The 115,343-nt window shown below is 70.8% G+C and carries 101 protein-coding genes and 2 tRNA genes (2 of these 103 running past the window's edge); 66 read left to right on the forward strand and 37 right to left on the reverse strand.

Annotation, left to right across the window (positions count from 1 at the left end; genetic code table 11):
- From argB to AAFX79_12430, 5 genes are all read left to right on the forward strand, one after another.
- Window positions 1–188, forward strand: the end of a protein-coding gene (gene argB / locus AAFX79_12410) for an acetylglutamate kinase (protein ID MEO1009357.1). 631 nt of this gene lie to the left of the window's left edge; 188 of the gene's 819 nt are visible here — the last part of the coding sequence; the start codon falls outside the window, past its left edge; the stop codon is at window positions 186–188.
- A gap of 1 nt (window position 189) precedes the next feature.
- Window positions 190–1,155 carry an ornithine carbamoyltransferase gene (argF, locus tag AAFX79_12415; protein MEO1009358.1) on the forward strand — a complete coding sequence of 322 codons (966 nt, stop codon included), beginning with the start codon at window positions 190–192 and terminating at the stop codon, window positions 1,153–1,155.
- Between the two features lie 76 nt (window positions 1,156–1,231).
- Entirely contained in the window at window positions 1,232–2,488 is a 1,257-nt protein-coding gene (locus AAFX79_12420; protein ID MEO1009359.1) for an argininosuccinate synthase, read from the forward strand.
- Window positions 2,485–3,864, forward strand: a complete 1,380-nt coding sequence (gene argH / locus AAFX79_12425) for an argininosuccinate lyase (protein MEO1009360.1) — start codon at window positions 2,485–2,487, stop codon at window positions 3,862–3,864. The genes AAFX79_12420 and argH overlap by 4 nt, the downstream gene beginning before the upstream one ends.
- 190 nt (window positions 3,865–4,054) lie before the next feature.
- Window positions 4,055–6,259, forward strand: coding sequence for a S8 family serine peptidase (locus AAFX79_12430; protein ID MEO1009361.1), 2,205 nt, complete (start codon window positions 4,055–4,057; stop codon window positions 6,257–6,259).
- A 6-nt stretch (window positions 6,260–6,265) separates the two neighbouring features.
- Here AAFX79_12430 and AAFX79_12435 read toward each other — a convergent pair whose 3' ends face one another.
- Both AAFX79_12435 and AAFX79_12440 read right to left on the reverse strand, forming a co-directional pair.
- Window positions 6,266–6,523: a hypothetical protein gene (locus tag AAFX79_12435; protein MEO1009362.1), complete on the reverse strand. Its 258-nt coding sequence runs from the start codon at window positions 6,521–6,523 to the stop codon at window positions 6,266–6,268.
- Between the two features lie 60 nt (window positions 6,524–6,583).
- The gene (locus AAFX79_12440) at window positions 6,584–8,713 is read right to left on the reverse strand and encodes a thioredoxin family protein (GenBank protein MEO1009363.1); all 2,130 of its coding nucleotides are present in this window, start codon (window positions 8,711–8,713) and stop codon (window positions 6,584–6,586) included.
- Window positions 8,714–8,954: 241 nt separating this feature from the next.
- Here AAFX79_12440 and fliM point away from each other — a divergent pair, with 241 nt between their 5' ends.
- The 7 genes from fliM to AAFX79_12475 all read left to right on the forward strand — a co-directional run bounded on the left by fliM (window position 8,955) and on the right by AAFX79_12475 (window position 16,993).
- Window positions 8,955–9,968, forward strand: coding sequence for a flagellar motor switch protein FliM (gene fliM / locus AAFX79_12445; GenBank protein ID MEO1009364.1), 1,014 nt, complete (start codon window positions 8,955–8,957; stop codon window positions 9,966–9,968).
- A 316-nt stretch (window positions 9,969–10,284) separates the two neighbouring features.
- Complete coding sequence (nusA, locus tag AAFX79_12450) at window positions 10,285–11,757, forward strand: transcription termination factor NusA (GenBank protein ID MEO1009365.1); 1,473 nt, start codon at window positions 10,285–10,287, stop codon at window positions 11,755–11,757.
- A gap of 78 nt (window positions 11,758–11,835) precedes the next feature.
- Window positions 11,836–14,652: a translation initiation factor IF-2 gene (gene infB / locus AAFX79_12455; protein MEO1009366.1), complete on the forward strand. Its 2,817-nt coding sequence runs from the start codon at window positions 11,836–11,838 to the stop codon at window positions 14,650–14,652.
- 45 nt (window positions 14,653–14,697) lie between these two features.
- A complete protein-coding gene (locus AAFX79_12460) occupies window positions 14,698–15,120 on the forward strand; it encodes a DUF503 domain-containing protein (GenBank protein ID MEO1009367.1) in 423 nt (140 codons plus the stop codon).
- Window positions 15,117–15,536 (forward strand): 30S ribosome-binding factor RbfA, encoded by a 420-nt coding sequence (gene rbfA, locus AAFX79_12465; protein ID MEO1009368.1) that lies wholly within the window; start codon window positions 15,117–15,119, stop codon window positions 15,534–15,536. The genes AAFX79_12460 and rbfA overlap by 4 nt, the downstream gene beginning before the upstream one ends.
- Window positions 15,533–16,156: a hypothetical protein gene (locus AAFX79_12470; protein MEO1009369.1), complete on the forward strand. Its 624-nt coding sequence runs from the start codon at window positions 15,533–15,535 to the stop codon at window positions 16,154–16,156. The genes rbfA and AAFX79_12470 overlap by 4 nt, the downstream gene beginning before the upstream one ends.
- 72 nt (window positions 16,157–16,228) lie before the next feature.
- Entirely contained in the window at window positions 16,229–16,993 is a 765-nt protein-coding gene (locus AAFX79_12475) for a YebC/PmpR family DNA-binding transcriptional regulator (protein MEO1009370.1), read from the forward strand.
- Window positions 16,994–17,009: 16 nt separating this feature from the next.
- Here AAFX79_12475 and AAFX79_12480 read toward each other — a convergent pair whose 3' ends face one another.
- The 3 genes from AAFX79_12480 to AAFX79_12490 all read right to left on the reverse strand — a co-directional run bounded on the left by AAFX79_12480 (window position 17,010) and on the right by AAFX79_12490 (window position 18,901).
- Entirely contained in the window at window positions 17,010–17,327 is a 318-nt protein-coding gene (locus AAFX79_12480; protein ID MEO1009371.1) for a hypothetical protein, read from the reverse strand.
- Window positions 17,327–17,728 (reverse strand): response regulator, encoded by a 402-nt coding sequence (locus AAFX79_12485; protein MEO1009372.1) that lies wholly within the window; start codon window positions 17,726–17,728, stop codon window positions 17,327–17,329. The genes AAFX79_12480 and AAFX79_12485 overlap by 1 nt, the downstream gene beginning before the upstream one ends.
- 141 nt (window positions 17,729–17,869) lie before the next feature.
- Window positions 17,870–18,901 (reverse strand): DoxX family membrane protein, encoded by a 1,032-nt coding sequence (locus AAFX79_12490; protein ID MEO1009373.1) that lies wholly within the window; start codon window positions 18,899–18,901, stop codon window positions 17,870–17,872.
- Between the two features lie 169 nt (window positions 18,902–19,070).
- On the opposite strand from AAFX79_12490, the gene AAFX79_12495 reads away from it, so the two are divergent.
- Window positions 19,071–19,403 carry a hypothetical protein gene (locus tag AAFX79_12495; GenBank protein MEO1009374.1) on the forward strand — a complete coding sequence of 111 codons (333 nt, stop codon included), beginning with the start codon at window positions 19,071–19,073 and terminating at the stop codon, window positions 19,401–19,403.
- A gap of 18 nt (window positions 19,404–19,421) precedes the next feature.
- On the opposite strand, the gene AAFX79_12500 is transcribed toward AAFX79_12495, so the two are convergent.
- Genes AAFX79_12500 through acpP form a run of 3 tightly spaced genes read right to left on the reverse strand, consistent with a single transcriptional unit; the run spans window position 19,422 to window position 21,322 of the window.
- On the reverse strand, window positions 19,422–19,688 hold the full coding sequence (locus AAFX79_12500; protein MEO1009375.1) for a FliM/FliN family flagellar motor switch protein: 267 nt from the start codon (window positions 19,686–19,688) through the stop codon (window positions 19,422–19,424).
- Window positions 19,689–19,739: 51 nt separating this feature from the next.
- On the reverse strand, window positions 19,740–21,023 hold the full coding sequence (fabF, locus tag AAFX79_12505) for a beta-ketoacyl-ACP synthase II (GenBank protein ID MEO1009376.1): 1,284 nt from the start codon (window positions 21,021–21,023) through the stop codon (window positions 19,740–19,742).
- A gap of 50 nt (window positions 21,024–21,073) precedes the next feature.
- Window positions 21,074–21,322: an acyl carrier protein gene (gene acpP, locus AAFX79_12510; GenBank protein ID MEO1009377.1), complete on the reverse strand. Its 249-nt coding sequence runs from the start codon at window positions 21,320–21,322 to the stop codon at window positions 21,074–21,076.
- 316 nt (window positions 21,323–21,638) lie between these two features.
- Between acpP and AAFX79_12515 the strand changes: the two genes are divergently transcribed.
- Entirely contained in the window at window positions 21,639–22,442 is an 804-nt protein-coding gene (locus tag AAFX79_12515; protein MEO1009378.1) for a DUF1444 family protein, read from the forward strand.
- Here AAFX79_12515 and AAFX79_12520 read toward each other — a convergent pair.
- Complete coding sequence (locus tag AAFX79_12520; GenBank protein ID MEO1009379.1) at window positions 22,439–22,843, reverse strand: DUF3052 domain-containing protein; 405 nt, start codon at window positions 22,841–22,843, stop codon at window positions 22,439–22,441. The genes AAFX79_12515 and AAFX79_12520 overlap by 4 nt on opposite strands.
- Window positions 22,844–22,873: 30 nt before the next feature.
- On the opposite strand from AAFX79_12520, the gene AAFX79_12525 reads away from it, so the two are divergent.
- The 13 genes from AAFX79_12525 to AAFX79_12585 all read left to right on the forward strand — a co-directional run bounded on the left by AAFX79_12525 (window position 22,874) and on the right by AAFX79_12585 (window position 38,893).
- Window positions 22,874–23,548 (forward strand): aminodeoxychorismate/anthranilate synthase component II, encoded by a 675-nt coding sequence (locus AAFX79_12525; protein MEO1009380.1) that lies wholly within the window; start codon window positions 22,874–22,876, stop codon window positions 23,546–23,548.
- Window positions 23,549–23,557: 9 nt separating this feature from the next.
- Window positions 23,558–24,037, forward strand: a complete 480-nt coding sequence (locus tag AAFX79_12530; protein ID MEO1009381.1) for a hypothetical protein — start codon at window positions 23,558–23,560, stop codon at window positions 24,035–24,037.
- Window positions 24,038–24,048: 11 nt separating this feature from the next.
- On the forward strand, window positions 24,049–25,485 hold the full coding sequence (locus AAFX79_12535; protein ID MEO1009382.1) for an ABC transporter permease: 1,437 nt from the start codon (window positions 24,049–24,051) through the stop codon (window positions 25,483–25,485).
- 106 nt (window positions 25,486–25,591) lie between these two features.
- Window positions 25,592–27,514: an ABC transporter substrate-binding protein gene (locus AAFX79_12540; protein ID MEO1009383.1), complete on the forward strand. Its 1,923-nt coding sequence runs from the start codon at window positions 25,592–25,594 to the stop codon at window positions 27,512–27,514.
- Between the two features lie 50 nt (window positions 27,515–27,564).
- A complete protein-coding gene (locus tag AAFX79_12545; protein ID MEO1009384.1) occupies window positions 27,565–29,139 on the forward strand; it encodes an ABC transporter permease in 1,575 nt (524 codons plus the stop codon).
- Complete coding sequence (locus AAFX79_12550; protein ID MEO1009385.1) at window positions 29,139–31,349, forward strand: ABC transporter permease; 2,211 nt, start codon at window positions 29,139–29,141, stop codon at window positions 31,347–31,349. The genes AAFX79_12545 and AAFX79_12550 overlap by 1 nt, the downstream gene beginning before the upstream one ends.
- Before the next feature lie 139 nt (window positions 31,350–31,488).
- Entirely contained in the window at window positions 31,489–32,574 is a 1,086-nt protein-coding gene (locus tag AAFX79_12555; protein ID MEO1009386.1) for an ABC transporter ATP-binding protein, read from the forward strand.
- A gap of 53 nt (window positions 32,575–32,627) precedes the next feature.
- Window positions 32,628–33,713, forward strand: a complete 1,086-nt coding sequence (locus tag AAFX79_12560; protein ID MEO1009387.1) for a hypothetical protein — start codon at window positions 32,628–32,630, stop codon at window positions 33,711–33,713.
- Between the two features lie 7 nt (window positions 33,714–33,720).
- On the forward strand, window positions 33,721–34,638 hold the full coding sequence (locus AAFX79_12565; protein MEO1009388.1) for a hypothetical protein: 918 nt from the start codon (window positions 33,721–33,723) through the stop codon (window positions 34,636–34,638).
- Window positions 34,639–34,784: 146 nt separating this feature from the next.
- Window positions 34,785–36,278, forward strand: a complete 1,494-nt coding sequence (xseA, locus tag AAFX79_12570; protein ID MEO1009389.1) for an exodeoxyribonuclease VII large subunit — start codon at window positions 34,785–34,787, stop codon at window positions 36,276–36,278.
- Window positions 36,278–36,538: an exodeoxyribonuclease VII small subunit gene (gene xseB, locus AAFX79_12575; protein MEO1009390.1), complete on the forward strand. Its 261-nt coding sequence runs from the start codon at window positions 36,278–36,280 to the stop codon at window positions 36,536–36,538. The genes xseA and xseB overlap by 1 nt, the downstream gene beginning before the upstream one ends.
- Window positions 36,539–36,591: 53 nt before the next feature.
- Complete coding sequence (locus AAFX79_12580) at window positions 36,592–38,130, forward strand: A24 family peptidase (protein MEO1009391.1); 1,539 nt, start codon at window positions 36,592–36,594, stop codon at window positions 38,128–38,130.
- Window positions 38,131–38,245: 115 nt separating this feature from the next.
- Window positions 38,246–38,893 (forward strand): OmpA family protein, encoded by a 648-nt coding sequence (locus tag AAFX79_12585; GenBank protein MEO1009392.1) that lies wholly within the window; start codon window positions 38,246–38,248, stop codon window positions 38,891–38,893.
- On the opposite strand, the gene AAFX79_12590 is transcribed toward AAFX79_12585, so the two are convergent.
- Window positions 38,880–39,284, reverse strand: a complete 405-nt coding sequence (locus tag AAFX79_12590; protein ID MEO1009393.1) for a DUF2256 and DUF3253 domain-containing protein — start codon at window positions 39,282–39,284, stop codon at window positions 38,880–38,882. The genes AAFX79_12585 and AAFX79_12590 overlap by 14 nt on opposite strands.
- Window positions 39,285–39,299: 15 nt before the next feature.
- Complete coding sequence (locus AAFX79_12595; GenBank protein ID MEO1009394.1) at window positions 39,300–41,000, reverse strand: hypothetical protein; 1,701 nt, start codon at window positions 40,998–41,000, stop codon at window positions 39,300–39,302.
- Window positions 41,001–41,092: 92 nt separating this feature from the next.
- On the opposite strand from AAFX79_12595, the gene AAFX79_12600 reads away from it, so the two are divergent.
- The 11 genes from AAFX79_12600 to AAFX79_12650 all read left to right on the forward strand — a co-directional run bounded on the left by AAFX79_12600 (window position 41,093) and on the right by AAFX79_12650 (window position 54,605).
- Window positions 41,093–41,860 carry a hypothetical protein gene (locus AAFX79_12600; protein MEO1009395.1) on the forward strand — a complete coding sequence of 256 codons (768 nt, stop codon included), beginning with the start codon at window positions 41,093–41,095 and terminating at the stop codon, window positions 41,858–41,860.
- Between the two features lie 34 nt (window positions 41,861–41,894).
- The gene (locus AAFX79_12605) at window positions 41,895–43,007 is read left to right on the forward strand and encodes a PLP-dependent transferase (protein ID MEO1009396.1); all 1,113 of its coding nucleotides are present in this window, start codon (window positions 41,895–41,897) and stop codon (window positions 43,005–43,007) included.
- Window positions 43,008–43,038: 31 nt separating this feature from the next.
- Window positions 43,039–44,547 carry a sulfotransferase gene (locus AAFX79_12610; protein ID MEO1009397.1) on the forward strand — a complete coding sequence of 503 codons (1,509 nt, stop codon included), beginning with the start codon at window positions 43,039–43,041 and terminating at the stop codon, window positions 44,545–44,547.
- 157 nt (window positions 44,548–44,704) lie between these two features.
- Complete coding sequence (locus tag AAFX79_12615) at window positions 44,705–45,478, forward strand: GC-type dockerin domain-anchored protein (GenBank protein ID MEO1009398.1); 774 nt, start codon at window positions 44,705–44,707, stop codon at window positions 45,476–45,478.
- A gap of 118 nt (window positions 45,479–45,596) precedes the next feature.
- Window positions 45,597–47,030 carry a phosphomannomutase/phosphoglucomutase gene (locus AAFX79_12620; GenBank protein MEO1009399.1) on the forward strand — a complete coding sequence of 478 codons (1,434 nt, stop codon included), beginning with the start codon at window positions 45,597–45,599 and terminating at the stop codon, window positions 47,028–47,030.
- A gap of 76 nt (window positions 47,031–47,106) precedes the next feature.
- The gene (locus tag AAFX79_12625) at window positions 47,107–48,645 is read left to right on the forward strand and encodes a hypothetical protein (protein ID MEO1009400.1); all 1,539 of its coding nucleotides are present in this window, start codon (window positions 47,107–47,109) and stop codon (window positions 48,643–48,645) included.
- A 188-nt stretch (window positions 48,646–48,833) separates the two neighbouring features.
- The gene (locus AAFX79_12630) at window positions 48,834–51,062 is read left to right on the forward strand and encodes an amino acid carrier protein (protein MEO1009401.1); all 2,229 of its coding nucleotides are present in this window, start codon (window positions 48,834–48,836) and stop codon (window positions 51,060–51,062) included.
- Window positions 51,063–51,102: 40 nt separating this feature from the next.
- Window positions 51,103–51,672 (forward strand): hypothetical protein, encoded by a 570-nt coding sequence (locus AAFX79_12635; protein MEO1009402.1) that lies wholly within the window; start codon window positions 51,103–51,105, stop codon window positions 51,670–51,672.
- 53 nt (window positions 51,673–51,725) lie between these two features.
- A complete protein-coding gene (locus AAFX79_12640; GenBank protein MEO1009403.1) occupies window positions 51,726–53,399 on the forward strand; it encodes an SPFH domain-containing protein in 1,674 nt (557 codons plus the stop codon).
- Between the two features lie 35 nt (window positions 53,400–53,434).
- The gene (locus AAFX79_12645) at window positions 53,435–54,412 is read left to right on the forward strand and encodes a hypothetical protein (GenBank protein ID MEO1009404.1); all 978 of its coding nucleotides are present in this window, start codon (window positions 53,435–53,437) and stop codon (window positions 54,410–54,412) included.
- 108 nt (window positions 54,413–54,520) lie between these two features.
- Window positions 54,521–54,605 (forward strand) — tRNA-Cys (locus tag AAFX79_12650).
- 24 nt (window positions 54,606–54,629) lie between these two features.
- On the opposite strand, the gene AAFX79_12655 is transcribed toward AAFX79_12650, so the two are convergent.
- Together AAFX79_12655 and AAFX79_12660 are read right to left on the reverse strand one after the other, a co-directional pair.
- Complete coding sequence (locus AAFX79_12655) at window positions 54,630–55,061, reverse strand: hypothetical protein (protein ID MEO1009405.1); 432 nt, start codon at window positions 55,059–55,061, stop codon at window positions 54,630–54,632.
- 193 nt (window positions 55,062–55,254) lie between these two features.
- Window positions 55,255–55,737: a glycine zipper domain-containing protein gene (locus AAFX79_12660; protein MEO1009406.1), complete on the reverse strand. Its 483-nt coding sequence runs from the start codon at window positions 55,735–55,737 to the stop codon at window positions 55,255–55,257.
- A gap of 233 nt (window positions 55,738–55,970) precedes the next feature.
- On the opposite strand from AAFX79_12660, the gene AAFX79_12665 reads away from it, so the two are divergent.
- The 3 genes from AAFX79_12665 to AAFX79_12675 all read left to right on the forward strand — a co-directional run bounded on the left by AAFX79_12665 (window position 55,971) and on the right by AAFX79_12675 (window position 60,214).
- Window positions 55,971–56,043 (forward strand) — tRNA-Lys (locus AAFX79_12665).
- Window positions 56,044–56,361: 318 nt separating this feature from the next.
- On the forward strand, window positions 56,362–57,225 hold the full coding sequence (locus AAFX79_12670; protein ID MEO1009407.1) for a hypothetical protein: 864 nt from the start codon (window positions 56,362–56,364) through the stop codon (window positions 57,223–57,225).
- 139 nt (window positions 57,226–57,364) lie between these two features.
- Complete coding sequence (locus AAFX79_12675) at window positions 57,365–60,214, forward strand: sodium/proton-translocating pyrophosphatase (GenBank protein ID MEO1009408.1); 2,850 nt, start codon at window positions 57,365–57,367, stop codon at window positions 60,212–60,214.
- Window positions 60,215–60,294: 80 nt separating this feature from the next.
- On the opposite strand, the gene AAFX79_12680 is transcribed toward AAFX79_12675, so the two are convergent.
- A complete protein-coding gene (locus AAFX79_12680; protein ID MEO1009409.1) occupies window positions 60,295–61,089 on the reverse strand; it encodes a biotin--[acetyl-CoA-carboxylase] ligase in 795 nt (264 codons plus the stop codon).
- A complete protein-coding gene (gene nadC / locus AAFX79_12685) occupies window positions 61,086–62,009 on the reverse strand; it encodes a carboxylating nicotinate-nucleotide diphosphorylase (GenBank protein ID MEO1009410.1) in 924 nt (307 codons plus the stop codon). The genes AAFX79_12680 and nadC overlap by 4 nt, the downstream gene beginning before the upstream one ends.
- A gap of 133 nt (window positions 62,010–62,142) precedes the next feature.
- On the opposite strand from nadC, the gene AAFX79_12690 reads away from it, so the two are divergent.
- Together AAFX79_12690 and AAFX79_12695 are read left to right on the forward strand one after the other, a co-directional pair.
- Window positions 62,143–62,931, forward strand: coding sequence for an enoyl-ACP reductase (locus tag AAFX79_12690; protein MEO1009411.1), 789 nt, complete (start codon window positions 62,143–62,145; stop codon window positions 62,929–62,931).
- Between the two features lie 239 nt (window positions 62,932–63,170).
- Window positions 63,171–63,449: a hypothetical protein gene (locus AAFX79_12695; protein ID MEO1009412.1), complete on the forward strand. Its 279-nt coding sequence runs from the start codon at window positions 63,171–63,173 to the stop codon at window positions 63,447–63,449.
- Between the two features lie 38 nt (window positions 63,450–63,487).
- Here the strand turns inward: AAFX79_12695 and AAFX79_12700 are convergent, their stop codons facing one another.
- From AAFX79_12700 to AAFX79_12725, 6 genes are all read right to left on the reverse strand, one after another.
- The gene (locus AAFX79_12700; protein MEO1009413.1) at window positions 63,488–64,879 is read right to left on the reverse strand and encodes a hypothetical protein; all 1,392 of its coding nucleotides are present in this window, start codon (window positions 64,877–64,879) and stop codon (window positions 63,488–63,490) included.
- A gap of 196 nt (window positions 64,880–65,075) precedes the next feature.
- A complete protein-coding gene (locus AAFX79_12705) occupies window positions 65,076–65,882 on the reverse strand; it encodes a peroxiredoxin-like family protein (protein MEO1009414.1) in 807 nt (268 codons plus the stop codon).
- A gap of 104 nt (window positions 65,883–65,986) precedes the next feature.
- Window positions 65,987–66,790, reverse strand: coding sequence for a succinate dehydrogenase iron-sulfur subunit (sdhB, locus tag AAFX79_12710; protein ID MEO1009415.1), 804 nt, complete (start codon window positions 66,788–66,790; stop codon window positions 65,987–65,989).
- 24 nt (window positions 66,791–66,814) lie between these two features.
- The gene (gene sdhA / locus AAFX79_12715) at window positions 66,815–68,827 is read right to left on the reverse strand and encodes a succinate dehydrogenase flavoprotein subunit (protein MEO1009416.1); all 2,013 of its coding nucleotides are present in this window, start codon (window positions 68,825–68,827) and stop codon (window positions 66,815–66,817) included.
- Window positions 68,827–69,747: a hypothetical protein gene (locus tag AAFX79_12720; GenBank protein ID MEO1009417.1), complete on the reverse strand. Its 921-nt coding sequence runs from the start codon at window positions 69,745–69,747 to the stop codon at window positions 68,827–68,829. Before AAFX79_12720 ends, sdhA begins: the two co-directional genes overlap by 1 nt.
- A gap of 133 nt (window positions 69,748–69,880) precedes the next feature.
- The gene (locus AAFX79_12725) at window positions 69,881–70,363 is read right to left on the reverse strand and encodes a DUF1844 domain-containing protein (protein ID MEO1009418.1); all 483 of its coding nucleotides are present in this window, start codon (window positions 70,361–70,363) and stop codon (window positions 69,881–69,883) included.
- A gap of 156 nt (window positions 70,364–70,519) precedes the next feature.
- Between AAFX79_12725 and AAFX79_12730 the strand changes: the two genes are divergently transcribed.
- Window positions 70,520–71,833, forward strand: coding sequence for a hypothetical protein (locus AAFX79_12730; GenBank protein MEO1009419.1), 1,314 nt, complete (start codon window positions 70,520–70,522; stop codon window positions 71,831–71,833).
- Window position 71,834: 1 nt separating this feature from the next.
- Window positions 71,835–72,236 (forward strand): YraN family protein, encoded by a 402-nt coding sequence (locus tag AAFX79_12735; protein ID MEO1009420.1) that lies wholly within the window; start codon window positions 71,835–71,837, stop codon window positions 72,234–72,236.
- Here the strand turns inward: AAFX79_12735 and AAFX79_12740 are convergent.
- Window positions 72,233–74,035, reverse strand: a complete 1,803-nt coding sequence (locus AAFX79_12740; protein ID MEO1009421.1) for a HAMP domain-containing sensor histidine kinase — start codon at window positions 74,033–74,035, stop codon at window positions 72,233–72,235. The genes AAFX79_12735 and AAFX79_12740 overlap by 4 nt on opposite strands.
- An 86-nt stretch (window positions 74,036–74,121) precedes the next feature.
- On the opposite strand from AAFX79_12740, the gene AAFX79_12745 reads away from it, so the two are divergent.
- Both AAFX79_12745 and AAFX79_12750 read left to right on the forward strand, forming a co-directional pair.
- Window positions 74,122–75,798 carry a MiaB/RimO family radical SAM methylthiotransferase gene (locus tag AAFX79_12745; GenBank protein MEO1009422.1) on the forward strand — a complete coding sequence of 559 codons (1,677 nt, stop codon included), beginning with the start codon at window positions 74,122–74,124 and terminating at the stop codon, window positions 75,796–75,798.
- A 76-nt stretch (window positions 75,799–75,874) separates the two neighbouring features.
- Window positions 75,875–76,834: a glycerophosphodiester phosphodiesterase family protein gene (locus AAFX79_12750; protein ID MEO1009423.1), complete on the forward strand. Its 960-nt coding sequence runs from the start codon at window positions 75,875–75,877 to the stop codon at window positions 76,832–76,834.
- Here AAFX79_12750 and AAFX79_12755 read toward each other — a convergent pair.
- Window positions 76,770–77,636 carry a hypothetical protein gene (locus AAFX79_12755; GenBank protein MEO1009424.1) on the reverse strand — a complete coding sequence of 289 codons (867 nt, stop codon included), beginning with the start codon at window positions 77,634–77,636 and terminating at the stop codon, window positions 76,770–76,772. The two genes, AAFX79_12750 and AAFX79_12755, sit on opposite strands and share 65 nt — an antisense overlap.
- A gap of 31 nt (window positions 77,637–77,667) precedes the next feature.
- Between AAFX79_12755 and AAFX79_12760 the strand changes: the two genes are divergently transcribed.
- The 9 genes from AAFX79_12760 to hisD all read left to right on the forward strand — a co-directional run bounded on the left by AAFX79_12760 (window position 77,668) and on the right by hisD (window position 85,713).
- The gene (locus tag AAFX79_12760) at window positions 77,668–78,321 is read left to right on the forward strand and encodes a flavin reductase family protein (GenBank protein MEO1009425.1); all 654 of its coding nucleotides are present in this window, start codon (window positions 77,668–77,670) and stop codon (window positions 78,319–78,321) included.
- A complete protein-coding gene (locus tag AAFX79_12765) occupies window positions 78,318–79,070 on the forward strand; it encodes a hypothetical protein (GenBank protein ID MEO1009426.1) in 753 nt (250 codons plus the stop codon). Before AAFX79_12760 ends, AAFX79_12765 begins: the two co-directional genes overlap by 4 nt.
- Before the next feature lie 103 nt (window positions 79,071–79,173).
- Window positions 79,174–80,064 (forward strand): ATP phosphoribosyltransferase, encoded by an 891-nt coding sequence (gene hisG / locus AAFX79_12770; GenBank protein ID MEO1009427.1) that lies wholly within the window; start codon window positions 79,174–79,176, stop codon window positions 80,062–80,064.
- The gene (locus tag AAFX79_12775) at window positions 80,061–81,155 is read left to right on the forward strand and encodes a histidinol-phosphate transaminase (GenBank protein ID MEO1009428.1); all 1,095 of its coding nucleotides are present in this window, start codon (window positions 80,061–80,063) and stop codon (window positions 81,153–81,155) included. The genes hisG and AAFX79_12775 overlap by 4 nt, the downstream gene beginning before the upstream one ends.
- Window positions 81,152–81,739, forward strand: coding sequence for an imidazoleglycerol-phosphate dehydratase HisB (hisB, locus tag AAFX79_12780; protein ID MEO1009429.1), 588 nt, complete (start codon window positions 81,152–81,154; stop codon window positions 81,737–81,739). The genes AAFX79_12775 and hisB overlap by 4 nt, the downstream gene beginning before the upstream one ends.
- On the forward strand, window positions 81,736–82,359 hold the full coding sequence (hisH, locus tag AAFX79_12785) for an imidazole glycerol phosphate synthase subunit HisH (GenBank protein ID MEO1009430.1): 624 nt from the start codon (window positions 81,736–81,738) through the stop codon (window positions 82,357–82,359). Before hisB ends, hisH begins: the two co-directional genes overlap by 4 nt.
- Entirely contained in the window at window positions 82,353–83,120 is a 768-nt protein-coding gene (hisF, locus tag AAFX79_12790) for an imidazole glycerol phosphate synthase subunit HisF (GenBank protein ID MEO1009431.1), read from the forward strand. The genes hisH and hisF overlap by 7 nt, the downstream gene beginning before the upstream one ends.
- The gene (gene hisE, locus AAFX79_12795; GenBank protein ID MEO1009432.1) at window positions 83,117–84,427 is read left to right on the forward strand and encodes a phosphoribosyl-ATP diphosphatase; all 1,311 of its coding nucleotides are present in this window, start codon (window positions 83,117–83,119) and stop codon (window positions 84,425–84,427) included. Before hisF ends, hisE begins: the two co-directional genes overlap by 4 nt.
- The gene (gene hisD / locus AAFX79_12800; GenBank protein MEO1009433.1) at window positions 84,424–85,713 is read left to right on the forward strand and encodes a histidinol dehydrogenase; all 1,290 of its coding nucleotides are present in this window, start codon (window positions 84,424–84,426) and stop codon (window positions 85,711–85,713) included. Before hisE ends, hisD begins: the two co-directional genes overlap by 4 nt.
- A 15-nt stretch (window positions 85,714–85,728) precedes the next feature.
- Here the strand turns inward: hisD and AAFX79_12805 are convergent, their stop codons facing one another.
- The 3 genes from AAFX79_12805 to AAFX79_12815 are packed head-to-tail and all read right to left on the reverse strand — an operon-like array spanning window position 85,729 to window position 88,044.
- Complete coding sequence (locus tag AAFX79_12805) at window positions 85,729–86,220, reverse strand: hypothetical protein (protein MEO1009434.1); 492 nt, start codon at window positions 86,218–86,220, stop codon at window positions 85,729–85,731.
- Window positions 86,213–86,842: a sigma-70 family RNA polymerase sigma factor gene (locus AAFX79_12810; GenBank protein MEO1009435.1), complete on the reverse strand. Its 630-nt coding sequence runs from the start codon at window positions 86,840–86,842 to the stop codon at window positions 86,213–86,215. The genes AAFX79_12805 and AAFX79_12810 overlap by 8 nt, the downstream gene beginning before the upstream one ends.
- A complete protein-coding gene (locus AAFX79_12815; protein ID MEO1009436.1) occupies window positions 86,839–88,044 on the reverse strand; it encodes a hypothetical protein in 1,206 nt (401 codons plus the stop codon). Before AAFX79_12815 ends, AAFX79_12810 begins: the two co-directional genes overlap by 4 nt.
- A 128-nt stretch (window positions 88,045–88,172) precedes the next feature.
- Here AAFX79_12815 and AAFX79_12820 point away from each other — a divergent pair, with 128 nt between their 5' ends.
- Window positions 88,173–88,637 (forward strand): hypothetical protein, encoded by a 465-nt coding sequence (locus AAFX79_12820; GenBank protein MEO1009437.1) that lies wholly within the window; start codon window positions 88,173–88,175, stop codon window positions 88,635–88,637.
- Between the two features lie 355 nt (window positions 88,638–88,992).
- Here AAFX79_12820 and AAFX79_12825 read toward each other — a convergent pair whose 3' ends face one another.
- The 4 genes from AAFX79_12825 to dcd form a co-directional block, all read right to left on the reverse strand.
- Window positions 88,993–92,724: an adenosylcobalamin-dependent ribonucleoside-diphosphate reductase gene (locus AAFX79_12825; GenBank protein MEO1009438.1), complete on the reverse strand. Its 3,732-nt coding sequence runs from the start codon at window positions 92,722–92,724 to the stop codon at window positions 88,993–88,995.
- A 136-nt stretch (window positions 92,725–92,860) separates the two neighbouring features.
- Window positions 92,861–93,208 (reverse strand): antibiotic biosynthesis monooxygenase, encoded by a 348-nt coding sequence (locus AAFX79_12830; GenBank protein ID MEO1009439.1) that lies wholly within the window; start codon window positions 93,206–93,208, stop codon window positions 92,861–92,863.
- 64 nt (window positions 93,209–93,272) lie between these two features.
- On the reverse strand, window positions 93,273–93,632 hold the full coding sequence (locus tag AAFX79_12835) for a four helix bundle protein (GenBank protein MEO1009440.1): 360 nt from the start codon (window positions 93,630–93,632) through the stop codon (window positions 93,273–93,275).
- Window positions 93,633–93,716: 84 nt separating this feature from the next.
- Entirely contained in the window at window positions 93,717–94,289 is a 573-nt protein-coding gene (gene dcd, locus AAFX79_12840; GenBank protein MEO1009441.1) for a dCTP deaminase, read from the reverse strand.
- Between the two features lie 419 nt (window positions 94,290–94,708).
- Between dcd and AAFX79_12845 the strand changes: the two genes are divergently transcribed.
- The 7 genes from AAFX79_12845 (at window position 94,709) to AAFX79_12875 (ending at window position 105,790) form a co-directional block, all read left to right on the forward strand.
- On the forward strand, window positions 94,709–96,724 hold the full coding sequence (locus tag AAFX79_12845; protein MEO1009442.1) for a flagellar basal body P-ring protein FlgI: 2,016 nt from the start codon (window positions 94,709–94,711) through the stop codon (window positions 96,722–96,724).
- 165 nt (window positions 96,725–96,889) lie between these two features.
- Window positions 96,890–100,915: a chromosome segregation protein SMC gene (smc, locus tag AAFX79_12850; protein MEO1009443.1), complete on the forward strand. Its 4,026-nt coding sequence runs from the start codon at window positions 96,890–96,892 to the stop codon at window positions 100,913–100,915.
- Window positions 100,916–100,918: 3 nt separating this feature from the next.
- Window positions 100,919–101,494, forward strand: a complete 576-nt coding sequence (locus AAFX79_12855) for an SIS domain-containing protein (GenBank protein ID MEO1009444.1) — start codon at window positions 100,919–100,921, stop codon at window positions 101,492–101,494.
- Window positions 101,495–101,527: 33 nt separating this feature from the next.
- A complete protein-coding gene (gene glsA, locus AAFX79_12860; protein ID MEO1009445.1) occupies window positions 101,528–102,610 on the forward strand; it encodes a glutaminase A in 1,083 nt (360 codons plus the stop codon).
- Between the two features lie 66 nt (window positions 102,611–102,676).
- A complete protein-coding gene (locus AAFX79_12865) occupies window positions 102,677–103,768 on the forward strand; it encodes an NAD-dependent epimerase/dehydratase family protein (GenBank protein MEO1009446.1) in 1,092 nt (363 codons plus the stop codon).
- Window positions 103,769–103,929: 161 nt separating this feature from the next.
- Complete coding sequence (locus AAFX79_12870) at window positions 103,930–104,736, forward strand: hypothetical protein (GenBank protein MEO1009447.1); 807 nt, start codon at window positions 103,930–103,932, stop codon at window positions 104,734–104,736.
- Window positions 104,737–104,800: 64 nt separating this feature from the next.
- Window positions 104,801–105,790 carry a dihydroorotate dehydrogenase gene (locus tag AAFX79_12875; GenBank protein MEO1009448.1) on the forward strand — a complete coding sequence of 330 codons (990 nt, stop codon included), beginning with the start codon at window positions 104,801–104,803 and terminating at the stop codon, window positions 105,788–105,790.
- A 61-nt stretch (window positions 105,791–105,851) separates the two neighbouring features.
- On the opposite strand, the gene AAFX79_12880 is transcribed toward AAFX79_12875, so the two are convergent.
- Window positions 105,852–106,985: a hypothetical protein gene (locus AAFX79_12880; protein ID MEO1009449.1), complete on the reverse strand. Its 1,134-nt coding sequence runs from the start codon at window positions 106,983–106,985 to the stop codon at window positions 105,852–105,854.
- 257 nt (window positions 106,986–107,242) lie between these two features.
- Window positions 107,243–107,413, reverse strand: a complete 171-nt coding sequence (locus AAFX79_12885; GenBank protein MEO1009450.1) for a hypothetical protein — start codon at window positions 107,411–107,413, stop codon at window positions 107,243–107,245.
- 186 nt (window positions 107,414–107,599) lie between these two features.
- Between AAFX79_12885 and AAFX79_12890 the strand changes: the two genes are divergently transcribed.
- Window positions 107,600–109,339, forward strand: a complete 1,740-nt coding sequence (locus AAFX79_12890) for an integrin alpha (GenBank protein MEO1009451.1) — start codon at window positions 107,600–107,602, stop codon at window positions 109,337–109,339.
- A gap of 81 nt (window positions 109,340–109,420) precedes the next feature.
- Entirely contained in the window at window positions 109,421–110,149 is a 729-nt protein-coding gene (locus AAFX79_12895) for an NAD(P)H-dependent oxidoreductase (GenBank protein MEO1009452.1), read from the forward strand.
- 20 nt (window positions 110,150–110,169) lie between these two features.
- Here AAFX79_12895 and AAFX79_12900 read toward each other — a convergent pair whose 3' ends face one another.
- The 5 genes from AAFX79_12900 to AAFX79_12920 form a co-directional block, all read right to left on the reverse strand.
- Window positions 110,170–111,714, reverse strand: a complete 1,545-nt coding sequence (locus AAFX79_12900) for a GC-type dockerin domain-anchored protein (GenBank protein ID MEO1009453.1) — start codon at window positions 111,712–111,714, stop codon at window positions 110,170–110,172.
- 105 nt (window positions 111,715–111,819) lie between these two features.
- Entirely contained in the window at window positions 111,820–112,575 is a 756-nt protein-coding gene (locus AAFX79_12905) for a 5-oxoprolinase subunit PxpA (GenBank protein MEO1009454.1), read from the reverse strand.
- Between the two features lie 17 nt (window positions 112,576–112,592).
- A complete protein-coding gene (locus AAFX79_12910) occupies window positions 112,593–113,483 on the reverse strand; it encodes a biotin-dependent carboxyltransferase family protein (protein MEO1009455.1) in 891 nt (296 codons plus the stop codon).
- The gene (pxpB, locus tag AAFX79_12915) at window positions 113,480–114,160 is read right to left on the reverse strand and encodes a 5-oxoprolinase subunit PxpB (protein MEO1009456.1); all 681 of its coding nucleotides are present in this window, start codon (window positions 114,158–114,160) and stop codon (window positions 113,480–113,482) included. The genes AAFX79_12910 and pxpB overlap by 4 nt, the downstream gene beginning before the upstream one ends.
- On the reverse strand, window positions 114,144–115,343 hold the 3' portion of the coding sequence (locus tag AAFX79_12920; GenBank protein ID MEO1009457.1) for a thiamine pyrophosphate-dependent enzyme. 891 nt of this gene lie beyond the right edge of the window; the window shows 1,200 of its 2,091 coding nt (coding positions 892–2,091); its start codon lies off the right edge, out of view; it ends in the stop codon at window positions 114,144–114,146. Before AAFX79_12920 ends, pxpB begins: the two co-directional genes overlap by 17 nt.

Here is a 115,343-nt window from a genome sequence, read left to right on the forward strand (position 1 = left end):
AAAGCCGGGTCATCGAGGGCGGCATGGTGCCCAAGGTGCGAGCGGCGTTGGATCTGTCGGCGCGGCTGCGTTCGCCGGTCCGCATCGCGTCATGGCGGGATACGGCCTCGCCCTGGTGGCAGGACCCCAACTCCGCGGGCGGCACGACGCTGCTCGACCTGCCCAGCCAGAAGCCACCGGGAGCGTAGCGTGGCCCATCGCGCATCCGTTGACGTGACCGTTCCGCGGGCCTTGCTATCGGTCGCCGACCTGGAGCCCGCATCGATCCGCGGCGTGCTGGACCTGGCCGGCAGGCTCCGCGGCCGCTGGTCCAAGCCGCCCACGCCGCTGCACGGCATGGCGATCGCCGCGGTGTTCGAGAAGCCCTCGCTCCGCACGCGGGCATCCTTCGAGATCGGGCTGACCCGCCTGGGCGCACACGTCGTGTACATGGACCAGGCCGGCTCGCCCCTGGGCGAGCGCGAGTCCATCCGCGACTTCGCCCGCACGCTGGAGCGGTACGCCGACGCGACGGTCGCCCGCGTGCGGTCGCACGCCAGCCTCGAGGAACTCGCCGAGCACACCCGGCGGCCGCTGATCAACGCCCTGAGCGACCTGGAGCACCCGTGCCAGGCACTCGGCGATGCTCTGACCATCCATGTGGCCCTCGGCGGCGTCACCGGCGTCCGCGTGGCGTTCATCGGCGACGGCAACAACGTGTGCCACTCGCTGCTGCTGGTGCTGGGCGCCCTGGGCGGGCACGCCACGGTCATCTCGCCGTCGGCCTACGGCCCGCAGGCCATGATCGTCGAGCGGGCCCGCACGCTCGCCAACGCCTCGGGCGGCTCGATCACCCTGAGCACCAACCCCGAGGCCGTCGCGGGCCACGACGTGATCTACACCGATACCTGGGTCTCGATGGGCAGCGAGGCCGAACGCGAGGAGCGGGTCGAGGCCTTCCAGCGGTACCGGGTGACCGCCGAGCTGATGCGGCACGCCGGCTCGGGCGGCCGGCCCGCGCGGTTCATGCACTGCCTGCCGGCCTGCCGGGGCGTCGAAGTCGACGACGAGGTCATCGACGGCCAGCACTCCATCGTCTACGACCAGGCGGAAAACCGCATGCACGCCCAGAACGCGCTGGCCGTTATGATGCTCGACCAGCACCGCCCCCAGTAACCACCAGCAGTAACCGCCAGCAGTAGCCGCCAGCAGCAACCGACCGCAGCCGCACGGCTACGCCAGGAATGCCCGCATGACGCCGCCCCCGCAAGACGCCCGCCGCGTGGTGCTCGCCTATTCGGGCGGGCTGGATACCTCGGCCATCGTGCCCTGGCTCGTCGAGACCTACGGCTACGAGGTGCACTGCTTCGTGGCCGACGTCGGCCAGGGTGCCGAAGAACTCCAGGGCGTCGAGGACAAGGCCCGCGCCAGCGGCGCCGCCAGCTGCAAGGTCGACGACCTCCGCGCGTCGTTCGTCGAGGACTACGTGTTCCCCACGCTGATCGCGGGCTGCACCTACGAGCACACCTATCTGCTGGGCACCGCGATGGCGCGGCCGGTGATCGCGGCCGCCCAGGTCGCCTACGCCCGCGAGGTGGGCGCCACCGCCCTCTGCCACGGCTGCACCGGCAAGGGCAACGACCAGATCCGCTTCGAGGCGGGTTTCGCGGCGCTGGCGCCGCAGATGGAGGTCATCGCCCCCTGGCGGACCTGGGACATGCACTCCCGCGAGGACCTGCTGGACTACCTCGCCGAGCGCCAAATCCCCACCACCTCCAGCGCCGCCAAGATCTACAGCCGCGACCGCAACCTATGGCACATCTCGCACGAGGGCGGCCCGATCGAGGACACCTGGAGCCCCCCGCCACCCGACGTGTGGATGATGAGCCGCGACCTCGACGAGACGCCGACCGACCCCGAGGTCGTGCGGCTGGCCTTCGAGGACGGGCGGCCCGTCGCGGTCGACGGCGAGGCGCTGGGCGGCGTGGCCCTCATCGAGCGGCTCAACGATCTGGGCGGCCGGCACGGCGTGGGCCGCGTCGACATCGTCGAGAACCGCGTCGTGGGCATCAAGTCCCGCGGGCTCTACGAAACCCCGGGCGGAACGATCCTGGTCGCGGCGCTGCGGGCCCTCGAGGAGCTCGCCTTCGACCGCGACGCGCGACGCTACCGCGAGCACATGGCTGCCACCTTCGGCGAGATCGTCTACGCCGGCAAGTGGTTCACGCCGCTGCGGCAGGCCGTTAGCGCCGCCGCCGAGAGCATGGCGTCGCGATTGACCGGAGAGGTGGCCGTCCGGCTGCACCGCGGGCACGCGGTCGTCGAGCAGCGGCGGTGCGAGGCCGCCCTCTACGACCCCTCGCTGGCGTCCTTCAGCGACACGCCCTTCTACGACCAGAAGCACGCCGAGGGCTTCATCCGCCTGTGGACGCTGCCCCAGCGCGTCGAGGCGACCCGGCTGGAGCGTGAGCGGTCGTCCGACGCCGTCGCCGAGCAGCGGCCATCATGACCGCGCCGCCCGCCGCGATGTGGGGCGGCCGCTTCGATGAGCCGCCCGACGAGCTGTTCAAGCGCTTCAACGACTCGCTCGCCTTCGATTGGCGGCTGCTGCCGCACGACGTCGAGGCCTCGATCGCATGGGCGGCCGAGCTAGCGGCGGTTGGCGTGCTCACCGGCGACGAATCGGCCCGGATCGCCGAGGCGCTGCGCGCCATCGAGCGCGACGCCCTCGCGCTGCCGGACCCGCCCGTCGAAACCGGCCTGGAGGACGTGCACACCTGGCTGGAGCACGAACTCGTGCAGCGGATCGGCGACCTGGGCAAGAAGCTGCACACCGGCCGCAGCCGCAACGACCTGGTTTCTACCGATCTGCGGCTGTGGACGCGGGCGAGCATCGCCGACCGCGTGCGCGAACTCGATGCGCTGCGTTCCGCGCTGGTCTCCATCGCCGAGCGGCACGCGGCCGACCCGATGCCCGCCTACACGCACCTGCAGCCCGCGCAGCCGGTGACGATCGGCCACTGGGCCCTCGCGCACGAGGCGATGCTCGCCCGCGACGCCGATCGCCTCCGCGATGCGCTCCGCCGCGTGAACGAATGCCCGCTGGGCTGCGGCGCCCTGGCGGGGACGGCCTACCCGATCGATCGCCACCGCCTGGCGACGGCGCTCGGCTTCGACCGCCCCTGCGGCAACAGCATGGACGCCGCCTCCGATCGAGATTTCGTGCTCGAGATGCTGGCGTGCATCGCGGCCTGCGCCGTGCACCTGTCGCGGCTGGCCGAGGATCTGATCATCTACAACAGCGCCGAATTCGCGCTCGTGAAGCTCTCCGATCGGGTGACCACGGGATCATCGCTGATGCCCCAGAAGAAGAACCCCGACGGCCTGGAGCTCGTCCGCGGCAAGTGCGGGCGGATTGCGTCGGCGCACAACGCGGTGCTGATGATCCTGAAGTCCCAGCCGCTGGCATACAACAAGGACAACCAGGAGGACAAGCTCGCGCTCTTCGATGCGAGCGACGAGCTCAGCGGCTGCCTGCGGATCGCCGCGCTCACCATCGAGACGCTGGCGTTTGATGTCGACCGCTGCCGCACGCGCGCCTCCGGCGGCTACGCGAACGCGACCGAACTGGCCGACTACCTGGTTGCACGCGGCGTGCCCTTCCGCGAGGCACACGACGTGACGGGTCGGGCCGTCCGCGTGGCCATCGACCGCGGCGTCGCGCTCGAGGATCTGCCGCTCGACGCGCTCCAAGCCGTGCACGCCTCGATCGACACCGACGTGTTCGAGGTGCTCGGCCTTCAATCGGCGCTCGCGAAGCGGTCGGCATTCGGCGGAACGGCTCCCGAACGGGTGGCCGAGGCCGCACGCCGCGCCCGCAGCTAAGTCGTTGCGGCCCAAGCCATGCGGCGGTGCGAGCGGGTCGCAGGCCGCCCATCTTGCCCATTCCATCGAGGAAAACGCCAATACGCGTTCTCTCATGCGCGGAGGACGCAATCTACGATCCGCCCCGTTTGCGGGGGGTCGCGCGACGCTATGAGGCCCGGCGGCCCCGCGAACACCGGAGACACACAACATGCTCGGCACCACCCGAGATTCCACCCATCCGAGGCGTGTGTGCGTCCGCCTCGCGATTGCTACGGCATGCGCGGCCGCCGGCGCCGCGACGGCGCACCAGGACGCGCAGGCGGCACGCTCCACCGACGCGGTCGCCGCCGGCCACGATCGCGGCACCCTCATGCTCCGCTACGCCGAGTTCGACCCGCTGCGGGTCGTGCCGGCGACGCCCGATGCGCTGACGGCGGACGCGACCCACGACGCCCACATCGTGCAGTTCGCTACGGCGATCACGCATGCTGATCGCGAGTCACTCGGCCGCGCCGGCGCCCGCATCGCGAAGCACCTGCCGTTCAACGCGTACATCGTGCGCGGCGATGCGGCGGTCGTCGATGCGGTCGCCGGCCTGTCCTCGGTCCGCTGGGTGGGTCCGTACCACCCGGCCTACAAGCTGGACGAGCCGCTGCTCCAGGATCTCGCCACCGGCGCATCCGGCGACGACGCACGGCTGTACTCGATCCAGATGCTCGAGCGCGGTCCGAAGGACCAGAACGCCATCGCGGGCTTCGTGCAGTCGATCGGCGGCGTGGTGACCGGCGCGGAGCCCGAGGGCTTCCGCATCGAGGCGCGGCTGACGCTCGACCAGCTCGCCGAGGTCGCCAACCGGGGTGAGGTCCAATTCATAGACGCCAAGGGGCCGGGCGAGGACGACATGGACATCGTCCGCGGTTTCGGCGGGGCCGACACCGTCGAGCGCATCGCGGGCTACACCGGGCTGGGCGTGCGGGCCGAGGTGCTCGACGGCGGCCTGCGGACCACGCACGTCGACTTCGCGGCGCGGCCTCCCATCCTGCACGGGCCCAACGGCGGCATCTACACGCACGGCACGCCCGTGTACGGCATCGTCTTCGGCGATGGCTCGGGCGATGCCCGCTACCGCGGGCTGCTGCCCGATGCCCGGGGCATCTTCGCGTCGTATCCGCGGCTGGACCTGCTGGGCGGCCCGATCACCCGATACGCCCACACGGCCGAGCTGGTCGACCCGGATGGCGTATACCGCGCGGTGTTCCAGACCAACAGCTGGGGCGATCCCCGGACGAGCGACTACACGACGATCTCGGCGCAGATGGACGACATCATCCTGCTGCACGACATCCTGATCACCCAGAGCCAGTCCAACTCGGGCGATACGCAATCGAGGCCGCAGGCCTGGGCCAAGAACATCGTGTCGGTGGGCGGCATCGGCCACTTCGATACCGCGGGCCGCGACGACGACCGGCACACGGGCGCGAGCACCGGGCCGGCGGCCGACGGCCGCATCAAGCCCGACCTGTCGCACTTCTACGACGTCGTGGACACGACCGCGGGCGTGGGCGACACGCTGTACACGACCTTCGGCGGCACCAGCGGCGCCACGCCGATCACCGCGGGACACTTCGGCCTGCTCTTCCAGATGTGGGCCGACGCGGGGCCCGCGCTCAACTCGGCCGAAGAGCAGAGCGTCTTCGAGGCTCGACCACACGCGGCGACGGCCAAGGCGCTGATGATCAACACCGCGACGCCCTGGCCGCTGGGCCCGCGGATCCAGCGGCTCGAGCAGGGCTGGGGCGCCGCCAACGTCGCCACGCTGCTGCGGGACCTGGACCGCATGCTGGTCGTCGACGAGACCGAGGTGCTCGACGCCGTCGGCGACCTTCGCGAGTACGTCGTCATGGTGCCCGAGGGCGAGGCCGAGCTCAAGATCACGCTGGCGTTCCTGGATCCGGCGGGCACGACCTCCTCGACGATCCATCGCATCAACGACCTCGACCTGGAGGTCCGCGCCCCCGATGGCACGCGGTACTTCGGCAACAACGGGCTGCTCGGGCGTGCGTACTCGCTACCTGGTGGGGCCGCGAGCGACGTGGACACCGTGGAGAACGTGTTCGTTGAGGCGCCGATACCCGGCCACTGGGTCGTGCGGGTGGTCGTCGAAGAGCTGAACGAGGACGCACGCCTCGAGACGCCCGAGATCGACATGGACTACGCGCTGGTCGTCCGGGGCATCCGGCCGTGCCGGGGCGACTTCGATGGCAGCGGCTCGACCGACGCCTTCGACTTCCTGGCGTTCCAGAACGCCTTCGACGCGGGCGACCCGCTGGCCGACTTCGACGCCGGCGGCACGCTGGACATCTTCGACTTCCTGGAGTTCGTCAACGCCTTCGTCGTCGGCTGCGAGCGGTAGCGGCCGCTAGTTGCCGCGGGCGATGGGCGTGCCGCCCCTGGCCTGCTCGAGGGCACCGATGACGGCCTCGGACCCGTAGGCGTTTCGCATCCAGGGGGTGTCACCCCGGATGCCGGGCCCGTAGACAGCGAGCACGGGCGGGGCCGTCTGCCCGAGCTCCTTCATGAGCGTCCATCCCGGCTGGTTTGTCGTGGTCAGGTCCGCCTCGAGCAGGACCACATCATCGGCCTGGAGGCGAGACCGCACCGGATCGACATCGAGCACGGTGCGCTCGAGTGACTTGATGTTGATGCTCCAGTCGGCCGTGAAGTTGACGACGACGGTCTAGCCCTGGTCGCGGGCGCGAGCGAGCTTCTCCGGCGTGAAATCGTCCCATACGCCGGGGCGAGGCGTCGCGGCATCGCCGCCGAGTTCGGTGCCCTGGCCCTTGGCCTGCTCGATGGCGTTGAGGACGGCCTCGGAGCCGTAGACGTTGCGCATCCAGGGGGTGCCGCCCTGGATGCCGGGGCCGTAGACCGCGAGCACGGGCGGGGCCTTCTGCTGCAGTTGCTCCATGAGCTGCCAGCCCGGCAGGCTCTTGGTGGTCAGGTCGGCCTTGATCATGATGACGTCATCGGCGGCCAAGCGGCTCTTGACCGGATCGACGTTGAGCACGGTGCGTTCGAGGGCCTTGCAGTTGAGGCACCAGTCCGCGGTGAATTCGACCACCACGACGTACCCCGCGTCGCGTGCCTGCTGCAGCGTCTCGGGGGTGTAGTCGTTCCAGGTGGTGGTGATGAGCGAACCGGACGCATCCCCGAGGGCCGCGGCACGGACGAGGTACTCTTCCTTGGCCTTGCTGGTGGTGTCCACGGCGAAGACGATGGCCGTGCCGCCCAGCACGATTGCCACGAGTGAGAAGGCGGCGCGGGGCGCGGACTTGGGCGTGATCTGGAAGGTCTTGAACATGAGCCAGACGCCCGCGGCGGCGATGAAGACCGCGGCCGCCCACCACTGCAGCTGGCCGCCGATCCAGGGCATGTCCTTGGTAAGCGCCAGGATGCCGGTGCCCACGAAGTAGGCCGCCGCGCCCAGCAGCAGCAGACCCATGACCTGCTTGACCAGCTCGCTGGCCGGGCCGGTACGGGGCAGCACGTCGACCCACTTGGGGTTGAGCGACAGCACGAGGTAGGGCAGCGCCATGCCCACGCCGATGGCCGCGAAGATGACGAGCATGACGAGCGCCGGGATCTGCGCCGAGCTGGCGAAGAGGGCGCCGGCGACGAAGCCGAAGCAGGGCAGGCCCAGCACGCCGGTCATCACGCCGAAGACGAACGAGCCCCACGGCGAATCGACCTTGGGATTGACCTTGTAGACCGTCTGCGGCAGCTGGATGGTGAACAGGCCCATCAGGCCGATGGACATCACGGCGATGATCAGCCCGACGCCGAGCGTGAACCACCAGTAGCCGAAGATGGCGCCGACGGCGGTGCCCAGCACCGCGGCCGGGATGCCGATGCCCAGCCAGAACGCCACGACGCCCAGGGCCATCCATAGCCCGAGCACCAGCGACTTGCCGGGCGTGCCGGCGTGCTGCGACAGCGTCATGACCTTGATGGGGATGACCGGCAGCACGCAGGGGGTGAGGTTGAGCACCAAGCCGCCCAGGGCGGCGAGCACGGCGATGAACGCCACGCCCGCGACGCTATCCGGCGGCGGCACGGCGATGACGCCCAGGAACTTGTTGCGGGTGTCCACCTCGGCCGGCGCGGCGGGATCGGCCGCGGCATCGGCTTCCCCATCTGCGGGTGGGGCATCCGCGACGGACGCCTCGTCCTCGGGCTGCGGTGCGGCATCGAGGCCGCCGACCGCCAGCGCGATCGCGGCATCCAGCGTCGCGGCATCGAGGCCGTCCGCGATCGCCGGCGACGGGGCGGACTGGTTCCACGCCGGCAGCGACACCGAGACGGCGACGTCCTGCGGCGGGTAGCAGTAGGCCTCGTCGCAGGCCTGCAGCATGGTGGCGACCTCGATCGACAGTTCGCGGTTGGTGGCGGCGCGATCGAGCAGCACCGGCACGAAGGCGACCGCGCGGCCGGCGTAGACCGGAGCCTCGTAGGGCTGCGTGCCGCCCGCGGGATCGGGCACGGCCGCCAGCTTGGGCGAGGGCCACTGGATCCGCCCGGCGCCTAGCACGCCGTCCTGCCCGCTCGGCAGCGCGATCTCGGTGCGGATGGCGAAGGAGGCGAGATCGGCTGGCAGCACGTCCTGCTCGGCGCTGGGCCAGCTGTGCAGCGCGGGGCCGTGATCGAGGGTGACGGCGACGATGGCGATCGCCGGACCGTCGCTCGCCTGCCGCTGGGCGTACCAGGCCTCGGCCGACACGCCGACCTCGGTGCCGCCCTGGGCCCACGCCGTCGACGGGGAGGCCAGGGCCAGCAGCGCGGCGACACCATACAGGATCCAGCTTCGCATCGCGTCCTCCGCCGGCCGTCCGGGTGCCCCGGGCCGCCGGCACCATGGCCGCGGACCGATCGACGGCCGTCTGTGCGGAGTGTAATCCCCCCGGTCGGTCGGCTGTTCCCGGGCCCGCGCGGCGTTGGATGGGTTTGTTGGGGCGGCGGGATTCGCGGACTCAAGCCGGGCGGGCGATGGCTCCGATGCTGGCGGGTGCGTCGGCGGGTGGCCGGCGGCTCGTCCTCGGGTTGGAGCCTCCATGGACATCCTGGACCAGAACGAGGTCGATGCCCTGCTTGCCGCCGTCGGCAGCGGCGAGGTCGAGGACGAGACCCACGAGGTCAAGATCTTCAGCCGCCACCGCAAGGACTTCGACGAGGTCGAGGTCCGCACGTACGACTTCAAGCGACCCGAGCGCGTCAGCAAGGACCAGATGCGGTCGCTGCAGACGCTGCACGAGCAGTTCTCGCGGAACTTCGGGGCCTCGCTCTCGGGCTTCCTGCGGACGATCGTGGAGGTCAAGGTCGCCACGTGCGACCAGATGACCTACGGCGAGTTCATCAGCGCGCTGCCCAACCCCACGTCGTTCAACCTGATCGAGAGCGACGTGCTCGAGGGCCAGATGTGCATGGAGCTCAGCCCGCTGATCATCTACCCGATCATCGATCGACTGCTGGGGGGCACCAGCCAGGACCTGTTCATCCCCCAGCGGCCCATGACGCTCATCGAGAGCCGGCTGATCGGCAACGTCACCACGCGGGGCCTCGAGGCGCTCAGCGAGGCCTGGGCGGGCGTCAAGGAGATGAATTTCCACGTCACCGCGACCGAGAGCAACCCGCAGCTGGTGCAGATCGTGCCGCCTAACGAGGTCGTGGTCGTGGTGGGCTTCGAGATCAAGATGTCCAACCGTGCGGGCACCATGAGCCTGTGCATCCCCTACAACGTCATCGAGCCGGTCATGGACGCCGTCAGCGACCAGACGTGGTTCAGTTCGGGCCAGGCCAGCCGCATCCCGGGCGTCAGCACCCGCCTGAACGAGTCGCTCTCGGCGGCGCCGGTGTCGGCGGCGGCGGTGCTGGCCTACAGCACCATGAGCCTGCAGGACCTCTCGAGCATGGCCGAGGGCGACTTGATCCTGACCGAAACCAAGTCGGAGCGGGACGTGGTCTTCTGCGTCGAGGGCCAGCGGAAGTTCCTGGCCCGCATCGGCCAGTGCCGCGATCACCGCGCCGTGCAGATCGTGCGGCCGGTCACGCCCAAGGACCGCTTCTGACGGGATCGGCTGGGGCTGGTCGGCCGCGCTCGGTTGACACGATTCTGCCGCGTCCTAACATCTCCTTGCTATGAATCGCACCGGGATCGATCGCGGTCGGCTGTGCGTGCTCGCGACGCGAGCCGTGGCCGCATCGGTGCACTGGTCGATGCGTGGGTCGATGCGTGGGGATCGCCGCCGATGATGTGATCGTCCGGCACATCCCGACGCACCCGCGGTGTGCGGTTCGTGGCCGGGTCCGGGGCGCGTTGGGCGTCTCGTGGCCCGGGTTGCATTTTGGAGCCCGCCCCGCGGCGGGCGTCGGAGGACGCGGACGTTGAACGGCCCGGAAATGCTCAGGATCCTCGACTCGATCGCCCGCGACCGCAAGGTGGAGCGATCGGTGCTGATCCACGATCTCGAGCAGGCGATGGTGAGCGCGGCGCGGAAGCACTACGGCTCGCTGGACATGGAGGAGTTCGTCTGCACCGTCGATCCGCTGAGCGGCGAGATGTCGGTGACCCGCCACGGCGAGCCGCTGGAGCTGGACCCCGAGGGCCTGGGCCGCATCGCCGCCCAGACCTTCAAGCAGGTCATGATCCAGAAGTTCCGCGAGGACGAGCAGACGAGCCTCTACGACCGCTACCAGAACCGCGTGGGCCAGATCGTCACCGGCGCCGCCCAGCGATACGAGCGCGGCGGGCGGCTGATGGTCTCCCTGGACGCCGGCGAGGGCGAGATGCCCCGCCAGGAGCAGATCCCCGGCGAGCAGTTCGGCCCGGGCGACCGCGTTCGCGCGATGATCCTGGACGTCAAGCGGGACGGCACCGCCACCCGCGTGGTGCTCACTCGGGGGCATGAGGACTTCATCAAGCGGCTCTTCGAGGTCGAGGTGCCCGAGGTGGCCGAGCGGATCATCGAGGTCAAGGCGATGGCCCGCGAGCCCGGGCAGCGAACCAAGATCGCCGTCAGCTCGATCGACAGCCGCGTCGACGCGGTGGGCGCCTGCGTCGGCGTGCGGGGCAGCCGCATCAAGAACATCGTCGACGAGCTCAACGGCGAGAAGATCGACATCGTGCGATGGAACGAGTCGAGCCAAATCCTCATCCAGAACGCGCTCAAGCCCGCCGAGGTGGCCGAGATCAGCCTGTGCTTCGAGCTGGGACGCGCCACGGTGGTGGTCCGCGAGGACCAGCTGAGCCTGGCCATCGGCAAGCGGGGGCAGAACGTCCGCTTGGCGGCGAAGCTGACCGGCTGGGACGTGGACATCCTGACGCCCGAGGAGTTCACCAAGGGACTGGAGACCCTGTCGCAGACGCTGCAGGAGATCGAGCCCATCGACGAGCAGATGGTCGATCGCCTCGCGGCGCTGGGCATGATCAGCGTCTTCGACATCGTCGAGATCGGCGCCGACATGCTGGCGACCGAGCTGGAGATCTCCGCCGAGCACGCGGCCAACGCCGTGGAGCTGGCCGCGGCGAAGGCCAAGATCGTCGAGGAGCAGCAGGCCCGCGAGAAGGAAGAGGCCGAGCGGCGGCGGCAGGAAGAGCAGGCGCGGATCGCCGCGGGCGAGGACCTGCTGGGCCCCGCCGACGCACCGGACGCCGATTCGGCGGCGGCGGCGATCCTCGCGGGCGGCGGCGCGACCGAGGCGCAGGCGGGCTCCGAGCCCGGGACCGCCGGCGGCGAGACGCCCGCCGGCGAGCACTCGGGGGGCTCCGGGGATTCGCCCGGCGAGGCCCAGGGTGGGGCCGCGGATAACGGAGAGAGCGACGGCGAGTCGAGGGCCGCGGAGATCCTGGGCAGCTGATCGAGCATTCGAGGCCGCGGGTGACGCGGCGGGATGCCGGGCGGCGGATGGTGTGCCGCCCGGCCTGTGGAGGAACGCTTGGCTAAGCGCGTGTTCGAGCTTGCGAAGGAACTGGGCATCGCCTCCAAGGCGATCGTGCAGAAGTGCCGCGACGAGGGCATCCCCGAGTCGGTGGTGAAGAACCACATGTCGACGGTGTCGGTCGGCCTCGAGGCGACCGTGCGGGAGTGGTTCGCCGGCGAGGAGGGCGAGGCCAAGCCGCACACCGCCGTCGAGACCGCCAAGCCGGTGGATCTCTCGAAGGCCCGGGCCAAGCCGCGTGCCAAGGCCCGCAAGAAGGCCGCAACCAAGAAGGCGGAGTCGGCCGATGCCGGCGGCGAGACCGCAACCGCGATCGCCGAGCCGCCCGCGCGTTCGAATCGCGCCGCGGCGCCCGCCGCGCCGGGCGATGACGCCCCCGCCGACGGCGACGCGAGCACGACCGACGCCGCCGCGGAGGCCCCCGCTGCTGCGCCCGAAGCGCCGGCAGCCGGTACGCCCACGGACGCACCCGCCGAAGCGCCGGCAGCGGCCACGGATGAGACCGGTGCCGGCGGGGCATCGGCCGCCGCCGCCAGTGCACCCGCGGCCGACGCGGCGCCCCCGGCCGACCAGGGCCCCATCAAGCCCGGCACGCCCGCGCCCGAGAACGTGCCCGACCGGCCCAAGGTGGTCGCGCCCGCGGGGCCGATGCTGCAGAAGAAGACGCCCGTCAAGCTGAGCGGACCGAAGATCGTCCGCGTCGAGGCGCCCGAGCAGGTCGACACCCGGCCGCGCAGCCGCGGCCCGCGGGGCGGGGGCGGCTACGGCCCGCCGGCGGGCCCGATGGACATGCCCGCGGGTCCCGGCGGCGCCGGGGGCCCGGGCGGCGGCCGCCGCGGCGGGGGCAGCACGCGTCGCCGCGGGCGGCAGGACCAGCCCACCGGCGGCAGCGGCATGTGGCGCGAGCAGGACCTCATCGAGCGGGAGGCCAAGCTCCAGCAATCGGGCGGCTACCTCAAGAAGCGCCGCCAGGACCTGGCCCGCAGCAGCGGCCAGCAGCGGCCGCAGACGCCCGCGCAGATGGGCGGCACGGTGAAGATCGCCGCGCCGTTCACCATCAAGGATCTCTCCGCCGCCACCGGCGTGAAGGCCGCCGAGATCGTCAAGAAGCTCTTCATGCAGGGCATCATGGCGCAGATCAACAGCGGCATCGAGGTCGAGAAGGCCCAAGAGATCATGATGGACTTCGACATCGAGCTCGAAGTCGCCGCCGCCAAGAGCGCCGAGGAGGCGGTCGCCGCCCAGTTCGAGGACCGCACGACCGTCGACGAGCGGGCCCGCGGCCCGGTGGTCACCATCCTGGGCCACGTCGACCACGGCAAGACCAGCCTGCTCGACAAGATCCGCAACGCCAACGTGGCGGCGGGCGAGGCCGGCGGCATCACGCAGGCCACCAGCGCCTTCCGCGTGCCCGTCAAGGTGGGCGAGGGCAAGAAGGCCTCGGAGAAGCAGGTCGTCTTCATCGATACCCCGGGCCACGAGGCGTTCACGGCCATGCGCTCCCGCGGCGCGACGGTAACCGACATCGTGGTGCTGGTGATCGCCGCCGACGACGGCGTGATGCCGCAGACGGCCGAGTCGATCAGCCACGCAAAGGCTGCCGGCGTGCCGATCGTGGTGGCGCTCAACAAGATCGACAAGCCCGAGGCCACCGACGCGCGCATCCAGGAGATCCTGGGCCAGCTGGCGGGCCACGAGCTCAACCCCGTGGACTGGGGCGGCGACACCGAGGTCATCCGCACCAGCGCCCAGACGGGCCAGGGCATCGACGAGCTGCTCGAGACCCTCGACATCCAGGCCGACCTGCTGGAGCTGAAGGCCGACCACGGCGGCAACGCCCGCGGCACGGTCATCGAGAGCCAGATGGAGCCGGGCCGCGGCGCCGTGATGAACGTCCTGCTCCAAGAGGGCGCGCTGAAGGTCGGCGACTTCATCGTCGCGGGCCGCGCGTTCGGCCGCGTCCGCGACCTGACCGACGACAAGGGCACGCGGATCAAGGAGGCCCACCCGCCCATGCCGCTGCAGGTGACGGGCATCGACGAGCTGCCCGACGCGGGCGACAAGTTCTTCGTCGCCGCCACGCTCAAGGAGGCCCAGAACGCCGCCGAGCAGCGGCGAGGCCGGGAGCGCGAGGAGCAGCTCGCCCAGCCGACCATGACGCTGGATCGGATGTTCAGCCAGATGGCCGAGGCCGAGCTCAAGGAGATCCTCGTCGTGCTCAAGGCCGACGTGCAGGGCTCGGTCGACGTGCTCAAGAGCGAGATCGAGAAGGTCTCCAACGAGGAGATCCGCGTGCGGGTCATCCACTCGGCCGTGGGCGGCGTGACCGAGAGCGACGTGCTGCTGGCCGAGGCCTCCAAGGCGGTCATCGTCGGCTTCAACGTCATTCCGTCGGGCAAGGCCCGCAAGCTGGCGGACACCAAGGGCGTGCAGATCCGCACGTACGACGTGATCTACCACATCACCGAGGACATGCAGAAGGCCGCCGAGGGCCTGCTCGAGCCCGAGCTCCGCCAGGAGGTGCTGGGGCACGCCGAGGTCCGCGCGGTGTTCAAGGTCAGCAAGGTGGGCAACATCGCGGGCTGCTACGTCACCGACGGCGTGGTGCAGCGGGACGCGCTCATCCGCGTCACCCGCGGCGACATCGTCATCGAGAACGACCGCAAGCTGGCCCAGCTCAAGCGATTCAAGGACGACGCCAAGGAAGTCCGCGCCAACATGGAGTGCGGCATGAAGATCGACGGCTACGACGACATCAAGGAAGGCGACATCCTCGAGTGCTACAAGCAGGTCGAGGTGAAGCGGACGCTCTAATCCGGCCGCGCCCCGCGATCCAGCGCTGCCCATTCGTTGCTGCCCATGGTCATCGGCGTGCTCCAATTCGAACTGCTCGTACCGGGCTCGGAGTCCCTCAAGGACAAACGGGCCGTCGTACGCTCGGTGCGCGATCGGCTCAGCCGGGAGCTGCGAGTGAGCATCGCCGAGGTGGATGCGCACGACACGCTGGACATGGCGGTCATGGGCCTGGCCTGCGCCGCCCGCGACGGCAAGCGGGCGCACGAGATTCTCGACGCCGCGTGGAACACGCTGACCAAGCTGCGAGACGGCCAGGTGGGCGCCGTCCGCCGCGAGATCATCGTGCCCAGCGAGGAGGGCGAGGCCCCGGCCGGCGAGGCCGCGGATCCGCACGATATCGACGGCGAGATGCTGGCGCACTTCTCGAACGGGGAGTCTCCGGATCGCGACCCGAACGGCACCTCGGGCGGGACCGAGCGCCCATGAGTGCCAAGCGGGAGCGGCTGGTGTCGTCCATCGAGCGGGGCATCCAGCAGGTGCTCGCCCGGGGGCTACAGGATCCCCGCATTCGCGGCCTGATCACCATCACCAGGGTGGAGATCACGCCCGACGGCAAGTTCGCCGACGTGGGCATCTCCGTGCTGCCCGAGGAGCACCAGGAGCTCACGCTGCACGGCCTCAGGAGTGCCCGGCGGCACGTCCGCCGCGAGGTGGGCGAGCTGATCCGCACGCGGGCGATGCCCGAGCTGCGCTTCCGCCTCGACACATCGCTCAAGAAGCAGGCCGAGGTGCTCGACGCGCTCGCGCAGGTCCGCGAGGAGGACGACCCGAACACTCCCGAAGCGGACGATGCCGAAGCTGTTGATGTCGAAGCACGCGACGCCACGGAGCCGAGGCCGTGAGCGGGCGGCCCGCGCGCTCCGGGGTCGCGGCGCGTGAGGCCGATGCATCGGGCGCGTTGGCCGCGGCGGTCGCCGTCGACATGCCCGACCCGTCCGCGATGCTGCCGGGCCGCGTCGATCCGCCGACGGCCGATCTCGTGTTCTCGATCCTCGCGTGCGATGCGGGCCTCGATGCCGCCGGCACCGCCGTGCAAGGGCTCCGGGATGCCTTCGTGGACCTGCACGAGGTCCGCGTGGCGCTGCCCGGGGAGATCGCCGACGCCGCCGGCTGCTCTCTGGAGCGGGCCGGGACGCTGCGCCGGGCGCTCGGGGCCGCCTACGCGTCGCGGCACCGCGTCAGCATCGCCGGGCTGCTAGAACGCCCCGCCCGCGCGGGCCGTCCCGACCTCCAGGACTTGCTGGGCGTGCCGCGATTCGTGGTCGATCGCGTGCGGCTGCTGCACGCGGATGGCCGGGACGTGCCGATCGACGATCGCCTGCTTGCAGCGCTGAAGCGGGCGGGCGTCGTCGGCGGCGACGCGGACGCGGCGGCCGCCGCCGAGCGGGCGCTTGCCGGCAGCGGCACGGATGACCCCCGCCTGGCGTACGCCCGCGTCGAGGGACTGGCCGCCGCGATCTAGCAACGCCGGCGCGTTCCGTATACTCATTCGAGAGACGCAGCCGCAGCGCCCGCGAGGGGCGAGGAGTGACCCGTGGCCGGACACAGCAAGTGGGCGAACATCCGCCACCGCAAGGAGCGGCAGGACAAGAAGAAGGGCAAGATCTGGTCCAAGTGCTCCAAGGCGATCATGGCCGCGGCGCGCGCGGGCGGGCCCGACCCCGAGACCAACCTCGCGCTGCGGTACGCCATCGACGAGGCCCGCTACGCCAACATGCCCAAGGACACGATCAAGCGTGCCGTCGACAAGGGCGCCGGCGCCGCGGGCGGGGCCGACTTCGAGGAGACCACCTACGAGGGCTACGGCCCGGGCGGCGTGGCGATCATCGTCGACGCCCTGACCGACAACAAGACCCGCACCGTCAACGACCTGCGGTTCCTCTTCAACCGCGGCGGGGGCACGCTGGGCAACGCCGGCTCGGTCGCCTTCATGTTCGAGACCAAGGGCCAGATCATCATCGAGGCCTCGAAGACCAGCGAGGAGCAGATCATGGAGGTCGCCCTCGAGGCCGGCGCCGAGGACATCGACGCCCCGGATCCCGATAGCGGCGAGGACGGCGGCTGGACCGTCACCACCGAGCGCACCGAGTTCCATCAGGTCAAGCAGGCGATCGAGGATGCCGGGGTGGAGATCCTCGAGGCGCAGATCACCAAGATCCCCACCACCATCGCGCAGGCCGAGGCCGACGACGCCGCGAAGCTCATGAAGCTCATCGACGCCATCGAGGACAACGAGGACGTGCAGAAGGTCTACCACAACCTCGACGAGGATCTCGCCGAGGCGGCCGCGGAGGCGTAGCGAGGTCGGCCTCGCCCTAGCCCAGGCTGCGGCCGGTCTCGAGGTCCAGCAGCTTCCAGGGCAGCGCCTTTATGACCTTCATGAGCACGGGCCAGGCGATGTCCTCGTCGATGAGCGTCACCAGCCCCTGCGTCACGCGATCGATGTTGCGGGGGATCTCGACGACCAGCCCGGGGCCATGCAGCAGGTGGGTGCCCGCGCCCTCGCCCGCCGAGCCGTCCGGCGCGGTGTTGTACTCGGCCAGGGCCTCGGTGACCTCGTCGACGGTGCCCAGCGGCGGCAGGCCCTCGTCGGCCGGGCTCGACGAGACGATGACGATCTGGCGGCGACCCATCAGCCGCCGCTCCGGCTGGCCAGCAGCGTGGCGGCGGTCTCGGTGAGCTGGCCGAGCGGCACCGGCTTGATCAGGTAGTGGTCCACGCCGAGCGACTGGGCGTACGCCTCGTGCCGCTTGCCGTCGTTGGCCGTCACCATGATGACCAGCGGGCTGTCGTCGTTGCCCTTGATCTTCTCGAGGGCCAGGAAGCCCGAGCGACCGGGCAGCATCATGTCGAGCACGACCAGATCGGGCTTGCCCTCGGCGCACCGCTCGATGGCGGCGTTGCCGTCCGAGGCGGTGATCGTCTCGGCGCCCTCGGCGCGGAAGGCCGCCTCGACGGCCGTCAGCACGTCGCGGTCGTCGTCGACGATGAGGATGACGCTGTCCTGGAGGATGCTGGTGTCGGTGGCCGTCACGTCGGTGGCTCCCTTGCGGCGAAGGCCCGCTAGATGCGATCGGTAGCCCGATCACGCCCGCAATGGGCGTGCGGGGCCATTGAAGCCGTTCGGCCGGGGGACGGCAAGTGTTCCGCCGGGTTGGCCCTCGCGGGCGAGGGGCTAGTCGTCGTCGCCGGGCGACCCCGACCGCCCGAACATCCAGGCGTCCAGCGAGAGGCCGCCACCGCCCGAGAACACGAGGCCCAGCGAGGCCGCCAGCAGCGCGATCTGCCACAGGAAGGTCGAGTAGGTCCGCAGGTCCCAGGGGTCGTAGCCCTCGCCGCCGGGCAGGAAGCCGAGCACGGCATCGCCCGCCTGGATGGCGGGCCCGATCTGGGTCATCCAGGCCGCCATCGCCATGACACCGGCGATGGCCAACGCCGACAGCCGCGTCGCGAAGCCGCCCAGCAGCAGGATGCCGCCGACGAGCTCGGCCAGCGCCGCCGCCCACGCCAGCCGCACGGGCCACGGCGGCGCACCGAGGCCGGCGGGCAGCAGCGGCATGGCGGGCTCGGCGGCGGCGCCCGCCTCGGCCTCGGTAGGCGCCGGGTTGGCGGCGGCGTGGATCGCAAGCGACAGGCCGTGCAGCGCCCGCACGTCCGAGGCGGCCGCGGGCTGGGACACCAGCACCGCCCGCACACCCGGCGCGTCGGCGGCGGTGTCGGGCGGATTCGACGAGGGCCGCGGCGTCGACGGCGGGGACTGGGGCGTCGCCGGATCCGGATCTACGGGAGCTGGTTCAGCGGGAACTGGATCGGCCGGCGGATCCTCGGGCAAGGGTGCGGGCTCGATGATCGGCGGATCCGCGGGATCGGGCTGTGGGTCGGGCTCCAGCTCGGTCGGTGGAGTCGGCTCGGGTTCTGGCGTGGGTTCTGGCGTGGGTTCTGGCTGCGGATCTGCACGGGTTGTGTCAGCTGGTGGCGATCCGTCCGGGGCGGGGTCTTCGTGGGCGGGCTCGGCGGGCGTGGCCGCGGCGGCGGACGAGAGGACCCCGGCCGCCACGAGCGCGCCGCGGTTCTGGTCGGTGACGTCCATCGTTCCGAACACCTTGGTAACACCCGCCCAGATGAACGTCAGGGCGAGCGCCAGCCGCAGCAGCAGCGGCGTCATCGTCAAGGCCGAGCGCTGGCCGATCGTGAGCGTGTGGGCCATGAGTTCCCTCCGAGTCTGGGGCCACACGAGCGGCGGCCGGCCGCGGGATTGTTCGCGGCCCGATGGGCGCACGAGCCGCCGTTGGTGCGTGCCCGCATCTCGTTGGGATCCACCCCCCGCGCGTGCCGCCCGCCCTCCGCGGACATCCACGCCGGTACCATTTCTCTGTATGGTGCGGCACGGCAACATCCCGTTGGACGACATGCCGGACGACGCGATCGAGCGGCGGGCGGCGGCGCTGCGGGGCGACGTCGCCGAGGCCCCGCCCGCGGTCCGCGAGGAGCTCGACGAGGGACCGAGCCTCGATGACCTGGAGAAGTTCTCCGGGGTCACGCAATCGTGCTGGCGCTGCGGCACCGAGCTCTACGACGACGCCACCGTGTGCTGGCACTGCAACGCGGGCGTCGGACCGGGCAGCAAGCCACGGGGCGGCACGCCCTGGTGGGCGTTCGTCGTGGCCATCCTGGCCCTCGCCGGATTCGTGCTGCTGGCTGTCTTCTAGCAGGCCGAAGGCCTTGGCCTAGCTGCCGAGCGCCCGCACGCGGTCGGCCTGGTCGCCGATGCTGGTGATCCGCAGGCCGAAGTTCTCGCCGACCTTGACGGCGGTGCCCCGCCCCGTGGTGCGGTTGTTTACGCACAGGAAGAGGTCTTCCTCTGCCGGCCGGCTCAGCTCAATGATCGACCCGCTCTTCAGGGCCATGACCTCGCCCACGGTCATGCTGCGCTCGCCCAGCACGACGACGATGGGGACTTCCAGGCTGAGCACGGTGCGGACGTCGCGGGCCACGCAGGGGGCATCGGTCGCCGGCGGGGATGGGCTTTAGGCGGCGGACGGCCCCTAGCCGTCGTACGAGCCCACCACCAGGCTGACGTTGTGCCCGCCGAAGCCGAATGTGTTGTTCATGCAGTAGCGGACCGTGCGCTCGCGGGCCGTCCCGGGCACGAGGTCGAGGTCGAAGGCGTCCTCGGGCGTCTCGAGGTTCACCGTCGGCGGCACCACGCCCTCTCGGATGGCCTGGACGCAGGCGATCAGTTCCACGGCGCCCGACGCGCCCAGGGCGTGGCCGTGCACCGACTTGGTGGAGCTCATGAGCAGCGAGCCGCCCGCCGACGCGCGGGCATGGTCGCCGAAGAGCTCGAGCACCGCGGCGACCTCGGCCCGATCGCCCAGCGGCGTGGACGTGCCGTGGGCGTTGACGTAATCGATGTCGGTGGGGTTGAGGCCCGCATCGTCGAGCGCCCAGCGCATGGCCTGCTTGGCGCCCCGGCCGGCCTCGTCGGGCGCCGTGATGTGGTGCGCATCGGCGCTGCAGGCCCATCCCGCGAGTTCGGCCAGGATGGTCGCGCCGCGGGCCTTCGCGTGGGCCTCGGATTCCAGCGTGACGGCGACGGCACCCTCGGCCAGCACGAATCCGTCGCGGGCCGCATCGAACGGCCGGCTCGCGGCCGCGGGATCTGTGGTCGAGCTGAGGGCCCGCATGGCCTGGAAGGCGCCCACGCACAGCGGGGTGATGGCCGCCTCGGTGCCGCCGGCGATCATGAGGTCGCAGCGGCCCTTGCGGATGTGCTCGACGGCCTCGCCGATGGCGTTGCCCGAGCTGGCGCAGGCGGTGGCGGTCGCCGTGGCCGGCCCGCGGAGGCCGTAGGTAATCGAGATATTGCCCGCCGACGCGTTGACCATCAGCCGGGGCACCGTCAGCGGGCTGAGCCGCTTGGGCCCCTTCTCGAGCAGGATGCTGTGGCCGCTCTCGATGGTGGAGATGCCGCCCACGCCGGATCCGAAGGCCACGCCGGCCCGCTCGGTCTGGAGGTGCTCGGGCTGCAGGCCGCTATCGGCCACGGCGCTTGCGGTGGCGGCCATCGCGAACTGGGTCGATCGATCCAGCCGCTTGGCCTCGCGGGCGTCGATGTGGTCGGCGGCGTTCCAGCCGCCGATCTGGGCGGCGACGTGCGTGGACCACTGGCCCTCGAACTGGTCGAAGTCCTCGCCGGTGAGCTTGGAGATGCCCGTCCGCCCGTCGCGCATGGACGCCCAGACCTCGGGCAGCGATAGCCCGATCGGCGTGACGGCGCCGACGCCGGTAACCACGACGCGATGGGGATGCTGGCTTGGGTTCGGCATGGTGGCGTGCGGGCCCGGAGTGCTCCCGGGAGCCCGGCTGGGCGGGGGCGTCACTCGATGCCGTGGGCCTGCTTGATGAAGTCGATGGCCTGGCCGACGGTCTTGATCTGCTCGGCCTGCTCGTCGGGGATGGACGTCTCGAACTCGTCCTCGAATTCCATGACGAGCTCGACGGTGTCCAGGCTATCGGCGTTGAGATCCTCGACGAAGCTGGTGTCGCGCGAGATCTTCTCCCGGTCGGCGTGCATCTGCTCGGCGACGATGTCGATTACCTTCGCCTCGATTTCCGATTCGGTCACCTGCGTGCCTCCGCATCCGCCCGGCCCTTCCGGGCGGGCAACTAGGGGCCCAGAAAACGGCCGCGGGCGGAGGGTCCCCCCAACGCACACCGATCCGGGTGAGCGCGATTCTACCCCGAAGCCTCCCCTGAGACGACGCGGGTGCGACCCGCCGTTCTGGGGCGTCGGTCTGTGCGGTCTGGGTGCCCCTTGCCGCGCCTGGGGGCCCGCACGCCCCGGCGACGCCGCAACGTGCGGGGCGTGGTGGATCGGCATGCACGTCATCCCGATCCCGGGGCGGACCGCGGAAGCAGCACGCGGCGGGGGGAGTTGGTCCATGAGCATGATGCCCGACGATCCAACCGAGTTCTGCCAGCACGTGGCCCAGATCCTGCGTCGGATGCAGCCCGAGCTGGACATCGACTCGGTCCGGGAAGATGAGCTGGTCATCGCCGGCCGCCGGCTGGACCTGATCAACCTCTACCGCATCGTGCGGCACGATCCGGGCCGGGGCGTCGAGATCGTCGAGCACTACCTCGAGCAGCTCTTCGCCGGCGATCTGCTGTACGTCAACGGCATGTCGCTGGACGTGGCCCGTCCACGGATCATGCCCCGCATCCAGCCCGAGTCGATCTTCGAGCACCTCAGCGAGCGGCTGGTCGCCCACGTGCCCTTCGTCAACGGCTCGGTCATCGTCTTCGTGCTCGATCTGCCGCAGATGACCGTGAGCATCACCACCGAGCAGCTCGTGCAGTGGGACGTGTGCGTCGACGAGCTGGAGCAGATGGCCCGCGAGAACCTCGACGCCTACGCGCCGGAGATGGACGTGCAGATGGTCGAGAGCCGCGAGGGCGGCTACGCGGCCATCCTCGCCGAGCAGGACGGCTACGACGCCGCCCGGCTGCTGCTGGGCCAGCTCTACCCCAGGCTCGCCCCCACCCTGGGCGGCGACTTCCTGGTGGCCGTCCCCGCGCGGGACATGTTCGTGGCCCTCTCTCGGGAGCCCGCCGAGTTCGTCGCCCGCATCCAGGACCGCGTCCGCCAGGACTACGAGCGGCTGCCCTACCCCATCACCGACAAGCTCTTCTACGTGACCCGCGACGGCGTGGCGGGCACCAGCGAGGAGAGCCAGGCCGCCTAGCGGTCGCGCAGGCGCCGCACGAATCGCAGCCCGGACCAGACCTCGTCCACGGCGCAGACCTTGTTGTCCACGAGGCCGGCGGCGAGCCCGAAGGCCCGGACCGCGGCGTCGTCGAGATCGGTGGCGACGCCGCTGGCCTTCTTGGGCCAGGCGATCCACAGCCCGCCGCTCGTCGACAGCCGCGCGGCCGCGGCATCGAAGCGCCGCCGGAGCGTTGCCGCGTCCGGGCAGAACAGCACGACGACATCGAGGGGCCTGGTGCCGCGCAGCGACGTGCGGACCTCCGCCTCGTCGGGCATTCCCCCGACCTCGAAGCCCGCCGGTGCCGCAAGCAGGCACACCCGCGCCCCGGGCTTGATGCCCAGCTTGGTGGCGAGCGGCGTGCCCGAGTACCCGGCCATATCCGAGGATATCGATCGCTACGCTTCGCCGTGATCCTGCTGATCGACAACTACGACAGCTTCACCTGGAATCTCGTCCAGCGGCTGGGCGAGATCGAACGCGGCCTGCAGCCCGGCCGGGACCTCGTCGTCGTCCGCAACGACGCCATCACGCCCAGCGAGGTGGAGGCGATGGCGCCGTCGGGCATCCTGATCTCGCCCGGCCCCTGCACGCCGGCGGAGGCGGGCGTCTCGCGGGCGATCATCGAGCACTTCGGCGGCCGTATCCCGCTGCTGGGCGTGTGCCTGGGCCAGCAGGTGATGGCCGACGCCGACGGCATGCGGGTCGTCCGGCACCGGGTGCCCATGCACGGCAAGACGAGCCCGGTGCACCACGACGGCCGGGGGCTCTTCGCCGGGCTGCCGAGCCCCTTCGAGGCCGCGCGATACCACTCGCTGGTGGTCGAGGCCGCGAGCATCCCCGAGCCGGTCGAGGGCCGGGACGCCTGGGAGGTCACCGCCTGGACCGACGAGCCGCTGGACGACCCGGGCGGCGGCACCGTCCGCGTGGTCATGGGCATGCGGCGGCGCTGGGCCGACCCGGGCCGCGCGCCGCTCGAGGGCGTGCAGTTCCACCCCGAGAGCTACCTGACGGCGGAGGGGCCCACGCTGCTGGCCAACTTCTTGGAACGGATACGGGCGGGCGCAGGCCGCGTGCCCGCGTAGACTCGCCCGATGCTGCACCCCGCCCCCACCACACGCATCGATCGGCGGCTCGCCCGCGGCGTGCTCGAGGAGGTCGTGTCCGCGACCGCCACCAAGCCCGAGTTCGCCCGCATCGGCTTCCCCAACACCAGCTACGTGCTGCACCTCCTGCCAGACGGCGACATCGCCGCGAAGCCGGGCGGCCGCATCCTGGGGCGGATCCACGCCCACGTGCGGCGGGTGGACCCCGTCGACGCGGGCGGGCGGTACGTCGAGCCGGTGTTCGGCCGGCCCCGGCGGATCCAGGGCACCGTGGTGGCGCACGAGGGCGGCCGCATCGTCGTCGATGCCGGTGTTGCCTTCCACTGCACGCTGGCCGACGAGCGGCAGCGGGCCAGCGACTTCGCCATCGGCGACATGATCACCTGCGCCGTGCGGGACGGCGCCAGCTTCGCCGAGGAGCCCGCGGGGGAGCATCGCGGCGAGCCGAACGCATCGGCCGCGGGATAGCCGGGGGCCGCATGGCGCTGACCAAGCCACGAGACGAGACGGTGCTGGCCATGGCGGCGCCACCCGTCCGCCGCGACAACCCGCTCACGCGGAGCGTGGCGGGCATGATCGGCTTCGCGTTCATCGCCTTCATGCTGCTGGTCAGCCTGCTGGGGCTGTTCTGGACGCTCTCGCCGGCGTCACCGAGCTATCCGGGCGTCAGCGTCAACGCCGAGGGCAAGGTCACCACGCCCCGCTACAACGCCGGCGCCGCGGAGTTCGGCCGGCTGCCCCCGTGGTGGGCCGTGGGCGAGAGCGACGCCCGCCGCCTCAACGAGCTCGTCCCCGCCGAAGAGACCGAGGAGGTCGCCGCCCGCTTCGGCGTGGACGTCCGCGAGGCCATCGACTCGACCGACGGCGAGGTCGCCGACGCGATGCGGGACCGGTGGTGCTACGACGGCAACCGGCTCGCACTCTTGCTGGGCACCGACGTGCTGGGCCGCAGCCTGCTCTACCGCGTGGTTACCGGCGGGGGCATTTCGCTGGGCATCGGGCTGGCGGCGGCGTTCATCTCGGTGCTCATCGGCACGCTCTACGGCGCCATCTCGGGCTACGCCGGGGGCAAGACCGACGCCGCGATGATGCGGATCGTCGACGTGCTCTTCGGGCTGCCGTACATCCTGCTGGTGGTGCTGCTGGCCGTGGCGAGCGACGCCGCCCTCGACGAGTTCCAGAGCCGACAAAAGGCCCGCGGTGCGTGGGCGGAGCGGTACGCGACCACCCTGGCCAATGCGAGCGGGCCGGCTTCGGACACCCAGATCCGCCAGTGGCGTGCCGCACCCTTCGATCCGGGAGGTTCCTTGGGCACGCTCGCCGGCAAGCTGGACATGCCCGGAGTGCTCTCGCAGATCATGCAGGCTCGTGCCGAGGCCGCCAGCGCCGAGCCAATCACCAACGGCGCCGTTCTCGACGCGATGGCCCTCCAGGCCAGGCCGCCCCGCGAGATCCGGGAGCCCGTGCGGCTGGTGCTCGATCTGGTGGTGCTGCTGGTGGCGATCGGCGGCGTGAGCTGGCTGACGATGGCCCGCGTCATCCGCGGGCAGGTGCTCAGCCTCAAGAACCAGCCCTTCATCGAGGCGGCCCGCTCCATCGGCACGCCCATCACGTTCATCTTCGGGCGGCACCTGCTGCCCAACCTGCTCGGGCCGATCATCGTGTACGCGACGCTGACGGTGCCGCTGGCGATCCTGCAGGAGTCCTTCCTGAGCTTCCTGGGCATCGGCGTGAAGCCCCCGCTGCCGAGCTGGGGCAACCTCGCCGCCGACGGTCTCAACGAGCTGAACCCGTACAAATCCCTCTGGTGGCTGGTCTTCTTCCCCTGCCTGCTGCTGGGCACGACGCTGCTGGCGCTCAACTTCGTGGGCGAGGGGCTCCGCGAGGCGTTCGACCCCAAGCGCGCGCGGCGCTAGGAATGCGGCGCGGAAACGGGTAAGCCACGTCCGCCGCTACACTTCGCGCGCAGGCGACGATGCGAGGGTGCGCAGCGTTCGCGGGGTGGTTGCCGGGAGGCTCAGCATGCAGAACGGCTTCGGGCTCAAGGACTTGGTCGTCATCACGCTGCTCGTGCTGGTGCTCGGGGTCGTCACGCTGGCGATCTTCGCCGAGGACCGCCGCTGGGAGGACGTGCAGGACACCGCCGCCAAGATCGACGAGATCGAGCAGCAGATCGTCCGCCTCGAGCAACGCCTCGCCGATCGGCCCGTGGTGGTCCGGCAGCCCGTCGTGCCCGGCGCGCCCGTTCTGGACGGGGGCGGCCTCGCGGGCCCCACCTGGGCCAAGGACGGCTTCGAGGTCACCTTCAGCGAGCCCTGGGACTTCTCGAGCAATCCGTACAACCAGCAGGGCTTCCGCATCGGCGGCGAATTCCGCGAGATCTACGAGGGCCAGCCCCCCAAGATCACGCCCTTCACCTACGCCGACGTCTACGGCCGCCGCGTGGTCGATCTCGTCTGCGAGAGCCTGGGCTGGTACGACCCCAGGTCGCTCGAGATGCGGGGACGCCTGGCGGAAGCCTGGCAGTACGACCCCAACGGCGAGTGGCTCCGCGTCAAGATCCGCGACGAGGCCCGCTTCAGCGACGGCTCGCCCGTGCTGGCCGAGGACGTCCGCTGGACCTACTTCGACCTGATCTTCAACCCCGAGATCGAGGCCGAGCGCTTCCGCAGCGTGTACAACGCCATCGAGACCATCACCGTCATTGGCGACCCCGAGACGAGCCGGGTGCTGGAGTTCGGGTTCAAGGAGCCCCGCTTCGACAACGTGCAGCAGGCCTTCGGCTTCAAGATCCTGCCCAAGGCGATCTACGAGATCTGGACCGAATCGCCCGAGAAGTACAACTCGTCCACCAGCCTCACGGTCGGTTCGGGCCCGTTCAAGCTGGAGCGGGCGTCGCTGGACGACCAGTGGGCGCCGCCCGAGGACATCGTGCTCGTCCGCAACGAGCAGTACTGGGGGCCGAGGCCGCCGCTGGACTCCTACCGCATCCGGTCGATCCGCGACTCGACGGCCCGCCTGGTCAGCTACACCAACGGCGAGGCCGACATGATGCGGGCGATCCCCACGCAGTTCGTCGAGAAGCGGAGCGACCCGGAGTTCCTCGAGGACCACGACGCCCGCGACTGGTACAACATGCGGGGTGGCTACGGCTTCATGGCCTGGCAGTGCGGCAAGCGCAACGGAGAGCGGCTGACGCCGTTCCACGACAAGCGTGTCCGCCAGGCGATGACGCTGCTGACCGATCGCGAACGGCTGCTCCGCGACATCAGCAAGAACCTCGCGCGGCTGGCGACGGGTCCCTTCCTGAGTTCGACGCCGCAGGCCAACCCCGACATCGAGCCCTGGCCCCACGACCCGAGCCGCGGGCAGGAGTTGCTCCAGGAAGCCGGCTGGTGGGATCGCGACGGCGACGGCCTGCTCGAGAACGAGCGTGGCGACGAGTTCGTCTTCGAGATCACGTTCGGCCAGGGCAACGAGTCCACGCTCCAGCGGCTGACCTTCCTGCAGAGCGAGTACGCCAAGGCCGGCATCAAGATGGAGCTCAAGCCCATCGACTGGTCGGTGCTGGCCGACATCCTCAACCGCCGCGACTTCGATGCCATTACCTTCGCGTGGTCGGCCTCCGCCCCGGAGAACGACCCCGAGCAGATCTGGCACTCCAAGTCCATCGACAACCAGGGCGACAACTTCATCCAGTGGGCCAACGCCGACGCCGACCGCCTGATCGAGCAGGGGCGCGCCACGCTCGACACCGCCGAGCGGATGCGGGTCTGGCACCAGCTGCACGAGGTCTTCCACGAAGAGCAGCCCTATACGTACCTCTTCGAGGTGCCGTGGTTGCGCTTCACGACCAGGCGGAGCGGCAACATCGAGGAGTACAACTCGGGCCTGGAGTACTACGAGTTCTGGGTCGGCCGCGAGTCGCTGCCATCGAACAACTGAACGTCCGGATCGTCGACCCGCTCTTTCGGCTGCCCACGCGATAGCACCCCATGGTCACCTACGTCATCCGACGCCTGCTGCTGATGATCCCGACCATCATCGGGATGACGATGCTGATCTTCTTCCTGATCGCGCTGAGCCCCGGCGGCATCGGCGCGGCGCTGCAGTTCAGCGGCGGCGGGCAGGTCGACTCGGGCAGCGTCGCGCTCCAGCGGGCCTACCTCGAGGATCGCTACGGGCTGGACTCGCCCATCATCGTGCAGTATGGACGCTGGCTCGGCCGCGTCAGCCCGGTCAAGTTCGGCGACCGCGACCAGGTGCTCAATGGCGAGCGGATCCGCAGGCCGCGGGGGATCGAGGAGCCGCCGCTCTGGACGTGGTTCGCCGATGAGCTGCCCGACGCCGACGAACCATTCCCCGACTCGGGCGGCGATCCGTTCGCCTTCGAGGGCCGCACCTTCGCCGACGACCAGGAGCGCTCGGAGGCGGTGTCCCGCGTGTATCGCCGCGTGCGGGGGCTGTACTCAAGGGCCCGGGCCGCGCACCTCGCGGCGGTCACCCGCTTCGAGATCGCTATGGGCGACGTCGCCCGCCAGCTGGGCGAGGGCGGCGCCGTCGAGGACCGCGGGCAGATCAAGCCGTCGTCGGCGCGACGCATCGGCCGCGAGGCCTTCGAGGGCGAGGCCGAGCTGTACGCGATCGCCGAGGCCCGCGCGACCGAGATGCTGGCGACCTACGACGACCTGCTCGATCGCTCGGCCGAGCTCGAGGCCGTGTTCGACGCCAGGGTGTTCGCGCAATCGGGGCTGCCGGTGATCCCCGGCGTCGTCTCGCTCGACACGCCCGACCTCGGCACGTCCTTCGCGCGGTCGCAGCCCGTGGGCGTGCTGATCCAGCGGGCCTTGCCGGTCACGCTGCTGCTCAACCTCGTGGCGATCCCGATCATCTACCTCGTGGCGATCCCCTCGGGCATCCTGGCGGCGAGCCGGCAGGGCAAGCTGCTCGACGTCGGGCTCGGCGCGCTCTACGTCGCGCTGTGGTCGATCCCCGTCGTCTGGGCGGGCGTGCTGGCGATCGGCTTCCTGGCCGACAATGACTACCTGGGCGCCTTCCCGGTCACGGGGCTGCACGCCGTCGAGGCCGAGAAGATGACGATGCTGCCCTCCCGCGACGCGAGCGGGGCGTGGGTGCGGGGCTACCTGCTCGACACGCTGTGGCACATGGTGCTGCCGGTGGCGTGCCTGACGTACACGGGCTTCGCGGTGCTCAGCAAGCAGACGCGGGCGGCGATGCTCGAGAACTTCAACGCCGACTACGTGCGGACGGCCAAGGCCAAGGGCGTCAGCCGCAAGGACGTGGTCTTCCGCCACGTCTTCCGCAACAGCCTGCTGCCGCTGATCACGCTGTTCGTGTCGATCTTCCCCGCGATGCTGGGCGGCTCGGTGGTCATCGAGCGGATCTTCAACATCCCGGGCATGGGCAGCCTGATCATCGAGGCGATCATCCTGCGGGACCGCGAGTTGCTGCTGGCCAACGCGCTGATCGTGGGCATCGTGAACATGCTGGCGCTGCTGCTGGCCGACATCCTGTACGCCCTGGCCGACCCACGGATCTCCTACGACTGATGGAACGCCCGCCCCGATCATCGCCCGACGAGTCGGCCGTGCCCGCGCACGACCGCGACCCCGTGCTCGACGCCGACAAGGCGGTCGCGAGCGAGAAGCCGGCCGCGGCGATGAACGCCGACCAGCTCACCGCCGTCACCGGCGTGCAGCTGATGCAGGGCATCGGGCATCGGCCGGCCGAGGGATTCTGGACCGAGGCGTGGGGCCAGGTGCTCAAGCGGCCCGCGGCCGTCGCGAGCCTCGCGTGGGTCGGCCTCGTCGCGTTCTTCTCGGTGTTCGCGCCGCTCATCGCCAGCGGCCACCCGCTGCTGCTCGTGCCGGCGAGCGTCGCCGATGCCGGCCCGCTGGCCGCGCTGCTGGCCGCGCTGCCCGATGCGGCGGCTTCGCCCGACGGGCTCCGCATCGTGCTCTTCACCGGCGTGTGGATGGCCGCGTGGGTGCTCGCGCCGTCGAAGCTGCCCTCGGCCGCGCGGCTGTGGCTGGGCGTCGCCGCGACCCTGCCCTTCGCGATCCGCGTGTTCGGCCAGTTCATCCAGACGGCAAACCCCGAGACCCAGCAGGGGCTGCACGCCGCCTCGGTGTTCATCCTGGGCGGCGAGCACATGGCCTTCCAGATCCTGGTCGACATCGGCGTCGCCGTCGGGCTGGTGTGGGCCGCGGGCACCTTCGGGCTGAGCCGCCCCGTGCGCGCGTGGACGGCGGCGCTGCTGCCCATCGGCGCGATCGGCGCGCTGGTGGGCGCCGCCGGCGCCGAGGCCGAGGTGTCCTCGCCCTTGATCCGCAACCTGTCGGCCGTCGACCTGGCGCTGATGGCCGGCGCCGTCGGGATGCTGCTCGTCGTGCTGCCCCGCTGGAATGGCACGCGTTCGGGCCGGGGCCGCGTCGTGCTGACCGCCGCCCTGCAGGCGGGTCTGGTCCTGCTGATCTACACCGTCGCGAAGGGCTTCGTCGATGCCCGCGACGCCAGCGACCTCGTCCGCACCGCGCAGCAGCACCCGGCCTTCGAGGCCATCACCGCGATGGTCATCGTGATCGCGGCGTCGCTGCCCTTTGCCTTCGTGCACCCGACGTCGAACCTCACGCGGAGCTTCGGCGTCGCCGCCCTCGTCGGCGTCACGCTCTTCGGCATCCTCGCGGTGCGCTGGACCACGCCGCTGCCCAACTTCGACTACGTCGGCCGCGAGGCCCGCGGCGAGATCCGCGCGATCTACGCGCCCATCCCGTGGTCGCCCCAGCAGGGCGGGTCGGCCGTCGACCTGCTGCGGCCGGGGTCCAACCTGTTCGGCCAGGTCGAGAAGGGCGTCGATCTAGAGCTGGGGCAGGCCACCGCGGCCGCCGGCCTGGAGCTCGAACAACGCCCGCTCGACGACGCCGTGCTCGCCGAATTCGAGCGGCAGATCGGCTTCGCGTCGGCCAACCTGCCCGCTACCACCGAAGAAGCCTTCGGCGCGATCGTCAGCGCCTACGACGCGGGCGAGGCCACGACGATCGGCGATGCGTTCGCGGTGCTCGAGTCGCTCGAATCGCCCGGCTACGCGCTCGGCACGGATTCCATCGGCCAGGACGTGCTCAGCCAGATGCTGCACGCCTGCCGGCTGTCGATCTCGATCGGCCTGGTGTCGACCGCCATCGCGGTCGCCATCGGCGTGACCATCGGTGCGCTGATGGGCTACTTCGGCGGCTGGGTCGACATGCTGCTGTACCGCGTCGTCGAGGTCTTCATGGCCGTCCCGCTGCTGTTCCTGCTGATCGTGGCGGCGGCGGTGCTGCCCAAGAACACCTACGTGATGATGGCGGTCATCGGCTGCGTGACGTGGACGGGCGCTGCGCGCTTCATCCGCGCCGAGTTCTACAAGCTGCGGGGGCAGGACTTCGTGCAATCGGCCCGGGCGGTCGGCCTGCCGCTGCGGAGCGTGCTGTTCAAGCACATGCTGCCCAACGGCGTGACGCCGGTCCTCGTCGACGCCTCGTTCGCAATCGCTGCGGCCATCCTCGCCGAGGCCATCTTGAGCTACCTGGGCCTCGGGCCCGCGAACCAGGCGAGCTGGGGGCGGCTGCTCAGCGACGCCACCAATCAGGTGGGCGACTTCGTGTGGTGGCTGGCGATTTTTCCGGGCCTGGCCATCTTCCTGACGGTGCTGAGCTACAACCTCATCGGCGAGGCCCTCCGCGACGCCATCGATCCCAAGCTCAAGAAGGCCCGCGTGTGATGCGCAGCACCGCGACCGCAATCGAGACAGCTCCGCCTGAAATGACCCAAGCCGAGTCGATCCAGAGGAATCCAGCGTGAGCCAAGCCGCGACCGATCGCAACGCCGCTTCCCCCGCCGTCGATGCCGCCGCGAGGCCCATCATCCAGGTGCGGGACCTGGCGGTGTCCTTCGACAACGGCAACGGGCCGCGGATCCAGGCCGTCGACGGCGTCCGCATGACCATCTACCCGAGGCAGACGCTCGCGGTCGTCGGCGAGTCGGGCTGCGGCAAGAGCGTGACGGCCATGAGCTCGATGCAGCTCGTGCCCCGCCCGCCCGGCCGCTTCGATCGCGGCCAGATCACCTTCCGCAAGGACGACGGCGAGATGGTGGACCTGCTGCGGCTCAGCGAATCCGAGATGCGCGACATCCGCGGCAACGACATCGCCATGATCTTCCAGGAGCCCATGACGAGCCTCAACCCGGTGTACACCGTGGGCGACCAGATCATGGAGGCCATCCTGCTGCACCAAGACGTCAGCGGCAGCAAGGCCCGCGACATCGCCCTCGACGCCATGCGATCGGTCGGCATCCCGGAGGTCGAGAAGCGGATCAAGGCCTATCCCCACCAATTCTCGGGCGGCATGCGGCAGCGCGTGATGATCGCGATGGCGCTGGCGTGCAAGCCCCGGCTGCTGCTGGCCGACGAGCCGACCACGGCGCTCGACGTGACCATCCAGGCGCAGATCCTCGAGCTGCTGTCCTCGCTCAAGGACGAGCACGACATGGCCGTCATGCTCATCACCCACGACCTGGGCGTCGTCGCCGAAAACGCCGACGTCGTGTGCGTGATGTACGCCGGACGCGTCGTCGAGTACGGCACCGTGTTCAATGTCTTCGACAACCCGATGCACCCCTACACCCGCGGGCTGCTGGCGAGCATCCCCAAGATTGGCGAGCGGCTGGACCGCCTGGTCACCATCAAGGAGGTTGTCGACAATCCCGCCGAATTCGAGAAGCTGCCCGGCGCGGGCGAGGGCATCCGCCCCTGGTGGCCCTGGCACGACGCACCCAAGGACCTGGCCGCCAAGGACGAGCCCGCGGGCGACTACTACCTCCAGGAGGTCGACACGGGGCACTGGGTCGGCGTCTGGCGGACCAAGGCCGTACGCGACCACGAGAGCCGGCCGCCCGACATGAACTACCGCGCCGTGCGCGGCGAGCCGGCCGCGGCGGCGTCGTAGCGGCGTAAGCCGGACACGCGGCGCGCCGGCCGGAGCCGCCGGGAGGTGCCATCGTGGCCTCGGCCCTGATCATCGCGGACGCGGGCTTCGCATCGCGGGAGCGCGACATGCTCGCGCGGCTGGAGGTCGGCCTCGCCGCCGAGGGCGCCCGCGTCGTGCACGCCGTCCCGGGCACGCTGCCCGAATTGCTCGACGGCCGCGTCTTCTCGACCGCCATCGCCTACGAGCCCCACGGGCCGCTGCCGCCCTTCGGCGTCCGCGCCGAGAACCTCGCCGAGCGGGCCCTCGAAGCGACGGCGCGGATCGGCGTCGTGCACGCCTTCGGCTCGGCCGCATGGCGGCTCGCGATCGCCACCAGCCGGTTGCTCGAGTCCGTCCTCGTGCTGGAGGTGTGCTCGGCCGCCCAGGCCGACGCGCTCGCCGAGCCGGCCGTCCGCACGGCGCTCCGCGATCGCGAGATGGTCGCGTCGGTGCCCGGCACGGGGCTGGAGCACCGGTGCCTTGCGCACAACCTGGCAATGCCGCTGCGGCTGATCCGCTGGGGCGTCCATTCCGAGGCGATGCGCCGCGGCACGCTCGCGGGGGGCGATCGGCCTGCAGTGCTCCTGGCCGGCCCGGGCCGCGAGCGCGCCGCGTGGCACGCCGCCGTGCGCTGCATCGCATCGACCGAAGCACCGGGCGGCGCGCGGCCGCTGCTGCTCATCGACGCTGATGCGGCCGAGCACGTACACCTGCACCCGCTGCTCGACGAACTCGACCTGGGCGAGCACGCCAGCCTCGTACCCGGCGTCGAGGCGCGTCGCGAACCGGCGCTGCACGCCGACCTCCTGGTGCTGCCCGACGCCGCGGGCGAGCACCGCAGCCTGGCGCTCGACGCACTCGCCCGCGGCATGATTGTCACGACCGCCGGCGATCCGCTGATCGACGAACTCGGCGAGAGCTACGGCGTCGTGCCCTTCGAGCCCGCGCACCCGACGGAGCTCGCCGCCACGCTCGCGGCGTTATGGGACGGCGCGCCCGCGATCGAGGACCTCCGCGCGCGTGGCCGCGATGCGATCGGGCGGCGCCACATGGCGAGCCGCCACGTCGCCGGCGTACTCGAGCTGCACGCGTCGCTCGCCGGCGATCGGTCCGCATAAGCGCGCGGTGTTCTACATCTTGAACGGAAAAGTGTGCCGCGCGCATAAAAGCTTGAACTCGATGGATTTACGCCTTCTAATGGGAATTGCAGGCCCCTCCGGGCCCGCGTGCAGGGCAAACAAGAGAGCCGAGAACATGAAGAACCGAATCCGCAGTGCGATCGTGCTCGTTGGCGTCGCGGCCGCGACGGCCGCCGGCCAGCAGCAGCTCCAGCCGCTCTCCAACGTCCGCGTGGTCGATGGCAACCTGCCGGTGCCCGCGGGCACCTGGCAGTCCGCCACCGGCGCGCAGTCCTCCGAGGCGTCCCGCTACGGCGCCGCCGGCCTCGAGGACCTCCGCATCACCGTCGAGGTGCCGACCCGCGAGCGGCTCCGGCCGTTCCGGCAATTCGTTATCAATCCGTGGGAGCGTCAGAACGATCCGGCGCGCTTCGAGATCCGCGGCGGCGGCACGCAGGGCGACATCCGCAACTACAGCCGCGTGACCAACCCGTTCTTGCGCAACTTCCGCTTCACCGCCGACCGCCTCGAGGAGGCGCGGCAGGCGTGGCTGCGCGACAACGGATACGTCGGCGGCGTGCGGAGCTTCGGCGGCAGCGCCGAGACCGCGACCTCGGAATTGCCCCAACCCCGCGCGACCATCCGCATGCCGGCTGGAAGCAGCGGCTCGGGTGGCTATCGTGTGCGGCTTCCGGATCGAGAGCACTCGGTGCTTCGAGCCATGATCGCTAGGATGCACGAGGAACGGGTGCAAGCGAGGAAGAACGCAGCGGATCAGAGTGCGACCGAGTCGCAGGATGCAGAGCGGGCACCCGCAGTTCAGAAGATCCAGTTCAACGAGGCACGAGCGGACACGGAGACGAAGCCGGCGGACGACGCGGATCGGAAAACCACGATCGCCCGCGCCGGAAACACCACCGAGTAGATCCTTCGTATCACCGATGTTCTCCTTCTTTGCCCGGGGGCCCCGCGACTTTGCGGGGTCCCCTTTTTTGCCTTCGTTGCCCAAGCACGTAGAGCGATGCACCGATGCGTCGCTCACGCGGCGCAGCAATGCGATAATGCGAGAGCATGCCACGCCCGCTCTTTGATCCCGCAAGGATGGCCGCGAAGTCCGCCACCGATGCTGGGGACACCGTGCGCGAGAGCGACGGCGTGGTCCGCGTCCGCGAGCTGGCGGCACTCGTCGATGCGGCGCTGAAGCGCGGGGTGCCCGCACCCGTCCGCGTGCTGGGCGAGGTGAGCGGCCTGCGCGAGCGGACGCACCTGTACTTCGATCTCAAGGACGGTGACGCCGTCGTGTCGTGCGTCGTCTTCGCCAGCATCGCCCGCAAGCACCAGCTACGGCTCCGCGACGGGCTGGAGGTCGTCGTCTCGGGCGGCATCGAGTTCTACGCGAAGCAGGGCAAGCTCTCGCTCATCGCCAGGAGCGTGCGGCTCGTCGGCGAGGGCGCGCTGGATGCGGCATTCCGCGCACTGTGCGATGAGCTCCGCGGCCGAGGCTGGTTCGATGACGCCCGCAAGCGCCCCGTGCCGGCGTTCCCGCGGCGCATCGCCGTGCTCACCAGCCGCAGCGGCGCCGCGCTGCAGGACGTCATCGATACGATGCGGCGGCGATGCCCGTCGGTCGAGCTGCTGCTGATCGACTCCCGCGTGCAGGGCGAGGCCGCCGCCGGCGAGCTGCGGCGGAAGCTCGTGGCGATGTCGCGCCGCCACCGAGAGCTCGGCGTCGACGCGGTGCTCATCACGCGGGGCGGCGGATCGGCCGAGGACCTCTGGGCGTTCAACGACCGCGATCTGGCCGAGGCCATCCTGAAATGCCCGGTGCCGGTGGTCGCGGCGATCGGCCACGAGACCGACACCACCATCGCCGAGCTCGTCGCCGACGTGCGAGCCTCGACGCCCACGCAGGCGGCCATGCGGCTGACGCCCGACGCCGCCGCGCTGGCCGAGCAGATCGACCTCGCCGGCGCGCGGCTCCGCGGCGCCGCGGCACGGAGACTGGCCGACGCCCGGGCGTCGATCGAGCGGCTCGGACGGCGGCGGACCATCGCGCAGCCGCGGTCGCTGGTCGCCCATGCAGACGAGCGGCGGCGACGGGCCGCCGACGATCTGCGTCGTGCGGTGCGAGATCGGCTGCGGTCGGCCCGCGCGGGGATCGACCGCGCGGCGTCGCGGCTCGAGCGCCGGCGGCCCGCGGCGGAGCTGGCGCGGCGGGAGCAGCGGCTCGACGACGCGCGTGCTCGACTGGCGGCGGCCATGGCCGGCCGCGTGCGGCGGGAGGCCGAGCGGCTCGATGCCCGCCGGCAGCGGCTGCGGGCCGTTGGTCCGCGGGCGGTCCTCGCCCGGGGCTTCTCGTACACGACCCTGGCCGACGGACGGCTCGTCCGCGGCACGGGCGACGTGCGGGCGGGCGACACGCTGGTGACCACGCTGCACGACGGCGAGGTGCGCTCTACCGTGCCGGGGCGGCAACCGCCCCCGCCCGCGAAGCCGGCCGCGGCGCGGACGAGCCGCCGGCCGCGCGACGACCAGCCCGGGCTCTTCGAGCAGGACGAACACTAATGGCCAAGGCGCAGCAGGATGCCACGCCGCCCGAGGACGGCCCGAGCTTCGAGGACGCGATGGCCGAGGTCGAGGCCATCATCGAGCGGATCGAGACCGGCGAGGCGGGGCTCGAGCGATCCATCGGAGACTACGAGAAGGGCATGCGGCTGCTCAAGCGGTGCCGCTCGCTCATCGAGAAGGCCGAGCAACGGATCGAGGACGTCACCAGCCGGCTGGAGGCCGACGACGCCGCGGAGCCGAGCGATGTGGTCGATTGACGCCCGAGGCGGCATCGGCCGATAGCACCCCCGGAGTTGCCCGCCACCCCCACATGCCCCACGAGTTCTACATCCTGCTGCCCCGCCTGGCGTGGCTCTGCTTCGTGTTCGCCGTGGGCGGGTGCGTGGGCTCGTTGATCAACGTCCTGGCGTACCGGCTGCCCCGCGGCATCGGCGTGGTGACGCCCGCGTCGCGGTGCCCCTATTGCGAGACCAAGCTCCGCTGGAAGGACAACATCCCGATCGTCGGCTGGCTCTTCCTCCGTGGACGATGCCGCTACTGCCGAACGCCCATCTCGCCAGAGTACCCGCTGATCGAGCTGGCTGTCGCGTGCCTGTTCGCCGGCTTCTACGTGTTGTGGTACATGATCCCCGAGAACCGCGGCACCACGCCGGGCTTCGAGGTGCTGGGGCTGGACCTGGGCGCGATCCGTCCCGAGTGGACGCTCGTCGATCGCTTCAACGGCGTGCCGATGCAGTCCGCGCCGCTGTTCTTCGTGCTGCTGCTGCTGCTGGGCACGCTCTTCGCCATGACGCTGACGGACCTGAAGACCACGATGATCCCGCTGGTGCTGCCGTGGTTCGCCACGCTGGTGGGCATCGCGGGGCACACCGCGTATGCGGGCTACATGAGCCTCCAGGACGAGGAGCTCGCACGCGTCGCCGATGGCGCACGCTGGTCCATCCCCACCTACGGCTGGACGGGGCTGGGGCTCGGCGCGGGCGGCGTGCTGGGCATCGGGGTGTCGCTCGTGCTCCTCAAGCTCGGACTCATCCGTCGCAGCTTCGCCGACGCCGAGTCCTGGGAGGCGCAGCACCGCGAGGAACTCGGGCTGGGGGCCTCGGACTCCAACGCGGCCGAAAACGGCGACGCCAGTGAGACCGGCCAGTGGAAGCCTGGGCGCGGCTGGATGCGCACGCCGCTGGTCATCGTTGCGAGCACTCTGGCGTGCGCCGTCGCGGGCGGGATCGTCGCCGGCGCGCTCGGTACCGCACCGGGCGTTGGCGTGATCATCGGAACCGCCGCCGGCCCGGTCGTGGCGGGCGTCCCGCTGCGGCTGCTCACCCCGGCGCCGCCAAAGGCCGATCAGCCCACGGACGCCGAGGTCTGGACCGCCTACCCGCACGCCCGCCGCGAGATGGTCAAGGAGCTGGCCTTTCTCGCGCCACCGGTCGCCCTCGCGTGGCTGGGCTACGTGCTGGCCGGCCGGGCGGAGGGCCTCATCCCGCTGTGGCTCGACGTGCTGGGCGGCGCCCTGCTGGGCTACCTCGTCGGCGGCGGCGTGGTCTGGGCCATCCGCATCGGCGGGTCGCTGGGCTTCGGCAAGGAGGCGATGGGCCTGGGCGACGTGCATCTGATGGCCGCCGTCGGCGCCTGCCTGGGCTGGATCGACGCGACGCTAGCGTTCTTCCTGGCGTCCCTCGTCGGCATCCTGCTGACGATCTACACCCTCGCCCTGAGCCGCAGCGTGGCCCGCGCGATGCCCTTCGGCCCGGCCCTGGCGATCGCCACCGTGCTGGTGCTTCTGGGCAAGCCGGCGATCGAGCACGGCCTCACGCTCATCACGGGCCGGGGCATCGACCTTCCCTGAGCAGGGTGGTCGAGACGGTTTTTGATCGGGCTTATGCGCAGGATCAACGCGGCCGGCGGATTCTGCCGATATCTCTCCGGCATCTGGCATTGCGCAGATACCGGAGGATCCGACCATGCCAAACGTCTCGCTCCCGAATCGTGCCGCCCGCCGCGCCCTTGCCTGCGGCGTGGCCGTGCTGACCGCATTGGCCGGCGTTGGATGCGCGGGCGGCGGCGCCAACCCCGACGATGCCCTGGTGCTCGAGAACCAGGAACTCCGCCGCGAGAAGGAGGGCCTGCAGCAGGCCCTGCTGGACGCGGAGGGCCGCTACGCCGCACTCGACGAGCAGAACCGCTCGCTGGCCAGCCAGCTGGCCGGCAGCGGAAGCGACACCGGCTTCGAGGGCGTGGACGGCGCGGGCGTGAGCCGCCGGCCGGGCGAGGTCGTGGTCGACATCGCCGGCTCGGTGCTCTTCGCCTCGGGCTCGATCGAGATCCGCAAGGACGCCCGGGCGGTGCTCGACCAGGTCGCCCGCGTGATCCAGCAGCGGTACTCGGGCCGCGAGATCCGCGTCGCGGGGCACACCGACGGCGACCCGATCCGCAAGAGCGACTGGAAGACCAACGAGCGGCTCGCCGCCGAGCGGGCGATGGCCGTCGAGGGCTACCTCGTCAGCAAGGGCATCGACAACGACCGCGTCCACTCGGCCAGCTACGGGCCGGCCAAGCCCAAGGGCAGCAAGGCGCAGAGCCGCCGCGTGGAGATCATCATCCTGGAGTAGTCAATCCGGGCCAGCCTGGTCCGCGACGCAGCCGGATGGGACCGCGTGCCGTGGAGGGGTCCACGACGCGGCCTTCTTGCGTGATCTCGAGGGCGCCCCTCGCAACGAGGCGCCGCGCCGCCGCCCTCGCCCGCTCCATCAAGTCACGCCAGCCCTCCGCATCCACGGCGCGGGCGGCCTCGGACGGGCAGATGCTCGCATCCTTCGCCCGGGCGCCGAGCAACTCGAGGATGGCCGCCTCGAGCGCGCGGTCCGTCGAATCCGGCTTGGCCCTGCGGCACCGGTCCGAGCAGTAGCGGACGTCCTCCCAGTTGCGCTCCCACTTCTTGCGCCACTCGATGGAGCGGCCGCACGCGACGCAGGTCTTGGTATCGCCCGCCTTGCCCGGCACGCCCGTCCTCTGGCCCTAGCCGATGATGCTCCGCCTGCGGCTGACGTAGTCCCACAGCACGAAGCGGTCGACGTCGCTGCCGCCGGTGAAGAGGACGCGGCCACCGGTGTTCTCGGCCATGCGATGCGCGAATCGGACGTCCTCTTCGGTCTGGCTCCAGTTGGGCAGCAGGAAGGTGTTGATGACGATGTTCTCGCGGCGGCAGGCCTCGGCCTCGCGCATGGTTGCGTGCTCGGTTCGGGAGGCCGCGGGGTAGAGCAGGTACAGCGTGCTGCCCTCGAAGTGGGCCGTGGGCAGGCCATCGGTCAGCAGGACGATCTGGCGGTTGGGCGTGTCCTGCGCCGCCAGGATCCGCCGCGCCAGGCTCAGGGCGTGCTGGATGTTGGTGAAGTGCGGCGGCACCTGCCACTCGGTGATGTCCGGATCGCTCATGTCCGCGCTCAGCCGCACGACCGGGCTGCGGATGGTCACGGGCTTGGGCATGATCTCGGGCAGCTCGGCGATCGTGCGGAGCTTGGCGAAGGTGTACATCTCGATGAAGCGGAGCACGTCGCCCGGATACTCGCTGCGGATCAGGCCGTCGAGGGCGAGCGCCATCCGCTTGGCGTGCACGTACTGGCCGCCGTACCGCATGGAGCCCGACATGTCCATGATGACGACGGTGGCGCATTTCGGGTTGTTGCGGGTCTCGTGCACCTCGAGATCGGTCGTGCGCAGCCGCGGCTTGCCGGTGCCGCGATCGAAGTCGGCGCGTGCGAAGGCGTTGAGCACGCTGCCGGGCGCATCGAGGTGGGCGGCCGAATCACCGAACTCGAAGGCTCGCGTGCGGGGCGTCTCGACCGGGCCGTCCCCCACCACCGGCCCGCGGTGGCGGCCCGAGCGGGCGGCCTCCAGCTCGCCGAAGATCACCTCCAGCAGCTTGCCCTGGAAGAGCTTGTAGGCCTTGGGCGACAGGCGATAGCCGTCGGCCGACTGGTCGACGCCCTGCTGCTGCGCAAGCTGCTCGACCATCTCCCGCACCTGGTCGGCCAGATCCTGGAGCCGCTGCACGTCGGCCTCGTCGGCGAAGCGGGACAGCGCCTCCAGATCGATGATGGCGACCTTGGCGTTCTTCCGCGCCTCGCGGAGCTGCTCGAGCAGCTCGTCGATCGCGTCGAGCTCCTCGCCGATGGCGATGGCCTCGTCCACGTCCATCTTCTGGCGGCCCGTGAACGGCCGCTTGGCGTCGAGCTTCTCGATGGCGTACTTCCGCTCGAGCGCCGCGAGCGCCCGCATGACGCGATCCGAGAACGGATCGCGATCGGGCACGTGCATGTAGAGCGCCTCCATCTCGCGGAGCTGCTCGCTGCGGCTGGCGCGGCGGAAGAACTTGGCGAACTGCTCCGGTGGGTCGGCGGCCTGGACCGCGCCCGCGTAGTCGCCCGACGACAGCGCGAGCGCGTGGCCGGTCTCGTAGGTCTGGAGGATCTTCCGCTTGCGCTCCTCGAGCATGGCGATGAGCGAGTCGAGGCTCGGGCCCAGCCCGGCGATCTGCTCGGGATCGATCTCGACGGCGTCGGCCAGCTCCTCGGGCGTCAGCGAGCGGGTCTCGCCGAAGCGGAGCATGTGCTCGAAGGCCGCCGAGGCGACGTCGGCGGGGGGCTGCGTGGGCGAGGGGAAGCGGACGGGGTCGTAGCCCTGGTAGGTGTGGATGATGCCGCCCGGCCGCCTCCGCATGGTGAACGCTAGACGGCCCCGGCGGAGCGAAAGCCCGCGCCAGGGAAGCCTATAAAGCGCGGCAAGGGACTCCAGCACGAGGGAGAATGACGATGCTTGTAACCGCCACGACCGCGCTGGCCGCCGCCGCGCTAGCCCTGTCCGCCAACGTTACCCCGCCCGCCGCGGCGACCCAGGACCAAGACCAACCCCAGGCGCAGCCCGCGGCCGTGGCGGCTCCCGATCCTGGGTACATCCACCTGCCCGAGGGCACGCACGGCTTCCGGGGCTTCGACCGGCTGGTGCTCGGCGATTACCGCAAGGCAGCGGGGGGCGACGCGGCGTCGCTCGCATCGGCTATCGCGACGTGCGAACGGGCGATGGCCGCGGACGCAACGAACGCGGAGGCCCGGGCGTGGCGGGGTGCGCTCAGGGTGCTCGAGGCGGGCCAAGCCTACCAGCAGGGCGACCTGAACGCGGCGCTCGATCTCCTCGGTGCCGGGATGGCCGACATGGAGGCCGCCAAGCAGGCCGAGGAGATGAACCCTGGCGTGATGCTCATCCGGGGGTCGGTCCTGATCAATGTCGCGCAGCAGTACCCCGACCCCGACATCGCCGCCGATTATGCACGACGCGGCGTCCACGACGTCAGCAACGGACTGCTGCGCCTGCACGACGATCCGGAGGACTGGGCCAAGCAGCCCGCCAGCCTCAAGGGCCCGATGCTGCTCGCGGCGGCGCAGGGCTACGAGTTGCTCGGCAACCGATCATTCGCCCGCGACTACTACAACCGCGTCATCGGCGCGGTGCCGGGGACGCAATGGGGCAAGGCGGCGCAGGACTGGATTCGCGCAGAGCAACGCCGGGATCGCGAGCTCTAGCGGATGCTCCGCCCGTCGGCCATAGAGTCCGCCGATGGACGCCGACGTTTCCCCCGAGACCTGGGTCGTGCTAGCGGGTCGCGCCGAGCACGCCGGTGCACCGCTGAACATCCCCATCACGCCGGCGTCGAACTTCCTGCTCGGCGCGGACCGATCGTACAGCCGTTCGGATTCGACGCCGGGGTGGGAGGCGCTCGAGGCGATCGTCGGCGGACTGGAGGGTGGCGAGGCGGTGGGCTTCGCCTCGGGCATGGCCGCCGCGGCCGCCGTGCTGCGGACGCAACGGGACGGCGCTCGCATCCTGCTGCCGACCGACTGCTACCAGGGCGTCGCCGGGCTGGTCGACGACGGCGTCGCCCACCGGGGCTGGTCGTGCACCCGGCTGGACGTGGCGGACACGGCGGCGTGGACGGCCGCGATGGCCCATGCAGACGTCACCTGGCTGGAGTCGCCCACCAACCCGCTGCTGGACGTGGCCGACCTGCCCACGCTCGGGGCGGCGCCGCGGAAACCCGGCTCGCTTCTCGTCGTGGACAACACGCTCGCGACGCCGCTGAACCAGCGGCCGCTGGACCTTGGCGCCGACGTGGTGATGCACGCGGCCACCAAGTTCATGGGCGGGCATTCGGACCTGCTGGCCGGCGTAGCGGTCGCACGAGACGCCGACCTCGTAGCGCAGCTCCGGCGCGCACGCACGCTCGGGGGCGGCACGCCCGGCGCGCTCGAGGCCTTCCTGGCCGTCCGCGGGCTGCGGACGCTCGCGGTACGGCTCGCCGCCTGCCAGCGCAGCGCCGCGGTGATCGCTGAGCGGCTGGAGGCCCATGCTGGCGTGGCGCGGGTCCGCTACCCGGGGCTGGCAACATCGCCAAGCCACACCGTCGCGTCGCGGTTCATGCGGGGCTTCGGCGCCGTGATCAGCTTCGAGGTCGAGACCGCCGAACACGCCGACAGGCTGTGCGCCGCACTCCGCGTCGTGCACCACGCTACGAGCTTCGGCGGCGTGGAGTCGACCATCGAGCGGCGGGCGGCCAACGAGGGGCAGGAGCACCTGCCGCAGGGCCTGCTCCGGCTGAGCATCGGCTGCGAGCACGCCGAGGATATCTGGGCCGACCTCGAGACCGCCATCGACGCGTCGGCCGGCGGCTGACCGACCGGCCACGGACCGCATACAACCCGCGATGCCCCGCCCGACGTCACCGCGACCCGACCGCCGGCCCAAGGCCCGGGATCGCATCATCGCCACCGCGCGTGGGATGCTGGCCGACGGCCACGCGACCGAGGCCGAGGCGGCGCTCGCGCAGCTCGGTCCGCGGCGACGGACCGACCCCGAAGCGTTGTTCCTGGAGGCGGCCGTGCTCGAGCGGCGGCACCGCCACGCAGAGGCCGTCGACCGGGCGCAGCGGTCGCTGGAGATCTACCGGCACCCCGAGGCCGTCGCGCTGCTTGCCCGCAACGCCCGCGCCGCGGGCATGACCGAGGCCGCACTTGCGGCGTGCGATGAATTGGCGCATCTCGGCCACCCGAGCGCGGCGGTGCTGCGGGCGGGCACGCTCGAGGAAGCCGGCCGATTCGATGAGGCCGAGGCCGTGCTTGCGCCAATGGTCGAGGACCTGCTGTCCCGCGGCGAGCCGCTGCCCCCGCCCGTGCGGATCGAGTGGTCCAAGCTGCTGGTGCAGACCAAGCGGCACGACGAGGCCATCGATCTCATCGACGACACGCTGGCCGACGCCGCGTTGCCCGACGAGCTGCGGCGGGCCCAGCTGCACCTCAAGGCCAAGGCCGCCGACCGCGCCAAGCGCTACGACCTCGCGTTCGACGCCGCCGAGGCCGCCAACGCGATCGATCGCATCGAGTTCGACCCGCGGCTGTACGCGGAGCAGGTCGACGCGCTCGTCGAGAACTGGTCGGCCGAGCGAATGGCCGAATTCCCGCTGTCGTCCTGCGAGAGCGAGGTGCCGGTGTTCGTGGCGGGCATGCCGCGATCGGGCACGAGCCTGATCGACCAGATCATCGATGCCCACCCGCTGGCGGCGGGCGTCGGCGAGCTGAACGCCATCGAGCAATTCGCGATGCAGCTGAGCGCGGCCTGGGACCCCGACGCGCCGCCTGGCAAGCGATTCGGCCGCTACGACGCGCGGCGGTGGACGCGCGTCGCGAAGGACTACGTGAAGCAGATCGAGGCCCTCGCGCCGCCGGGCGCAGAGCGCATCGCCAACAAGGCGCTGGGCAACAACAAGCTGGTCGGCCTGCTCGCTCGGCTCTTCCCGAGGACCAGGATCATCCACGCCATACGCGACCCGCGGGACGTGGCGATCAGCTGCTTCATGGGCGGCTTCAACAACCGGCTGCACGCCTGGACCACCCGGCCCGAGTGGGCGAGCCACGCCTGGAGCCAGTCCCGTCGCATGATGGAGCACTGGCGGGCGACGCTCGATGTGCCCATCCTGGACGTGCACTACGAGCGGCTCGTGGCCGACCCCGCCCGCGAGTTCCCGCGGATCATCGAGTTCCTGGGCCTGCCCTGGGACGAGGCGTGCAATCGCTTCTACGAGAGCCGGCGGACGGTGCGGACGCTGAGCTACGACCAGGTGAATCGACCGCTGTACACGTCCAGCTCGGGCCGGCACGCCAACTACGCCGACCGGATCGAGGACATCGCCTTCGAGCCATACGACGCCCGCGGGTGACCGCGGAATCCAGAGAGCCCAGGCGGCCACGTCCGATACCACCCGCGCACCATCGATCTTGCATTGCCACCCAGTATCGATTAGGGTGCCGATGGCTGGCGGCCCGCGTGGGTCCGCACCATGGCTCACGACCTCTGGAGTAGGGGAGACCGAAGAGATGCAAAACACCAGGACGTGCTTGTTCGGCGGCGCCCTGCTGGCCGCAGGGCTCAGCGCCGAGGTCGCGAACGCCCAGGAATTCGTGCCCGAGCCCTACGGCGGCCCGGGGACGTTCATCTCCTACTTCGGCGTGAGCGCCACGGATGGAGCGTCGTACCAGTACTCATACGGCTACGCCTACACGCCGGCCGAAGCGTTCTCGGTGCACGAGGCCGAGACGCCCTCGGGCTGGCAAGGCCGCACATTCTGGGAGCCCACCGCGGCAGGTGCGAGCAGCACGACGACGACGGCGGCCTACCTGGGCGGCGCATACGCCTACGGCTACATGGGCGGCTACTTCACGGTCAGCGAGGACGCCACGCTCCGCGTGAGCTGGGACTTCGCCGACGATCCCGCCAGCGGCCTGATCAGCGGCTTCATATTCATCGACGAGGTGGACGGGGCCAGCCTGCTCTTCGTCGATTCGGGGTCGAGCCCGAGGCAGGGCAGCGTCGACGTGCTGCTGACCGAGGGCATCAGCTATCGCATGAACATCGACACCTTTATCTTCGGCGTCGCCGATACCTCGATCTCCATCGATCTCGAGATCGTCGATTCGGATCCATGCCTGCCCGACATCGACGGCGATGGCGAGTTGACGATCTTCGACTTCCTCGGGTTCCAGAACTTGTTCGACTCGGGCGACCTGGCCGCCGACTTCGATGGCGACGGAGAGCTCACGATCTTCGACTTCTTGGAGTTCCAGAACCTCTTCGACGTCGGCTGCGGCTGACGCGACCAGCCTCGAGCCCGACGAAGGACCTTATCAAAACCCGTTCAAACTAGCCTCGAAGCGATGGCGCGCCTAAGCTCGCCGTTTCGCGCGAGCGTGTCTTGTTTCGGGAGTTTCGATGCTCGGACGGGTTTTCAAGGCGTACGACATCCGGGGTACCTACCCCGACCTGCTGACCGATCGGATGGCCTGGCAGATCGGCGTGGGCTCCGGGCGGCACCTGCTCGAGATCGCCGCCGCCGCGGGCGAAACGACCCCGATGATGCGGACAGTCGTCGTCGGCCGCGACATGCGGCAGAGCGGCCCCAAGCTCACCGAGGAACTCATCGACGGGCTGACCCGCTCGGGCGCCAGCGTCATCGACCTGGGCCTAGTCGACACGCCGATGATCTACTTCGCGGTCAACCACCTGGGCTGCGCGGGCGGCATCATGGTCACCGCCAGCCACAACCCGCCGGAGTGGAACGGCTTCAAGATCGCCGGCCCGGGCGCCAAGCCCATCGGCGAGCAAACGGGCCTGGCCGACATCCGCAAGCACGCCGCGATGGCCGACCCCAGGACCATCGATCCGCCCACCGGCCGCGTCGAGCAGCGAGACCTGTGGGGGCCCTACGGCAAGCACGTGCGGCACTGCATGCGGCTGGACGGCAAGAGCAAGCGGTCGCTGCGGGTCGTGGTCGACGCCAGCAATGCGATGGCCGGCACGATGTGCCCGCAGGTGTTCGGGCCCAAGGGGCAGCTGCTGGCCGACGCCGGCGACGGCATCGAGATCGTCGAGCTGAACTTCGACAACGCGAGCGGCGAGTTCGTGCATCCGCCCAACCCGCTCGTGCGGTCCAACATGCGGATGACCCAGGAAGCCGTCGTCGAGCACAAGGCCGACGTGGGCTTCTGCTACGACGGCGACGCCGACCGCTGCATGGTGGTCGACGACGAGGGCCAGATCGTGGGCTGCGACCACCTGACGGCGCTGCTCGCCAAGGACGCACTGGCCCGCAATCCCGGGGCCGCCATCGTGTACGACCTGCGATCGAGCAAGGCGGTGCTCGAGGACGTGAAGGCCGCCGGCGGCACGCCCGTCCGCAGCCGCGTGGGCCACGTCTTCATGAAGCAGGCGATGGCCGAGCACAAGGCGGCCTTCGGCGGCGAGCTCTCGGGCCACTTCTACTTCAGCGAGAACTACAACGCGGACTCGGGCGCCATCGCGATGGCCACCGTGCTCGGGCTGCTGCTGCGGGGCCGCCAGAGCCTCTCGCAGCTCATCAAGCCGATCGCGCGGTACACCCAGTCGGGCGAGATCAACTTCCAGAACGAGGAGCCCGACGAGGCGCTGGCCAACCTAGAGGAAGAGATCGCCGGCGAGACCGCCATCGTCGACAACCTCGACGGCGTCACCATCGATTGCTTCGACGAGGACGGCTGGTGGATCAACGTCCGCAAGAGCAACACCGAGCCGCTGCTCCGCTTCAACGGCGAGGCGAGCGACCGCCAGACGCTCAACCGCCTCGTGGACCGCATCGCACCGCTGCTCGGCAAGCGGGTCGACCATTAGCGACACGAATCGCCGCGTGGATCGCCATCCCGGCTCCCGCTAGGCTCCGCCGGCACCGTCGCCGCGGGAGTCCGGCATGAACCTCGGCCAGTTCTTCGAGCACTGGAAGATCTCGGAGAATCCCTTTCGCGGCGAGGAGGCACGGCACGACTCAGTGCTCGCCAGGCTCGCGCTGCATCCCGGCGTCAACGGCCGCACCCCCGCCGGCGCACGCCACTCCGACTTCGAGAAGATCCTCGGCGAGCTCACGCGGCCCTCGACATCCATCGTCTTCGGCGAGAAGGGCAGCGGCAAGACCGCGTTGCGGCTGCAGATCGAGGCCCAGCTCCGCGAACGCAACAAGGACCGCCCCGACGATCGCATCCTGCTGATCCCCTACGACGATCTCAACGGCGTGATCGATCGCTTCCACGCCCGCAGCGGCAAGGCCGACCCGCTCGAATCGCTGCGGCTCTTCCGGCTGGTCGACCACATCGACGCGATGCTGCTGTGGGTCGTGCCCCGGCTGGTCGACGGCGTGCTGCAGACCGGCGGGCCCGACGCCCTGGAGCTCTCACCCGGCGGCAAGCGCGGGCTGCGGAAGCTCGATGCGTCCACGCGGCGGGACCTGCTGCTGCTGCAGACCGTGTACGACCGGCCCGAGTCGGCCGACCTGCGGACCGGGCGGCTCCGAACGCTGCTGGGCCTGCCGCGGGGCGGCGGGCGGCGTGTGCTCGACCTGCTGGTGTACGCGGGATGGGTGCTGCCGCTGCTGCCGCTGCTCGGGCTGTTCGCGTCGTCGGCGATCCCCATGGAGGGCTGGCTCGCGTTCAGCGGAGTGCTGCTCATCGCCTGGCTCGGCGTCGCCGCCAAGCGGCTGCTGATCGATCCGGCCTCGATGCGTCGGATGGGCCGCAGGCTCCGCCGCCAGATCCGCGTCAGCGTTCGCACCGATCGCTCCTACGGCGCCTCGCTCGAGCAGCTCGAGCCGGTGGTGGTCGATGGCCAGTCACTGCCCCTCACCGACTCCGAGGACGCCCGCTACGCGATGACCGAGCGCCTCCGCCGAATCCTGGCGCCCTTCGGGTTCACCGGCGTGCTCGTGGTCGTGGACCGCGTGGACGAACCCTCGCTGATCAGCGGCAACCCCGAGGCCATGCGGGCCGTGGTCTGGCCGATGCTCCGCAACAAGTTCCTGCAGATGGACGGCCTGGGCGTCAAGATGCTGCTGCCGATCGAATTGCGGCACGCGCTATACCGGGAATCCAATGCCTTCTTCCAGGAGGCCCGGCTCGATAAGCAGAACCTCGTCGACCGCCTGAGCTGGACCGGCGCGATGCTCTACGACCTGTGCGACGCCCGGCTGAAGGCCTGCCTCGCCGACGGCGCCGAGCCCATCGCGCTGGTGGACCTCTTCGCCGAGGACGTCGCGATCCGCGACGTGGTCGACGCCCTCGACCAGATGCACCAGCCGCGGGATGCCTTCAAGTTCATCTACCAGTGCCTGGCCGAGCACTGCTCCAACGTGACCGCCGAGCAGCAGGAGTGGCGCGTGCCCCGGCTGGTGCTCGACCAGGTGCGCAAGCAGCAGGCCGACCGCGTGCAGCAGCTCTACCGGGGGATCAGCCCGGCCTAGGGGCGTCTATCTTGCAGCCGGCCGGCCGGGATGGGCCGATGCACTATGCTGCACGCCCCGGGCGGCCCCGCGGGCCGATGCGGTTGCATTCCGAGCCGCAATAGGGGAAGATGCTGGGCACCGGGGCGCAGGCCTCCGTTCGCCGTTTGTTCCTGGGCCCGCCGGCCCCGCACGCCAAAGGATCGCACATGGACATCAACGAAGTCGTGGGCTGGCTCAACGGCATCTTCTTCTCGAATGTCACGGTCTACGTGCTCCTGGCCACCGGCGTGCTCTTCACCGTCTGGTCGGGCTTCGGCCAGTACCGGGCGCTGACCCACGGCGTCGCGGTGGTCCGCGGCAAGTTCGACAAGAAGGGCGACCCCGGCGCCATCAGCCACTTCCAGGCGCTCTCCGCGGCGCTCTCGGCCACCGTCGGCCTGGGCAACATCGGCGGCGTGGCGACGGCGGTCGCCATCGGCGGACCCGGCGCCGTCTTCTGGATGTGGATCATCGGCGTGCTGGGCATGTCCCTCAAGATGACCGAGGTCACCCAGTCGATGCTGCACCGCAACATCGATGACCCCGAGAACCCCCACGGCGGTCCGATGTTCGTCGTCGACACCCTCTTCAAGAAGCACGGTGGCAAGCTCGGCGCGACCTTCGGCGGGCTGTTCTGCCTGACGCTCATCCTCTCGGCCATCACCGGCGGCAACATGTTCCAGGCCTGGAACGTCGCCGAGGTTACCTCCAAGTACTTCGACGTCCCCGGCGTGTCCCAGATCCCCGTCGAGGAGAACTTCAACGCCGAGACGCTCGCGATCGGCATCGCCCTGGCGATCATCGTCCTGGCCGTCATCGTCGGCGGCATCAAGAGCATCGGCCGCGTCGCGGGCCTGCTGGTGCCCTTCATGTGCGTGCTCTACTTCGCCGTCGGCGTGACGGTGCTCGGCATGAACGTCACGGTCATCCCCGAGATGGTCATGCTCATCATCCGCGAGGGCCTCGGCATCGGCGACTCGAACCCCGCCGGCGCCTTCCTGGGCGGCTCGTTCGGCATGGCGGTGCTGTGGGGCGTCAAGCGGGCGCTGTTCAGCTCCGAGGCCGGCCAGGGCTCGGCCCCCATCGCCCACTCCGCCGCTCGATGCGACGAGCCCGTCCGCGAGGGCGTGGTCGCGGGGCTGGAGCCCTTCATCGATACCATCGTCGTCTGCACCGTCACCGCGCTGGTCATCCTGTCGACGGACGCCTGGAACCGCGAGGGCGAGACCATCCTGCCCGAGGACGGCGTGCGGGTCGTGCAGTCCGATGCCGGCTGGACCCTCGAGAGCGACGGCAACCTGCCCTTCAAGACCGAGGACGCCCGACGCATCTCGATGGTCGCGGAGGGATCCTCGGGCTGGAACGCCAACGACAGCGTGTTCATGATCCTGCGGCCGATCGAGGAGGACCGCGAGTGGCTCGCCGCCAACAACCGAGGCCTGGAGGCCAAGAACTTCGTCCGCATCGACGGCACCGTCCGCGATCCGCAAGCAACCGAACCCTCGGAGGACGGCGATGGTGACGCGGCGTCGGCACCCGGAACCGATGACGCCGGGGGAGATCCGATCGACGACGCGGCCGCGGCGCTAGCAGAAGCGGCCGAGGGAGCGCAGGACGCCCTGGGCGGAGCCCTCGACGAAGCGGCCGAGACCGGCGGCGACATCCTCGACGAACTGGGGCTGGGCGAGGCCGAGCCGCCCGCGGGCGAACAGGATGCCGATCCACCCGAGTCCGAGCCGGAATCCGAACTCGGGTCCGAGCCCGAGACATCGGACGTCGCGGCCGCGGAACCGGTTGAACCCCTCCGCCGCAGCGAGCTGTTCATCGAGTGGGGGACGCTCAACGCGACCTATCGCACGGACGACCAGGGCAACGACCTGGTCGACGAGCCCATCCGCTACGAGTTGGTGAGCCGCGAGGTGTACCACGACTATCCGAGCGCGGCGTTGACGGCGCACGCCTTCGATCGCGCGTTCGACGGCTGGAGCCCCATCGCGGGCCTGAGCATGGGCGGGCTGCTCATCGTGGTCGCGTCGTGGCTGTTCGCGATCTCGACCATGATCTCGTGGTCGTACTACGGCGAGCAGGGCATCATCTACCTGTTCGGCACGGATACCGCCGGCAAGACGGCGGTCAACGTGTACCGCGTGGTGTACTGCGTGCTCATCGCCGTCTCGACGATCGGTTTCATCAAGACCGATCAGCAGCTCGACATGTGGACCACGCTGGGCCTCGGCGCCATGCTGGTGGTCAACATCCCGATCATGTGGATCTTCGGATTCCAGGCGATGAAGGCGTACCACACCTACATCCGCAAGCTCAAGGACGGCTGGTTCGATCCGGACGGCCCGAATACTGGCGGACCGGGCGGACCCGCGGGCCCGGGCGGCGCCTAGGCCGATCGACCCGGACTGAGGCGCCGAGGGAGGACCCGGCATGCTGGACTGGCTGTTCGCCGACGGTGGAGCATGGTTCAGCGTGCCGGCGCTCTTCGGGACCGGCCTGTTCGTCATCCAGATCGTGCTGGGCGAGCTCGGCGGCGATCTGGACCTCGACGGGGACGTGGACCTGGCGGGCGACGTCGGCGGCGCGGGCGACATCCGCCTGCTCAGCCTGCAGACCATCGCCGCGTTCTTCGTGGGCGCGGGCTGGATGGGCATCGTCGCCTACCGCGTGGCGGACGCCAGCTTCCTAGTCGCCTCGCTCATCGCGCTCGCCTCGGGCGTCGGGGTGGGCTGGCTGGCGGCGTGGCTCATGGCCCAGCTCTACAAGATGCAGCGCTCGGGCAACATCTCGATCGCCGGCGCCATCGGCCTGACCGGCAGCGTCACGGTGGTCGTGCCGCCCGCCGACGAGGGCCGCGGCGCCGTGTCGCTGGTCATCGACGGGCGGCGGCGGGAGTTCGACGCCGTGCAGGCCGGCGGCGAGTCGCTCCGTACCAACGCCAGCGTGCGGGTGGCGCGGGTGGACCGGGAGAACAACACGCTGGTGGTCGAGCCGGCGTAGCCTGCGACGATTGATGGGGCGGCGAGCGGCGCAAGCCGCGGAGGAGACGGGCCATGCTCGGGGGCGTGCTAGCGAGTTCTTCGGGGGGCATCGGCGGCGCGTCGGCGGTCCTGCTCTTCGTGGCGATCGGCATCGCCCTCTTCGTCTCGCTCATCGTCATCTGGTTCCTCGCCAGCCGCGTGCAGCGGTGCCCGCCCAACCGCGTGCTGGTGATCTGGGGCCAGGCCGGCCGCGGCGGCCGCAAGTGCTACAACGGCGGCCTGAAGATCGTGCTGCCGGTCGTGCAGCAGCACGCCTATATGAGCCTCGAGCCCCTCGTGATCGACATCCCCCTGGAGGGGGCGCTGTCGCTCAACAACATCCGCGTGAACGTGCCCGCGACGTTCACCGTCCGCGTCTCGCCCGATTCGGTGCTCATGGAGGCCGCCGCCGAGAACCTGCTGGGCAAGCCCCCGCAGGCGATCCGCGAGCTGGCGCAGGACATCATCCTGGGCCAGCTGCGCCTCGTGATCGCGACGCTGTCGATCGAGGAGATCAACAAGGATCGCGAGAAGTTCGAGAGCCTGATCCGCGAGAACGTCACCCAGGAGATCAACAAGATCGGCCTCGAGCTGATCAACGTGAACATCCGCGACATCACCGACGAGAGCGGCTACATCCGCGCCATCGGCCAGCGGGCCGCCGCCGACGCGATCAACAAGGCCAAGGTCGAGGTCGCCCAAGCCGACCGCGACGGCGCGACGGGCGAGGCCATCGCCAACCGCGAGAAGGCCGTGAGCGTCGCGCAGGAGCAGGCCGCAGCCACCGAGGGCGAGAAGTCGGCCGAACGCCAGATGCGCGTCGCGGTGAGCCAGCAGGAGGCCGAGGCCGTGTCGGGCGAGGCCGAGGCCCGCCGCGACCAGGACATCGCCGTCGCCGAGCGGACCGCCGAGACGGCCGCCGCCAGCAAGCGGGCCGAGCAGCAGCAGCGCGTCGCGGTGGCCGACGCCGAGGCCCGCGCGGTCGAGGGCGAGAACACCAGCCAGGGGCAGATCGCCGAGTACAACGCCAAGCTTGCCGAGGTACGCGCCGAATCGACCCGCCGCGCCGACGTCGCCGAGGCCGAGGCGCAGGAGGCCATCCTGCGGGCCGAGCGCGAGCAGGAGCTCGCCCGCCTCGCCAAGGAGGAGCTGGCGCCCCAGGAGATCGAGAAGCAACGGATCGAGATCGCCGCCGAGGCGGAGGCCGAGAAGCAGCGCCGCGAGGCGCGGGGCGAGGCCGACGCGGTGCTCGCCCGCTACCAGGCCGAGGCCGAGGGCGTGCAGAAGGTGCTCGAGGCCAAGGCCGAGGGCTACCGCAAGCTGATGGCCGCCGCCGCCGACAACCCGCAGGTGGCCCCCACGCTGCTGCTCATCGAGCAGCTGCCCGAGCTGGTCGCCCAGCAGGTCAAGGCCATCCAGAACCTGCGGATCGACAAGATCACCGTGTGGGATTCGGGCCGCGGCGGCGGGCGACCGGGCGGCACCATCGAGGGCAAGGACGGCGTGGGCGGCGCCACCAGCGACTTCCTGGCGGGCTTGATTGGCTCGCTTCCGCCCGTGCACGAGCTGGCCAGGCAGGCCGGCATCGAGCTGCCGAGCGCCCTGGGACGCGTGCAGCACGAGCCCCGACCCCACGCACCCGGACCCCGCGACCACAAGTCCGATCCCGATCAGCCCGATGCAGGCGATGAGCCCGCCGCGACGTAGCGAGCGGTTCATCGGCCCCGTCGGAGCACGATCCCATGTCGACTTTCCGGACCTTCCTCGCGGTGGCGTGGACGCTGGCATGCGGCGCGCACGCCCAGGATGCGAGCCATGGCCAGGCTCCGACGCAGGCATCCCAGACCGACGCGACCCAGATCTCCGTGCTGCAGCCCGGGCAGGATCCGCAGCCCGTGCGCTACCGCTTCGAGCAGGGCGCGACGGCGCACCTGCGGATCGTCCTGGAGGTCGAGTCGCACGTGGACATGGGCTTCGATCAGGCGGGCGGGCCGCACCCCACGCTCGAGTACATCCTGGCCATCGAGCCCGTCGCGGTCTCCGAAGATGGTGCCGACATCCGCGCCACGATCGCCTACGCGGGCGTGCGCGACCGAAAGGGCGTGGAGCCCGCGCTGCGGAACGCCATGGGCGAGCAGCTGGCCGCCTTCCGCGGCGCGGCGCTCGCGTTCGCCATGAGCACGACGGGGCAGATCACCGACGCTCGGATGGAGGGCTGGGGATCGAGCCCCCAGCAGCTGCCCGGCCTCGAAGTCCAGCTGGCCGAGGCGTTGCAGGCGGCCTTCCCCATGCTGCCGGCCGATCCGATCGGCGCCGGCGGCGCGTGGACCGTCGTCCAGCCCCGTGGCGCCAAGGGCATCGCCATGCAGAGCGACACCCATCACCGGCTGGTGAGCACCCTCGACGATGGCCGGCTCCAGATCGAGTCCGCGATCGAGTTCTCCGCCGAGCCGCAAGAACTCGACATCGACGGCATGCCTCCGGGTGCACGAGCGTCGCTCGATTCGGTGTCGGGCGCCGGTGCCGGGCAGACGTTCGTCGCGCTGGGCAGCCTCGCGGCCGAGGCAACGATGACGCAGAGCACCACGATCTCGATCAAGATCCTCGACGGCGGGCAACAGATGGACATGGGCCAGATGATGCTGGTCAAGACCATCGTGCAGCCCATCGATGAGGACCAGATCCCGCGTGCGTCGGCCGCCACCGCCCGCGTCCGCTAGAGGAGGGCGGCCACCGGCCGATTTCGGGCTGCTCTCGCCCCGCCGCCTACCCCGCTGTCGCAAGCCCGCAATAATCCCTACCCGGCGGATGACGCGCCGGGCAGCCCCGGGCGTGTGCCAGAGTGGACTAATGGGGCGGATTGCAAATCCGTTTGGCGAAAGCCAATCGTGGGTTCGAATCCCACCGCGCCCTCTCCGATCGCCCTTGCGGCTCCCGCTACTCGGGGTGCCGCACCTCGATCTCGTAGACCGTCGACGCCCAGGCGACGCACGCACGTGCGGCGCCATCCCCGTCGAGCGAGACAACATGGCCCTCGCCGAGCAACGGCGGCTGGTCGACGTGCCGCGACCACAGGAAACCGCCGTCGTCGTCGACGGCACGGAAGGCGAAGGTAAAACCCGGCGTCGACCAGTCGACGAACTCCCACGCGGGATCCTCGTCGAGCTTCGTCTCTCGGACGAGCGACGTCGGGTTCGGCCGCAGCGACCGGCGATCGACGCCGGGCGGCCACCGGTCAAACACGACGTGGGCGGTCTGCCGGAGCGACTCGGCGAGGTACGCAGCTCCCTGCGATCCGATCGCCAGCACGCCTCCCTCGTCCGTCGCCCGCAGCCGGTGAATCGCGACGAGGTCGGGTTGGGGCGTCATCCGTCGCGTGATGCGGAGGCGAGCGCGTAGCGCGCTCGCGGCATGGGATGCGATGCGTCTGCGGTCGCGGAGGCCGCGGCACCACCGCTGCCCGCGATGCTCACGATGGGCACCAGCACCACCGAACACACAAGCAAGAAGATACTGGTCCGCACCGTCGCGGGATCCAGCGGCAGCCGGACCGGCCGCACCGCTACCAGTCGCACCCCTTGCGGTACCACCGGTGATAGTGCCGCGTGTGCCGGTGCGACTCCTTCTCGATGATGATCGTCCGGGTCACGGGCTTCTCGATGATCACGGTCTCGCGGACCGGCTCCTCGATAACCACCGTCTCCCGCACCGGCCGCTCGACCACCACCGTCTTGGTCCGGGGCGGCGAGACGATCACGGTGTCGTGGTGCCGCGAGGTCGAGTAGCCGCGGCGATCGGCGCGGCGGTTCTGGTCGCCGATCGTCGCACCAGCGCCCGCGCCGATCAGAGCGCCCGCGGCGGCGCCCTTGCCGGCATCGCCCGTGAGCGAGCCGAGGCCGAAGCCGATCAGGCTGCCCAGCGCCGCGCCGCTGAAGGCCCCCTCGGGGCCGTTGCTGCAGCCCGAGGAGACGGCGAGCGGCACGCACACGAGGGCGGCCAGGGTCGCCTTTATCGAGAATCGCCTTGCGTTTATAAGCGTCGCCATGTGCATGCTCCCTGGGATGTCTTGGGATCGGCTGTCCGGCACAGCTTAGCTGACGCTAACTAGCTTTGCAAGACTTTTTTACGGCCTTCCGATCGGGTTTCCGGTCTCGCCGAGCCGCCCGTGGGCCCTCTGGAGGGCCCTAGAGGCCACCGAGGGGCAGCAGGGCGGGTTCAGGGGACGCTCGTTCCGGCGGCTGGCCGGGGCCACGATCCGGCGGATACAATGACAACGACGCCTCCCTAGCTCAATTGGTAGAGCAGCTGACTCTTAATCAGCGGGTTACAGGTTCGAGTCCTGTGGGGGGTATTCGCCATGGTCGGCGGCGTGGCGACCACGCCTGCCCACGAGAGCCTCGCGCTCCGCGAGCACCTCGGCCGCCATCGTCTTGCTCACTCGCTCGGACCGCACCCGACGCGTTGGGCTCGCGGGCCAAAGCGACCCCCAGATCGGGTGATGCCGGCTCGCGATCTCGGCGTCGTCGAAGCCACATTCTGCTCTTTCTTCGTTGCTTCTGGTTCTTTCCGCGGCTGCTCCGGCCTCGTCCGTGGCATGCTGTGCGGCGTCCATGCACTTGCCGTGGACGCGCAGCGCTCTGGACCCGCGAAACCACGAGGGCACGACGAGATGAGCGGACGATCGACGATGGTGCGTGCCGGCTTGATCATCTGCGTCCCGGCCATAGCCGGATGCGCCGCGATCCAGTCGGCGACCGAGGCCGTGGTCTCGGCTGCCGGCGATGCGATGGGCGCCATGCACTCGGCGTTGAGCGGCTCTTCGAGCAGCGGGGCGGACGAAGAGACCATCGCGCTCGCCGGCAACGTCGAGAAGCGCGAGGTGGACATCTCCCCGGCGGCACACGAGCGAGCGGGGCTCGAGCCGCTGCACGTGTACATCGAGTCCGCCGAGGAGCAGGTGCAGGTGAGCATCGGACGCTTGTCGGGCTCGGCCGACGAGGCCCTCCGCAACGCTCTTGCCGAGGCGGTGCTCGCGGTCGTCGTGGGCCAGTCGTTCGGGGATCGGATGGACAGCTATCGGCCCGTGGTCGTCGTCGATGATCCGGGCGGTGCCGAGCGATGCGATGCCTATGCACGCGTCGCGGTCACCAGCCTGAGTTTCCAGGAATCCAGCGAGAGCCGCCAAGGCCAGGGGTCTTCTGGCGCCCATGGCGGCTCGGCGAGCAGCGAGGTCGACGTGGAGCAGCTCGCGGTAGAGGTCCGTGTACGATTCTATGAACACGGCACCGACCGGCTCATCGCGACGGGATACGGCCGGGCCGTGCGGGAATCACAGACCGGGCGCAGCGATGCGAGCGGTCGCGGCGGAAGCCACGCCGGCAGCGGCAGCCAGAGCACCGCGCGCAGCAGCATCCTCAGCGGGCCGAACGCGATGGACCTCTCCGGGAGGGCCGCGTCGGCCGCCATCATCGACGCGCTCGAGGACCTGGACGCCCGCTTCTGGCCGGTCGACGACCAGACCGCCGCGGGGTAGGTGTCCATCCCGTCCGGCGCGGCCCGCCGGCGGCGGGATCCGGGCCGGATTCGGGGCGACAAAACCCGCGAAGGCTCGGCCCCGGCGGCCGTGCCATCTATGATCGGCCCTTTCTCTGAGCCTTGTGGAGGGGCCGCCGATGCCAGTGGATTCGTTCGCACCCGTCACGCTCGCCTCCATCGGCGACATCCCCCCGCCCTACTACGTGGCGCCGGTCGCGGGCGTGGCCGCCCTGGTGACCGCGGCCTACCTGCGTTCGAGCGTCATGTCGCGGTCGGAGGGCGAGGGCGACACGGTCCGGATCGCCCAGGCCGTCCGCGAGGGGGCGATGGCCTACCTCAAGAGCCAGTACAAGGTGGTCGGGCTGGTCTTCGTGGCCCTGGTGCTCGTGCTGGCCTTGATGGTCTACGCCGAGCTCGAGCCCGTCTGGGCGATGGTCGGCGTGCCCATCGCCGGCTTCCTGAGCGGCCTGGCGGGCTGGTTCGGCATGCGGATGGCCACCAACGCCAGCGCCCGCACCGCGACGGCGTGCAAGACGAGCCTCAACGGTGGCCTCACCGTCGCCTTCCGCTCGGGCGCGGTGATGGGCCTGACGTGCGTTGGGCTGGCCATCCTCGACCTGAGCTTCTGGTACTTCTTCTTCATCGGCTTCGGCGACCAGCTGGGCATGTTCAGCCTGGGCGAGGACGACAACCGCGAGAGCCTGCTGACCGCGATGGTCACGGTGCTGATCTCCTTCAAGATGGGCGCCTCGCTGCAGGCGCTCTTCGCCCGCGTGGGCGGCGGCATCTTCACCAAGGCCGCCGACGTGGGCGCCGACCTCGTCGGCAAGGTCGAGGCCGGCATCCCCGAGGACGACGCCCGCAACCCGGCGACCATCGCCGACAACGTGGGCGACAACGTCGGCGACGTCGCGGGCATGGGCGCCGACCTGTACGAGAGCTACTACTCGAGCATCATCGCCGCCATCGCCCTGGGCGTGTCGGCGGCGTTCAGCGTCACGCTGCTGCGAGGCGAGCCGGGCGGCTTCGACCTGGCGATGAAGGTCGGCACGCTGCCCATCGCGCTCGCCGGCGTCGGCATCCTGGCATCGATCATCGGCGTCTTCGCCGTCCGCACCAAGGAGGACGCGGGCTTCAAGGAGCTGCTCAAGAGCCTGCACACGGGCGTGTGGCTCGCGTCGGCCATCCTCGTCCTGGCCGCCTTCGCGGTGCCCTACCTGCTGGTCGGCCGCGACCCCGAGGACGGCAACACCCTCGGCGTGGCGTGGTGGCAGTTCGGCCTGTCGATCTGTTCGGGCCTGATCAGCGGCCTGGTCATCGCCTGGTGGACCGAGTACTGCACGAGCTACGAGCACCCGCCCACGAGGCGGATCGCGCGGCAGGCCATCACCGGACCCGCCACCGTCATCATCTCGGGCATCGCCGAGGGCATGAAGAGCACCTGGCTGTGCATCGGCGCCGTGGTCGTGGCCATCCTGCTGGCCTTCGGCTTCAGCGGCGGCAACGAGAACCTGCTGATGGGCCTCTACGGCGTGGGCATCGCCGCCGTCGGCATGCTGGCGACGCTCGGCATCACGCTGGCGACCGACGCCTACGGCCCGATCGCCGACAATGCCGGCGGCAACGCCGAGATGAGCGGCCAGCCCCCCGAGGTCCGCGAGCGGACCGACCTGCTGGATTCCATCGGCAACACGACGGCGGCCACGGGCAAGGGCTTCGCCATCGGGTCGGCGGCGCTGACGGCGCTCGCGCTGCTGGCCGCCTACGTGCAGGTCGTCCAGTACCACGTCGACAAGCAGACGACCAAGTTCGCACGGGAGCAGGCCGCCCTGGTCGCCGACGCCGGGCCATCGGCGAGCGCGACGGCCGTGTACGAGGGCAACCGCCGCTTCGGGCTCTACTCCATCGATTACTACGAGGCCGACACCGAGACCGGCGAGGCCCGCGACTACACGGGCGGGGCGATCATCCTGGATACCTTCCAGTTCGACGACATCGCCGAGCGCGGCCACTTCGGCTCGGGCGGCTTCCTATCGACGATCGAGCGCGGGCAGGAGTTCGTCGTTCAATGGGACGGCGATCTCGAGACCGCCCGCGACCTGACGCTCATCGGCCGCACGAGCCACGGCGACCACTTCCACCGCGTCGAGATCCGCGCCGTCGCGACCGGGCAGATCACGATCTCGGACATCCTGACGTTCTACAACGTCTCGATGACCAGCCCCACGCTGCTGGGCGGGCTGTTCATCGGCGTGATGCTCACGTTCCTTTTCTGCGCCTTGACGATGGACGCCGTCGGCCGCGCCGCCAACATCATGATGCAGGAGTGCCGCCGGCAGTTCGCCGAGATGCGGACCATCCTGCGCGGCAAGGGCGCGAGCGAGGAGGTCATCGACGACCCCGAGCAGTGGCCCACCGAGATGGAGGGGCCCGCCGGCACGTTCCCCGATTACGCCAAGTGCGTGACCATCGCCACCAATGGCGCCCTCAAGGAGATGGTGCTGCCCAGCCTGCTCGCCATCCTCGTGCCCGTGGGCACGGGCCTGGTGCTGGGCGTGAGCGGCGTGATGGGGCTGCTGGCCGGCGGCCTGATCACCGGCTTCGCCGTCGCCGTCTTCATGGCCAACGCCGGCGGCGCGTGGGACAACGCCAAGAAGCTCCTGGAGAGCTACGGCCGCATCACCGCAACGCAGGCCATCAACGATGCATCGGCCCGCGAGAAGATCCCCGCCGAGATCCGAGGCGACCTGATGAAGCGGGCCGAAGAGATGGTCGAGGCCGGCCACGGCGAGGACTACATCTACGGCAAGGGCAGCGACGACCACAAGGCGACCGTCGTCGGCGACACCGTGGGCGATCCATTCAAGGACACCTCCGGTCCGTCGCTGAACATCCTCATCAAGCTGCTGTCGTCGGTGGCGGTCGTGTTCGCGGGCGTGGTCGTCAAGTTCGCGCCCGACATCGGCGCAGCGCTCGGCCTGAGCTAGAACGTCTTTGAGCGCTCCGTAGCGACCATCTGGCCGCACACTCGCTGTGGTACGGCCGCGCCGGAGTACACCCGGCGGCCCTAGGGGCGCGGCGAGACCAGGTGCGCGTGCGCCGCGTCGATGCGGGCCCGCGCACCGTCTTCGCGCTCCAGCACCAATCGCCACTGCGCATCGATGTCCGCGACGAGTCCACGCACTGGCCGTCCGTCGACGAGGAACTCGCAGCGCTGGTGCAGCAGCGTGCCGTGCTCCCGCCAGGCGCGGCGGAGCGCGTCCTCGCCGAGCGCCAGGCTTGCCGCGATGCCCCGCAGCACGGCCGCGGCGGCATCGGGCCGCGTGGCATCGCCGCCGAGCTGGCGGAGCGAGACCGCGACGCCGGCGAGGTCCGGCGGCCAGTCGCCGCCCGCGTGCCCGACGTTGACCCCGATACCGACGATCGCGACGCCGCCGGCGGCCTCGATCAGCACGCCGGCGAGCTTGCGGCCCGGCCCGGAATCGCGGCGCGGGCGCTCAACGACATCGTTGGGCCATCGCAGCCCGAGCGGCACGCCGGACACCAGCTCCTGGAGGCCGTTGCGGACGCCCAGCCCCACCGCGATGGACAGCCCGGCGGCCGTCCTCGGCGGCACGCACACGCTCATCGCGAGGCTTGCGTCGGGAGCGTCGTGCCACGCCCGCTGCTGGCGGCCGCGGCCGGCGATCTGCCGCTCGGCCACGACGACGAGCCCGGGCCGCCCGCACGCGAACGTCCGCGCCTCGTCCTGCGTCGACGCGACCTCGCCCGCGGCGTGCAGCCGATCGAAGGGGCCGTCGCCGGCGAGCAGGCCATCGACCGCGCGGGCCAGGCTCTCCCGCCACCGTGCGCTCGCGATCACCCCGCGACGTCCAGCCCCACGTCGAGCCAATCGGCGTGGTGGGTGATGGCCCCCACCGCGATCCGCTCGACGCCGGTCCGCGCAATCTCGGCGACGGTCTCCAGGCTGACGCCGCCCGAGGCCTCGAGCTGGGGCTTCGCGGCGCTGGCGTCGCGACGCGAGACCGCGTCGCGCATCGCGGCGGCATCCATGTTGTCCAGCAGCACGATGTCCACCACGCCGGCATCGAGCGTGAGGACCTCGTCGAGCTGCTCGAGCGTGTCGACCTCGACCATGACGAAGGCCGGCGAGTGCCGCTCGCGGGCCACCCTCGCCGCGTCGGCCACGGCGGCGGCCAGGCCGCCCGCCGAGAGGCCGGCCAGGTGGTTGTCCTTGATGAGCGCCGCGTCGTGCAGCCCCAGGCGATGGCCGTGCCCCCCCCCGCAGCGGACGGCGTACTTCTCGAGCACCCGCATGCCGGGCGAGGTCTTTCGGGTATCAACAATTCGGGCGGCCGTGCCCTCGACCGCGCGCACATAGCGGGCGGTCTCGGTCGCGATGCCGCTCAGCCGCCCGATGACGTTCAGCAGCGTCCGCTCGGCCGCCAGGATCTCCCGCTTGGGCCCGAGCAGCGCCCCCAGCCGGGTGCCCGCCTCGATCGTGGTACCGTCGCTCATAACCTCGCGGAAGAGCGTGGCGGGCGCCAATTCGTCGAGCACGGCACCGACGACCTCGAGCCCCGCCACGACGCCCGGCTCGCGGGCCACCAGCCAGGCATCGCACCGCTCGTCGGCGTCGACCATGACCGAGGAGGTGATGTCGACGCCGTCGGGACCGAGATCCTCGTCGCGGCAGAGTTCCACCAGCCGGCGGACCAGCGCGGGCCGCACGATCTCCTGGTAGACCTCCTTCATCGACGCATTCGCGGGCTTCTCGGCCATCGGCGATCGTACGGCGACGGAGCCGCGGGGATGGCCGACTCGGGGCGTACACTCGCCCTTCGACGAGCGGCCGCGGCGTCGACCCGCGTCCCCCCCGCGACGCGTACCGCTCGCAGCGATTGATGGAGGTTCCATGGGCCTGCTGGACGGCAAGACGGCGCTGATCGTCGGCATCGCTAACGAGCGGTCGTACGCGTGGCACATCGCCCGCGCCCTGCTCGAGCACGGCGCCACGTGCGCCTTCACCAGCCTGCCGGGCGAGAAGAATCAGCGTCGGACGCAGCGGGCCGTCGAGGCGCTGCCCGGCGTAGGCGAGCCGCTCGTTGCGCCCATGGACGCGGGCAGCGACGAGGACATCGACGCCGCAGTCGCGGCCTTCGAGCAGCGGCACGACGCGATGCACGTGCTGGTGCACTCCATCGCCTTCGCCGACCGCGAGTACCTCTCCCCCGGCGCGTTCGTCGAGACGCCGCGGCAGGCCTTCCTGCAGGCCATCGACATCTCGGCCTATACGCTGCTGGGCCTGGCGCGGCGATGCCGCGGTGCGCTCGCCGCCGCGGGCTCGAGCTCGGTGATGGCCATGAGCTACTACGGCGCGGAGAAGGTCGTGCCGGGGTACAACGTCATGGGCGTCGCGAAGGCGACGCTCGAGGCCACCGCACGCTACCTAGCGGCCGACCTGGGCGGCGCGGGCGTCCGCGTGAACACCATCTCGGGCGGCTACCTCCGCACGCTCGCGTCGTCGGCCGTCGGTGGCACCGATCGCATCACCGAGCACAACCTCGAGCGGGCCCCGCTCAAGCGGAACGTCGAGGGCGGCGACGTGGGCAACACCGCCGTCTGGCTTGCCAGCGACCTCAGCGCGGGCGTCACCGGCGAGAACGTCTACGTCGACTGCGGCGTCAACACCATCGGCGTGTAGAGCCGCTTGGAGCGCCCCGTAGCCGCCCGCCGGCCGCTCACTCGCCCTCGTACGGCCGCGCCGGAGTGAGTCCGGCGGGCCTAGGCGGACGCACACGCGGCATCGGGATCGATTCTGGGCCGGGGCATGCCCTCGGGCCTGTGTGGAGCCTGCAACCTGGATGGCTGCCGCCGATATCTGATCGGTTTTTCTTCGGTAATTGATGGAGCCGGGCCGCCGGCGTTGCCGATATTCAGACCATGAGCAGCTTCTCCGCCGCCAATTCGGCGACGGTGCTGGCCTCGACGGCGGCCGCCTCCGACCGGGCCCGCACCGTGCAGGAATCCGCACGCCGCAGCGACCGCGCCCGCGAGGCCTCGGCCACGCGGCAGGCGACCGACATGGTGGTGCTCAGCGCCGAGGCCGTGCGGGCCACGGACACGGCCACCGACGACCAGCGACGCCCGCAGCACGAGCAGCAGCCCAACAAGCACCGCGAGGACGGCGACACCGGCACGCTGATCGACGTCGAGGGCTGAGCGCTATCTCGAAACCCAACCCTTGCGTAGCTTGGCGGCTAGGCCGCGGCCCGTAGGCCGGGCTGCGAGAGCGCCTCGATCACCCGCAGCAGGCCCTCCTGCTCGTCGGGGTTGCTCTGCAGCCAGGGCGCCGAGGCGATCTCGTCCCGCAGGTCGTCGAGCACGTAGGGCACCCGCTCGGGCTCGACCAGCGCCGTGGCGAAGGCGATGCCGGCGGCCACGCGGCCGAAGACCTCGCCGCCCTCGCGATTGAACGCGATGTCCGAGAGCGCGAACTCGAGCGTCTCGCCGTCGTCGTGCGAGCCGCCCCGGGCGATGTGCTGGTGGCCGGTGAGCAGCAGGTCGTAGCCCAGCACGTCCCGCCCGCTGGCGAACGCGGCGGCGGACGCCCGCAGCAGCGTCTCTCCCTCGGGGGCGTCGAGCCGGCCGATGAGCCGGGCGGCCGCACCCCGTGCGCCGGGCTCGAGGCCGCACGCCGGCAGCGCGAGGTAGCTCGCCAGGGCGCGCATCATCGGGGCGCCGGCGGCCTCGGGGCCCGCCGCCTCGAGGACGGCCAGCAGGTTCGCCATCGCGGCATCGAGCGCAGGATCGGACACCATCCGCGTGCCCAGCAGCAGCGCCAGGGGCGGCCGGCCCCGCCAGCGATCGGTCCGGCCGAGCCTCGCGGGGTGCCGGCCCAGCAACGCCGCGACCTCCGCGGTCGCGCGGACCAATTCGACCGACTCATCGGCGGACCATTGCACGTCGGCGAGCGTCACTCGCTCGGGGTCGAAGCGGATCGGGAACAGGCCCGCATAGCTGCGGGGCAGCGGGCTGGCCCAGTCCCGCCAGGCCGCCGGCTTGCCATCCCGGACGGCGATGTGCAGCCGCAGCGGCCCGCCGCGCTCGGCCTGCTCGATGATGCCGTCCAGCCCCGTTGACCGCCAGAAGGGCCCGTCGAGGGTCTGCGGCCCGCGGACGGGCACGAAGTCGGCCGGCAGCGCCCCGCTGGTCCGCTCGAGAGCGTGCTGCGTATCGGCGTCCGCGGCGACGCCGATGCGCAGCGGCCGGCGGAAGGCCTCGCCCGGCGTGCCCCCCGTGTTCTCGCCGTCGGGCGCCGCGGCGTCGAGCACGCGTTCGGCGACGGAGGCGACCCGCTCGGTCGCGCCCGCCAGCACGACGCCGATCCGGGGCGGCTGGTCCTCGCTGCTCCGTCGGACGCTCTCTACGCCTTGATCAAGAAGCGGGCCGTTGATCAGCCACCGCCCGCCGAGCACGCCGAGGATGATCCACAGGCCCGCGGGCAGCCCGAGCACGCCGGCGGCCAGCCAGCCCGCCCCGAGCACCCACGCCGTGAGCACCACCGAGCACACGCCGACGGCCCAGGCGAGCCCGCCCACGCCGCCCTCGCCGACCGATCGAAAGGAGCGTCCGTCCCGCACATCCACCATGCTCTCGCCTCCCGCCGCCTCCGGCGATCGGCCGGCCCGCTGGCAGGCGGTCTATCGGCAGGCGGTGGAACCGGCGGCGGCCCGCGGTCGCCGCGCTCGGCATCGCGGGCCGCCGGACGGGCCTGTGCCGTCTGGTGCGGCGGCGCCCAGATCCCCGCGTAGTTACCCGGCTGGTTACCCGCTTCGGGCCGGGCGATCACCCGCCGAGGGAGCCCAGCGCGTCGACGACGTCCTGCGGCTCGGCGCGGTTCCGGTAATCGGCATCGAGGAACGCCCAGCGGATCGCGCCGTCGCGGTCGATGACGTAGGTCGCCGCCAGAGGCAGTTCGCCCGACTCGTCGCCGTTGTGCGCGTGCAGGCCGAAGGCCTGCTCGTAGTTTGCGTGCACGCCCTCGGTCAGCTCGAAGACCACCCCGTAGGCACGGGCGACGGCGTTGCCCGGATCGCTGAGCACCTGGAAGCCCAGCTCGTTCTTCTCGGCGGTGCTCAGCGACTGATCGGGCACCTCCGGCGTGATCGCCACGAGCGTCGCGCCGAGCTCGTTGATCTCGTCGAGGCGATCCTGGTAGGCCTTCAGGGTGAGATTGCAGTAGGGGCACCAGCCGCCACGGTACCACAGCAGGACGACGGGACCTTCGCCGAGCAGCCCGGCAAGCGTCACGTCCTCGCCGCTCTGATTCGCGAGCGAGAAGCCCGGGGCCTCATCGCCGACGCTCTTGGCCTGGCCCACGACGCCCGAGTCGACGACCGCTTGGATGCCGTCGGCATACAGGACCTTGACGTCGTCGGGCAGGTAGCCGGCGGACTTGGCCTTCTGCTCTTCGAGCGAGACGGACAGCGTGGTCGCGGATGTGGTCTGGGCGTCCTGGCTCACGGGGGCCTCCTGGGAAGAACTCTGGGTCGGCGTGGTGGGGCCGGTGGATTCCTCGGCCTGCTGATCGCAGGCCGTCAGCAGGCCGGCGGCGGCGATCGCAGCGACCGAGATGGGCAAAGCGGTTCTCATGGATGGTCCTCCTCTGGAAACACGACGAACGCACGCGGCCACCGGAGCATTCCGCGATCCGTGATTTCGCCGCGACGCGCTCGCCGGGAGGACGCGCCGGGGATCTATCGCCGGAACCAGGACGCAATCGCGTGGAGGGTTACCGAGCGGCCCATGGCGGAGATGGACTCGGTCAGCGGGATGTGCTTGGGGCAGACCTTGACGCAGTTCTGGGCGTTGCCGCAGTCGCTCACGCCGCCCGGCCCCATGAGGGCGTCGAGACGCTCGCCCTTGAGCTGCTTGCCGGTCTCGTGCTCGTTGAAGAGCCGCGCCTGGCTGATGGCGTGGGCACCGATGAAGGCGGTGTCCCAGTCGGCCTCGTCTTCCTCGAGGTTGAATTGCGGGCAGGCCTCCAGGCAGCAGCCGCAGGACATGCACGTCGACAGGACGTAGCGGGTGCCCTGCTTCTCGGGGGCCTCCTTGGGGCCCGAGCCCAGGTTGTACGTGCCGTCGATGGGCACCCAGGCCTTGACCCGCTTGAGGTTGTGGAACACGCGCTCGCGGTCGACCCACAGGTCCCGAATGACCGGGAACTTGGTCATGGGCTCGAGCGTCACGACGTCGCCGTCCCCGGGCGCGATCACGTCGATGAGGGCCGAGCACGACTGGCGGACGCGGCCGTTGATGACCATGGTGCAAGCGCCGCAGACCTCCTCGAGGCAGCCCGAATCCCAGACGACCGGCGTCGTCTTCTCGCCATCCACGGTCGTCGGGTGGGCGGCGATCCACTGCAGGCACGAGATGATGTTCGAGCCCGGCTCGATGGGCACGTCGAAGCTCTGCCAGTAGCTGGCCTTGCCGGGTCCGTCGCACCGCTTGATCTTGAAGCGGACGGTGCGGCCCTGGACGGCCTGGTTCGATGCGATCATGCGAACTCCTCGGATTCAAGCGGGCTACGCACTGACTGGTTCGGCACCCCGCGAGGCCGCTCCCGCCGGCTCGGCCGGCTCCTTCTCGACCTTGCCGTAGGTCCTCGGACGTGGCTTCACGAGATCGGTCTGCACCGGCCTGTACTCGACCGAATGCTGCTCGACGCCGCCCTTGGTCGCATCGAAGGCCGCCACCGTGGTCTTCAGGAAGCGCTCGTCGTCGCGATCGGGGAAATCGAGCCTGTAGTGCGATCCCCGGCTCTCCTCCCGCAGCAGGCTGCACTTGGCGATCATCTCGGCGAGGATCAGCATGTCGCCCACGGCGCGGCTGTAGCTGAGCGACTGGTTGGTCCACGCCGCCGGGTCGGGCAGGCGGGCCCGGCCGTAGCGTTCGCGGAGTTCGGCCAGCTTGTCGAGGCACTGCCGCAGGCGCTGATCGGTCTTGACGACGGTGCAGGCCGCCTCCATCTCCTGGCCCATCTCGCGGCCGATGAGGTACGGATTGGTGTCGTCGGCGGGCTCGGCGCCCTCGACGGTATCGAGCAGGCGATCGACCTTGGCCTGCTCCTGCTGGACGACGTGGTCGTAGATCGACTGGTCGACCTGGTCGATGGGCCGCTCGGCCGGGCTCTCCTGCGTGACGTAGCTGGCCACGCTCTGGCCCGAGAAGAGGCCGTCGAAGATGCAGCTCAGCAGCGCGTTGGCGCCCAGCCGCGTCGCGCCGTGGAACGCAAAGTTGACCTCGCCAAAGGCGTACAGCCCCGGGATGTTGGTCATCATGTTGTTGGGCGCGCCGACACGCATGCCCCGGCCGACCTCGCTATCGATCGGCGGGGCCATGCCCGGCTTGTGCTCGTGCCAGGGCTGCTCGGGCTCGTAGGTGCCCGGGGTGAACTGGGTCCACACGCCGCCCATCGAGTAGTGGACCGCCGGGAAGATGCGCATGGGCGCGTGGCGGGGATCCTCGCCGGCGAACTTCTCGTAGATCTCCATGATGCCGCCGAGCTTGCGGGTGAGGTACTCGGGGTCCTTGTGCGTCAGGTCGAGGTAGACCTGGTTCTGCCCGCCGATGCCCATGCCATCGTTGACGCAGACGTCGAAGATCTCGCGGGTGGCGATGTCGCGGGGCACGAGATTGCCGTACTTGGGGTATCGCTCCTCGAGGAAGTACCACCGCTCGTTCTCGGGAATGTCGGCTGGCGTGCGATCGTCGCCCTTCTTCTGGGGCACCCAGACGCGGCCGCCCTCGCCCCGCGCACTCTCGCTCATGAGGCGGCACTTGTCGGCACCCGGGATGGCCGTGGGGTGCACCTGGATCATCTCGCCGTTGCCGTACCACGCGCCGGCCTGGTAGCAGCGACTGGCGGCGCCGCCGGTGCAGATGACGCTGTTGGTGCTCTTGCCGAAGACCAGGCCGCAGCCGCCGGTGGCCATGACGACCGCCGCCCCGCGGAAGGCCCGGATCTGCATGGTCCGCATGTCCTGGGCCACGATGCCCACGCAGCGGCCGTCTCCCTCCAGCCCGTGGACCTCACCCTCGATGACCGGCCAGAGGAACTCCCAGAACTCGTACTTCTTGACGAGCCCGGCGGCCTCGTGCCGCCGCGTCTGCTCGTCAAGGGCGTAGAGCAGCTGCTGCCCGGTGGTCGCGCCGGCGAAGTGCGTCCGCTTGAACAGGCTGCCGCCGAAAAGCCGAAGGTCGCGCTGGCCCTCGCCGGTGCGGTTGAAGGGCACGCCCATGCGGTCGAGCAGGTCGATGACCTTGGGCGCGAAGTTGGCCATCTCGAGCACGGGGCCCTGGTCGGCCAGGTAGTCGCCGCCGTAGATGGTCTCGTCGAAGTGCTGGTACTCGCTATAGCCCTGCTGCCTCGCAACCTCGTTGCAGGCGTTGATGCCGCCCTGTGCGCAGACGCTGTGGCTCCGCTTGACGGGCACCATGCTGAACAGGTCGACCGGGATGCCCGCCTCGGCGATCCGCACGACCGCCGCGAGGCCCGCGAGCCCGCCGCCAACGACGATGACGCGTTGCTGCTGCATCAGTTTGCCTCCGTTCGCAGGGCCGTCAAGACGCCCTCGGGCTCCTCGGGCCGGACGCTCTCGGCCGGCTTGGGGATGCCCTTCTTCTGGATGTAGCCCTCGTACTCCGCCTCGCCGTGGTCCTCGACGTACAGCTCCCGCTCGACGGCGTGGGCCTCGCCGTAGTCGAGGGTCATGGCCGCGAAGAGGGACGACCACGCCGCCAGCATGAGCATGGCGCCCAGCCCGGCGCAGGCCACGCCCCAGCGACGCTGGGCGTTGGCCGAGATCGTCAGCCCCCAGGTGATGGCGGCGGTCCACATGCCGTTGGCGAAATGGAACACCAGCATGGTTACGCCCAGCATGTACAGCACGGCGACGCCGATGCCCGCCAGCGTCCAGCCCTCGGGGGAGCCCTGGATGGCCGCCGCGAGCGTCGAGGCCGAGAAGCTGTGGCTCCACTTGGTGCCACCCGGCACCAGCCACGTCCACCCCCACCGCAGCGTGGCCACATGGTAGAAGACGAACAGGATGCCGATGTATCCGCTCCACCGCTGCAGCGTGTACCGCCAGTTGTCCTGGTAGCCGTAGCGGGCGACGTTGGCCCTGCCCGTCGTCGCGTAGTAGATGCCCAGGATGCTGTGGAACGCGATGGACACCCACAGCGTGATCTCGATCAGCAGCAGATGCGGCACCGACTCGTTGATGTAGGTGACTTCGTGCTGGAAGTACTTGACGCCGCCCTCGGCGACGGTGAGCCCCTCGCCCTTGCCCCGCAGGCCGAAGCGGCCCCACGCGAGCGACGAGTTGGTCACCAGGTGCGCGATCAGGAACACGCCGATGGGCAGGATGCCCGTCAGCGAGTGCAGCCGGCGGAGCAGGAAGTGCAGCCGATCCGAGACGGGGCTGCTGCGCTTGTGTTCGGCGGATTCACTGGCCACGTGCGCTGCTCCTCGTCGCGGGCCACCGTGTTCGCGCTGGCCACCTCACTTGCTCGCCCACCCCCGTCGCGTGCCAGTTCATCCGAGAACCGGACACGCCCGACTGGATCCCGATGGCTCCGCCGCGCCGCATTCAGCCGGACGACCCGGCCGGCGGCGTGCCCGGGGCGGGTGGCTCGCTGCCGGCGACCTGCGACAGGTCGACGTGCTGGGCTCGTCCTTCCTGGACGGCCTGCTCGACGGCCTTGCTGACCTCCACGAATTGGAAGCGCAGTTCGTGAACCGTCTGGGTCACCAGCGTATTCTCCTCGTCGGTCAGATTGCCCTTGGTCTTTTCCTCGAGCACGCCCAGCAGATCGATGTGGAAGCGGGCCAGATCGAGCGCGACCATGGCCCGCCCCGTCTTGGGGTCCGGGAAGGCACCCATGTAGGTCAGGGCCTGCGACGCGAGGATCTGGACGATGCCGATCACGTCGGCGGGCGGCAGATCCTGCGGAGCGCCCCGCTTGCCGGCATCCTCCTTGGCCTTGGCGGAGAGCTTTTCCTTCTCCGCCTGGGCCTCGGATTTCCAGTCGGAATCGATGATCAGCTTGGGCGTCTGGTCCTGGTCGCTCACGAGATCTCCTGCGGCGGTCGTACGCCGGAATGCGCCCGCGGAGGCGATGCGGCGACACCGCAAGCGACAGGTATGATACTTCGCCCGAGTCGGCGATTTGTGCCCCAACGCTGCTTTCCACTAATGGAGCGGCACGGGCGGAGGGAGTCCCCCGACATGGCCCCGAGGCACTCCGGGCATCCGCGAGCCGTCCTGGCGCACGTCCTGCACCCGTCCGCGTTCGTCGCGATGATCGCGGCGGTCCTCGCCGGCTGCGGCGGCACGGCGACGAGGCCCGCCGGCGCCCTGACGCCCGCCGACTTCGTGGGTGCCCCCGAGCGCACCCAGCAGGTGCGGCAGCCCGCCGTGCCGCAGCCTCGACCCATCGTCGTCGAGACGATCGACGCGGCCCGATTCGCGACCGGAGAGGGCGATACGCCCGCGACCGAAGATGCCGGCCCGCTCCCGCCCATCGTTGCGCCGGGCCCCTCGACGCGGCCGACGCTGCTGGACGTCAAGGTCGGGGAGGTGAACAACAAGCCGATCTTCGCCTCCGAATTCCTCCGCCCGCTGGCCTCCCGCCTCGAAGCCGGGGCCTACGAGATCGACCCGGCGACCAACCAACGCACGGGCCGGCTGGTGCCCAGGCGACAGTGGCAGCAGGCCGCGCTGACCCAGGTCATCCAGCCGCGGCTCGCGCAGTTCATCGAGAACGAACTGGTGATCGCCGAGGGACTGGCCCAGTTCACGCCCGCCGAACGCGCTGGCCTGCGGGCCTGGCTCGGGCTGGTCCGCGAGAACCTGGCGCAGCGCAGCGGCGGCAGCCTGACCCAGGGCGTCCGAAACCTCGGCGGCGGCGAGACCCTCAGCGGCTACCTTCGCACCGTGCAGAACCAGCAGATCATCCGCCAATTCGCCGAGAGCATCCGCCGCGGCATCGTCGTCACCCGCAGCGACGTGCAGCGGCGGTACATCCGCGAATACGTGCAGGATCCGCCCGAGGCGGTGGTGACGCTCCGCTGGATCCAGGTCCGCAACTCCAATCCGCAGGGCATCGAGCGGATCGCGACGCGGCTCGCGCGGGGCGAGGACTTCGCCGATATTGCCACCGACGACGCGAATCGCTCCCGCCGCAGCACCGGCGGGCTCTGGGCAGACCACCGCTATTCGGGCCGCTTCGAGGAAGGCGTCTTCTTCCGCAGCGATGCCATCAACGAGGCGATCCGCGACCTCACGCCGGGCGAGTGGGCCGGACCGATCGATGACGGCCGCGACACCAACTGGCTCTACCTCGAGAGCTTCGATCCGGGATTCAAGACCTGGGCCGAAGCCCAGAGCGAGCTGCGCGAGGATCTCCGCGCCGAGCGGTTCCTGGCCGAGTACGCCCGGCAGCTCCGCGACCTCCAGGAACGCGCGGGGGTCTCCGACACGTCGGCGATGGAGCTGGAGCTGCTCCGCGTCGCCACCGACTGGTTCTACCCGGAGCCCTGACGTGCGTCGCGGCCGCCGCGATCCGCTCGGGCCCCGGGGCGAGCGTGTTGCCGCCCGCTACCTCCGCCGCCGGGGCTACCGCGTGCTGGGCTGCAACCTCGAGACCCACTTCGGCGAGGCCGATCTGCTGTGCCAGAGCCGGCGGGACCGCGCCATCGTGCTCGTCGAGGTCAAGGCCCGACGCGGATCGGCCGGGCCGCCGCCCGAGGCCTCGGTCACCCATGGCAAGCGGCAGCGGCTGGAGCGGATCCTCGAGCATCTCGTCCGGACCAACGGCTGGCACGATCGGCCGCGGCGGATCGATGTCGTGGCGATCGCCTTCGAGCGGCGGCGATGGCTGCCCGCCCGCGCACGCGTGCGACACTTCGAGGACGCAGTCGCCGCCGGCGGTGGCACGCGCTAGTCGGCCGGCTCGGCCCGCATCGCGTCGGTTGGCGCGCCGTGCGAATCCAGCTCGCTCGACTCTGCGTCGCCATCGGCCGCCTCGCCGTTGGTGTGCAGGGCGGCGGGCATCTGCGCGCCCGGCTCGAACCAGTCCCGCCGGCCCGCCAGCCGATCGCGGAACTGCGCCTCGGCCCGCCGCTCGCGGACGACCTGCAGGTCGAGGTGCAGCGGCACGATGACGCTGAACATCGAGCCGCGGCCGACCTCCGAAACCAGCTGGAGCTCGCACTGCAGCAGGCCGGCGAGTTCCTTGGCGATCGCGAGGCCCAGGCCCGTGCCGGCGTGCTCCCGCGTGTGCGACGCGTCGACCTGCGTGAACTTCTCGAACACGCGGGCCTGGTCCTCCTCGGCGATGCCTGGCCCGTTGTCCAGCACGCTGACGCGGACGCGCTCGCCGCCGTCGGCGTCCACCAGCCGCTCGGCCCGAAGCTCGACGCGCATCGGGCCGGTCGAGCCCGGCGCGCCCGTGAACTTGACCGCGTTGCTCAGGAAGTTGAACAGCACCTGCTGGAGCTTCTTGGCGTCGGTCTGCACCAGCGGCAGGTCGGGCTCCACCCGCGCGTCGATCTCGATGCCCCGCCCCTGCGCCAGCGGGTGCGCGAGGCCCACCAGCGTTTCGCACAGCGACGACACGCTCACGGGCTCGACCCGAAGCTCGACGCGGCCGGCCTCGAGCTTGGCCATCTCCAGCAGGCCCGTGATCATCTCGAGCAGGTCCCGGCCGGCCGTGTGGATGTAGCCCAGATAGCGCAGCCGCTTGGTCCGCTGGTCGGGAGTCTCGTCCTGGCCGGCCTCGTTCTGGCGGGCGATCTCGAGCAGCAGCTCGGTGAAGCCGTTGATGGAGTTCAGCGGCGTGCGCAGCTCGTGGCTGACGTTGGCCAGGAAGTCGCTCTTGAGGCGGTTGGCCTCGAAGAGCACCTTGTTCGCCTCGGCCAGCTCGCCCACGCGGCTCTCGAGGGCGGCGCCGGCGGTCCGAAGCCGCTGCTCGTTGGCCTGCAGCTTCTGCACCATGTCGTTGAAGGCCGCCGCCAGCTGCTGGAACTCGTCCTGCGTCGTCACGCGGACGCGGTGGTTCAGGTCGCCGCCGCCGACACGAATAGCCCCCTCCCGCAGGACCGCCACGGGCCGCAGGATGATGCGGTGCAGCAGCAGGTAGAACAGCCCGACCGCCACGGCCAGCACCGCGGCGCCGGCGTTGAGCAGGTACACGCCGTTAATCGCCATGAGCCACGCTGCGCCCTCGGCCGGCCGCCGCAGCACGATGAGGCCCAGCAACTCACCCGGCGCCTCGGTGGAGCCGTCGGGGCCGATGACCGCCGGCCCTCGGATGGCCCGCGCGTACCGCTCGATCCGCTCGGTCTTGGTCGAGCCCACCCAGCGGTGGCCCCGCGCCTCGTCGGCGCCGGCATCGAAGCGACGCAGCGCGCGGCGGACGAAGCGGTCGTTGGCGGCGGCGGCCCGGGCCGACATCGCGTCGTACCACGTGGCGGCGATGCCAAGCCGCTCGGTCGGCACGCCCGAGGCCAGATCGGGCGTGCCCGTCCGCGGGTCGACCTCGACGGCGCTCCGCCACATGTCCAGCCGGCTCCGCGAGAGCTGCAGCTCGCCCGAGTTCACCAGCGAGCTCATCCGCAGCCAGGCCACCCCCATCGCGATCACGATGATCAGCACCAGGGCGCCGCCGAACATCAGCAACGCCTTATCGGCCAGCGCGAGCCGGCGGACGCGGTTGGCGATCCAGGCAAACGGAGCGGCCATCGCATAGATCGTAGTTGGCGGCCACGCCCGGACGCGAGCAGGCCGCCGCCCGCCGGATGCAGCGTCGGCCCGTATCATCGCACGTAATGCCCGGACCACGCGTGTATCTCGAGACCTTCGGCTGCCAGATGAACGAGCTGGACAGCGAGCTGGTGGCCGGTCGGCTGGCCCAGCTCGGGTACATGCTGACCACCGACGCCCCGACCGCCGACGTGCTGCTCTACAACACCTGCTCCGTCCGCGAGCAGGCCGAGCAGAAGGTGTGGAGCCGGCTGGGCGAGGTCAAGCGGGCCAAGGCCGCCCGCCCCGAACTCGTCGTCGGCGTGCTGGGCTGCATGGCCGAACGCGACGGCGAGGCCCTCATCCACCGCATGCCCGTCGTCGACGTCATGTGCGGGCCGGGCGAGCTCGACAAGCTGCCCGAGCTGCTGGATAACGCCGTCCGCACGCGAGCCTCGCTGGGATCGGGCACGTCCGCCGCGCAGGTCGCGCTGCAGGGCAACACCAGCCGCCGCAGCGGCACGCTGGCCGCCGCCGAGGACCGCCTCGAGCTGCTGGATCTCTCGCGTGCGGTATCGCCGGTCGACGGCGACGGCGCGAGCAAGCGGAGCGCCTACGTCCGCATCACGCGGGGCTGCAACAAGTTCTGCACCTACTGCGTCGTGCCGTTCACGCGGGGCGCCGAGATCCATCGCCCGCCGGAGCACATCATCGACGAGTGCAAGCGGCTCGCCGACGCGGGCGTGATCGAGGTCACGCTGCTGGGCCAGACCGTCAACCACTACCGCTTCGAGCACGGCGCGTCGGTCGCGGTCGACGGCGTGACGCAGCCCCAGAAGGGCCGAACCTACAAGGGCAGCCACCATCGCGACGCCTTCGCGGGCGACCGCGTGACCACCTTCGCCGACCTGCTGCATCGGATCCACGAGCGGGTGCCGGCGATCCGCCGCCTCCGCTTCGTGACCAGCTACCCGCGGGACTTCGGCAACGACGTGCTCGAGGCCATCCGTGATAGCGATCGGATCTGCCGATACCTCCACGTGCCGGCGCAGAGCGGCAGCGATGCCGTGCTCAAGCGGATGAACCGCGGCTACACCGTGGCCGAGTACGACGAGTTCATCGACCGTGCGCGGAGCTACCTCGACCAGCCCGAGCTGGGCCGACCGCTCATGCTCAGCGGAGACATCATCGTCGGCTTCCCGGGCGAGACCGACGCCGACTACCAGGGCACCGTGCGGCTGCTCGAGCGGGCCCGCTACAAGAATTGCTTCATCTTCAAGTACTCGCCCCGACCGGGCACGGTCGCCTACGACCGCATTCCGGACGACGTGCCGGATGCCACGAAGCGGGAGCGCAACAACCACCTGCTGGCCGTGCAGGCCCGCATCGGCGAGGCCATCGGCCGCGAGCAGGTCGGCCGCACGTTCGGCGTGCTCGTCGAAGGCCTGAGCCAGCGGCAGATGAAGCGGGCCGGCCTGAGCAACGCCGCCCGCCGCCCGCGGACCATCGAGCTCACCGTGGGCGGCGCCGCGATGACCGAGCCCGAGGCCGCCGTCGACGAAGCCGACGGCCCCGTGCAGGTGACCGGCCGCAGCGACGGCGACCTGATCATCCACTTCGACGCCGAGGACGCCGGCCACGCCCGGCGCCTGGTGGGCACCATCGTGCCGGTGCGGGTCGAGGAGGCCCCGGGCCTCTCGCTGCGGGGCCGGCTGCTGGGCGTTCCAGCAGCATTGGACCACGCCATGACGAGCACCGCATGATCATCAGCGAAACGGGGTCCACCATATGCGCGAACGATGCCTAGCCGCGCTTGCGGTCCTCCTGGTCGCAGCTGGCGTGATTGCAACGGCGCCGCTCCATCCCACGCCCACTCCGGCCGCGCCGCGCACGCACGCAAGCCGCGCCGAGGCGATCCTCCAAGCCTGGCACGATCCGACGAGCCCGCTCGTGCTCGTCGTCGCCCACCGCGGCGCGCACCGGGGCCTCGGCGCGTCGGCCCCGGAAAACTCGATCGCCGCCATCGAGGACGCCATCACCATGGGCTGCGACATGGTCGAGGTCGATGTCCGCCGCACCAGCGACGGCCGCTTCGTGCTCATGCACGACACGACCGTCGATCGCACCACCACTGGCAGCGGCTACCTGCACCAGCTAACACTCTCGGAGGTCCGGCGGCTGAGGCTGCTCGACGCGGCCGGCGAGCCCACCGATCACGCCGTGCCCACACTCGAGGAGGCCCTCGAGGCCTGCCGCGGCCGCATCCTGATCAACCTCGACAAGACCGGCCGCCACACGGGCGACTGCCTCGCCGTGGCCGAGCACCTCGGCGTTGCCGACCACGTCGTGCTCAAGGGCGCGGTGCAGCCGACGCTCCTGGGCGAGTATCTCGGGGGTCTGGGCCTATCGGAGCTCACCGAGGCTCAGGGCCAGACGCATCCCACGTTCATGCCGATCGCATCGTTCTCGGACGAATCCGCCCTCGAGGCGCGATCGCACGTCGCGGCGTTGCTGGGCCGCGGCCCCAACGACCGCTGGCCCGCAATCGAGATCTGCCTCCGGGGGACCGCCGCGGGCGACCGCCTGATCGAGCACGCCCGCGACGCCACCAGAGGCCGCACGCGGTTCTGGATGAACTCGCTGTGGGACTCGATCTCCGGCGGTCGCTCGGACGATCGCGCCGCCGTCGATCCGGATGCCGTGTGGGGCTGGATGGTCGATCACGGCGTGACCGTCATCCAGACCGACGAGCCCCTTCGGTGCCTCCGCTACCTCCGCGGCCGCGGACTCCGCTGGTAGCCCGCGACCCGCCGGACGCGGCGTCCGCCGCTTCGAACTCCAGCGGCGGCGGATCGACCGGCGCGCTGCGCCTCGGCGGCAGGCTGACGGACTGCAGCTCGCCCGCGAGCACGACGGGCACCAGCAGCGGCTGGCCGGGACGCAGTTCGTCCTCGCCGTCGACGACCAGGTCCCGCAACACCGCGCCGCTCGCGAAGTCCAGCTGGCGGTAGGCCTGCCGCAGACCCGGACGCCTCTCGGGCTCCGCCGCGTCGCCGTGCTCGACGAGGAACGCCGCGACCGCCATGAGCACCTCGGCATCGGGCACGCAGCCCCGCAACGCGCGAACGAACGCGCATGGGCAGCCCTCCGAGAGCGTCGCCCCCGGCGCGCCCAGGTACAGATCGCCCGCGAAGCCACTTGCGATCAACGATGCGCCCAGCTCGGCCGGATGCCCGAGCGCCATGGGCTCGCCCTCGACGCACCACTCGACGCCCGCCCGGGATGCGGCCGCGAGCGCGGCGCGTGCATCCTCGATCAGTTCGTGCAGTTCCTCGGGCCAGGGCACCCCCGCCCACCGCTCGGCCAGCTCCTGCGCATGCTTCTCGATGGTGACCGACGCGCGATCGAGCGCCAGCGGCCGCTCATCGTCGTCGACCTCGTCCAGCTCGCCGAGCGCCATCGCCGTCGCCTGCAGCGCGATGACCGCGGGCACGCTCGACCGCCAGCGGCCGCCCTCGCCCTCGGTCGGCAGCGCCACCGCCGACTTCGCGAACTCGGTCCACCGCGCCAGCAGCATCGCCCAGGTGATCGCCTCGGCCATCGCCGACGATAGCCCGACCGTACGCTGCGGCATGGAACTGCGACCCAGCGAGCTGGCGACCGGCGACCGCTACAAGCTGCTCATCGGCACCATCGTCCCGCGGCCCATCGCCTTCGTGTCGACCGCGTCGCCCGACGGCAGGACCAACCTCGCGCCGTTCTCCTTCTTCTGCGGCGTGGGCAGCAACCCGATGACGCTCGCCTTCTGCCCCGCCAACACAGACGACGGCGGCGAGAAGGACACCCTCCGCAACGCCAAGCCCCAGGGTGAGGGCGGCACGGGCGAATTCGTGGTCAACGTGGCCACCGAGGCCATCGCCCGCCAGGTCGCCGCCGCGGCCGAAGCGCTGGGCTACGGCGACAGCGAGTTCGACCTGACGGGCCTGACGCCCGCCGCCAGCCGCGTCGTCGCGCCGCCCCGCGTAGCCGAGTGCCCCGTGAGCTTCGAGTGCCGCACGCTGCAGGTCATCCGCACCAACCCCGGCCAGCCCGCGGGCGGCAACCTGGTGCTGGGCGAGGTCGTGCACGTCCACGTCCGCGACGGCCTCCTGAACGATCGCCACCACACCGACGCTGCCAAGCTCCGGGCCTTCGGCCGCATGGGCGGGCCCGAGTACTGCACGACGCGCGACCGCTTCAGCATGCCGTGGGGGAGGGCGGCGCTGGAGGACGGAGACCACGAGTGACCATCGGCGACGCGCTGGTCGCCGGCTCGCTCCTGGCCGCGGCGCTCGCCTGGTACGTGGCGTTGCGCACGCTCCGGCGGCGGAGCCGGCTCGCCGCGATCCGCCGGCGCCCGGCATCGTTCGACGTCTTCGCGCTCACGTCCGTGACCGCGACCCTCGCGGTGCTCCCGGGCACGGCGGGCTTCTGCTGCCTCATCGGGACCATGGGTCCGCTCGCACCACTCGGCGTCATCAAGGTGCAGGTGATCACCGGCATCTCCATCCTGCCATTGCTCTTCTGGATGTCGATGATCGCGGGCCGGCTCACGAGGTCCGTGCACAACAATCTGCTCGTCGCGATCGGGCTCGGCGGATTCGTCGGCTCGATCGGCGGGGCGATCCTGCTGCGTGTGTTGTTCCTCATCCCGCCCGCGGGCAACTGGGAGGGCATGCTCGGCACGCTCTGGACGCACCTCGGCGTGGCGATCTCGATCCTGCTGGTCGCGCGGTACGGCGTGCGACCCATCGAGATGCCCGGCCGCTGCCCGGGCTGCGGCTACGACGCCACGGGCCTCGACCGCTGCCCAGAATGTGGCACGAGGCGATCGAGGTTCGCCCAAGAGCCGCGCCCGGACGGAATCCCTAGCCGTCCGGCCGGGGGGTTGACCTCGGACCACCACCCGGGAATCGTTCTGCGTGAAGAGCGCGGCAGCCATCCATCGCCACCATCACCCGCACCACTCGCCGTGCCGGCCGTGACCTTGGTCTGATGGAACGCTGACCGAGACCCAAACGCCGGCCCCGAGCCGGCGTTTTGCGTTCCCGGGGCGGACCGGGAGCGTCCGCCGGCCGCGGGGCCAGGAGGCTCGACCGATGGCCGACCCAGATGGCGGCAGCCCGATCCGCTTCGCGATCCCCAAGGGCCGCATGTACGACGGCATCGTCCGGGTGCTGGCCGACGCGCACATCGGCATCACCGCGTCCTCGCGGAACTATCGCCCCACCATCGCGCTGGAGGGCTTCGAGGTCAAGGTCTTGAAGCCCCGCGCCATCATCGAGATGCTCGAAGCGGGCACCCGAGACCTGGGCTTCGCGGGTGCGGACTGGGTCGCCGAATCCGACGGCGACGCCCCCAGCGGCGGGCTGGTCGAGTTGCTCGATACCGAGCTGGACCCCGTCCGCCTCGTGGCGGCCGCCCCCGAGTCGATCCTCATCGACGGCCAGCTGCCCGATCGTCCGCTCGTGGTCGCGTCGGAGTACGCCGAGATCGCCACGCGGTGGATCGCCGACCGCGGGCTGCACGCCACGCTGCTGCGTTCGTACGGCGCGACCGAGGTGCTGCCGCCCGAGGACGCCGACTGCATCATCGACAACACCGCCAGCGGCGCGACGCTGGCCGCCAACGATCTGCGGATCATCGACGAGGTCATGCGCAGCTCGACGCGGCTATACGCCTCCCCCGTCGCCATGGAGGACCCCGCCAAGCGGCCGGCGATCGAGTCCTTCGCCATGCTCGTGCGGTCGGTGCTCCAGGCCCGCGACCGCGTCATGATCGAGGTGAACGTCGCGCCCGACGCCCTCGATGCCGTGGTCGCGGTGCTGCCCTGCATGCGGGAGCCGACGGTGTCCTCGCTCCGATCGAACACGGGCTACGCGGTCAAGGCGGCCGTGCGGCGATCGCAGCTCTCGGGCGTCATCCCCGCCGTCAAGGCCGCCGGTGGCACCGATCTCATCGTCAGCACCCCCGAGCAGATCGTGCCATGACGGATACGACCAGAACACCCAGCGCCACCGAGCCGCCGGTCCTCCAGCCCACCACGAGGCTGGCGGGGCTCCGGCCGTATCGCCCGCCGGTAGTGCCCCCGCACGTCGACCTGCGGCTGGACGCCAACGAGGGCCCAACGCCGCCCGACCCGACGCTGAGCGCCATTTCCTCGACCGAGGGAAGCGCCGCACGCGCATATCCATCCGCACGCGATCTCGAGCACGCCCTGGCGGCACGGATCGGCGTCGATCCGGACGAGGTCGTGGCCACCTGCGGCGGCGACGACGCCATCGACCGCCTGTGCCGCGCAACCATCGAGCCGGGCCGCGAATTGCTGCTGCACGCCCCCACCTTCGAGATGATCGAGCGCGGCGGCCGCCTCGCCGGCGGGACGATCCGCGGCGTGCCCTGGATGGACGGCCCCTTCCCGATCGCCGCGATGCTCGACGCGATCGGCCCGGCGACGGGCATGGTTGCGCTGGTCTCGCCCAACAATCCGACGGGCGGCCTCATCCCGCGGGATGCGATCGACGCGATCGCCACCCGGGCACGCGAGTTCGCCGCCGTCGTGCTGCTCGACCAGGCCTACATCGAGTTTGCCGGTGGCGAGCCCGGACCGTCGCCGAGCCCGAATCTCGTACGCGTCCGCACGTTCTCCAAGGCGCGCGGCCTGGCGGGCATGCGTGTGGGCTACGCCGTCGCCCCCGAGCCCATCGCGACGTGGCTCCGCACCGCCGGCGGGCCCTTCCCGGTGTCGGCCGCGGGTCTGCGGGCGGCCCTGGCGAGCCTCGATCACGGCGACGCGCAGCACGCCTGGATCGAGCGAGTCCGCCGCGAGCGGAGCGAGCTCGCCGCCCTCGTCGCCCGGCTGGGCGGCGTGGCGTTCGAGTCGCACGCCAACTTCGTGCTCTGCCGATTCGCCGACGCCGCGCGCACGCACGCGGGGCTGCTCGAGCGGGGCATCTCGGTGCGGCGATTCGACGGCCGGCCCGGGCTCCACGACTGCTTGCGGATCACCCTGCCGGGCGAGCCGGCCAGCTTCGAGCGGCTGCGCGACGCCCTCGGCGCCATCCCGGGAGCGACACCATGAGCGACCGCACCGCCGCCATCTCGCGCGCCACCAAGGAGACCCGCATCGAGCTCGAGCTCGATGTGGACGGCTCGGGCCGCACCGATATCGAGACCGGGCTGGGCTTCCTGGACCACATGCTCACCGCGCTGGCATTCCACGCCCGCTTCGACCTGACGCTCCACTGCCAGGGTGATCTCCAGGTCGACGACCACCACACCGCCGAGGATTGCGGGCTCGTGCTCGGCGCGGCGATCGACGAGGCCCTGGGCGATCGCGCCGGCATCGCCCGATTTGCGCACGCCTACGCGCCCCTGGACGAGGCCCTCGCCCGCGTGGTGGTGGATCTCTCGGGGCGGCCGCACGCGAGCGTCGACCTCGGCCTCACCAGGGAGTCCATCGGGGGGGTCGCCTGCGAGAACCTCGAGCACGTCCTAATCTCGATCGCAACGGCCGCCCGCATGACGCTGCACGCCGACGTGCTCGTGGGGAGCAACGACCACCATCGCGTGGAAGCGGCGTTCAAGGCCCTCGCCCTCGCGCTCCGCGGGGCAGTCGCCATTGATGGCCGGGGCGACACCCCTTCGACGAAGGGCGTGCTGTGACCGCCGGCCCACGCATCGGCATCGTGCCCACGGGCGTGGCGAACACCGCGTCGGTCGCCGCCGCGCTGCGGCGCTGCGGCGCGACGCCCGGATTCGCCGAGGACGCGTCGGCCGTCGAGGCCGCGGCCTGCCTCGTGCTGCCGGGCGTCGGCAGCTTCGCGGCGGGCATGGACTCGCTGCGGGATCGGGGCCTCGTCGACGCGATCGCGGCCCGCGTGCGAGACGGGCGGCCCACGCTGGCGATCTGCCTGGGCATGCAGATGCTCTGCACCGCATCGGACGAATCCCCCGGCGTCCGCGGGCTGGGCGTCATCGACGCGGCCGTCGAGCGCTTTACCGATGGCGTGTGCGTGCCGCAGTTCGGCTGGAATCGCGTGGCGGCGGATCCGTCCGGCGCGTTGCTTCGCGAGGGCTACGCATACTTCGCCAACTCCTTCCGACTGGCCGACGCACCAGACGGCTGGCGTTGCGCGACGGCGGAGCACGGCGGATCGTTCGTTGCGGCGATGGAGCGGGACGGCGTGCTGGCGTGCCAGTTCCATCCCGAGCTATCGAGTGGCTACGGTCTGGGCATCCTCGCCCGGTGGCTCGCGGCGGCGGGCGTGGAGGCGGCATGCTGACCCGCCGCGTCATCCCGTGCCTCGACGTCCGCGACGGCCGCGTGGTCAAGGGCGTCCGCTTCCAGGAACTTCGCGACGCGGGCGACCCCGCCGGCCTCGCCCGCCGCTACGAGGCCGAGGGCGCCGATGAGCTGGTGATGCTCGACGTGTCCGCCACGCCGGATGGCCGAGCGACCGCACGCGCCACCGTGGCGGCGATCCGCGACGCGATCTCCATCCCGCTGACCGTCGGCGGCGGCGTGCGGACCGTGGCCGACGGCGAGGCGCTGCTGGCAGCCGGCGCGGATCGCGTGGCGGCCAACACCGCGGCGGTGGAGCGGCCCGAGATTCTCGCCGAGCTGGCCGCACGCACCGGCACGCAGTGCGTCGTGCTCGCACTCGACGCCGCGCGCCGCGAATACACCGAAGGCGACGGCGTTTGGGAGGTCGTCACGCGATCGGGCGCCCACCGCACCGGGCTCGATGCGATCGCGTGGGCCCGCCGCGCCCAGGATCTGGGCGCGGGCGAGATCCTGCTGACCAGCTGGGACCGCGACGGCACGGGCTCTGGCTACGACCTCGAGCTGCTCGCGGCGATGGCCGCCGCGGTGCGGATCCCGATCATCGCGTCGGGCGGCGCGGCGCACGCCGACCACCTGCGGCAGGCCCTCGACGCCGGGGCGGACGCGGTGCTCGCCGCCTCGATCTTCCACGACGCGGTGTACACCGTGGGCCGCATCAAGGACGAGCTCGCCCGCGGTGGCGTGGAGGTTCGCCGATGATCGTGCCATCCATCGACATGCAGGGCGGCGAGGTCGTGCAGCTCGTCGGCGGCAAGGAGCGAGCGCTCAGCGCGGGCGAGCCCGGGCCCATCGCCGAGCGCTTCGGGCGGGTCGGCGAGATCGCGGTGATCGACCTGGATGCCGCGCTGGGCACGGGCCGCAACGCCGACGCGATCCGCGAGCTGCTGCCGATCGCCCGCTGTCGCGTGGGTGGTGGCATCCGCGACGCACGGTCGGCGATCGGCTGGCTCGACGCCGGCGCGCACCGGGTCATACTCGGCACGGCGGCGACGCCCGATGTGCTGCGGGAGCTGCCGCGGGATCGCGTCATCGCCGCGCTCGATGCACGCGATGGCGAGGTCGTCACCGAGGGCTGGACCAAGGCGACCGGCGAGCGGGTCGAGGATCGCATCGCCGAGCTGCGGGAGTACGTCGGCGGCTTCCTGCTGACCTTCGTCGAGCGCGAGGGACGCATGGCGGGGCTGCCGATGGATCGCGTGGCCGAACTCGTCCGGATCGCGGCGCCGGCGCGGGTCACCGTCGCGGGCGGCGTGCGCACGCCGGCGGACGTCGCCGACGCCGACCGCACGGGAGCCGACGCGCAGGTCGGCATGGCGCTCTACACGGGCGCGTTCGACCTGGCCGCGGGCTTCGCCGCGCCGCTGGTGAGCGATCGCGGCGACGGGCTATGGCCGACGGTGGCGTGCGACCAATCGGGGCGGACGCTCGGGCTGGCGTATTCCAACCTGGACTCGCTGCGGCATGCCATCGAGACCGGCCGCGGCGCATACCACTCGCGATCGCGCGGCGGGCTGTGGATCAAGGGCGAGACTTCGGGCGACACGCAGGAGCTGCTCTCTGTCGAGGCCGACTGCGACCGTGACGCGCTGCGATTCACCGTCCGCCAGGCCGGCGGGGGCTTCTGCCACACGGGCGCGGCAACCTGCTTCGGGGACGCGTCGGGACTCGCAGCGTTGGATCGCACGCTGGCTGCGCGCGTGGCCGACGCGCCCGAGGGCTCGTATACCGCGCGGCTGCTGGGCGATCCATCGCTGCTAGCGAGCAAGCTGCGGGAGGAGTGCGGCGAGCTCGTGGAGGCCGGCACCCGCGGGGAGGCGGCACACGAGGCCGCCGACGTGATCTATTTTGCGCTCGTGGCCGCAGCGGCCCGCGGCGCGTCGCTCGAAGACATCGAGCGGGAGCTCGATCGGCGGGCGCTTCGGGTGACCCGCCGCCCGGGCGACGCCAAGCCCGCGCCCGGCCAGCCGAGCGAGCAACCCCGCCCCGAAGAGGGAGATCGGGCATGACCACGCCCATGCTGCGCCGGGTGGCACCCGGGGACGTCGCACGCGAGCTGCGCCCACCCGTCGACGGTGCAACGCTGGCCGACGCCGGCCGCATCATCGAGGACGTTCGCGCGCGGGGCGAGGTCGCCGTCCGCGAGTTCGCCGAGCGCTTCGGCGAGCGGCGGCCGGACGAGCCGCTGGTGCTCGATCGCGACGCGATGCGATCGGCGCTGGAGGCACTGGATGGTGACGCGAGGGGCGTGCTCGAGCGTGCGGCAAATCGCATCGCACGCTTTGCGGAGGCGCAGCGGGCGTCGTTTGCGGACCTCGACACCGCCGTTCCCGGCGGCCGGGCCGGCCACGCGCTGGTGCCGGTGTGCGCCGCGGGCTGCTACGCGCCGGCGGGTCGGTATCCGCTGCCGTCGTCGGTGCTGATGACCGCGGTGCCCGCCCGCGTGGCGGGGTGCGATCGCGTCGTGCTGGCCTCGCCCGGGGCGCACCCGGTCGCGGTCGCGGCGGCGGCGATCGCGGGTGCCGACGCGTTCCTGGCCGTCGGCGGCGCCCACGCGGTGGCGGCGCTCGCGTACGGATTCGATGGCTTCGATCGCGTGGACATCATCGCCGGACCGGGCAACCGCTGGGTGACGGCGGCCAAGCAGCTCGTCTCCGGGATCGTGGGCATCGACATGCTCGCCGGCCCGAGCGAGCTGCTCGTCATCGCGGATGACTCGGCCGACCCCACGGTCGTCGCCGCCGATCTGCTGGCGCAGGCCGAGCATGACGCGGACGCGATGCCGCTGCTGGTGACGACGTCCGCATCGCTGGCCGACGGGGTCGACGAGGCGATCTCATCGCAACTCGAGCAGCTCGCGACGGCCGGGGTCGCCCGGCAGGCGCTGCGGAACGGCATCGCTTGCGTGTGCGGCTCCACCGACGAGTTGGTCCGCGTTGCCGATGGGCTCACGGCCGAGCACGTGCAGGTCTTCGTGCGGGATGCCGCGGACTTCGCGGGGCGGCTGAGACATGCCGGCGCGTTGTTCATCGGCGAATCGAGCGCGGAGGTGCTGGGCGACTACGGCGCGGGACCCAACCACACGCTGCCCACCGGCGGCACGGCTCGATTCCGCGCGGGCCTCAGCGTGCTCGACTTCCTGCGGCCTCGGACGTGGCTCGATGTGGCTCCGGCCGCCGATCCCGCCGGATACGCCGAGGTGGTGCGGGACGCCGCGGCGCTGGCCGCGATGGAGGGCCTCGACGGCCACCGCCGCGCCGCGCTCGCGCGTGGAAGTGCGACCGCGGCACGCTGAGTGTTCGCCACGAGGTCAGGCCGGCGGCATCGCCTCCGGGGTGTTGGCGGGCCTCTGCCGCACGAGCACGTCCAGCCGATCGCCGACCTGCCGCACGAAGCGGCGGGTGATCGAGCGGCCGATGCTCTTGGCGGCGTCGGCCTCGCGCTGCAGCGGCTCGAAGGGCGAGCCCAGCGCGGCGACGGCATCGTCCACCGAGCGGGTAACGGGCGAGACCGAGATGGGTACGCGGGCGACGGCCTCGCGGCGTTCGGGTTCCGGCGGCCGCTCGAGGTGCCACGCCGCAATGCCGGCCAGCGCCACGCACGCCGCGAGGGTCGCGGGCGCGAGGAGCGCGGCGCGGGATCGCGCCCGCCTCCGCTCGATGCCAGCGATCACGCCCGGGAGGATCGGTCGCGCCGGTCCGCGCGTGAGCTCCCGAACGGCATCCTGCGCGAGCCGTGACTCGAGCCACGAATCGGCATCGCGGGCGGCGAGTTGCGCCCGCTGGCGATCGTCCCTAGGCATCGTGCGGCTCCCTTCCGTCGTCGATGGCGCCCTGCTGTTCGAGGTGGCGTCGGAGCGAACGCCGCGCTCGCGCCAGCACCGCCCGCACGGCCGTCGCGTTGGTGTCGAGCGCGGCGGCGATGGCGGGCGCGTCGAGCCGCTCGCCGTAGCGCAGCCAGAGGGCGATCCGCTGCTGCGGGGGCAGGCACGCATCGACGACGCTCCAGATCGAGTCTTCGGTCGGCGCCGGCCCCGTCGCGTCGCGATTCGCGGGCTGGGGCGCCCTGAGCAGCAGCAACCGCCGGCGGCGATGGCGGCCACGGTGCGTCCGCGCCACGCGGACCGTCACCGTAAACAACCACGGCGCCAGCGGGCGATCGGGATCGAACCGGCCGATCGCCGTCCACGCCTTGAGGGCCGCGTCCTGGACGACGTCCTCGGGCTCGGCCTCGCCACCGGCGGCTCGGCGGGCGACGGCGAGCAGCCGACGCTCGTACCGCCGCAGCAGCAGGCCGAACGCGTGGGCGTCGCCTGCCTGGGCCCGCACGACAAGGCCGCGATCATCGAGCTCGATGGCGTCGATGATCGCGTTGCCATGGGGAGGCGAGATGGTGCGCTGCTCGGCCAGCGTGGCGTGGGTCATATGGCGATCGCGGTTCCAGTGTCCGTAGCGCCGGCGTCCTCGCGGTCCGGGCCATCGGTGGCATCATCGGCGCGGCTCAGCCGGCCGTCCTCGAGTTCTTCGATTTCTGCCTCGATGTCTTCCATCGCCCGCTCGATGGCGCGGATGGCCGCCCGCGGCGCGTCGTTCTCTTCGAGTTCCTCGAGCGTCTCCTCGAGCTCCTCGAGGGCCTCTTCCAGGGCCTCGATCCGCTCGTCGATCTCGTCGTCGTCCCGGTCGTCGTCGTCCTCGTGCCAGTGGTGCTCGTCCTCGTCCTCGTGCCGGTGCTCCTCGTCCCACTCGTCGCCGAGGTCGATCTGGCCGCGGACGGCCTCGAGGAGCGTGTCCGTCTCGACGCCGAGCGTCAGCGCGACGGTGCGGCCCTCATGCGCGATGTCGATCTCCGAGATCAGGTCGCCGAGTTCTTCTTCCATGCCGGCCAGCCGGACCCACGCCAGCACGCCGTTGAGCGCCTGGGCCAGCGTGGCGGCGTCCTCCTCGGCGTCCGCGGTGACCCGCAGGTCCATCGAGAGCTCGTCGTCGTCCTCGGTCAGGCTGAAGACCATCGAACGCGCCGTGGCCAGGCCCGGGGGCAGGTCGTCGTCGGAGATCAGGCGGCGCAGGTCGTTGCTGGCGGCGTAGACGAGCGTGCCGCGAGCGGGCTCGGCCGCCCGGAAGCCCTTGCGGGCCTCGGCGGCCTGCTCGATCAGTTCGCCGTTCTCGGCGAGGATGACCCGGTGCGTGCCGTCGCGGTTCTCGCGGTAGGCCATCACGCCGCCGTCCTCGAGCTCGGCCACGGACCAGTCGCCGTTGCGGCCGAGCCGCTCGAGGACGCCCTGGCCCTCGAAGCTCTCGATGACCTCGGCGAGCACGTCGCTGGTGTGCAGCATGATGACCGCCTCGTCGTCCTCCGCGGAGAACGCGACGAGCGTCACGCCCAGGAGGTCATCCTCGAGATCGACATCGATGCCCAGCACGGCGCCGACGTCCGCGAGGTCGTCCAGATCAACGCCGTCGAGTTCCTCGAGCATCGTCGCAACGAGATCGGACTCGAAGCACCGCTCGACGTCCACGTGGACCACCAGCGCGGCGTCTCGCGGGATCTCGTCGAGGTCGACCGGGCCCGCGAAGGCGGCCGAAGTGCAGGCGGCGGCAGCGGCAAGAACAAGGCGAGCATCATGCATCGTGGGCTCCTCGGGGCCAATAACGCGGCGGACATCAATCCGTCCGTGCCCGGACCTACCAGGGCCGTGCCGCAAGTGTGACGGTCCGCGGCGGAGTTTTCTTGAGGCCGTTCCGGCTAGCCTCGGGAGTGTCCTGGAGCCATCGCTCTCTCATCGATGCCGCCACCAGCCGCCGGCTGGACCTGGACGCCGCCGAGCTGGAGGCGCTGGAGGAGGGCGTCAATCGCGAAACCTCGGCCGATCGGCGGCTCTCGAGGTTGATGCTCGTGGGCATCCTCGCCACGATCGCGGGCGGCATCACCGCGGGCTCTGGCATCCGATGGGCCCTCGCGTCGATGGGGCTGCCGCGCGGTGCGGCCATCGCCATCGCGGGCGTAGCGACACCGGCGCTGTTCATCGCGGCGTGGTTCGTCGTGTTCCCGCCGCTGCAACGCGGCGCGGTCCGTCGCGCGCTGCGGCGGCTGGGATACGACGTCTGCGCGGGCTGCGGGTACGCGCTCGAAGGCCTGCCCGCCGACGCGACGTGCCCCGAGTGCGGGCGGCGATCGCAGCCGCCGCTCGGGGCGTCGGCCCGCAACGCCGGGGACCGCTAGGCCCACGGAGCGAGCAAGGAACGGCCCCGATCGCGTCGCGCTCGATCGTAGTGGTGGGCCGGGCGTCCACCGCCACGATGCGCACACGAAGAGCCCCCCGGGCCCTGGTGGCGGGGCCCGGGGGGAGGGAGCATCGGGGCTGGGTGGTGGCGGCGACTCGCCAGAGGGAGAGATGCGGGTCGCCAGAGCCCCGACCCCTAGGGAGGGGGGATTGCTGCGGCTACGCCCGTCGTACCGCGTCGTTCGAGGTGCCGCATCCGTGCGGCGGCCGCGGCGTCCGGGCCGCGAGCGATCCGTGCGAGCGTCCATCCATGAACGAGTGGAATTCCATCGATCCGTGCTCCTCGTGCTTCGCTCAGCTGCAGCCCATGCTGTTGCCGCAATTGAGGCACTTGTAGCAGGTGCCGTTGCGGACCGTGATGGTGCCGCAGACGTCGCAGGCCGGCGCATCGGCCATGGTCTCGAGCATCTGCGAGAGCACCGACGACTGGGTCCCGCCGGCGGACGATCCGCTGGCCTGCGCGGGCTTCTGGGAGACCTCGACGACCGGCGCGATCGCCGAGCCGCCGAGGTCGCCAGCCGACCGATCGCGCGCGGTCTGCGTCAGCAGCGCGGCCCGGGCCACTCGGCTCGCCTCGCCGTCGGCGGCGAGATCGGCCGCGGACATCGGCGATAGTCGGGGCGAGCGGGTCGCCTCGGCGTCGCGGGTCTGGGCGGGCGGCAGGCTCGCGGGTCGGCCGCCTGGTTGGCTACCTGGTTGGCCCGAGGAGTCGGACTCGCCCTCGCCCAGGCGCCTCGGCGCGTTGGCCTCGCGGTAGCCCGGGATGAACTGGATGCCCATCCAGCGGAAGATGTAGTCCACGAGGCTCTTGGCGATCGGAATGTCGCGGTTGGTGGTCATGCCCGCGGGCTCGAACCGCTGGTGCGTGAACTTGCGGACCAGGCTCTCCAGCGGCACGCCGTACTGCAGCGACACGCTGACGGCCGTCCCCAGGCTGTCCATCAGGCCGCCGATGGTCGAGCCCTCCTTGGCCATGGTGATGAACACCTCGCCGGGCATGCCGTCCTCGTAGAGCCCGATGGTCAGGTAGCCCTCGTGGCCCGCGACGTTGAACTTGTGGGTGATCGAGCCGCGGGTGTCGGGCAGCCGCCGCCGCATCGGGCGGTGCACGATCCGCTCGGTGGTCCGCTCGGCCGCGTCCTCGTCCTCGTCGCTGGCGAGCTGTGCAACGTTCACCGTCAGCTCGGCGACCTCCTCGAGCGCCTCGGCCTCGCCCAGCTCGTCGATCTCGGTGGCGTCCTCGAGGTCGACCTCCGCAGCCGCGTCCGCGGCCGACTCGGCGGACGAGCCGGAGGTGGAACTCAGCGGCTGGCTGAGCTTGCAGCCGTCGCGGTACAGGGCGTTGGCCTTGAGGCCCAGCTCCCAGCTGAGGCGGTAGCAATCCTTGATGTCGTCGACGGACGCCTCATTGGGCAGGTTGATCGTCTTGCTGATCGCGCCGCTGATGAACGGCTGCGCGGCGGCCATCATGCGGATGTGGCCCTGCGCCTCGATGTACCGCCTACCCAGCGGGCCACACTTGTTGGCGCAATCGAACACCGGCAGGTGCTCGGGCTTGAGGTGCGGCGCCCCCTCGAGCGTCTGCGTGCCGCAGATGACGCGGTTGAGCTCCTCGACGTGCGCGGGCGTCATGCCCAGATCCGTGAGCAGGTTGAAGCCGGGATCCTGCTTGGCGGCCTCGGCGTCGATGCCGGCGCGCTCGAGCACGTCGTCGCCCAGCGACCACGCCGTGAAGGCGAAGCCCAGCTCGAACACGCCCGGCAGCGCGTCGGCGATGGCCTTCAGGTCGCCCTCCTCCAGGCCCCGGCCGCGGAGCCACTGCGCGAGCGTCTGGCCCTCCTGGGCGCCGGGCACGCCTTCGGGCAGCGGCACCTCGAGGTGCAGGGCGCCCAGCAGGTAGCGGAGCATGGCCTGCCGCTCGTCCTCGGCGTAGCCCATGGACTCCAGGGCGGGCTTGACCGAGGCATTGGCGATCTTGAAGTAGCCCCCGCCGGCGAGCTTCTTGAACTTCACGAGCGCGAAGTCGGGCTCGACACCCGTAGTGTCGCAGTCCATCAGCAGGCCGATGGTGCCCGTGGGCGCGATCACCGTCGTCTGCGCGTTGCGGAAGCCGTGCTGCTCGCCGAGCTGGATCGCCTGGTCCCACGCCATGCGGGCGCGATCGAGCAGCTCCGGCGTATTGGCGACCGGCACGCCGCCCGAGCGGCACAGCGCCTGGTCGATCGGCACGGGCCGCGTCTGCGGGTTGAGGCCCTCCCACTCGAGCGCCTCGCGGTCCACGCCGTGCGCCGCGCGGCGGTGGTTGCGGATGACGCGGAGCACGTGCTCCTCCTCCGACGCGTAGCCCGGGAACGGGCCGTGCTCGCCGGCCATCCTGGCCGACATGCGATAGGAGCCGCCCGTCAGGATCGCGGTCAGGCAGCCGCAGATGGCCCGCGCCTCCTCGCTGTCGTACGGGATGCCGGCCTGCATGAGCATCGCGCCCAGGTTGGCGTAGCCCAGGCCCAGCGTGCGGTACGTCCAGCTCAGCTCGGCGACCTCCCGGCTGGGGTAGGCGGCCATGAGCACGCTGATCTCGAGCACCATCGTCCACAGGTCGGTGGCGTGCTCGTAGGCCCGAACGTCGAAGTGCCGCGACGGCGCGTCGTAGAACGTCATCAGGTTCAGCGACGCCAGGTTGCACGCCGTGTTGTCGAGGAACATGTACTCGCTGCACGGGTTGCTGGCGTTGATGCGTCCCGCACCGGGGCAGGTGTGCCACGCGTTGATTGTGCCGTCGTACTGCACCCCCGGATCGGCGCACCGCCACGCGGCGTAGGCGATGTCGTCCCACAGCGTCCGCGCATCGAGCGTGCCGGCGACCTCGCCGTTGGTACGCCACCTGGTGAACCACGGCCCGCGGGCGTCGACGGCCTCGAAGAACGCGTCGGGGATCCGCACCGAGTTGTTGCTGTTCTGGCCGCTGACGCTGGCGTAGGCCTCGCCGTTGAAGTCGTAATCGAGAGCCAGGCCCAGCCGGCTCGCGGTCTCGCCGACGGTCTCGGGGTCGTGGATGGACGCCCGCTCGCCGGCGATCGCCCGCATCCCCTCGACCATGGCGGCGACCTTGATCTCCTCGCGGACCTTCCAGTTCACGAAGCGCTCGATGTCGGGATGGTCCATGTCCAGGCAGACCATCTTGGCCGCCCGCCGGGTGGTCCCGCCGCTCTTGATGGCGCTCGCGGCGCGGTCGCCGATCTTGAGCCAGCTCATCAGGCCGCTGCTCTTGCCGCCGCCGCTGAGCCGCTCGCCCTCGCCCCGCAGGCGGCTGAAGTTGGTGCCCGTGCCGCTGCCGTACTTGAACAGCCTCGCCTCGCGGACCCACAGGTCCATGATGCCGCCCTCGTTCACCAGGTCGTCGTCGACGCTCTGGATGAAGCACGCGTGCGGCTGCGGGTGCGTGTAGGCGTCGCCCGCCAGCGCGACCTCGCCGGTCTTGGCGTCGGGCACCCAGTGGCCCTGGGCGGGCCCGGCGATGCCGTAGGCCCAGTTGAGCCCGGTGTTGAACCACTGCGGGCTGTTGGGCGCCGCCATCTGGTGCAGCAGCATGTAGACGAGTTCGTCATAGAACGCTTGGCCGTCCTCGATCTCGTCGAAGTAGCCGTGCCGCTCGCCCCAGTGCCGCCAGCAGCCCGCCAGGCGGTGCACCAGCTGCCGCACGCTCCGCTCGGGCCCGGTGAGGACCGAGCCCTCCGCGTCCTTCTTGACGCCCGCGGGCACGCCGTCCTTGGTGCGGGCCGACGCGATCTCCCAGCCCTCGGCGATGATCGCGCCGGGCTCGATCATCTCGGGCACCCCGGCCTTGCGGAAGTACTTGCTGACGGCGATGTCCGTCGCCAGCTGGCTCCACGACGCGGGCACCTCCGCATCGGTCATCTCGAACACGAGCGACCCATCGGGGTTGGTGATCCGGCTCGAACGCGTCGTCCACTTCACGGTGGTGAACGGGTCCTGGCCGGCCTGGGTGAACTTGCGGGTGATCTTCATGGTGTCCGACTATCCCTGCCTTACGTGTGTCCCTGCTCGCGCATCCGTGCGCCCGTCCTGCCCCGCCTCCGCGGCGATCCCTGCATGCCGGTCCTTCGTCCCTCGGACCGGACGCGTCTGCTTCCAACCGTCTCCTTCAGCCCGGCCGCGCCCACGCCGGCGCCGACTGCACCGCGTAGTGGGCCGACCGCTCGTCCCAGCGCTTCAGGACCTTCCGAGCCACCTCGGGCACGTGCGACACCGTGGAGTCCCGCCCCACGAACTGCTCGATCTGGGCGGCGCTCTCGAACCACATCACGGTGATGAACTCGGTCTCGGCCCCGCCGTCGGGCCCCGTCGTGCCCTCCCGCCGCAGGCTGTGGAAGCCCAAGTAGCCGTCCATGCCCCGGCCGGCGATCTCGGGCATGACCGTGCCCAGCAGGACGTCCTGGTACGCGTCCGCGTTCTCGGGAGTGGTGTAGCCGTGCCAGATGCGCGCGATCACTGGGGGACCTCGTTCCTTGGTGCGGCGCCGGGGAATGGGCAATAGGGAATGGGCAATGGCTGTGCTAGGCGAGCGATGCGATGAGTCCCGACAGCGGCTTGGCGCATTCGTTGATCGCGTCCTGGATTTCGGACTGGCCCTCCGCACTCAGGAACTCGAGGTCGAGCGCGACGAGTGCCTGCGATTCCAACTCGAATAGCGAACCGCGAGCCATTCGCAGGAATCGCGCGTAATCCGGCGTGCTGCCGCGGCCGTAGCCCTCGGCGATGTTGCTGACGACGCCGATCGCTGCTCGACGCATCTGCGACGTCAGTCCGAAGCGCTCGTCGGTCGGAAAGTGCGCCGTCGCCTCGTACACCAGCCGCACGAGCATCCTGCCGCGCTGCCACGCAACAAGATCCCTGTAGCTCTTGATGGCGGACATCGTGCTTGCTCATCCTCAACCGATCTCGTGCATGGCTCAGTGGTGCGTCTCGCCACCCATTGCCTGTTGCCCACTCCCCATTGCCTAATCAACACGCGGCAGCGTCAACCCGCCCTGGTCCTGATACTTCCCCGCCTTGTCCGCGTAGCTCGTCGCGCACACCTGGTCGCCCTTGAGGAAGACCAGCTGGGCGATGCCCTCGTCGGCGTACACGCGGGCCGGCAGCGGCGTGGTGTTGCTGATCTCCAGCGTGATCTTGCCCCGCCACTCGGGCTCCAGCGGCGTGACGTTCACGATCAGGCCGCAGCGGGCGTAGGTGCTCTTGCCCACGCAGATGACCAGGCAGTCCCGCGGGATCTCGAAGAACTCCACCGTCTCGCACAGCGCGAAGCTGTTGGGCGGGATGATCACGTGGTCGCTGCCGATGGCGCCGCAGTCCACCTCGACGAACAGGTCGTCGCTGAAGGCCTTGGGATCCACGACGGTGATGCCGCCGCTCTTGGGCGTCGGCGTGAAGATCTTGAAGCGGGGGCCGACGCGGACGTCGTAGCCGTAGCTCGACAGGCCGTAGGAGATCCGCCCGGGCCGCCGCTCGCCCCGCTCGAAGGGCTCGATGCGGACGAGTTGCTGGATCTGTTCGTCGCAGAGCACGGGCATGGGGGCGGTCCTCGGAAGGGCCCTCTCGGGGCCCCTGGGAGCGGGCGGCCGATCGCGTCGGCCTCGGGCGGTGGGGTTCCTGCGTGTGCGGCCCGCCACGGGTGCTGCGGGGGCGGCGAGAAATATCGGCCAAGAGAGAGCGTACCTACAACAAATCGTGGATGCAAGACCCCGGACCACAAAATGCTGTATGCCCGGTGTCAGTTGGGCGGCTCTAGGCCTAATTGCCCTCGGCGCAGCGGTTTCCGGGTTCTAGCGACACGACGGCAACACCGGAGCCGACACGCGGCGACATCGATGATCCTATTGTATACCAAACAAATAGATGGCTGATGCCGCCCGGGAGCCCCCCGCGGCCGCGGCTCGTACAATGGAATCTCAGCCGTGATCCGCCCGCTCCCCACCGATCGCGAGGCCTCATGAACCCGTCCATCGCCCGCCCGCTGCTGCGGGCCGCACCGCTGCTGTTCGTCGCGCTGGCGCTGGCCTGGTCGGCGGCCCTGCCGGGCTGCGCGGCGGGCCAGGTCCGCACCCCCGACCGCGGGGTGCTGCCGCCCTTCGACGGCCCCAGCGTGCTCAGCCGCACCATCGGGGCATCGGCGACGCTGATCGGCGCCGAGCCGCAACTTGTCTCGGGCATCGGCATCGTGGTGGGCGTGAAGGGCCGGGGCGGGCCGCTGCCCGAGAACGTCGAGTCCGAGCTCATCCGTGAGCTGAGCCTGCGGGAGGGCGCCCGCGGCGTGGACATGTTCTACGGCACGCCCTTCGAGGGCGAGAGCCCGCGGAGCTTCCTGCGGCGGTCGGACGTGGCGGTGGTGACGGTGGTGGCGGCGATCTCGCCGGGGCTGCCCGAGGGCACACGCTTCGACGCCTGGGTCGTGGCGCTCAACGCCAACACCGGTGTCGAGTCGCTGGCGGGCGGGCACCTGTGGCGGACCGACCTCCGCCTGGGCGCGCCGATGCGGCGGGGGCTCCGCGCCCGCGAGATCGCGTACGTCGAGGGGCCGGTGTACGTCAATCCGTTCGCGCGGGGCGCCCGGGCGAGCGCGACCGAGGGCCGCATCATCGGCGGCGGCGTGGTGACCGACCCGCTGGACCTGGCCATCCGGCTGAACGCCTACAGCCCACGGCGAACCCGCGAGATCGCCTCGGTGCTCAACAGCCGCTTCGGGACGACGCGCTTCGATCGCGGCGACGTCGCCAGCGGACGGCTCACGGGCGAGGGCGACTCGGCGTCGGCGATCATCCGGCTGACCGTGCCGTGGTCGTACAAGGACAACGCCGCCGACTTCATCAATCTGGTGCGGTACACCCATCCGGATTCGCAGGGCCGCGAGGATCGCTACGCCGCCCGCTACGCACGGGCGTTGATCGAGGAGCCCGCCTACGCCGACGCGTTGGCGTGGTCGCTGGAGGCCATCGGGCTCGCATCGCTGCCGCACGTGCGGCCGCTGTACGACTACCCCGAGTATGCACCGCGGATGGCGGCGCTCCGCGTGGGCGCACGGCTGGGCGATGAGAAGGCCTGGCCCTATCTGCTCGACCTCGCGCGCTACGGCGACGAGGCCGAGCGGGTCGAGTCGCTCGAGCTGCTGGGCGTGATCAACAAGGGACCGATCGACTTCGTCATCGAGCAGCAGGCCGGCGACGGCAACGTGAGCGTCCGGGTAGCGGCCTACGAGGCGATGGAGCGACGGGCCGGCCAGTTCGAGTTCATGTCGATGCTGCGGCGGGGCGCCATCCCGCCCGGGCAGGACCCCGTTCCCATCCTGCGGGATTGGTACGACGCGGCGCGGCTGGGCTTCCGCGGCAGTCTCGACGCCGGCCTGCGGCGGGACCTGACCGCCGCGGGCTTCGTGGTCGATCGCGTGCCGCTGGGCGATCCGCTCATCTGGATCCGCCAGCAGGGCGTCGCCGGCGTCGTGCTCTTCGGCTCCAACCTGGAGATCGCCCCGGGCGCCGTGCTCGCAATGGAGGATGGCAACCTGACGGTGGTCCGCGGCCGGGAGGGCGGCCCAGTCCGCGTCCGCTACCGGCACGACCCCGGCGGCTGGACGGTCAACATCGCGGACGCGCCCACCGATCTGCACGAATTCATCGACTTCCTGACCACCGAGCCGACGATGGAGGACCCCGATCTGGGCCTGGGCATGAGCTTCGGCGGCGTGGTGGGCGTGCTCTCTCGGCTGCAGGAGGACAACGGCATCGTCCAGCGGCGGCCGGACGGCGACGCCGTCGCCGCGGCCTGGCGGGTCGAGCCCAACCGACTGCTCGACGACCTCCGCGGGCTGTCCCGGCGTGCCGCCGAAGACCGCGAGGAGCTCGAGGTCGTGCCCGACGACGAGGAGGATGAGTTTGACCCCTTCGAGGACCTGCTGAACGAGGGGCTGGAGCGAGATCCGGACGATGGGCCGACCAGCGCCGGGGGCCGCTAGCCGGATGGCCGCCGGACCAACGATCGCCCCCCGGTTTCCGCCAGCATTCGGGGCGGCCTTGCCGATAGACCGTGCCGGCCGACGGCCCGCGGGAGGCGGCGCTCGCCGGCCGGTATACGACTCGCCGCTCGGATGCGTGCGCAGGCCCTGTGGACAGGAGGTCCGATGCGGCTGGCCAAGCTGACCCTCAACGGGTTCAAGTCCTTCGACGACCGCACCGAGTTCGTCTTCGACGACCCGGTGACCGGCATCGTTGGGCCCAACGGCTGCGGCAAGAGCAACGTCGTCGACGCCGTCAAGTGGGTGCTGGGCGAGCGGAGCAGCAAGAGCCTCCGCGGCAAGGAGATGCTCGACGTCATCTTCGCCGGGTCGGCCGCCCGCAAGCCCGCGGGCATGGCGGCGGTCACCCTCACCTTCGACAACCCGGTGCTCGAGGGCCGGCTGTGGGACGAGCTACAGCGGCAGCGCTCAGGCACGCAGGCGGTCGACGTCGTCAGCGTCGATGCCGCGGCCGAGGACGCCGAGATCGACGCGATGGCGGCGGACGGCGGCATCGATCGCGGCCCGCTGGCGCAGCGAGGTTCGGTGCGGCGGGGGCTGCCCATCGACGACGATGTGGTCGAGATCGAGCGGCGGCTGTACCGCGACGGCGGCAGCCAATACCTGATCAACGGCGCGCGGTGCCGCCTCCGCGACATCCGCGACCTGTTCCTGGATACGGGCGTGGGCGCGGACGCCTACTCGATCATCGAGCAGGGCCGCGTCGACGCGATGCTGCTGGCCAACCCGCAGGAGCGGCGCTCGATCTTCGAGGAGGCCGCCGGCGTGGCCCGCTATCGCCAGCGGCGAGTCGAATCCATCCGCGAGCTGGACCGGGCCGAGCGGAACCTGGCCGTCACGCGGGAGCAGCTCGCGAGCACCGAGCGGCGGCTGCGGATCGTGCGGGGGCAGGCCGCCAAGGCCCGCCGGTTCCTGGAGCTGGACGCCGACCTGCGGGCGTGGCGCGCGGCGCGGGCGCTGGCACAGCACGACGCGCTGACCGCGGCGCTCGAGCAGATCTATGCCGAGATGGGCGACGTCGGCACCCAGCGCGACGCGGCCGAGGCGAGCCTCCGCACGCTCGAGGCGGGCCGCCAGAAGGCAGAGGTCGAGCGGCACGAGGCGAGCCAGGCGGTGCGAGCGTCGGAGGATCGCCTCGCCGAGGTCCGCCACGCCGCCGAGGCCGCGCGGCAGCGGCTCGAGATGGCCACCCGGGCGGCCCGGGACGCCCGCGCCCGGGCCGGCACCGACGCCGGACGGCTCCGCGACGCCGATGCGTCGATCGAGCGGGCCGAGCGGGATCGCGAGCGGGCCAGCGACCGCGTTGCTGCCGCGGCCGAGAAGCTCGCCGACGCCGACCGCACGCTGGACGAACTCGTGGAACGACGCGAGGCGGCACAGCGGGCCGTCGCCGCCGCGCGGCAGGCGCACGCCGAAGCCCGCCGCCGCGTCGAGCGGATCACCGGCGACCACCACGCGGCGCGGGCGCGGCTCGACGAGGCTCATCGTCGGTCGGAGACGCTCGATGCATCGCTCCGCGAACTCCGCGGCCGGGCCGAGACACTCGATGCGCAGGCCCGCGAGGCTCACACCCGGCGCGATGGCGCGCGGACGCACGCCGGCAAGAGCCGCGACGCCGCCGAAACGCAGGCCGCCGAGGTCGAGCGGCTGGACACGCGGGCGCGATCGCTGGGCGACGACCGCTCGCGGCACGCCATCGAGGTCAAGCGGCTCGAGGAGCGCCGCCTGCGGCTGGAGACCCGAGCCCACGCGCTGCGCGAGCTGCTCGAGTCGCGCGAGGGGCTCGGCGAGCCCGCGCGGCGGGTGATCGAGATGGCCGGCCGCGGCGAGGCCTTCCACGGCGTGCTCGCGCCGCTGGCCGATCTCGTCCGCGTGCCGCTCGAGCACGCGCCGCAGGTCGAGGCGGTGCTCGGCCCGCTGCTGTCGGCGATCGTGGTGCCGAGCCTGGATCGCATGCCGTCGGCCGACGAGCTGGCGCAGCTCACCGGGCGGGTGCACTTCGTGCCGCTCGGGCTCGCCGCACCAACGACCGGCCCGGACCCGGCCGCCGAGGCGCTGCGGGCGACCGGGCAGATTTTGCCGCTGCGGCACGTCGCCGAGGTCGATCGCGAGGCGTGCGCGCGGCTGGGCGTCGATCCGATCGTCGTGGCGCGGCTGCTCGATACGCTGCTTCACAACTGCTGGCGGGCGGCGAGCCTGGAGGCGGCCTCGCTGCTGAGTGCCGGGCCGATCCCCGGCGCGACCATCGCCGACCCCGAGGCCCGCGTGCTGCGATTCCCGGGCATCGTCGCGGCGGGCCCGATGGGCGGCGAGGACGCCGGTGGCACGGGCCTGCTGCAACGCCGCGCCGAGCACGAGCGGCTCAAGCACGAGTTGGGCGAGGCGACCGATGCACTGGCGCGGGCGTCGGGCACGCTGCGGGATTTCGACGCGCAGGCCGCGCACGTCAGCGAGGCGCTCTCGGCGGCGCAGCGGCGGCTCAGCGAGCTGAGCCAGGCCCGCATCCGCGCCGAGGGAGACGCCGATCGCGCCGCCGACGAGGCCGACCGCCTCGACCGCGACCTCGCGCAGGCAGCGAGCGAGGCCGACGCGATGCTGGCCGATCTCACCTCGGCCCGGGAGCAGATCGGCCAGCTCGAGGAAAAGCTGGGATCCCTCGAGTCGATCCTGGCCGACGAACGGGCGACCCAGGACGAGGCGGAGGCGAAGGCCGAGGCGCTCGAGACCGAGGCGGACGCGACGGCCGAGGCGCTCACCGAGGCCCGCGTCGCGGCGAGCACGCTGGGCGAGCAGCTCAACGCGACGAGGCAGGAGCTGACGGCGCTCGACTCGGGGCTGGAGCGGCAGCGGGCGGCGCGGGGCGAGATCGCCGCGCAGCTCGCCCACGCCACCGAGCTGGCCGAAGCGCACGAGCAGACCGCCGCCGATGCGGCCCGCACCATCGACGAGCACGAGGCCGACGCGCAGCGGGCCCAGGAGGGCATCGCGGGCGTGCGGCAGCGGGCCGAGGATGCGCGGGCGCAGGCGGCGGACGTCGAGCGCCGCCTCGATGCGCAGCGGCGGCAGTCATCGGACATCGAGCAGCGATGGCACGCCCTGGAGTTGCGGCACCGCGAAGCCAACATCCGCGGCGAGGCTCTCGTCCAGCGGACCGCCGACGAGGACGGACCCGACCTGTGGGCCGAGCTCGAGGACTACCGGAGCATCCTCGCCGACGGCGTGCGGCCGGTGGGGGAGCAAGAGGCGACCGAGGCGATCGATGCGCTGCGATCGGCCATCGCCAGGCTCGGTAGCGTCAACACGGCGGCGCTCGACGAGGAGGGGCAGCTGGAGGGCAAGAACGAGGCGCTCGCGGCGCAGGTGGCCGACATCGACGCCGCGCGGCAGCGGCTGGAGACGCTCATCGAGCGGCTCAACGACGCAAGCCGGACGCGCTTTAGCGAGATGCTCGAGACCATCCGCGAGAGCTTCGCGGGCGACAACGGGCTGTTCCGCCAGCTCTTCGGCGGCGGCCGCGCGGAGATCCGCCTGATGCCGCTGGTCCGCGAGGTCGACGGCAAGAAGGTGCAGACCGACGAGATCGACGTGCTCGAGAGCGGCATCGAGATCGTCGCGCGGCCGCCCGGCAAGCAGCCCCGCTCGATCAGCCAGCTCTCGGGCGGCGAGAAGGCGATGACCGCCGTCGCGCTGCTGCTGGCGATCTTCAAGAGCAAGCCCAGCTGCTTCTGCGTGCTCGACGAGGTCGACGCCGCGCTCGATGACGCCAACGTGGATCGCTTCTGCCGCGTCATCCGCGCCTTCAGCAACACCAGCAACTTCATCGTCGTGACGCACCACAAGAAGACGATGGCGATGTGCGACCGGCTGCACGGCGTGACGATGCAGGAGCGGGGCGTGTCGACCCGCGTGGGCGTCCGCTTCGACCAGGTCGGCCCCGACGGCAAGCTCGCCGACGCCGCGGTCGACGGCAGCACCACCACGAAGCGGCCGGCCGACGACGCACGCGAGGAGCCGGCCACGGAAGAGCCAGAGCGGCCACGGCTCCGCAACGCGCTGGCGCACCTCGGCGCGGCGCCCCAGGAGGTCGAGGCACCCGAGGCGGACGAGCCCGCTTTGGCGTCGACGACCTAGGCCGTGCGGGAGGCCTTCACCAACGCGCGGCTCGCGCTCGACGCCTTCCTGGCGGACGGCGCCAACGTCGATCGGCTCGATCACGCCGCCGATCTGCTCGCCTCGGCCCTGCAGGCGGGCGGCAAGGTCCTGGCCTGCGGCAACGGCGGATCGGCCTGCGACGCGATGCACTTCTGCGAGGAACTCACCGGCCGCTTCCGCGAGGATCGCGACCCGCTGGCCGCCATCAGCCTGACCGACCCGGGCCACCTGACCTGCGTGGCCAACGACTACGGCTACGACCACGTCTTTGCCCGGGGCGTGCGGGCCCTCGGCCACGCCGGCGACGTGCTGGTTGCGCTGAGCACCAGCGGCAACTCGCCGAGCGTGGTCCGCGCCGTCGAGGCGGCGCGGGACGCGGGGATGGCCACCATCGCGTTGCTGGGCCGGGACGGCGGGGCGCTGGCGGGAGCAGCCGACCTGGAGTGGATCGTGCCGGGCGTGCCCGCCGACGCGCCGACGGCCGACCGCATCCAGGAAATCCACATGCTCATCCTGCACGCGCTGATCGAGGGCATCGAGGCGCGGCTGTTCGGCTGAGCGCTGGCGGGCGTTCCGCTATCATGCCCGCCTATGGCCGACGCCATGCGCATCTCGCGGGTCCTCGATGCGCTGCACGCGCGGTACGCCGCGCTCGATGAGGGCGCGCTGGCGGACTACATCCCCGAGCTGACCGAGGTGGATCCCTCGCTGCTGGCCATCTCGATCGCCACGACGGGCCGCGACGGCGAGGCCCGCGTGCACACGGCGGGCGATTGCGACGAGGCGTTCACGATCCAGTCGGTCTCCAAGCCGTTCACCTACGGGCGGGCGCTCGAGCTGCACGGCCGCGAACCGGTGCTGGGCCGCGTGGGCGTCGAGCCCACGGGCGACGCCTTCAACTCGATCATCAAGCTCGACGCCGCCAACCGCCCGCACAATCCCTGCGTCAACGCGGGCGCGATCGCGGTGACGAGCATGCTGGCCAGGGACGATCCGACGACGAGCCTGAAGGACCTGCTCGATCTGTTCGGCCGCTTCGCGGGGCGGAAGCTGACGATCGATGCGCCGGTGTTCACCAGCGAGCGGACGCACGGGCACCGCAACCGCGCAATCGCCCACCTGATGCGGCACTTCGGCATGATCGCCGGCGACGCGGGCGTGGACGAGGTGCTCGACCTGTACTTCCAGCAGTGCTCGATCCGGGTCACGTGCCGCGACCTGGCGGTGATGGCCGCCACGCTGGCCAACGGCGGCGTCAACCCGCAGACGGGCGCGCGTGCGATGGAGACCGGCTACGTCCGCGACGTGCTGACGGTGATGTACACCTGCGGCATGTACGACTATGCGGGCCAGTGGGCCTACACCGTGGGGCTGCCGGCCAAGAGCGGCATCTCGGGCGCCATCATCGCGGTGGTGCCGGGGCGGCTGGGCATCGCGGTGTACTCGCCCCGCGTCGATCGGCACGGCCACAGCGTCCGCGGGCTCCGGGTGTGCGAGGACCTGTCGGCGGAGTTTGGCATGCACCTCTTCGACGCGTCGATGCTGGAGGCGACGGCCGCCGACGACCTGTTCGCCCCCCGCGACGACGAGGACGAGATGCCCGACGCATCGGTCATCGCCACACCCGAGGGCTACACGCCGGACCGCGGGCGAGCGCCGGAGGGGGGCGGCTAGGGCGTCCTCGGCCGCTCGGCCGCGGTCCCGGGGCCCGCGGCACCGATCGCCGCTATCCTGCCGGCCGTGACCTCTGCCGCGACCAATCCGACGCAGGCGCCCGCGGCATCCCCCGCCCAAGCGGCGGGATCGGCGGTTTCCCGGCAGCGGGCGATCCTCATCACGGGGGCGGGCGGCGAGGTCGGCCACGGGCTGATCCACGCCCTCAGCGAAGCCGGCGGCACGCCCATCGTGGCCCTCGACCTGCGGCCGCTGGACGAGGACCTCGCCCAGCGGTGCGCAGAGACGGTCGTCGCAGACATCCGAGATCCGCTGGCGCTGCTGCCGGTGGTGTCGAGGTACGAGATCGCCGAGGTCTTCCACCTCGCGGCACTGCTATCGACGACGAGCGAGCGGAACCCGGTGCTGGCCCAGCAGGTCAACGTGCGAGGCACGATGCACGTGCTCCGCGTGGCGGCCGAGCAGGGACGGGCCCGGGGCACGCCGGTGCGGGTGGTGTACCCCAGCTCGATCGCGGTGTACGGGCTGCCGTCCGCCGAGGCGAAGGCCGCCGCCGGAGCGGTGCGGGAGGACGAGCACCTCACGCCGATCACGATGTACGGTGTCAACAAGCTGGCGTGCGAGCAACTCGGGAGATACTTCGGCGAGCACTACAAGCTGCTGGACGACCAGCCGCCACCGATCGACTTCCGCTGCATCCGCTACCCGGGCCTCATCAGCCCGCACACCGCGCCGAGCGGGGGCACGAGCGACTACGGCCCGCTGATGCTGCACGCCGCCGCGCGTGGCGAGGAGGCGGCCTGCTTCGTGCCGGGCGAGGCCCGGCTGCCGTTCATGCTGATGCGGGACGCCATCGACGCGACCCTCGCGCTCGCCCGGGCCGAGGAGCCGCCGGCGGGACCGCGTGGCCGGGTGTACAACGTCGCGAGCTTCGCGCCGACGGCCGCCGAGATGTTCGAGGCCATCAAGGTGCACTTCCCCAACGCGAGGCTCCGCTACGACATCGAGCCCAAGCGCGCCCGGATCGTGGAGAGCTGGCCGGCGGATGTCGATCGCTCCGCCGCCGAGCGGCACCTGGGCGTGCCCGCGGGGCGGCCCTTCGCCGAGGCCCTCGCGGATGAGCTGGCCCCTGCGGTACGGTCTATGTACGTATCTTGAGGCCGCCCTCGGCGATGGCATCCGGTTAGTGAATGCTACATTTCTCGCGATGGCGCGGCTTTTGCCGACAATACGGCCGAGCTATCATTGCGACTCGGCGTTCCCGGCCGAAACGCGGCGGATCGTGATGCGCAGCGGCGGCCGGTAGAGGGACGACATCGATGGGCGATCGCCTGCCACGCGTGCGTTTCGGTGGCTACACCATCACACGCGAGCTGCCCGCCTCTCCGGTCGCGCGTCGGCTGCTGGCCCTGGACGACGGCGGCGCCGACGCCCGGGTGCTGCACGTCTTTCCGATCCGGCCGGACGATCCGCAGATCGCCACGCTGCGGCGGGCCATCGAGGCGGCGGGCAGGGTCCGCAACCGCCACGTGCTTCCCGTCGACGATCTCGTCGTGGGCATCGTGCACCAGCCCTTCGCGGTGACGCCCTACACCGGGCACCAGGATGGGTTGCTCGATCTCGCCGGCCTGCTGCGGGCCAAGGGCGGGCGGATGGACCCGGTCGAGACCGATCGCCTGCTCGGCCAGCTGTTCGATGGGCTGGGTGCGCTGCACGCCAGGCTGGTCCACCACGGCACGCTGCGGCCGCGCGACGTGCTCGTCGACCGGCACGGCAGCGCCATCATCGAGATGCCCGGCGTCGCGCGCACGCTCGAGGGCATGCGGGGCTTCTCGACGGAGGTGCAGCGCGACGAGGTTCGCTGCGTCGTCGAGCTGGGCTTCGCCGTGCTGACCGGACACGATGCCGGCGCGGTCGACCTGCCCGCGTCGAGGCTCGTCCGCCGGCTCGACCCGGCGTGGGATGCCTTCTTCGAGGCGGGGCTCGATCCCGTCGCCGGCTTCGACACCACCGAGCAGGCCATCGAGGCGCTGCCCAGCTCGAGCTTCGGCCGGGGCCTGGTCCAGACGCGGCCGGTGCGACCCGGGCTGCTCGCCGGACTACGCCGCGGCGGCGAACCCCGCTAGCAACCTCTAGTTGCCGTTGGCCTGGGACCTCGTGCGGCGGCGCTCCGCGTACGCTTCCGCCGACGTGGCACCCGACGCCGAACCCGCAGATCCCCTCGCCGTTGATCTCGCGGGCGTGCGCCTGCAATCGCCGCTCGTGCTCGCCGCCGGGACGGCGGGCTACGCCGACGAGATACTCGACGTCGTGCCCGCCCGGGTGCTGGGCGCGGTCACCAGCAAGTCGATCACGATGCAGTCCCGCGAGGGGCACCCGACGTGGCGGGTCGCGCCCATCCGCGGGGGCATGCTCAACGCCATCGGCCTGGCCAACATGGGCGTGGACCGCTTCGTCGAGCACGTGCTGCCCCGGCAGCGGTTGGCCGAGCACGGCGTGCGGCTGTTCGCCTCGGTCGCGGGCGACACCATCGAGGGCTACGTCCGCGTCGCCGCGCAGCTGGGGGCGCACGAGTCGGTCGACGCCGTCGAGCTGAACGTCTCGTGCCCCAACGTGCACGGCGGGAGCGACTTCGGGGCCGACCCCGCGACGCTCCGTGACCTCGTCGCCGCGGTCCGTGCGGCGCTGCCGTCGACGCGGCTGATCGTCAAGCTCCCCCCCATCGCCGTCGGCCTGCCGGGCATCGTCGAGGTTGCCCGGGCGGCCATCGAGGGCCGCGGCGAATCGGCCGGTCCGAATCGGCGTCCGGGCGCCGACGTGCTGTGCATCGCCAACACCACGCCCGCGATGGCCATCGACGTCCGCACCCGCAGGCCCGTGCTGAGCAACACCACGGGCGGACTGAGCGGACCGGCGGTGCACGCCATCGCCGTCAAGCTGGTGAACGACGTACATAAGAACCTCGCGCACGACGCCGGCGTGCCCATCATCGGCCTGGGCGGCGTGACCCGCTGGGAGGACGCGGCCGAGTTCGTGCTCGCCGGCGCGACGGCCATCGGCCTGGGCACCGCGACGCTGGCGGATCCGGGGATCGCCAAGCGGGTGCATCGGGGGCTGGGGCGGTGGGTTAGGAAGGAAGGGATCGGGTCACTGGCGGGTGTTGTGGGAGCGGCGGGCTGAGGCCACGTGTCGCGACGTTAGCCGTCGCGCCGGTACGAGGGGGTCTCGTCGCCAACAGCCGTCAGGATTGGGTTGCGTCGTCGAAGCGAGGCGGAGACCCCGGTTCGTACTCTGCCTTGAAATCCTGGATCTGCTCGTCGAGTAAGGCACTGCAAGTCACGTCGCGAAATGGCGAGGAATTTTGCACCCTGTCACGAACCGCCTGCGTGAAGAGCAGCCGGTAAAGGACCTCGGTCTTTCTGGATTTTGATAAGCCGATGGACGTCGCTAGCACATGGGGCATGTGTGCTCTCTGTCTTCCGCAGTAATCCATAGCATGGTTCATTATGCCACCTCCCCGCATAGGAAAGCCAAGCACACGAGTATTCTCTCGATCGAACCCGAATCCCAGGAAGCACAAGACGTCGCACTCAAGTATGGCCTGCCTGGCTCGCTCGTGGTGCTCAGTCGCTTCCGCAGATCGCTCTTCTCCAACGAGCTTGAGCGAAGTATTCCAGCGATCGAGATCGTAAACCGAGTAGTGGCAGCGTTGTTCATCGAGCCATTTCTCATATGGCTGATGCCTGACCGGATTGACAGCACCTCCCCATCTTGGCAAATCTCCCAGCGATCCGTACATGTGAACGATATTTATCGCGTCCAGCATGCTGTTTGCTGCTATTGAATCGCTAGAAGCTGCGCCGGGATTACTGCCCTGCTCGTAGGCAGCTCGGACAAAGAAGTACTCAAGCGAACGATCGTAGTTAAAGGTGATAAAGGTAACTGGGTTCTCACGCACCACCTCGGGTGTTGAACCCATGCGATCAAGCAGCCACCAGTACAGTCCCAGTCGATCAAACAGGTACTCATGCTTCTCGCAGGCGCTAATAATAAGGCCGATAATAGCTGAGCCAATTGCGCGAAATCTCTGGCGACGGATTAGATAAGCATCAATAGACGCAGTTCCGCTGTAGCGAAAGCTCTTGCCAAAGTCCTCCATCAGGTCGTGGCTGAAACACGGCTGAAGCAACTTCGCGCGCTGATCGACCAACCGGTTCCACGCCGGGCCTTGTAGAGCGAGCGGCATATCTTTGGGTGCGGTGTTTTGCCCTAGTGCCAGCGCAATGATCGCACGCCGCAGTTGCGACCCTAGCGGAAAGCCATACTCCAAGCTTGCTCCCGCTCCGAGGACAAACACGCTCTTGGCACCGATCATGGGCTATGCTAGCGTACGTTGCCAATTGTCGAATCTACGTCGTTCATGCCTGCATCAGGATTGCACCAAGCTGCATCGAGGTGCATCAAGTAGGCGCGTCCGAGCACGTTGAATCGGCGAGGTCATGCCGCTGAGTGGCGAACCGCCCGATACCACTGTGACAGACTTCGCAATTGACGGCCATCGCACGTTCCTCTCCTTCCAGAAGTCGTTCCAGAAGGAGCGCCCATAGCTACGTGATCCGATCACGGCGTCGCTTAGCACCTCACATCGAACAGGTTCTGGAACTCCAGCAAGTCGAACACCGTCAGCGAGCCGTCGCCGTCAAGGTCGACCCGGCAGGTAACGACGATCTCCGCCACCACGCGGACGGTGCGGGTCGGCTCGTCTGGATCGCTAGAGGACATGGACAGCACGGCGTCGATCACGCCGGCGTCCGACCTGTCCAGCGCGATGGCGTGCTGACCCTCTTCGATGTCCTCTCGTTCCAGAATGCGTTCGACGCTGGCTGCCCGTGAGGATCCGAGAAGTCCGGATCAACCGCGGTTGATAGCCCGATCGAAATCTGGTACGTTTCCCGAGAGGGACTCGACTACCGGCGATGGAGGTGGGTCATGGGTGCATGGGCAACTAAGCGTGCGACGGCGTTGATCGTGGCGGCCGGCCTGCCGACGGCGGCTCTGGCGCAGGGCGATCCGCTGGCCGAGCCCTTTCCCGCAACGAGCACCATTGGCGCCCTCGTAGACGGCGTCTCCGGCGTCCGGCTGGATGGCCGGGCCATCTCCGTCGCGGGCGTGGGCGACATCAACGGCGACGGCATCGATGACGTGGCCATTGGCGGCTTCGACGCGGCGGGGGACCGCCGGGTGTTCGTCGTGTTCGGTCGCGGGGATGGCCTGGCGAACCCCGTGGTGCTGGAGGATCTCGACGGCACCAACGGATTCCAGATGTTCGACACCATCGATGACGAGTCGCTGGGCGTATCTATCAGCGCCGCGGGCGACGTCAACGATGATGGCGTCGACGACATGCTCGTCGGTGCGCCATCTCGGTCCGGGTCCGCGGACTCCGATGGTGCCGCCTACGTGGTCTTCGGGCGCGATGCCGGCACGGCGGGCGGCTTTCCGGCCGAGTTCGATCTCGCCGGCCTCGATGGTTCGAACGGTGTCCGTCTGGAACCGATCGGCGGCATCCCGGATCGGCTCGAGAGGTTCGGGGCGGCTGTGTCGTCGGCGGGAGACGTGAACGGCGATGGCATCGGCGACGTCGCCGTGGGAGCCAGAGCGGCCGACGTTGTGGATCGGGAGTACGCGGGCCGCGTCTACGTGTTCTTTGGTACCCGCGAGCCGTTCCCGGCGGTGCTGTCCGGAGCGGACCTGGATGGCATGAACGGGCTGCGCATCAATGGGCCGGTGTCGTTCAGCGGGACGACCGGTGCGGCCGGCGGCAGCGATGTCAACGCCGACGGCGTGGAGGACCTGGTCGTCAACACGCGCCTGCCGCAGGACTTCGTGGTCTTCGGACAAAGTGGCGGTTTTCCTGCGGACCTGGATCTTGGTGACATCGACGGCACGAACGGATTCGTGATCGACAGCGGCCTTCCGGGCTGCTTCTGTGGCGATGTTGCCATGGGCGGCGACTTCAACGGCGATGGCATCGATGACCTGGTCGCGACGAACCCGTTCGGTGGCCCGCAGGGCGTATATGGGCTGCACGCGGGGCAGTCCTTCGTGGTCTTTGGTCGACGCGATGGCTTCCCCGCGCAGCTGGACCTTGCTTCTCTTGATGGCACGAACGGCGTGCGCATCGATGGAGACGAGCGAGAGGACTTCAGCGGCGGCTCGGTCGCCTTTGCGAACGATGTCGACGGAGACGGCTTCGACGATCTCCTGCTGGGCGCAGAATTCCGGGGCTCGACAACCACCGGTAGCGGTTCGTACTACTCGTTCGATGCCGGGCCGGGCGCGGCGTACGTCGTCTTTGGTCGCAGCGACGGCCTTCCGCCCGTGCTGGGCCTGGCGGAGCTTGGTGCGAATCAGGCCATCCGCATCGATGGCGAACGCCGAGGCGATTTGCTGGGTGGTTCGATCGCGGCCGCCGGCGATGTGAACGGCGACGGACGCACGGACGTGATCGTCGGCAGCCGCGAAGACGACGCGTACGTCGTCTACGGCCGCGGTGCGAGCTGTGCGCCCGACCTCGATGGCGACGGCGAGCTGACGATCTTCGACTTCCTCGAATTCCAGAACCTGTTCGATGCGATGGATCCAGCCGCCGACTTCGACGACGATGGAGACCTGACCATCTTTGACTTCCTCGCCTTCCAGAACGCCTTCGACGCGGGCTGCCCCTAGCAGACGCGGGCCGCATGACGGGACCGGGCCGGGCTACGCTGCGTGCCGTCCCTTCGTGGCGCAGCAGCAGGAGGCCCCGTCGTGCACGTGCTCATCGTCCACGCCCACCACGAACCCAAGAGCTTCAACAGCGCCATGACGGCGCGGGCGAGCAGAGAGCTCGAAGATGCGGGCCACACCGTGGTCGTCAGCGATCTCTACGCCATGGGGTTCAACCCCGTCAGCGATCGCCGCAACTTCACGACCGTGGCCGACGCCGACTACCTGAAGCAGCAACGGGAAGAGCGGCACGCACACGAGCGAGGTGGCTTCGCCCCGGACATCGCCGCGGAGATGGACAAGCTCGACGCATGCGATCTTCTCATCTTCCAGTACCCGCTCTGGTGGTTCGGCATGCCGGCCATCCTCAAGGGCTGGGTCGATCGCGTACTGGCTATGGGGCGGATGTACGGCGGGGGCCGGTGGTACGACGCGGGGGCCCTCCGCGACAAACGAGGCATGGTGGCGATGACCACGGGCGGACCGGAGCCCATGTACGTCGCTCCCGAGGGCCACGAGGGGCTGAATCCGCCGCTGGGCACCATCCTGACGCCGGTGCACCATGGGGTGTTCTGGTTCACCGGCATGCACGTGCTCGAGCCCTTCGTGGCCTGGGCGCCCGCCCATCTCGATGACGAGCAGCGGGCCGCCCTGCTCGACGGCTACGCCGCCCACCTGCGCGACCAGCTCGCTCAGGAGGGCGCCCCGCCGCCCGTCGCCGCCGAGTACCCGCCTCCCCAGTTCGTGCGGCCGCGGCGGCCGACGGCGTAGAGGGGATCGGATCAGACGATCTACGGGCACCCAGCGTCGAACAGGTTCTGGAACGCCAGGAAGTCGAACACCGACAGCACGCCATCGCCGTCGAGGTCGGCGGCCGGATCGCCCGCATCGAACAGATTCTGGAATGCCAGGAAGTCGAACACGGTGAGCGAGCCGTCGCCGTCGAGGTCGACCCGGCAGGTGGCGACGACCTCCGCCAGCACGCGGACGGTGCGGGTCGGCTCATCGGGATCGTTCGAGAGGACCAAGAGGTCGGCATCGATCACGCCGGCGTCCGATGTGTCCAGCGCGATGGCGTGGGTGTTGAGCGCGCCACCGGCGTCGTCGGTGAACTCGCCGGCGGGCGGGGTGAGCCGTGCATCGGCGTCGAAGCTGTACCGCAGCGGCTGGATGCCGAAGGCCGGCCCGGCGATGGTGTCGTCGCGTGCCCACAGGTCGGCATCGCCCGCGTTGCCGACGAGGACGTCGAACTCGACGCTCGCGCCCTGGGCGATGGAGCCGAGGTCGATCGCGGCCGGCGCGTCGATCTGCGCGGGCACGACGAGATCGAGGAAGATGGGCAGGTGGCCGCCCTGGCCGCCGGTGTGGGCGAAGAGGGCGTCGGCGATGTCCTCCCCCACCATGCGGTTGCCGCGGCGGGCGATGGGCTGGTTGAAGGTGGTGCCGTCGTTGCCCCAGGTGCGGAAGCTGTGGTTGGGATCCTCGAAGGTGGTGGTCGAGAAGGGGGTGGTCGGGTCACCCAGGTAGTCCAGGCCCTCGCCGTCGATCAGGTCGTCGGACACGAGGATCTGGTCGAAGCGGTCGTCCATCTGCGAGCGGGGCTCCTGGCTGTGCAGGAAGCGGAAGCTCGGGTTGTTGTTCCAGTCGCCGGGGGAGGCCAGCGGATCGAACAGCCGGCCGCTATCGAGCCGCTCGGATCGAGTGAGCTTCTCCCACGCGGGCTCGGTGTCGCGCTTGACGTTGAGGTCGCCGCCGAGCAGAAAGTGGGTGCCCTCGGGCAGCCGCTGGGCGTCGGTGCGGAAGGCGATGGCCTCGTCCAGTCGGCGGCTCTCGTCGCTCGACGAGCTGCCGGCCTTCATGTGCGTGTTGTACACGAACAGCGCCGTCTCGGGCGCGTCGTAGCCGACGAGCTTGAGCTCGTGGCGGACGAGGTTCCGCGGATGATCGGGCGAGCCGCCGCCGGGCGATACCAGCACGGCTTCGGCCGACTCGATCTTGCTCGCGCGGTAGTAGACGGCGGTATCGATGCTGCCCGGACCGTCGATGAACTCGGCCAGCACCCAGTCCTGTCCCCCGCGTGGGTCGCCGTTGAGCACGTCGAGGAAGGCCAGCGTGGACGCCGGCCCCTGGATCTCCTGGATGAGCAGCACATCGGGGCGGAAGGTCCGGTCCTCGAAGGCTTCGAACAGCGACGTGCGGAAGACGCCATCGAGCGCGGGCTCGCCGCTGTAGAAGGTGATGTTCCAGCTCGCGACGCGGAGCTGCGCGGAGGCGGTCGCCGCCGGCAGCGCCAGCAGGGCGGCGGCGCAGGGCACGAATCCGGGACGGCTGGGCATGGCGTGGCTTCCTCCGGGCATGCAGACGAGCAGCAAGAATAGTGCCCGTCGCACCTACGCGAGAAGGGAGAAGGCGGTTACCGGGCCCGCGTATTCCCGATCGATCTAGCCCCCGCTGCCCGGCGGTCGAACATCGATCGCCGCCTCGTGCAGCCCGGCCCGGACCGCCCTCAGCACGCCGGCGGCATTGGGCGTATCGCCGTGCACGCAGAGCGTGTCGACGGTGCCGCCCTGGGCCAGCCGCGTGGCCTGCTCGGCCGCCCGTGACGCGTCGGTGATGACGGCGTCCTCGTTGTCGCGGCTGCGCAGGCGGCCGTCCTGCTCGTAGGCGCGATCCGCGAAGCCCTCGCGTGCAACTTCGAGGCCCATCTCTTGCCAGCGGGCGAGCCCTGGCGTGCCCGGCAGCCCGACGAACAGCAGCCGCGCGAAGGGATCGCCGGTGACCCGTGCAACCGCTCGCAGGGCCGCTTCGGCGATGGCCTCGGCGAGGTCGGCCTCCCGCATGGCACGGTGGTAGAGCGCGCCGTGCGGCTTGCAGTGCCGCAGCGTGGCCGCATCGTCGGCCGCGATGCGTGCGAGCGCGAGCACCTGATCGTGCACGCTCGCCGCGACCTGGGCGCGCGGCAGCCGGACCTCGCGACGGCCGAAGTTCTCGCGATCGGGGTACCCCGGGTGGGCCCCGATGGCCGCGCCCGACGCCCGCGCCGCCCGCACGAGCGTCGCCATGAGTTCCGGGTTGCCGGCGTGCCCGCCGCAAGCGATGTTGACCGAGGTAGCCAGACCCACGAGTTCTCGATCGGCGTCGAGACGCGCCGCGTGCTCGGCGGCGTCGACGTTGAGATCGATGGCGGCGATGTGCATGAATCGGGCGCTCCAGGTCATTTCGCGATCGGCGACAGCAGCGCATCGAGCGTCCGCCAGCGTTCACGGTAGATCGCCAGCGCGACGGCCCGCTCGATGGGCTGCAGGCGTACCCGGTCGCCCGCGGCGAACTGGCCAACGGACGGCATGTCGACCGCGCACACCACTCCCGGCACCGGATAGCCGCCGGTGGTCGGCCCGTCGGGCCCGAGCACGATCAGTTCGCGCTCGGACGGCGCCTGGATGGCCGCCGCCGGCATGCCGCGGCTATCGGCGCGGGAGCGATCGCTGGCATCAGCCGCATCTGCTCGCATCCGCACGCCGACGCGATCGCTCCGCGCTTCGACGAGCCACAGGCGACGCCAGAGCGCATCGTCCCTTGATGCCGCGGCGGGCACCACGCGCAGCACGCGGCTCGCCTGCGCCAGGCCGAGCACCGCGGAGACCGCCGCGGGGGGCTCGCGTGGTGGATGCACTGCGGTCCCTAGCGGCAGCACGTCGCCGCCTCGGAGCGCCCGACCGTGCTGCCCGCCGAGGCCCGCGGCCAGCAGCGTCGAGCGGCTGCCCATGACCAGCGACGTGTCGATGCCACCGGCCACCGCGAGGTATGCGCGCGCATGCCGCGGCTCGACGCGGATCTCCTCGCCCGACCTCACGATGCGGACCTCGAGCGGCGCCGGACCGCCGGCGATGGCGACCGTGGCGTCCCGATCGAAGCGGGCGACGAGCGGCGACATCGTGATCTCGAGCACCGCCGCGCCATCCGGATTGCCCGCGACCCGGTTGGCCAGCACGAGCGAGAGCGTGTCGGCCGCGCCAGACCGTGGCACGCCCTCGTGCGCGTGCCCGGTGCGGCCCAGGTCCTGCACCGTCGCCTGCGCACCCGGCTCGATGATCGCCAGCGTCACGGCGAACCAGGGAGCCGCTCGACCCGGCGGAAGCGGACGCGATCGCCCGCGCGGAGCAGCGCGGGCGGGTCGCGGGTGGCGTCAAAGAGCCTGGCAACGGTGCGCCCGATGATCCGCCAGCCACCGGGGCTCGCAAGCGGATAGATGCCGCAGTAGCCGTCGGCGATCGCGACGCTGCCGGCGGCGACGCGGGGCCTCGGGCTCGCGAGCTTGGGTGTGCGCAGCCGTTCGGGCAGCCCGGACAGGTAGCCGAAGCCCGGCGCGAATCCCACGAATTCGACCTCGTAGGCCGCCGACGCATGCCGTTGGGCGAACTCGTCGGGCGTCATGCCGGCTACCTCGGCTACCTCGGCGAGATCGGGCGCAAATCGATCGTCGTAGCAGACCACGATCTCGTGCTCCTGCGCGGGGCGGGCCGGCCGGCGCGCGGCAGGCTCGCCGAGGGCCTTCGCGACGCGATCGTGCACGTCATCCGTGGCGTGCCGCGGGTCGATCATCACCAGCACATCGCGGGACGATGGCACGATGTCGGTGACGCCCGCAATCCCGGCGCGAACGAGGCGTTCACGGACGTCGGCCGGCGAGAATGGGCCGACAATAATGAGCGCCGAATCGCCGACCCACTCAATCGTCGCGTTGCCGCGCGGGTCGGTCCGGCGGTCAAACAAGGCTTGCATCGGCCACGACCTCGACCGTCGACGGGCCGTCGTAGGCGAGCGCCTGCTCGAGGGCCGCGTCGAGCTCACCCGCTCGCGTCACGCGGATGCCCAGCCCGCCGCACGCCGTCACGTATTCGGCGATGCTGGGGTTGCTCAGGGTGGTCTGCCAGACGCGCCATCCGCCGGCTCGCTGCTCCTTGCTGATCTTGCCCAGTTCGCCGTTGTTGAGCAGCACGTGGGTGATGTTCATGCCGTGCAGCACGGCGGTGTTGACCTCCCAGGCGTACTGCCCGAAGCCGCCGTCGCCCGAGACGCACACGACCGGCCGATCCGCGAACCGCCGCCAGTGCGGGTCGTCGCTGAGCGTGTGCGCCGTGGTGGCGGCCCAGGCGCCCATCGCCGCCGGGTAGCCGAACCCGATGGAGCCCAGGTAGCCCGACATGAGCACGGCCTGGCGGCCCGAGGCCTCGAAGTAGCGGCCGAAGCTGTAGGTGTTGTTGCCGACATCGACGGCGATGATGGCGTTGGCCGGCACGACGCGGTTCATGGCGTCGAAGATCGCGACCGATGACACGCCGCCGCCCAGATCGTCCCGCAGGCGGCTGGCCTTCTCGTCGCGCCAGATCCGCCAGCGCTCGGCGATCTCCTCGCGGTGGTCGATCGAGGCGTGGCGGCCGGCGAGCCGCTCGTGCAGGGCGCGGGCCGTCACGCCGACCTCGCCCCACACCGGCACGTCGATGGCGTGGCGACGCGAGAGCTGAGCGCGATCGAAGTCGACCTGCACCGTCGGCTTCTTGGGCGTCACGCCCGTGTGGTCGCTGAAGCTGGCGCCGAAGACGAGCAGCGCGTCGCACTCGTTCATGAACCAGCTGGCGATGGGCGTACCGCTGCGGCCCAGCACGCCCGCGCCCAGCGGGTGCCCCGGGCGGCTCGGCATCGCGGGGTCGGGGTGGTCGCCGATCAGGCCCTTGCCCTTGAAGGTCGTCAGCACGGGGCAGCGGAGTTCCTCGGCCAGCGCGACGACGTCGCCGCAGGCGAAGCGGGCGCCATGGCCCATGATGATCGCCGGCCGCGCCGCGCCACCTATGAGTTCGATCGCGGCGTCGAGCGACTGCTCCGGCGGCCGGACGGCGGCGTCGGCGAGGCGGCCATCGGGCGACGCGGGTTGGGTGTCGTCGGCCGCGGGCTGGGTCTGCACGTC

The sequence above is a fragment of the Planctomycetota bacterium genome (assembly GCA_039819165.1).
Lineage (GTDB): Bacteria > Planctomycetota > Phycisphaerae > Phycisphaerales > UBA1924 > JAHCJI01.

Excerpts from the sequence above, each read along its gene's own strand:
- AAFX79_12700 (MEO1009413.1), bottom strand. The coding sequence starts at position 64,879 with ATGGTGGATGTGCGGGACGGACGCTCCTTTCGATCGGTCGGCGAGGGC.
- AAFX79_12900 (MEO1009453.1), bottom strand. The coding sequence starts at position 111,714 with ATGCCCAGCCGTCCCGGATTCGTGCCCTGCGCCGCCGCCCTGCTGGCG.
- AAFX79_12480 (MEO1009371.1), bottom strand. The coding sequence starts at position 17,327 with ATGGGTCGCCGCCAGATCGTCATCGTCTCGTCGAGCCCGGCCGACGAG.
- AAFX79_12540 (MEO1009383.1), top strand. The coding sequence starts at position 25,592 with ATGCAGAACGGCTTCGGGCTCAAGGACTTGGTCGTCATCACGCTGCTC.
- AAFX79_12460 (MEO1009367.1), top strand. The coding sequence starts at position 14,698 with ATGGTCATCGGCGTGCTCCAATTCGAACTGCTCGTACCGGGCTCGGAG.
- xseB (MEO1009390.1), top strand. The coding sequence starts at position 36,278 with ATGGCCAAGGCGCAGCAGGATGCCACGCCGCCCGAGGACGGCCCGAGC.
- AAFX79_12905 (MEO1009454.1), bottom strand. The coding sequence starts at position 112,575 with ATGCACATCGCCGCCATCGATCTCAACGTCGACGCCGCCGAGCACGCG.
- sdhA (MEO1009416.1), bottom strand. The coding sequence starts at position 68,827 with ATGCAGCAGCAACGCGTCATCGTCGTTGGCGGCGGGCTCGCGGGCCTC.
- AAFX79_12670 (MEO1009407.1), top strand. The coding sequence starts at position 56,362 with ATGAGCGGACGATCGACGATGGTGCGTGCCGGCTTGATCATCTGCGTC.
- AAFX79_12835 (MEO1009440.1), bottom strand. The coding sequence starts at position 93,632 with ATGTCCGCCATCAAGAGCTACAGGGATCTTGTTGCGTGGCAGCGCGGC.
- AAFX79_12545 (MEO1009384.1), top strand. The coding sequence starts at position 27,565 with ATGGTCACCTACGTCATCCGACGCCTGCTGCTGATGATCCCGACCATC.
- hisF (MEO1009431.1), top strand. The coding sequence starts at position 82,353 with ATGCTGACCCGCCGCGTCATCCCGTGCCTCGACGTCCGCGACGGCCGC.
- AAFX79_12730 (MEO1009419.1), top strand. The coding sequence starts at position 70,520 with ATGGCCCCGAGGCACTCCGGGCATCCGCGAGCCGTCCTGGCGCACGTC.
- AAFX79_12430 (MEO1009361.1), top strand. The coding sequence starts at position 4,055 with ATGCTCGGCACCACCCGAGATTCCACCCATCCGAGGCGTGTGTGCGTC.
- AAFX79_12805 (MEO1009434.1), bottom strand. The coding sequence starts at position 86,220 with ATGCCTAGGGACGATCGCCAGCGGGCGCAACTCGCCGCCCGCGATGCC.
- AAFX79_12845 (MEO1009442.1), top strand. The coding sequence starts at position 94,709 with ATGAACCCGTCCATCGCCCGCCCGCTGCTGCGGGCCGCACCGCTGCTG.
- AAFX79_12870 (MEO1009447.1), top strand. The coding sequence starts at position 103,930 with ATGGGCGATCGCCTGCCACGCGTGCGTTTCGGTGGCTACACCATCACA.
- AAFX79_12890 (MEO1009451.1), top strand. The coding sequence starts at position 107,600 with ATGGGTGCATGGGCAACTAAGCGTGCGACGGCGTTGATCGTGGCGGCC.
- fliM (MEO1009364.1), top strand. The coding sequence starts at position 8,955 with ATGGACATCCTGGACCAGAACGAGGTCGATGCCCTGCTTGCCGCCGTC.
- AAFX79_12615 (MEO1009398.1), top strand. The coding sequence starts at position 44,705 with ATGCAAAACACCAGGACGTGCTTGTTCGGCGGCGCCCTGCTGGCCGCA.
- AAFX79_12630 (MEO1009401.1), top strand. The coding sequence starts at position 48,834 with ATGGACATCAACGAAGTCGTGGGCTGGCTCAACGGCATCTTCTTCTCG.
- AAFX79_12535 (MEO1009382.1), top strand. The coding sequence starts at position 24,049 with ATGGCGCTGACCAAGCCACGAGACGAGACGGTGCTGGCCATGGCGGCG.
- AAFX79_12760 (MEO1009425.1), top strand. The coding sequence starts at position 77,668 with ATGGAACTGCGACCCAGCGAGCTGGCGACCGGCGACCGCTACAAGCTG.
- AAFX79_12440 (MEO1009363.1), bottom strand. The coding sequence starts at position 8,713 with ATGCGAAGCTGGATCCTGTATGGTGTCGCCGCGCTGCTGGCCCTGGCC.
- AAFX79_12620 (MEO1009399.1), top strand. The coding sequence starts at position 45,597 with ATGCTCGGACGGGTTTTCAAGGCGTACGACATCCGGGGTACCTACCCC.
- smc (MEO1009443.1), top strand. The coding sequence starts at position 96,890 with ATGCGGCTGGCCAAGCTGACCCTCAACGGGTTCAAGTCCTTCGACGAC.
- AAFX79_12705 (MEO1009414.1), bottom strand. The coding sequence starts at position 65,882 with ATGAGAACCGCTTTGCCCATCTCGGTCGCTGCGATCGCCGCCGCCGGC.
- AAFX79_12775 (MEO1009428.1), top strand. The coding sequence starts at position 80,061 with ATGACGGATACGACCAGAACACCCAGCGCCACCGAGCCGCCGGTCCTC.
- dcd (MEO1009441.1), bottom strand. The coding sequence starts at position 94,289 with ATGCCCGTGCTCTGCGACGAACAGATCCAGCAACTCGTCCGCATCGAG.
- nadC (MEO1009410.1), bottom strand. The coding sequence starts at position 62,009 with ATGGCCGAGAAGCCCGCGAATGCGTCGATGAAGGAGGTCTACCAGGAG.
- AAFX79_12690 (MEO1009411.1), top strand. The coding sequence starts at position 62,143 with ATGGGCCTGCTGGACGGCAAGACGGCGCTGATCGTCGGCATCGCTAAC.
- AAFX79_12515 (MEO1009378.1), top strand. The coding sequence starts at position 21,639 with ATGAGCATGATGCCCGACGATCCAACCGAGTTCTGCCAGCACGTGGCC.
- AAFX79_12600 (MEO1009395.1), top strand. The coding sequence starts at position 41,093 with ATGCTTGTAACCGCCACGACCGCGCTGGCCGCCGCCGCGCTAGCCCTG.
- glsA (MEO1009445.1), top strand. The coding sequence starts at position 101,528 with ATGGCCGACGCCATGCGCATCTCGCGGGTCCTCGATGCGCTGCACGCG.
- AAFX79_12490 (MEO1009373.1), bottom strand. The coding sequence starts at position 18,901 with ATGGCCCACACGCTCACGATCGGCCAGCGCTCGGCCTTGACGATGACG.
- AAFX79_12745 (MEO1009422.1), top strand. The coding sequence starts at position 74,122 with ATGCCCGGACCACGCGTGTATCTCGAGACCTTCGGCTGCCAGATGAAC.
- xseA (MEO1009389.1), top strand. The coding sequence starts at position 34,785 with ATGCCACGCCCGCTCTTTGATCCCGCAAGGATGGCCGCGAAGTCCGCC.
- AAFX79_12550 (MEO1009385.1), top strand. The coding sequence starts at position 29,139 with ATGGAACGCCCGCCCCGATCATCGCCCGACGAGTCGGCCGTGCCCGCG.
- AAFX79_12740 (MEO1009421.1), bottom strand. The coding sequence starts at position 74,035 with ATGGCCGCTCCGTTTGCCTGGATCGCCAACCGCGTCCGCCGGCTCGCG.
- AAFX79_12520 (MEO1009379.1), bottom strand. The coding sequence starts at position 22,843 with ATGGCCGGGTACTCGGGCACGCCGCTCGCCACCAAGCTGGGCATCAAG.
- hisG (MEO1009427.1), top strand. The coding sequence starts at position 79,174 with ATGGCCGACCCAGATGGCGGCAGCCCGATCCGCTTCGCGATCCCCAAG.
- AAFX79_12580 (MEO1009391.1), top strand. The coding sequence starts at position 36,592 with ATGCCCCACGAGTTCTACATCCTGCTGCCCCGCCTGGCGTGGCTCTGC.
- AAFX79_12815 (MEO1009436.1), bottom strand. The coding sequence starts at position 88,044 with ATGCATGATGCTCGCCTTGTTCTTGCCGCTGCCGCCGCCTGCACTTCG.
- hisD (MEO1009433.1), top strand. The coding sequence starts at position 84,424 with ATGACCACGCCCATGCTGCGCCGGGTGGCACCCGGGGACGTCGCACGC.
- AAFX79_12755 (MEO1009424.1), bottom strand. The coding sequence starts at position 77,636 with ATGGCCGAGGCGATCACCTGGGCGATGCTGCTGGCGCGGTGGACCGAG.
- fabF (MEO1009376.1), bottom strand. The coding sequence starts at position 21,023 with ATGCCGAACCCAAGCCAGCATCCCCATCGCGTCGTGGTTACCGGCGTC.
- AAFX79_12675 (MEO1009408.1), top strand. The coding sequence starts at position 57,365 with ATGCCAGTGGATTCGTTCGCACCCGTCACGCTCGCCTCCATCGGCGAC.
- AAFX79_12625 (MEO1009400.1), top strand. The coding sequence starts at position 47,107 with ATGAACCTCGGCCAGTTCTTCGAGCACTGGAAGATCTCGGAGAATCCC.
- AAFX79_12495 (MEO1009374.1), top strand. The coding sequence starts at position 19,071 with ATGGTGCGGCACGGCAACATCCCGTTGGACGACATGCCGGACGACGCG.
- hisE (MEO1009432.1), top strand. The coding sequence starts at position 83,117 with ATGATCGTGCCATCCATCGACATGCAGGGCGGCGAGGTCGTGCAGCTC.
- AAFX79_12420 (MEO1009359.1), top strand. The coding sequence starts at position 1,232 with ATGACGCCGCCCCCGCAAGACGCCCGCCGCGTGGTGCTCGCCTATTCG.
- pxpB (MEO1009456.1), bottom strand. The coding sequence starts at position 114,160 with ATGCAAGCCTTGTTTGACCGCCGGACCGACCCGCGCGGCAACGCGACG.
- AAFX79_12880 (MEO1009449.1), bottom strand. The coding sequence starts at position 106,985 with ATGATCGGTGCCAAGAGCGTGTTTGTCCTCGGAGCGGGAGCAAGCTTG.
- AAFX79_12695 (MEO1009412.1), top strand. The coding sequence starts at position 63,171 with ATGAGCAGCTTCTCCGCCGCCAATTCGGCGACGGTGCTGGCCTCGACG.
- argH (MEO1009360.1), top strand. The coding sequence starts at position 2,485 with ATGACCGCGCCGCCCGCCGCGATGTGGGGCGGCCGCTTCGATGAGCCG.
- AAFX79_12585 (MEO1009392.1), top strand. The coding sequence starts at position 38,246 with ATGCCAAACGTCTCGCTCCCGAATCGTGCCGCCCGCCGCGCCCTTGCC.
- AAFX79_12825 (MEO1009438.1), bottom strand. The coding sequence starts at position 92,724 with ATGAAGATCACCCGCAAGTTCACCCAGGCCGGCCAGGACCCGTTCACC.
- AAFX79_12635 (MEO1009402.1), top strand. The coding sequence starts at position 51,103 with ATGCTGGACTGGCTGTTCGCCGACGGTGGAGCATGGTTCAGCGTGCCG.
- sdhB (MEO1009415.1), bottom strand. The coding sequence starts at position 66,790 with ATGATCGCATCGAACCAGGCCGTCCAGGGCCGCACCGTCCGCTTCAAG.
- AAFX79_12595 (MEO1009394.1), bottom strand. The coding sequence starts at position 41,000 with ATGCGGAGGCGGCCGGGCGGCATCATCCACACCTACCAGGGCTACGAC.
- AAFX79_12645 (MEO1009404.1), top strand. The coding sequence starts at position 53,435 with ATGTCGACTTTCCGGACCTTCCTCGCGGTGGCGTGGACGCTGGCATGC.
- AAFX79_12640 (MEO1009403.1), top strand. The coding sequence starts at position 51,726 with ATGCTCGGGGGCGTGCTAGCGAGTTCTTCGGGGGGCATCGGCGGCGCG.
- rbfA (MEO1009368.1), top strand. The coding sequence starts at position 15,117 with ATGAGTGCCAAGCGGGAGCGGCTGGTGTCGTCCATCGAGCGGGGCATC.
- AAFX79_12810 (MEO1009435.1), bottom strand. The coding sequence starts at position 86,842 with ATGACCCACGCCACGCTGGCCGAGCAGCGCACCATCTCGCCTCCCCAT.
- AAFX79_12605 (MEO1009396.1), top strand. The coding sequence starts at position 41,895 with ATGGACGCCGACGTTTCCCCCGAGACCTGGGTCGTGCTAGCGGGTCGC.
- AAFX79_12660 (MEO1009406.1), bottom strand. The coding sequence starts at position 55,737 with ATGGCGACGCTTATAAACGCAAGGCGATTCTCGATAAAGGCGACCCTG.
- AAFX79_12530 (MEO1009381.1), top strand. The coding sequence starts at position 23,558 with ATGCTGCACCCCGCCCCCACCACACGCATCGATCGGCGGCTCGCCCGC.
- AAFX79_12655 (MEO1009405.1), bottom strand. The coding sequence starts at position 55,061 with ATGACGCCCCAACCCGACCTCGTCGCGATTCACCGGCTGCGGGCGACG.
- hisB (MEO1009429.1), top strand. The coding sequence starts at position 81,152 with ATGAGCGACCGCACCGCCGCCATCTCGCGCGCCACCAAGGAGACCCGC.
- AAFX79_12610 (MEO1009397.1), top strand. The coding sequence starts at position 43,039 with ATGCCCCGCCCGACGTCACCGCGACCCGACCGCCGGCCCAAGGCCCGG.